Origin of the sequence: Pseudomonas sp. B21-036, from assembly GCF_024748925.1 — a bacterium.
In the GTDB taxonomy this organism is placed as follows: domain Bacteria; phylum Pseudomonadota; class Gammaproteobacteria; order Pseudomonadales; family Pseudomonadaceae; genus Aquipseudomonas; species Aquipseudomonas palmensis.
Genome location: NZ_CP087178.1, coordinates 2218887 through 2330022 on the forward strand (window position 1 = coordinate 2218887; position 111136 = coordinate 2330022).

General features: G+C 63.7%; 106 protein-coding genes, 2 tRNA genes and 6 pseudogenes (2 of these 114 only partly in view). 54 read left to right on the plus strand and 60 right to left on the minus strand.

Annotated elements, in window-relative coordinates; genetic code table 11:
* Positions 1–893: the 3' portion of a tripartite tricarboxylate transporter substrate binding protein gene (locus tag LOY33_RS09855; protein ID WP_258662516.1), read on the plus strand. Its footprint begins 82 nt before the window's first position; the window shows 893 of its 975 coding nt (coding positions 83–975); the start codon falls outside the window, past its left edge; the stop codon is at positions 891–893.
* A 135-nt stretch (positions 894–1028) separates the two neighbouring features.
* Positions 1029–1262: a hypothetical protein gene (locus tag LOY33_RS09860; RefSeq protein WP_078481050.1), complete on the plus strand. Its 234-nt coding sequence runs from the start codon at positions 1029–1031 to the stop codon at positions 1260–1262.
* Between the two features lie 348 nt (positions 1263–1610).
* Here LOY33_RS09860 and LOY33_RS09865 read toward each other — a convergent pair whose 3' ends face one another.
* Positions 1611–1916, minus strand: coding sequence for a DUF3077 domain-containing protein (locus tag LOY33_RS09865; protein ID WP_258662517.1), 306 nt, complete (start codon positions 1914–1916; stop codon positions 1611–1613).
* Between the two features lie 619 nt (positions 1917–2535).
* Between LOY33_RS09865 and LOY33_RS09870 the strand changes: the two genes are divergently transcribed.
* A complete protein-coding gene (locus LOY33_RS09870; protein ID WP_258662518.1) occupies positions 2536–3432 on the plus strand; it encodes an EcsC family protein in 897 nt (298 codons plus the stop codon).
* Positions 3433–4471: 1039 nt separating this feature from the next.
* Here the strand turns inward: LOY33_RS09870 and LOY33_RS09875 are convergent.
* Positions 4472–5365 carry a LysR family transcriptional regulator gene (locus LOY33_RS09875; protein WP_088514798.1) on the minus strand — a complete coding sequence of 298 codons (894 nt, stop codon included), beginning with the start codon at positions 5363–5365 and terminating at the stop codon, positions 4472–4474.
* A gap of 94 nt (positions 5366–5459) precedes the next feature.
* Here LOY33_RS09875 and LOY33_RS09880 point away from each other — a divergent pair, with 94 nt between their 5' ends.
* The 3 genes from LOY33_RS09880 (at position 5460) to LOY33_RS09890 (ending at position 8563) form a co-directional block, all read left to right on the plus strand.
* The gene (locus LOY33_RS09880) at positions 5460–6626 is read left to right on the plus strand and encodes an MFS transporter (protein ID WP_258662520.1); all 1167 of its coding nucleotides are present in this window, start codon (positions 5460–5462) and stop codon (positions 6624–6626) included.
* Positions 6627–6750: 124 nt separating this feature from the next.
* Positions 6751–7191 (plus strand): MerR family transcriptional regulator, encoded by a 441-nt coding sequence (locus LOY33_RS09885; RefSeq protein WP_116053566.1) that lies wholly within the window; start codon positions 6751–6753, stop codon positions 7189–7191.
* A 94-nt stretch (positions 7192–7285) separates the two neighbouring features.
* Positions 7286–8563: an NADH:flavin oxidoreductase/NADH oxidase family protein gene (locus LOY33_RS09890; protein ID WP_258662521.1), complete on the plus strand. Its 1278-nt coding sequence runs from the start codon at positions 7286–7288 to the stop codon at positions 8561–8563.
* A 59-nt stretch (positions 8564–8622) separates the two neighbouring features.
* Here the strand turns inward: LOY33_RS09890 and LOY33_RS09895 are convergent, their stop codons facing one another.
* Together LOY33_RS09895 and LOY33_RS09900 are read right to left on the minus strand one after the other, a co-directional pair.
* A complete protein-coding gene (locus LOY33_RS09895) occupies positions 8623–10035 on the minus strand; it encodes an amidase (RefSeq protein WP_258662522.1) in 1413 nt (470 codons plus the stop codon).
* Positions 10036–10123: 88 nt separating this feature from the next.
* The gene (locus LOY33_RS09900) at positions 10124–11416 is read right to left on the minus strand and encodes an MFS transporter (RefSeq protein WP_258662523.1); all 1293 of its coding nucleotides are present in this window, start codon (positions 11414–11416) and stop codon (positions 10124–10126) included.
* 97 nt (positions 11417–11513) lie between these two features.
* Between LOY33_RS09900 and LOY33_RS09905 the strand changes: the two genes are divergently transcribed.
* On the plus strand, positions 11514–12497 hold the full coding sequence (locus tag LOY33_RS09905; RefSeq protein WP_078481041.1) for an Lrp/AsnC family transcriptional regulator: 984 nt from the start codon (positions 11514–11516) through the stop codon (positions 12495–12497).
* 36 nt (positions 12498–12533) lie between these two features.
* Here LOY33_RS09905 and LOY33_RS09910 read toward each other — a convergent pair whose 3' ends face one another.
* The 3 genes from LOY33_RS09910 to LOY33_RS09920 all read right to left on the minus strand — a co-directional run bounded on the left by LOY33_RS09910 (position 12534) and on the right by LOY33_RS09920 (position 14206).
* Positions 12534–12866: a hypothetical protein gene (locus tag LOY33_RS09910; protein WP_058540389.1), complete on the minus strand. Its 333-nt coding sequence runs from the start codon at positions 12864–12866 to the stop codon at positions 12534–12536.
* A 76-nt stretch (positions 12867–12942) separates the two neighbouring features.
* Positions 12943–13452, minus strand: coding sequence for an autoinducer binding domain-containing protein (locus LOY33_RS09915; protein WP_258662524.1), 510 nt, complete (start codon positions 13450–13452; stop codon positions 12943–12945).
* Between the two features lie 121 nt (positions 13453–13573).
* Positions 13574–14206, minus strand: a complete 633-nt coding sequence (locus LOY33_RS09920) for a hypothetical protein (protein ID WP_258662525.1) — start codon at positions 14204–14206, stop codon at positions 13574–13576.
* A 346-nt stretch (positions 14207–14552) separates the two neighbouring features.
* Here LOY33_RS09920 and katG point away from each other — a divergent pair, with 346 nt between their 5' ends.
* Positions 14553–16823, plus strand: coding sequence for a catalase/peroxidase HPI (katG, locus tag LOY33_RS09925; RefSeq protein WP_258662526.1), 2271 nt, complete (start codon positions 14553–14555; stop codon positions 16821–16823).
* A 90-nt stretch (positions 16824–16913) separates the two neighbouring features.
* Here the strand turns inward: katG and LOY33_RS09930 are convergent, their stop codons facing one another.
* The 4 genes from LOY33_RS09930 to LOY33_RS09945 all read right to left on the minus strand — a co-directional run bounded on the left by LOY33_RS09930 (position 16914) and on the right by LOY33_RS09945 (position 21711).
* Positions 16914–18782: an ATP-binding protein gene (locus tag LOY33_RS09930; RefSeq protein WP_213607317.1), complete on the minus strand. Its 1869-nt coding sequence runs from the start codon at positions 18780–18782 to the stop codon at positions 16914–16916.
* An 8-nt stretch (positions 18783–18790) separates the two neighbouring features.
* Positions 18791–19474: a response regulator transcription factor gene (locus LOY33_RS09935; RefSeq protein ID WP_043861687.1), complete on the minus strand. Its 684-nt coding sequence runs from the start codon at positions 19472–19474 to the stop codon at positions 18791–18793.
* A gap of 107 nt (positions 19475–19581) precedes the next feature.
* Positions 19582–20217, minus strand: a complete 636-nt coding sequence (locus LOY33_RS09940; protein WP_043861688.1) for a LysE family translocator — start codon at positions 20215–20217, stop codon at positions 19582–19584.
* Between the two features lie 81 nt (positions 20218–20298).
* Positions 20299–21711 (minus strand): PLP-dependent aminotransferase family protein, encoded by a 1413-nt coding sequence (locus LOY33_RS09945; protein ID WP_043861689.1) that lies wholly within the window; start codon positions 21709–21711, stop codon positions 20299–20301.
* Positions 21712–22071: 360 nt separating this feature from the next.
* Here LOY33_RS09945 and LOY33_RS09950 point away from each other — a divergent pair, with 360 nt between their 5' ends.
* The 3 genes and pseudogenes from LOY33_RS09950 (at position 22072) to LOY33_RS26020 (ending at position 25593) form a co-directional block, all read left to right on the plus strand.
* The gene (locus tag LOY33_RS09950) at positions 22072–23487 is read left to right on the plus strand and encodes an amino acid permease (RefSeq protein WP_043861690.1); all 1416 of its coding nucleotides are present in this window, start codon (positions 22072–22074) and stop codon (positions 23485–23487) included.
* A 222-nt stretch (positions 23488–23709) separates the two neighbouring features.
* Positions 23710–24735: pseudogene (locus LOY33_RS26015) on the plus strand (cache domain-containing protein); the annotation flags it as partial.
* Positions 24736–24765: 30 nt separating this feature from the next.
* The gene (locus LOY33_RS26020; protein WP_370409199.1) at positions 24766–25593 is read left to right on the plus strand and encodes a methyl-accepting chemotaxis protein; all 828 of its coding nucleotides are present in this window, start codon (positions 24766–24768) and stop codon (positions 25591–25593) included.
* Positions 25594–25602: 9 nt separating this feature from the next.
* Here the strand turns inward: LOY33_RS26020 and LOY33_RS09960 are convergent, their stop codons facing one another.
* Together LOY33_RS09960 and LOY33_RS09965 are read right to left on the minus strand one after the other, a co-directional pair.
* On the minus strand, positions 25603–26655 hold the full coding sequence (locus LOY33_RS09960) for an NAD(P)-dependent alcohol dehydrogenase (RefSeq protein WP_258662531.1): 1053 nt from the start codon (positions 26653–26655) through the stop codon (positions 25603–25605).
* Between the two features lie 183 nt (positions 26656–26838).
* Complete coding sequence (locus LOY33_RS09965; RefSeq protein ID WP_258662533.1) at positions 26839–28239, minus strand: PLP-dependent aminotransferase family protein; 1401 nt, start codon at positions 28237–28239, stop codon at positions 26839–26841.
* Positions 28240–28410: 171 nt separating this feature from the next.
* On the opposite strand from LOY33_RS09965, the gene LOY33_RS09970 reads away from it, so the two are divergent.
* Positions 28411–29184, plus strand: a complete 774-nt coding sequence (locus LOY33_RS09970; RefSeq protein ID WP_078481037.1) for a class II aldolase/adducin family protein — start codon at positions 28411–28413, stop codon at positions 29182–29184.
* Between the two features lie 70 nt (positions 29185–29254).
* Positions 29255–30289, plus strand: a complete 1035-nt coding sequence (locus LOY33_RS09975) for an ABC transporter substrate-binding protein (RefSeq protein ID WP_058540381.1) — start codon at positions 29255–29257, stop codon at positions 30287–30289.
* A gap of 96 nt (positions 30290–30385) precedes the next feature.
* On the opposite strand, the gene LOY33_RS09980 is transcribed toward LOY33_RS09975, so the two are convergent.
* Positions 30386–31705, minus strand: a complete 1320-nt coding sequence (locus LOY33_RS09980) for an aspartate aminotransferase family protein (RefSeq protein WP_043861696.1) — start codon at positions 31703–31705, stop codon at positions 30386–30388.
* Positions 31706–32770, minus strand: coding sequence for a phosphotransferase (locus tag LOY33_RS09985; RefSeq protein WP_116053598.1), 1065 nt, complete (start codon positions 32768–32770; stop codon positions 31706–31708).
* A gap of 161 nt (positions 32771–32931) precedes the next feature.
* On the opposite strand from LOY33_RS09985, the gene LOY33_RS09990 reads away from it, so the two are divergent.
* Entirely contained in the window at positions 32932–34416 is a 1485-nt protein-coding gene (locus tag LOY33_RS09990) for a PLP-dependent aminotransferase family protein (protein ID WP_258662537.1), read from the plus strand.
* Positions 34417–34457: 41 nt separating this feature from the next.
* Here LOY33_RS09990 and LOY33_RS09995 read toward each other — a convergent pair whose 3' ends face one another.
* The 4 genes and pseudogenes from LOY33_RS09995 to LOY33_RS26030 form a co-directional block, all read right to left on the minus strand.
* Complete coding sequence (locus tag LOY33_RS09995) at positions 34458–36923, minus strand: EAL domain-containing protein (protein ID WP_231390776.1); 2466 nt, start codon at positions 36921–36923, stop codon at positions 34458–34460.
* Positions 36924–37164: 241 nt separating this feature from the next.
* Positions 37165–39255, minus strand: a pseudogene (locus LOY33_RS10000) (TonB-dependent receptor); the annotation flags it as partial.
* Positions 39256–39463: 208 nt separating this feature from the next.
* A complete protein-coding gene (locus LOY33_RS26025; protein WP_370409200.1) occupies positions 39464–40291 on the minus strand; it encodes a methyl-accepting chemotaxis protein in 828 nt (275 codons plus the stop codon).
* 30 nt (positions 40292–40321) lie between these two features.
* Positions 40322–41410 (minus strand): annotated as a pseudogene (locus LOY33_RS26030) (sensor histidine kinase); the annotation flags it as partial.
* Between the two features lie 1817 nt (positions 41411–43227).
* On the opposite strand from LOY33_RS26030, the gene LOY33_RS26035 reads away from it, so the two are divergent.
* Both LOY33_RS26035 and LOY33_RS10015 read left to right on the plus strand, forming a co-directional pair.
* On the plus strand, positions 43228–43878 hold the full coding sequence (locus LOY33_RS26035) for a methyl-accepting chemotaxis protein (RefSeq protein WP_370409201.1): 651 nt from the start codon (positions 43228–43230) through the stop codon (positions 43876–43878).
* A 182-nt stretch (positions 43879–44060) separates the two neighbouring features.
* Positions 44061–44134, plus strand: a tRNA-Cys gene (locus LOY33_RS10015).
* A gap of 498 nt (positions 44135–44632) precedes the next feature.
* Here LOY33_RS10015 and LOY33_RS10020 read toward each other — a convergent pair.
* A pseudogene (locus tag LOY33_RS10020) lies at positions 44633–44959 on the minus strand (nucleoid-associated protein); the annotation flags it as partial.
* Between the two features lie 175 nt (positions 44960–45134).
* On the opposite strand from LOY33_RS10020, the gene LOY33_RS10025 reads away from it, so the two are divergent.
* The gene (locus LOY33_RS10025) at positions 45135–45335 is read left to right on the plus strand and encodes a hypothetical protein (protein ID WP_043861703.1); all 201 of its coding nucleotides are present in this window, start codon (positions 45135–45137) and stop codon (positions 45333–45335) included.
* A 103-nt stretch (positions 45336–45438) separates the two neighbouring features.
* Positions 45439–45906: an anti-virulence regulator CigR family protein gene (locus LOY33_RS10030; protein ID WP_081315104.1), complete on the plus strand. Its 468-nt coding sequence runs from the start codon at positions 45439–45441 to the stop codon at positions 45904–45906.
* A gap of 72 nt (positions 45907–45978) precedes the next feature.
* On the opposite strand, the gene LOY33_RS10035 is transcribed toward LOY33_RS10030, so the two are convergent.
* Positions 45979–46464, minus strand: a complete 486-nt coding sequence (locus LOY33_RS10035; RefSeq protein ID WP_309475766.1) for a GNAT family N-acetyltransferase — start codon at positions 46462–46464, stop codon at positions 45979–45981.
* 314 nt (positions 46465–46778) lie between these two features.
* Between LOY33_RS10035 and LOY33_RS10040 the strand changes: the two genes are divergently transcribed.
* Together LOY33_RS10040 and LOY33_RS10045 are read left to right on the plus strand one after the other, a co-directional pair.
* On the plus strand, positions 46779–47198 hold the full coding sequence (locus tag LOY33_RS10040; protein WP_143516626.1) for a hypothetical protein: 420 nt from the start codon (positions 46779–46781) through the stop codon (positions 47196–47198).
* Between the two features lie 235 nt (positions 47199–47433).
* On the plus strand, positions 47434–47730 hold the full coding sequence (locus tag LOY33_RS10045; RefSeq protein ID WP_043861706.1) for a hypothetical protein: 297 nt from the start codon (positions 47434–47436) through the stop codon (positions 47728–47730).
* A 33-nt stretch (positions 47731–47763) separates the two neighbouring features.
* Here LOY33_RS10045 and LOY33_RS10050 read toward each other — a convergent pair whose 3' ends face one another.
* Entirely contained in the window at positions 47764–48912 is a 1149-nt protein-coding gene (locus LOY33_RS10050; RefSeq protein ID WP_229590221.1) for a serine hydrolase domain-containing protein, read from the minus strand.
* Between the two features lie 170 nt (positions 48913–49082).
* Here LOY33_RS10050 and LOY33_RS25920 point away from each other — a divergent pair.
* Positions 49083–49274: pseudogene (locus LOY33_RS25920) on the plus strand (hypothetical protein); the annotation flags it as partial.
* 129 nt (positions 49275–49403) lie between these two features.
* Here LOY33_RS25920 and LOY33_RS10060 read toward each other — a convergent pair.
* The 4 genes from LOY33_RS10060 to LOY33_RS10075 form a co-directional block, all read right to left on the minus strand.
* Positions 49404–49730 carry a DUF2388 domain-containing protein gene (locus LOY33_RS10060; RefSeq protein WP_043861709.1) on the minus strand — a complete coding sequence of 109 codons (327 nt, stop codon included), beginning with the start codon at positions 49728–49730 and terminating at the stop codon, positions 49404–49406.
* A gap of 25 nt (positions 49731–49755) precedes the next feature.
* Positions 49756–50088, minus strand: a complete 333-nt coding sequence (locus tag LOY33_RS10065) for a hypothetical protein (protein WP_043861710.1) — start codon at positions 50086–50088, stop codon at positions 49756–49758.
* A gap of 155 nt (positions 50089–50243) precedes the next feature.
* Positions 50244–50498: a helix-hairpin-helix domain-containing protein gene (locus LOY33_RS10070; protein WP_236176147.1), complete on the minus strand. Its 255-nt coding sequence runs from the start codon at positions 50496–50498 to the stop codon at positions 50244–50246.
* A 46-nt stretch (positions 50499–50544) separates the two neighbouring features.
* A complete protein-coding gene (locus LOY33_RS10075) occupies positions 50545–50979 on the minus strand; it encodes a GNAT family N-acetyltransferase (protein WP_258662540.1) in 435 nt (144 codons plus the stop codon).
* A gap of 130 nt (positions 50980–51109) precedes the next feature.
* Here LOY33_RS10075 and LOY33_RS10080 point away from each other — a divergent pair, with 130 nt between their 5' ends.
* Positions 51110–51532, plus strand: coding sequence for a hypothetical protein (locus tag LOY33_RS10080; protein WP_116053622.1), 423 nt, complete (start codon positions 51110–51112; stop codon positions 51530–51532).
* Between the two features lie 32 nt (positions 51533–51564).
* Here the strand turns inward: LOY33_RS10080 and LOY33_RS10085 are convergent, their stop codons facing one another.
* Positions 51565–51972: a hypothetical protein gene (locus LOY33_RS10085; RefSeq protein WP_078481846.1), complete on the minus strand. Its 408-nt coding sequence runs from the start codon at positions 51970–51972 to the stop codon at positions 51565–51567.
* A 639-nt stretch (positions 51973–52611) separates the two neighbouring features.
* Between LOY33_RS10085 and LOY33_RS26040 the strand changes: the two are divergent.
* The 3 genes and pseudogenes from LOY33_RS26040 to LOY33_RS10100 all read left to right on the plus strand — a co-directional run.
* A pseudogene (locus LOY33_RS26040) lies at positions 52612–52887 on the plus strand (methyl-accepting chemotaxis protein); the annotation flags it as partial.
* A gap of 45 nt (positions 52888–52932) precedes the next feature.
* On the plus strand, positions 52933–53283 hold the full coding sequence (locus tag LOY33_RS26045; RefSeq protein WP_256213296.1) for a CZB domain-containing protein: 351 nt from the start codon (positions 52933–52935) through the stop codon (positions 53281–53283).
* Positions 53284–53361: 78 nt separating this feature from the next.
* Positions 53362–53664: a hypothetical protein gene (locus LOY33_RS10100; protein ID WP_258662541.1), complete on the plus strand. Its 303-nt coding sequence runs from the start codon at positions 53362–53364 to the stop codon at positions 53662–53664.
* A 36-nt stretch (positions 53665–53700) separates the two neighbouring features.
* On the opposite strand, the gene LOY33_RS10105 is transcribed toward LOY33_RS10100, so the two are convergent.
* Together LOY33_RS10105 and LOY33_RS10110 are read right to left on the minus strand one after the other, a co-directional pair.
* A complete protein-coding gene (locus LOY33_RS10105; RefSeq protein ID WP_258662542.1) occupies positions 53701–54264 on the minus strand; it encodes a hypothetical protein in 564 nt (187 codons plus the stop codon).
* A 214-nt stretch (positions 54265–54478) separates the two neighbouring features.
* A complete protein-coding gene (locus LOY33_RS10110) occupies positions 54479–54880 on the minus strand; it encodes a glycine zipper domain-containing protein (protein ID WP_043861716.1) in 402 nt (133 codons plus the stop codon).
* A 168-nt stretch (positions 54881–55048) separates the two neighbouring features.
* On the opposite strand from LOY33_RS10110, the gene LOY33_RS10115 reads away from it, so the two are divergent.
* The 3 genes from LOY33_RS10115 (at position 55049) to LOY33_RS10125 (ending at position 56407) form a co-directional block, all read left to right on the plus strand.
* A complete protein-coding gene (locus LOY33_RS10115) occupies positions 55049–55240 on the plus strand; it encodes a hypothetical protein (RefSeq protein WP_043861717.1) in 192 nt (63 codons plus the stop codon).
* 112 nt (positions 55241–55352) lie between these two features.
* The gene (locus LOY33_RS10120) at positions 55353–55886 is read left to right on the plus strand and encodes a chalcone isomerase family protein (RefSeq protein ID WP_078481844.1); all 534 of its coding nucleotides are present in this window, start codon (positions 55353–55355) and stop codon (positions 55884–55886) included.
* Positions 55883–56407 carry a DUF3833 domain-containing protein gene (locus tag LOY33_RS10125; protein WP_258662543.1) on the plus strand — a complete coding sequence of 175 codons (525 nt, stop codon included), beginning with the start codon at positions 55883–55885 and terminating at the stop codon, positions 56405–56407. The genes LOY33_RS10120 and LOY33_RS10125 overlap by 4 nt, the downstream gene beginning before the upstream one ends.
* On the opposite strand, the gene LOY33_RS10130 is transcribed toward LOY33_RS10125, so the two are convergent.
* From LOY33_RS10130 to LOY33_RS10170, 9 genes are all read right to left on the minus strand, one after another.
* Positions 56376–56861: a DUF2878 domain-containing protein gene (locus LOY33_RS10130; protein ID WP_258662544.1), complete on the minus strand. Its 486-nt coding sequence runs from the start codon at positions 56859–56861 to the stop codon at positions 56376–56378. The two genes, LOY33_RS10125 and LOY33_RS10130, sit on opposite strands and share 32 nt — an antisense overlap.
* 41 nt (positions 56862–56902) lie before the next feature.
* A complete protein-coding gene (locus LOY33_RS10135; protein WP_258662545.1) occupies positions 56903–58174 on the minus strand; it encodes a cyclopropane-fatty-acyl-phospholipid synthase family protein in 1272 nt (423 codons plus the stop codon).
* Entirely contained in the window at positions 58161–58976 is an 816-nt protein-coding gene (locus LOY33_RS10140; protein WP_258662546.1) for a DUF1365 domain-containing protein, read from the minus strand. The genes LOY33_RS10135 and LOY33_RS10140 overlap by 14 nt, the downstream gene beginning before the upstream one ends.
* Positions 58973–60220, minus strand: a complete 1248-nt coding sequence (locus tag LOY33_RS10145; protein WP_258662547.1) for an NAD(P)/FAD-dependent oxidoreductase — start codon at positions 60218–60220, stop codon at positions 58973–58975. The genes LOY33_RS10140 and LOY33_RS10145 overlap by 4 nt, the downstream gene beginning before the upstream one ends.
* Positions 60217–60981 (minus strand): SDR family oxidoreductase, encoded by a 765-nt coding sequence (locus LOY33_RS10150; protein WP_100632526.1) that lies wholly within the window; start codon positions 60979–60981, stop codon positions 60217–60219. The genes LOY33_RS10145 and LOY33_RS10150 overlap by 4 nt, the downstream gene beginning before the upstream one ends.
* On the minus strand, positions 60978–61400 hold the full coding sequence (locus LOY33_RS10155; RefSeq protein ID WP_043861725.1) for a nuclear transport factor 2 family protein: 423 nt from the start codon (positions 61398–61400) through the stop codon (positions 60978–60980). Before LOY33_RS10155 ends, LOY33_RS10150 begins: the two co-directional genes overlap by 4 nt.
* 214 nt (positions 61401–61614) lie before the next feature.
* Positions 61615–61699: transfer RNA gene (locus LOY33_RS10160), tRNA-Leu, on the minus strand.
* Positions 61700–61808: 109 nt separating this feature from the next.
* Positions 61809–62513, minus strand: a complete 705-nt coding sequence (locus tag LOY33_RS10165; RefSeq protein WP_043861726.1) for a YoaK family protein — start codon at positions 62511–62513, stop codon at positions 61809–61811.
* 14 nt (positions 62514–62527) lie between these two features.
* On the minus strand, positions 62528–62722 hold the full coding sequence (locus LOY33_RS10170) for a hypothetical protein (RefSeq protein ID WP_043861727.1): 195 nt from the start codon (positions 62720–62722) through the stop codon (positions 62528–62530).
* 269 nt (positions 62723–62991) lie between these two features.
* Between LOY33_RS10170 and LOY33_RS10175 the strand changes: the two genes are divergently transcribed.
* Genes LOY33_RS10175 through LOY33_RS10185 form a run of 3 tightly spaced genes read left to right on the plus strand, consistent with a single transcriptional unit; the run spans position 62992 to position 66017 of the window.
* The gene (locus tag LOY33_RS10175; RefSeq protein WP_054914300.1) at positions 62992–64155 is read left to right on the plus strand and encodes a nitrogen regulation protein NR(II); all 1164 of its coding nucleotides are present in this window, start codon (positions 62992–62994) and stop codon (positions 64153–64155) included.
* 4 nt (positions 64156–64159) lie between these two features.
* Positions 64160–65605, plus strand: coding sequence for an ATPase domain-containing protein (locus LOY33_RS10180; protein ID WP_043861729.1), 1446 nt, complete (start codon positions 64160–64162; stop codon positions 65603–65605).
* A 19-nt stretch (positions 65606–65624) separates the two neighbouring features.
* Positions 65625–66017, plus strand: coding sequence for a response regulator (locus LOY33_RS10185; RefSeq protein WP_054914301.1), 393 nt, complete (start codon positions 65625–65627; stop codon positions 66015–66017).
* Between the two features lie 48 nt (positions 66018–66065).
* Here LOY33_RS10185 and csrA read toward each other — a convergent pair whose 3' ends face one another.
* From csrA to LOY33_RS10225, 8 genes are all read right to left on the minus strand, one after another.
* On the minus strand, positions 66066–66263 hold the full coding sequence (gene csrA / locus LOY33_RS10190) for a carbon storage regulator CsrA (RefSeq protein ID WP_043861731.1): 198 nt from the start codon (positions 66261–66263) through the stop codon (positions 66066–66068).
* Between the two features lie 315 nt (positions 66264–66578).
* Positions 66579–67616: a DNA topoisomerase IB gene (locus tag LOY33_RS10195; RefSeq protein WP_058540361.1), complete on the minus strand. Its 1038-nt coding sequence runs from the start codon at positions 67614–67616 to the stop codon at positions 66579–66581.
* A 52-nt stretch (positions 67617–67668) separates the two neighbouring features.
* Positions 67669–68757, minus strand: coding sequence for a molybdenum ABC transporter ATP-binding protein (modC, locus tag LOY33_RS10200; RefSeq protein WP_078481840.1), 1089 nt, complete (start codon positions 68755–68757; stop codon positions 67669–67671).
* 3 nt (positions 68758–68760) lie between these two features.
* Positions 68761–69441, minus strand: a complete 681-nt coding sequence (gene modB, locus LOY33_RS10205) for a molybdate ABC transporter permease subunit (RefSeq protein WP_258662549.1) — start codon at positions 69439–69441, stop codon at positions 68761–68763.
* Positions 69441–70199 (minus strand): molybdate ABC transporter substrate-binding protein, encoded by a 759-nt coding sequence (gene modA / locus LOY33_RS10210; RefSeq protein WP_123753142.1) that lies wholly within the window; start codon positions 70197–70199, stop codon positions 69441–69443. The genes modB and modA overlap by 1 nt, the downstream gene beginning before the upstream one ends.
* Positions 70200–70277: 78 nt before the next feature.
* Entirely contained in the window at positions 70278–71351 is a 1074-nt protein-coding gene (locus LOY33_RS10215; RefSeq protein ID WP_258662550.1) for a nitronate monooxygenase family protein, read from the minus strand.
* Between the two features lie 26 nt (positions 71352–71377).
* Entirely contained in the window at positions 71378–71548 is a 171-nt protein-coding gene (locus LOY33_RS10220; protein WP_088514404.1) for a hypothetical protein, read from the minus strand.
* Positions 71549–71552: 4 nt separating this feature from the next.
* Positions 71553–71855, minus strand: coding sequence for a DUF1883 domain-containing protein (locus tag LOY33_RS10225; RefSeq protein ID WP_043861737.1), 303 nt, complete (start codon positions 71853–71855; stop codon positions 71553–71555).
* Between the two features lie 155 nt (positions 71856–72010).
* Between LOY33_RS10225 and LOY33_RS10230 the strand changes: the two genes are divergently transcribed.
* The 7 genes from LOY33_RS10230 to ahpF all read left to right on the plus strand — a co-directional run bounded on the left by LOY33_RS10230 (position 72011) and on the right by ahpF (position 79023).
* Positions 72011–72364 (plus strand): hypothetical protein, encoded by a 354-nt coding sequence (locus LOY33_RS10230; protein WP_043861738.1) that lies wholly within the window; start codon positions 72011–72013, stop codon positions 72362–72364.
* 146 nt (positions 72365–72510) lie between these two features.
* Positions 72511–73161 carry a cytochrome c gene (locus LOY33_RS10235; RefSeq protein ID WP_100632575.1) on the plus strand — a complete coding sequence of 217 codons (651 nt, stop codon included), beginning with the start codon at positions 72511–72513 and terminating at the stop codon, positions 73159–73161.
* Positions 73162–73223: 62 nt separating this feature from the next.
* The gene (locus tag LOY33_RS10240; RefSeq protein WP_370409331.1) at positions 73224–74072 is read left to right on the plus strand and encodes a c-type cytochrome; all 849 of its coding nucleotides are present in this window, start codon (positions 73224–73226) and stop codon (positions 74070–74072) included.
* Between the two features lie 195 nt (positions 74073–74267).
* Entirely contained in the window at positions 74268–75107 is an 840-nt protein-coding gene (gene galU, locus LOY33_RS10245; RefSeq protein WP_043861741.1) for a UTP--glucose-1-phosphate uridylyltransferase GalU, read from the plus strand.
* 98 nt (positions 75108–75205) lie between these two features.
* Complete coding sequence (gene gorA, locus LOY33_RS10250) at positions 75206–76561, plus strand: glutathione-disulfide reductase (RefSeq protein WP_088514405.1); 1356 nt, start codon at positions 75206–75208, stop codon at positions 76559–76561.
* A 218-nt stretch (positions 76562–76779) separates the two neighbouring features.
* Entirely contained in the window at positions 76780–77343 is a 564-nt protein-coding gene (gene ahpC, locus LOY33_RS10255) for an alkyl hydroperoxide reductase subunit C (RefSeq protein WP_043861743.1), read from the plus strand.
* A gap of 117 nt (positions 77344–77460) precedes the next feature.
* Complete coding sequence (gene ahpF, locus LOY33_RS10260) at positions 77461–79023, plus strand: alkyl hydroperoxide reductase subunit F (RefSeq protein ID WP_236176158.1); 1563 nt, start codon at positions 77461–77463, stop codon at positions 79021–79023.
* 84 nt (positions 79024–79107) lie between these two features.
* Here ahpF and LOY33_RS10265 read toward each other — a convergent pair whose 3' ends face one another.
* The 3 genes from LOY33_RS10265 to LOY33_RS10275 form a co-directional block, all read right to left on the minus strand.
* Positions 79108–79356 carry a hypothetical protein gene (locus tag LOY33_RS10265; RefSeq protein ID WP_054914310.1) on the minus strand — a complete coding sequence of 83 codons (249 nt, stop codon included), beginning with the start codon at positions 79354–79356 and terminating at the stop codon, positions 79108–79110.
* A gap of 103 nt (positions 79357–79459) precedes the next feature.
* Positions 79460–79981, minus strand: a complete 522-nt coding sequence (gene gloA, locus LOY33_RS10270; protein ID WP_043861746.1) for a lactoylglutathione lyase — start codon at positions 79979–79981, stop codon at positions 79460–79462.
* Between the two features lie 219 nt (positions 79982–80200).
* Positions 80201–80560, minus strand: coding sequence for a histone-like nucleoid-structuring protein, MvaT/MvaU family (locus LOY33_RS10275; protein WP_043861747.1), 360 nt, complete (start codon positions 80558–80560; stop codon positions 80201–80203).
* Between the two features lie 358 nt (positions 80561–80918).
* Here LOY33_RS10275 and LOY33_RS10280 point away from each other — a divergent pair, with 358 nt between their 5' ends.
* Together LOY33_RS10280 and cobF are read left to right on the plus strand one after the other, a co-directional pair.
* Positions 80919–82208, plus strand: coding sequence for an OprD family porin (locus LOY33_RS10280; protein WP_258662552.1), 1290 nt, complete (start codon positions 80919–80921; stop codon positions 82206–82208).
* Between the two features lie 65 nt (positions 82209–82273).
* The gene (cobF, locus tag LOY33_RS10285; protein ID WP_043861749.1) at positions 82274–83011 is read left to right on the plus strand and encodes a precorrin-6A synthase (deacetylating); all 738 of its coding nucleotides are present in this window, start codon (positions 82274–82276) and stop codon (positions 83009–83011) included.
* On the opposite strand, the gene LOY33_RS10290 is transcribed toward cobF, so the two are convergent.
* Together LOY33_RS10290 and LOY33_RS10295 are read right to left on the minus strand one after the other, a co-directional pair.
* Positions 82980–84293, minus strand: a complete 1314-nt coding sequence (locus LOY33_RS10290) for a glycosyltransferase (RefSeq protein ID WP_058540353.1) — start codon at positions 84291–84293, stop codon at positions 82980–82982. The two genes, cobF and LOY33_RS10290, sit on opposite strands and share 32 nt — an antisense overlap.
* Positions 84294–84411: 118 nt before the next feature.
* Positions 84412–84771 carry a response regulator gene (locus LOY33_RS10295; RefSeq protein ID WP_123753139.1) on the minus strand — a complete coding sequence of 120 codons (360 nt, stop codon included), beginning with the start codon at positions 84769–84771 and terminating at the stop codon, positions 84412–84414.
* Between the two features lie 269 nt (positions 84772–85040).
* Here LOY33_RS10295 and LOY33_RS10300 point away from each other — a divergent pair, with 269 nt between their 5' ends.
* From LOY33_RS10300 to LOY33_RS10320, 5 genes are read left to right on the plus strand one after another with little or no spacing between them, the layout of a single operon-like run.
* The gene (locus tag LOY33_RS10300; RefSeq protein WP_258662555.1) at positions 85041–88532 is read left to right on the plus strand and encodes a response regulator; all 3492 of its coding nucleotides are present in this window, start codon (positions 85041–85043) and stop codon (positions 88530–88532) included.
* The gene (locus tag LOY33_RS10305; protein WP_043861753.1) at positions 88529–89350 is read left to right on the plus strand and encodes a protein-glutamate O-methyltransferase CheR; all 822 of its coding nucleotides are present in this window, start codon (positions 88529–88531) and stop codon (positions 89348–89350) included. Before LOY33_RS10300 ends, LOY33_RS10305 begins: the two co-directional genes overlap by 4 nt.
* Positions 89347–89922 (plus strand): chemotaxis protein CheB, encoded by a 576-nt coding sequence (locus LOY33_RS10310; protein ID WP_043861754.1) that lies wholly within the window; start codon positions 89347–89349, stop codon positions 89920–89922. The genes LOY33_RS10305 and LOY33_RS10310 overlap by 4 nt, the downstream gene beginning before the upstream one ends.
* Positions 89916–91142, plus strand: a complete 1227-nt coding sequence (locus LOY33_RS10315; RefSeq protein WP_043861755.1) for a hybrid sensor histidine kinase/response regulator — start codon at positions 89916–89918, stop codon at positions 91140–91142. The genes LOY33_RS10310 and LOY33_RS10315 overlap by 7 nt, the downstream gene beginning before the upstream one ends.
* Positions 91143–91197: 55 nt before the next feature.
* Positions 91198–91575: a response regulator gene (locus LOY33_RS10320; RefSeq protein ID WP_043861756.1), complete on the plus strand. Its 378-nt coding sequence runs from the start codon at positions 91198–91200 to the stop codon at positions 91573–91575.
* A 19-nt stretch (positions 91576–91594) separates the two neighbouring features.
* Here the strand turns inward: LOY33_RS10320 and LOY33_RS10325 are convergent, their stop codons facing one another.
* From LOY33_RS10325 to LOY33_RS10335, 3 genes are read right to left on the minus strand one after another with little or no spacing between them, the layout of a single operon-like run.
* Positions 91595–92200, minus strand: a complete 606-nt coding sequence (locus LOY33_RS10325; protein ID WP_043861757.1) for a TetR/AcrR family transcriptional regulator — start codon at positions 92198–92200, stop codon at positions 91595–91597.
* A gap of 9 nt (positions 92201–92209) precedes the next feature.
* Positions 92210–93058, minus strand: coding sequence for a 3-hydroxybutyryl-CoA dehydrogenase (locus tag LOY33_RS10330; RefSeq protein WP_043861758.1), 849 nt, complete (start codon positions 93056–93058; stop codon positions 92210–92212).
* Positions 93059–93071: 13 nt separating this feature from the next.
* Positions 93072–94256: an acetyl-CoA C-acyltransferase family protein gene (locus LOY33_RS10335; RefSeq protein ID WP_043861759.1), complete on the minus strand. Its 1185-nt coding sequence runs from the start codon at positions 94254–94256 to the stop codon at positions 93072–93074.
* 180 nt (positions 94257–94436) lie between these two features.
* On the opposite strand from LOY33_RS10335, the gene LOY33_RS10340 reads away from it, so the two are divergent.
* Entirely contained in the window at positions 94437–95447 is a 1011-nt protein-coding gene (locus LOY33_RS10340; RefSeq protein ID WP_058540352.1) for an AraC family transcriptional regulator, read from the plus strand.
* Here the strand turns inward: LOY33_RS10340 and LOY33_RS10345 are convergent.
* Entirely contained in the window at positions 95389–96312 is a 924-nt protein-coding gene (locus LOY33_RS10345; protein ID WP_258662556.1) for a LysR substrate-binding domain-containing protein, read from the minus strand. The two genes, LOY33_RS10340 and LOY33_RS10345, sit on opposite strands and share 59 nt — an antisense overlap.
* A 92-nt stretch (positions 96313–96404) precedes the next feature.
* On the opposite strand from LOY33_RS10345, the gene LOY33_RS10350 reads away from it, so the two are divergent.
* The 4 genes from LOY33_RS10350 to LOY33_RS10365 are packed head-to-tail and all read left to right on the plus strand — an operon-like array spanning position 96405 to position 99057.
* The gene (locus LOY33_RS10350; protein ID WP_080922938.1) at positions 96405–97070 is read left to right on the plus strand and encodes an ankyrin repeat domain-containing protein; all 666 of its coding nucleotides are present in this window, start codon (positions 96405–96407) and stop codon (positions 97068–97070) included.
* A gap of 19 nt (positions 97071–97089) precedes the next feature.
* Positions 97090–97545, plus strand: a complete 456-nt coding sequence (locus tag LOY33_RS10355) for a nucleoside deaminase (protein WP_054914318.1) — start codon at positions 97090–97092, stop codon at positions 97543–97545.
* Complete coding sequence (locus LOY33_RS10360) at positions 97545–98762, plus strand: cyanate transporter (protein WP_210014112.1); 1218 nt, start codon at positions 97545–97547, stop codon at positions 98760–98762. Before LOY33_RS10355 ends, LOY33_RS10360 begins: the two co-directional genes overlap by 1 nt.
* Positions 98763–98817: 55 nt before the next feature.
* Positions 98818–99057, plus strand: a complete 240-nt coding sequence (locus tag LOY33_RS10365) for a DUF2790 domain-containing protein (protein WP_043864083.1) — start codon at positions 98818–98820, stop codon at positions 99055–99057.
* Here the strand turns inward: LOY33_RS10365 and dkgB are convergent, their stop codons facing one another.
* The gene (gene dkgB, locus LOY33_RS10370; RefSeq protein ID WP_078481166.1) at positions 99058–99861 is read right to left on the minus strand and encodes a 2,5-didehydrogluconate reductase DkgB; all 804 of its coding nucleotides are present in this window, start codon (positions 99859–99861) and stop codon (positions 99058–99060) included.
* Between the two features lie 159 nt (positions 99862–100020).
* On the opposite strand from dkgB, the gene LOY33_RS10375 reads away from it, so the two are divergent.
* Positions 100021–100641, plus strand: coding sequence for a TetR/AcrR family transcriptional regulator (locus tag LOY33_RS10375; RefSeq protein WP_236176165.1), 621 nt, complete (start codon positions 100021–100023; stop codon positions 100639–100641).
* 98 nt (positions 100642–100739) lie between these two features.
* On the opposite strand, the gene LOY33_RS10380 is transcribed toward LOY33_RS10375, so the two are convergent.
* Together LOY33_RS10380 and metH are read right to left on the minus strand one after the other, a co-directional pair.
* On the minus strand, positions 100740–100958 hold the full coding sequence (locus LOY33_RS10380; protein WP_043864080.1) for a DUF2970 domain-containing protein: 219 nt from the start codon (positions 100956–100958) through the stop codon (positions 100740–100742).
* A 54-nt stretch (positions 100959–101012) separates the two neighbouring features.
* Positions 101013–104720 carry a methionine synthase gene (gene metH, locus LOY33_RS10385; RefSeq protein WP_058540347.1) on the minus strand — a complete coding sequence of 1236 codons (3708 nt, stop codon included), beginning with the start codon at positions 104718–104720 and terminating at the stop codon, positions 101013–101015.
* A gap of 156 nt (positions 104721–104876) precedes the next feature.
* On the opposite strand from metH, the gene LOY33_RS10390 reads away from it, so the two are divergent.
* The 3 genes from LOY33_RS10390 (at position 104877) to nfuA (ending at position 108962) form a co-directional block, all read left to right on the plus strand.
* The gene (locus LOY33_RS10390) at positions 104877–107174 is read left to right on the plus strand and encodes a fatty acid cis/trans isomerase (protein WP_054914322.1); all 2298 of its coding nucleotides are present in this window, start codon (positions 104877–104879) and stop codon (positions 107172–107174) included.
* Between the two features lie 111 nt (positions 107175–107285).
* Entirely contained in the window at positions 107286–108320 is a 1035-nt protein-coding gene (locus LOY33_RS10395) for an acyltransferase (RefSeq protein WP_058540346.1), read from the plus strand.
* A 57-nt stretch (positions 108321–108377) separates the two neighbouring features.
* Entirely contained in the window at positions 108378–108962 is a 585-nt protein-coding gene (nfuA, locus tag LOY33_RS10400; protein ID WP_043864076.1) for a Fe-S biogenesis protein NfuA, read from the plus strand.
* Between the two features lie 220 nt (positions 108963–109182).
* Here the strand turns inward: nfuA and LOY33_RS10405 are convergent, their stop codons facing one another.
* Both LOY33_RS10405 and LOY33_RS10410 read right to left on the minus strand, forming a co-directional pair.
* Positions 109183–110607, minus strand: a complete 1425-nt coding sequence (locus LOY33_RS10405; protein WP_258662561.1) for an efflux transporter outer membrane subunit — start codon at positions 110605–110607, stop codon at positions 109183–109185.
* A protein-coding gene (locus LOY33_RS10410) for an efflux RND transporter permease subunit (protein WP_054914324.1) crosses the window boundary here: on the minus strand, positions 110604–111136 show its end. It continues 2647 nt past the right edge of the window; the window shows 533 of its 3180 coding nt (coding positions 2648–3180); its start codon lies off the right edge, out of view; its stop codon occupies positions 110604–110606. The genes LOY33_RS10405 and LOY33_RS10410 overlap by 4 nt, the downstream gene beginning before the upstream one ends.

Sequence of the window (111136 nt, forward strand, 5' to 3'; positions counted from 1 at the left end):
CCGAGTGCATCGTGCCCGGTTCATCGGGTGGCGGTGGGGACCTGATGTGCCAGTTGATAAAGACAGCCCTGGCCCAGAACAAGGTGTTCGACCAGCCCATGCAGATCACCTACATGCCCGGTGGGGTCGGGGCGGTGACCTACAACACCATCATCGCGCAACGGCCGGCAGAGCCGGGCACCCTGATCGCATGGTCCAGCGGGTCGCTGCTCAACCTTGCCCAGGGCAAGTTCGGGCGCTTCGACGAGGGTGCGGTACGCTGGGTCGCCGCCCTGGGCAAAAGCTATGGCGCCATCGCGGTAAGAAGCGACTCCCCGTACAAGAAACTCGACGACCTGGTCAAGGCGCTGAAGCAGCAGCCGCGCAAGGTGCTGTTCGGCTCCGGCGGCACTGCCGGCGGGCAGGACTGGGTGCAGGCCGCATTGCTCGCCAAGGCCGCGGGTATCGATATTGGCGAATTGCGCTACATCGCCCTGGAAAGCGGCGGCGAAAGCGCCACGGCGTTGCTGGGCGGTTACATCGAAGTCAGCAGTACCGATGCGTTTGAGGTCATCACGCACCTGCAGCGCGGAGAAATGCGCCTGCTGGCCGTACTCTCGGAAGAACGCCTGGGCGGTGAGCTCAAGGACGTACCCACCGCCAGGGAACAGGGCTACGACATCGTCTGCCCGGTGGTCAGGGGTTTCTATCTGGGGCCCGGGGTCAGCGACGAGGACTATGCCTGGTGGAAGCACACCTTCGACCAGCTACTGGCCTCGGAACAGTTCGCCCAGCTTCGCAGCGGCTTCAGGCTGCTGCCGTTCGCCCTGACCGGTGATCAATTGCGCACCTACGTCAAGCAGCAGGTGGCCGGGTACAAGACCCTGATCGACGACCTTCGCAGGGGCCAGTGAGGCAGGTGCCCGAAACAGCTGCCATCTGTCGAGATACGTGCCTTGGCACGGAATTTTCATGCCTTTTTCGAACGCTGTTTTTTGTGGTGTAACCAGCACGTTCCTTCCCGCCCAGAAAAACAATCAGGGGGTTGCATGAGCTGTCTGATCTGCGCCGGCCACGCCGAGGCCATCGACTGCCCAGCCGGGTGGGAAGGGCGGCGTTGCCTGAAATGTGGGTGTTACCACATGTCTCAAAAGCTCATCCTGACGATGATGGACGAGGGCCAGATTTTCGACGCCTGCAAGATGCGCCAGTGGCTCGACACGCGCCGTTGTGTGGTGCCGATTCCGACAATTGATGTGCATGAGGCGATTCTGGTGGTGTAGTTGTAGTGGCTGACAACTCGAATCTCACAGGCGTTGGCACGTGGCAGCCCATGTAGGAGCCGGCTTTGCCGGCGAAGCGCCGCGCTCGCGGCGCTCGATCTTGTGACCGGCACAACAGCATTGACTGGCATCTGATAACCTCACCGCGATCCTTTGGTGGCCTTTCTGAAGACATCCTCAGTCACCTGTCTTGTAATTGCATCTGGGTTTGGGGGGCATGCCTTGAATCTGATGGCGCTCTCTAGGCCGCGCGCTGCCCGCGCGTCGCTTCGCCGGCGAGGCCGCCTCCTACATGGCGCATAGGCACCCCTATCAGTGGGCCGCGTCTGCGGCCCGGGTGTCTCGTCGTTACGCGTCTACCGCTTGCGCCTCCATGCCGTCCAGCACCGTGTCGATCAACACGGTGCTCATCTCCAGCGACTGCTGCGCTGCCACCAGCAGGTGCTTGAACTGCGCGTCGGCGCGTTCGCAAGCTTGTGCGGTGGTGTCCTTGGCGCATTGGATCTGTAGCGACAGATGGACCAACGCATCTTCGAGCTCGATGCCTTCGCAGACGGAAAACAGGGGAGGGTGGTTTCCGTTGCTACAGCCGAAGGCGGTGTAGGTGGTTTTGCGGGAATTAACAAGCGGGGGATCGGGGACGATTTTTGTCATTGTGCAGCTCCCTTTTGCAGTGGAACCGCCAGCCATCACTTGCAGTTGATAGGGTGGCGGCTACGTGCGGGTCTGCAAGACCGGGGCAAAAGGAACCCGGCAGACCCGAAGGTCTCCCACACCTAGCCACCATAAATCGAAACCACGGGCACAAAAAAGCGCCAGTGACTTTCAGGCGGCGCTGTGCGCTTTTTACTTGGCGGGCTAGAAGACCCGGCCGCTGAAATGACAGCGGCGAGGCGAAGGTTAGCGGGGATTGGGGAATGTTCAAGGCGGGTTGATTGAGGCTGTCTATGGGGCTATCGATCGATACCTGGTTTTTGGTGAAGGCTGCTTTCGGCCAGAAGCGGATATCTATGGACGACCGCTTCCGACCCATTGCACCCCTTGGTAGAAGGCGGCAAACGGCCAAAACCGGACACTTCCTGGTGAGTCGCAGGCGAATACACCTTCAGTGCTCCAGCATCAGGAGCGAGGCTTCCATTTACTCTTAGGCGGACGTGATCGCCCTTATCGCGTAGTCACAACATCTGGAAAATTGGCAACAGAAATTGAATCATCCACGGCATAATAGCCTTTCGATATCATTGATGATTCATTCACCAACCAAGGATCCAGCATGCCGAAGCTGAGCAAATATGAGCAACACGCACTGAAAGAGATTCACAACTGGAAGGAGCCTGACATTGGCTGGTTCGGTCAAGCACTGAAGGTGATAAACCAGCCGCTGGACAAAGCAGGTGACCTCTTGTTCAAGGCACCGGGTGTAGGCCCCGCAATCCAGGGCGCAATTGAGGGCTTGACCAGCGTTTGCCACGACGCTGCTCAGTGGAGCGTAAGACCAGAAGCAATTTTTGAAGAGTTTCGTGGCGACGGACACAGCACGATTAAAGCTCATAAAGACATTCACGACCTGGATTTAGAGCAAATCGATAAGGTCGTTGGATTCCTCGGCGCGAAATACAAGGGCATCGCTCTAGTAGAAGGCGCTGGGGCGGGTGCCGTGGGCTTACCGGGTCTGGCGGTCGATATTCCGGCGCTGATCACACTTAATCTTCGTGCGATCGGCGAGTACGCTGCCTACTACGGTTTTGACACCTCACGTCAGGAGGAACGACTGTTCGCCTTCAACGTGCTTGGCCTTGCCTCTTCTCCTACCGACAGTTCGAAGGCGCTCGCCATGGCTCAACTGATCAAGATTTCTCAGGATGTAGCGAAGAAAGCGACCTGGCAGGAGCTGGAAAAAAGCGTTTTTGTGAAGATCATCCAAGAAATAGCCAAAGCCCTGGGCATACGTCTTACAAAAGCAAAGCTCGCACAAACGATTCCCGCTGTAGGTGCAGCTGTGGGCGGAGGTTTCAACGCCTACTTCACCATGAAAGTCTGTGACGCAGCCTTCTACCTTTATCGGGAGCGCTTCCTAGCGCACAAATACGGTCCAGAGGTGATTGAGGTGACCGTAAAACCCGCAAATGACTATGACCCACACTACACTGAAGCCTCGCAAACGGTGTGATAACTCCGAAAAAAGAGCAAAAAAAGGGCGGATTTATTACATTAAAATAAATTCGCCAACTTTTTAATAAAAATAGCGGCAGATTTTGAAGCATGACTGTATTTATTCTAGGCGTCGCATTCGCGTTTGAAATAGAACGAATGAGAGCCCTGAATATCTTCGGATCACACTCTATTAGCACCTAGCTGTCCACGAGGATATCTGGGGAAAAACAGAAAAAACTTTGAGAGCAAACTTAAAGGAAACATAATCCAAGAGCACTGTTCCCAATGCGCTCGGCCAACTCGCCACATGATCATGACTTCATGCGATTACTCAGCCAGCGAAGAATACGATGACGACTTTTCTGTTGGCTGAGCAAGCAAGTGGTTTAATATCAAGGGTGCATGATATCCTCATTCAAGCAGGTTAGTTGGTTCTCTGAAGGCGTACAGCAAATAAGTGACGATGAATGATGATGGCGAAAGAGTAACCCTTTGCCCAAACGTTCTGGGAACACGCGGCCAGTAAAAGAATTTTGGGAAGTCCCACATAGCCTCCGACGAGTTTATCTCGAGTCCATTGACGGCTATAACAATGACTCTTACACATTGATCGCAGCATGTTTGAGAGCACTAATAGAAGGCCTATGCGCTCAACTGGTGTTTATCGATGAACCTAAAGCCATAGCAAAAGCAGACGGCACGCTAGAAGTAGAACGCTTGAAAAATCTCGAAGGAAAAATCTCAGGCCTACATGAGAAAAGTTTCTTAACTGAAAAAGCGCCACCTTACAAAACGAAGGGTGGCGCTGTACGCAGGTTGGTAGACCGGGAATCAAGGAACCCGGCGCGCACGAATGCGCCCCACGCACAGCTGCCATGACACGAAACAGCAGACACAAAAAGCGATAGGCGAAGGTTAACGGGGTGGGGGTGGGTATTCAAGGTTCTGGCTTGTGGGGAAGCTGGAGGGGTTACCGTTTCAGCATTGATGCTGGTGAGGTAACGACATTTTGGAGACTTCAACACCACAAGCACCCGGAATTTCAGATCAAGCGCTTACATCCGGTGATGTTCCAGCAAGAAGTCCACGAACAATCGCACCCGCGCCGGCATTGCCGCCCCGCCGACGAACACAGCATGGATCGGTTCCTGGTCCCCAGGGTTCCAGGCTTCCAGCAGCGGAATCAGGGCGCCGCGCTGCAGATCCTCGCGCACGCTGAACTCACCGATACGTGCAATGCCGGCACCTACTCGCGCAAGTTGTGCCAGCGCTTCACCACTGCTGCATTCGATGTTGCCGCTGACCTTCAGGGAAAACTCTTTTCCATCGCGGATGAACGGCCAGTTGGGTTCGGCACGCCGGAAGTTGAAGCGCAGGCAATTGTGCTGAAACAAGTCTTCCGGCTCCTTGGGGATGCCCTCGCGCTGCAGATAATCGGGCGATGCCACCACTACCTGGCCGGTGTCGCCGATCCTGCGCGCGGTCAGCGGGCTGTCGGGCAGATGGCCAAAGCGGATCGCGACATCGGCCTGCCCGCCGAGAATGTCGACCACTTCGTCGCCGAGGGTAAGGTCGACGACGATGTTCGGGTAACGGGCGCTGAATGCTGCCACCAGCGGGACGATGGCCAGCCGCCCGTGGCCAAGGGCGGCACTGACCCGCAATCGCCCCCTGGGCACGCCCTGGTCAGCGATCGCTGCTTCGACCTCGTCCATATCGGCCAGGATACGCCGGGCGCCACGCAGGAACGCTTCGCCCTCGGCAGTGAAGGCGAGCGCTCGGGTGGTGCGCAACAGCAGGCGGGTGCCAAGGCGTTGCTCGGTACGCGCGATGACCCGACTGACTGCCGAGGGTGTCACGCCCAGTGCACGCGCCGCGGCCGACAGGCTGCCTTCGTGCGCCACGGTGGTGAACACGCTCATTTCACCTGACCTGCCGTTGAAGTCCACTTGTGCCTCCTGCGCAAAGGTGATTGCCAAAAATGCTATCTACCGCGTTAAAAAACTGCATCGTAGCATTGGCGGCATAGATAAGGAGCCTTCCATGCGTATCAATCCACCACTTGTCGCACTTGCCATCGGTGCCTTTGGCATCGGCGTAACAGAATTCGCCCCCATGGGCATGTTGCCGGGTATAGCTCAGGATCTGGGCGTTTCGATTCCCGCTGCCGGTTTGCTGGTCAGTGCCTACGCGCTGGGCGTATTGCTCGGTGCACCGCTGATGACACTGACCACCGGCAGGATTCCCCGACGCTATCTGCTGATCGGGCTCATGGGGATTTTCACCTTGGGTAATCTGATGTCAGCCCTGGCCACCGATTACTACAGCCTCATGGTCGCCAGGGTGGTGACCTCACTGAACCATGGTGCATTTTTTGGCGTTGGCTCCATCGTCGCCGCCAGCGTGGTCGCCCCGGAAAAACGTGCCGGGGCGGTGGCGGCGATGTTCATGGGCCTGACCTTGGCGACCATCGGCGGTGTGCCGCTGGCCACCTGGTTTGGTGAACTGTTCGGTTGGCGCACCGCTTTCTGGGGAATTACCGGCCTCGGTGTGGCGACCATGGCCGCATTATGGTTCGCCCTGCCTAACCTGAAGACGTCGCAAAGCGTCGGTGTAATGGCCGAAATTCGAGTACTGGGGCGCGGTCCAGTGCTGGGCGCGTTGGCCCTGACCGTAGTCGGGTCGAGCGCGATGTTTACTGTCTTCACCTACATCGCGCCGATCCTCAGCAGCGAGACCAATGGTTCCACCGCCTATATCACTGGCATGCTGGTTCTTTTCGGGGTGGGGTTGACGCTGGGCAACCTGTGGGGCGGCAAGGCCGCCGACCGCTCGATAGATCGCACCTTGATCGTCTCGCTAAGCGTTCTGATTCTCGTCTTGCTGGCGTTCACTCTGCTGATGCGTTGGGCGGTGCCGGCCGCTCTGGCCATCCTGATATGGGGTATCGCCAGTTTCGCCCTGGTGCCGCCACTGCAGATGCGTGTGATGGAAGCAGCGAAGGACGCGCCCAATCTTGCCTCTGCGGTGAACATTGGCGCCTTCAATTTTGGCAACGCGATTGGCGCAGCGCTGGGCGGAGCGGTGATCAACGCCGGGTTGGGTTATCCGGCCATTTCCCTGGCCGGAGCGTCGATGGGTGCTCTGGGGCTGCTGATGGTGTTGGCGTATGGCTGGCGCTCCAGAACTGTTGCATCAACAGTGGCGTGACGAAGCGCTGATGCCAGTGGCGTAGACAGTGGTCGAGCCTGAATTCAATGCGTGATGGTTGGCCGCCCCGATGACTTTAGGTTTAAAGTCAACTTCAAGGTCAACAGAGTGTTCAGGGTGGGTTATGCGAATAGGCGAACTGGCGAAAATCAGTGGTTTGGCGCCCTCACGCATCCGGTTCTACGAGTCGAGCGGCTTGATCAAATCTGTCGAGCGCAAAGCAAATGGTTACAGGGACTACGCGCCTGATACCAAGTGGGTGTTGGAGGTCATCACCGCAGCGCAGGCGGCGGGTTTTTCATTGGAAGAAATTCGGCAGTTGATGCCGATGAATGCCAGCGGTTGGCAGCACGATGAATTGCTCAGCGGGCTTAAGCAAAAGGTTGAGGAAATTGCTGTTCTACAGCAACGGCTAGCCCACAACAAAGCGCAGCTTCTGCTCGTCATCCAGGGCATCGAGGGTAAGCCCGAAAGCATGGCGTGCGCGGAAAATGCGCAAATGCTGATCAATCGCCTGCGTGAAGAAGGCATTGGCAAAGCGCCGGGCAAGCGTGCGGTGCGTTAAGGTCAAACTCCACTGCTGCACTGCGCAAAAGGGTATTGACCTTAAAGTTGACTTTAATCTTAAGGTGGCCTCCTCTTCAGTTGAGGGCTGCTCCATGAATGTGTTCGACACCCTGATGCTTCCCAACGGTTCAACCATCAAGAACCGAATCGCCAAAGCTGCCATGGAGGAGAACATGGCGGACGCCGATCAGGCGCCTTCCAAGGACTTGCTGCGTCTCTATCAAGCATGGGCCGACGGTGGTGCCGGCCTGATCATTACCGGCAACGTTATGGTCGACGGCCGCGCCATGACCGGACCGGGTGGCGTGGTGTTGCAAGACGATCAGCAATTGCACAAGTTCAAGCACTGGGCGCGTACAGGTCGGTCTGGCGGTGCGCAGTTCTGGTTGCAGATCAATCATCCCGGTCGCCAGATGCAGTCCAACCTTGGGCAAAAGACCTGGGCCCCGTCAGCCGTGCCGCTGGATCTCGGCAAAATGTCCAGGCGATTTGCCACACCTCATGCGATGACCCCAGGCGTGATCGAAGAGGTTGTTCAGCGCTTCGCGAATACCGCACGCCTCGGCGAACAGGCCGGATTCACTGGTGTGGAAATTCATGCTGCCCATGGCTATTTGTTGAGCCAGTTCCTTTCGCCGTTGACCAACCAGCGGACGGACGAGTGGGGTGGCCCTCTGGAAAACCGGGCGCGCCTGTTGCTAGAAATCGTCAAGGCGGTCAGGGCTGTGGTTTCTGCGGATTTTGCAGTGGCGGTCAAGCTGAACTCCGCCGATTTCCAGCGCGGAGGATTCACCGCCGATGACGCGAAAAAGGTGGTTGAGTTGCTCAACGACCTGGGCGTGGACATGGTGGAGTTATCGGGAGGCAGCTACGAAGTACCCGCCATGCAGGGTGACGCGCGCGATGGTCGCACCCTGGCTCGCGAAGCCTATTTCGTCGAGTTCGCCGGTGATATCCAAACCGTCGCCAACATGCCGGTGATGGTCACTGGCGGTATACGCCGCCGCCCGGTGGCCGACAGCGTCCTGCAAAGCGGTGTGGACATGGTGGGCATCGGAACCGCCCTTGCTATCGACCCGCACCTGCCTCGCCAGTGGCTGGCGGGCAACGACAATGCCCCGCAATTGCCGCCGATCACCTGGAAAAACAAAGCCATGGCGGCCTTGGCGAACATGGCTGTAGTGAAGTTTCAACTGCGTAAACTCAGTCGCAATAAAAATCCCGACCCGAGTGTTTCACCGTTGTTCGCGCTGATCCTGCAACAGGCCGCCATGGCCTTTCGCACTCGCCAGTACCGGAGATGGGTAGAAAAGTCTTCGCATTGCAACGGCCTGACGATCGCAGCGCACGGCGATGGTCTGCCTGGATGACACCTGCGCAACATCACTGAAGACGTTGCGCCAGGTGCTACGCGAGTGTTGTTCCGGGCTTAAAGCCCCCACCGCCCCAGCTCGGGCTTGCGCTCGTCAAGCAGCAGTGCAGGCGCCATGGCGCTCGCCATGTTCAGCAAGTGCATGTCGGTAGATACCGGTGACAGCAGCTGCACGCCAATCGGCATCTGTGCTTCATCGAATCCGGCGGGTAGGGCGATTGCCGGGGTGCCGAGGTAGTTACTGGCGCGGCTGAACGTGCCGATGCTCACGTGAGCAGCGTCCTGGTCATCAAGAGGCAGGGCCCCGTGACCGCTGACCGGCATCAGCAGAACACCGGATGAGCCGATCGCTCGTCTGAAGGCCTCGGCGGCGTGGGCACGCTGTGCAACGGCTTGTTCGTAGTCGTCACGGCTGATGGCCGCGCCGGCCAGGATGCGATTGCGCACCACCTCCCAGAGCGGCTGCGCAGGGTCATGTGCAAGGTGGCCGAACTCGCGATACCCCTCATAGGCAATGATCATCGAGTTGCACTCGGACAGCCGGCCGATGTTCAACTCATCCTCTGGAACCCAGCTCTGGAGCGTCCAGCCGGCCTTTTCCAGGGTGACCAGGGCCTGATCCCATACCCGGCGAGCGCCCACGGACAGCGCACTTGGGAACGCGCTCTGGTCCAGTACGAACACCGTGCCCGGCTTGGCTGGTACCAGCTCACCTGCAAGGTCGGCCTGAACGCTCGACCCACTGCCGGTAGACGGGCTGGCAAGGATGGCCGTGAGTGCATGGGCGTCGCCGACATCACGGGCGATCGGGCCCAGCACGTCGAGGCTGGGCGCAAGCGGAACCACACCGTGCACGCTGATGACCCCGCTGGACGGCTTGAAGCCGACCAGATGATTGAGCGATGCGGGGGCTCGGATCGATCCGCCGGTATCGCCCCCCACTGCAACAGGTACAAGCCCTGCGGCAACAGCAACCGCCGCACCTGAAGAGGAACCGCCCGGGGCGCGATGCAGCGTTGTGTCCCACGGGTTCCAGGGCGTGCCTCGGGTCGGGTTCTGCCCGGACAGGCCGAACGCAAATTCGGTCATCTGGGTCTTGCCCAGGATAACCATTCCGGCCGCCTGCAATCGTTGCGCGACGGTGCTGGTCACGGCACTGACAATGCTCAGGCGGCTCAACGAACCTGCCGATGCCGGGGTATGGGCTATTTCGATGTTGTCCTTGATGGCGACCGGTACGCCATGCAAAGCGCTCGATGGGTGGCCTGCCTCGAGCGCACTGTCGGCGGCATCGGCTGCCGCCAGGGCTTGCTCTGCGAACACTGCGGTAAAGGCATTGAGCTCGCTGCCGCGAGCAATGCGGTCCAGAAAGTAGTGCGTGACGGCACGCGAGGTGATCTGCCGGGTAGCGATCAGATGGGCAATCTGCAGGGCAGACTGGAAACATAGGGCTTCGGATCGTTCGAGCATGGGTTCTAGGTTCTAAGCGGTATGGGTCGGTAATCCCCGTATCCGATACTCGTTGACGGGGATTGCATGGCGTTGTTCGAGCCAGTGATTATTTCAGTGGCTTTCCGGCTGTTTCCGGCATTTTGATGAAGGTCACAAGCGTGAGCGCGGCGCCTGCGAGCACGTAGTAGAAGAACCAGCTCTCCTGACCGTTGCTCTGCAGCCAGGTCAGCAGATACGGCGTGGTACCGCCCAGCAGCGCCACCATCAGGTTGTAGGGAGCACCAATGCCGACGGCGCGAACGCGGCTGGGGAACTGTTCGGACATGATTGCCGGGGCGATGGAGGTATAGAGCGCGTAGAGCATAAGGCCGAACAGCTCCACCATCAGGATCGACGAGAACGTCGGCTGCATGCTGGTGATGATCGGGTAGAAGAACACCAGGTAGCCCAGGGCGAACACGATCAGTTGCGGCTTGCGCCCGAACTTGTCAGAGAGCATGCCGAAGAGTGGGTGCACGAGCATGAACGCGACCATTGCAACCGTGTTTGCAGCGAACGCTGTCGAGGACTCCACGTGCAGCGCACGGATGGCATAGGTCGGGATGTAGATGACGAACAGGTAGAAGGCAAAGGTGCTCAGGATCGAAAAGCCCACGATCCGCAGGGTCTCGCGCGGATAATCGCGCAGCAGGGTGCGCAGCGGTTGCTTCTCTACCTTGTCTGCGGTTGGCGGCGTGGAGGCTTCTGCTTCAGGTACCGACATACGCAGCCAGATGCCTGCGATACCGCCCAGGGCGCCGAGCAGGAACGGAATGCGCCAGCCGAACTCTCTCATCTGTTCCTCGGTGAGGAGGGTGGTCAGCGCCCAGCCGATCGCCGAGGCGGTCAGAATGCCCGCGGCGGAGCTGAAGAACACAAAGCTCGAAAAGAACCCGCGACGGTGGTCCGGCGCCAACTCGGCAAGGTAGGTAGAGGCTGAAGCGTATTCACCGCCCAGCGACAGGCCTTGCATCAGGCGCGCTATCACCAGTAAGACCGGCGCGAGCAGGCCGATCTTATCGTAGGTGGGGGTGATGCCGATCATCAGGGACCCGCCTGCCATCAGCAGGATGGTGACCCCCAGTGCCGATTTGCGGCCATAGCGATCAGAGTAGATCCCCAGGGCCCAGCCACCGATCGGACGCATGAAGAACCCCACGGCGAAAATCGCGAAGGTCGCCAGCAGGGACGCCGTTTCGTCATTTTTTGGAAAGAATTGTGTGGAAAAGAACACCGCGAACGACGCATAGATCGTCCAATCGAACCACTCCACCGCATTGCCAATGCTGCCAGCAGCAATTTTGCGCGCGGTTGATACCTGCGGCTTTGCCGCTTCGGACGTTTGAGTCGCATAATTCATTGGCTTGTGCCTTTGGGTTTGAGTTGTAATTGTTTTTAGACATATGCGGCGTTTTTTTGTATTAATTTGGCCACTTGAGCGAAGGTATTGTAAGGATATGGTCTCGTCAACCGTTGATTCGGATGAAAAAAGACATTTTGCGTTGGATGACGCGGATCTGGCCTGCCTGATTGCACTGCAGGCGAACCCTCGCGGCACCTGGCGGGATCTGAGTGCCGGCTGCGATGTGGCGGAGCGTACGCTTTCGCGTCGCCTGCAACGCTTGATGGACAATGGGTATATCCGGGTGATCGGCGAGCTCGACCCGGTTGTGGTGGGGAGTGGCCCGGTGCTGCATGCCTGGATTCGGGTAGCAGACGGTCGTCAGAGCGAAGTGGCGCAGCACCTGGCGCAGTGGGTACAGACGCAGGTTGTGATGGCGACAACGGGCGAGTTCGACATCTTCACCGAGATCAACCTGCCCAGCGTGGAAGCGCTTTCTGACATGGTGGTGCGGGAGTTGCCGCTGGTGCCGGGGGTTAGGCAGGTTCAGACGCAGGTGGTGCTCAGGTCGTTCCGACGAGCCAGCCGCTGGCGCATTGATGGTTCGGTGCCTAGCGAGCCGGTGCTGGCCGGGCCTGTGAGCCTGAGTGCTGACGAAATGCGGTTACTCGGCGCCCTGACCCTGGATGGAAGGGCCAGCCTGGGCGTGCTTGCCGAGACATGTGGAGTCAGTGAGCCGAAGGTTCAGCGGATGCTGAGTGGGCTCGTCGACAGCAATGCCCTGACATTTCGTGTGGAGCTCGAGCCGTTGCTGGTGGGCTATGGGGTAGAGGCGATTGTGTCGTTGCAGACTCGACCGGGTGCGGCGGAGGGCATTGCCCAGGAACTGGCGAAGGATGAACACACGCGTTGCCTGTTTGGCACCAGTGGCGGCTCGCAGCTGTTCTGGCATGTGCTGTGCCGTGATATCCATGATCTATGGACCGTCTCGACCGCCCGCATGGGATCCCTGGAGGGGATCATCTCGTGTGAGACCAACACGGTGGTCAGGGCCTACAAAAGGGCGGGGCGGGTGCGTCGAGGGTTGATGGTCGAGTAGGGTTCATGCCTGCCTTTGTGCAAGCAACGTAGCTGGCTACGTTGCCTGTTTGGGCTTCCAGTAGTCCATCTCGGCCACCGCTCTTTCAATGTCATCCATGTCGTCGCAGCCCAGCGCGAGGTCGAACTTTTCAGTGATTGTTCTTCGCATGGCGGCCAGTCGACGGGTGATCTGGTTTTCATCGATGAACCGTGTCGTCTCTTCGCAATACAGCGCTCTGTCGCCTGGGCTGATGTCGCCATCAACATCCCTGTAGTAATGGCGGGCAATGTCTCTCAGGGAAATGAGCATGTATTCGATATCGGCGACAAGGTGGATGGCTTCTTCTCCAGACAGGAGGATTTCTCTGTTTTCCTTGAGCAGTTTCAATGGGTCTTCCACTCGATCTTTGAACGGGTCAGGTAGCGAGGATATCCCATGTGGCGCTGGCGAACCCCATTGCGGGTCACTCGAATGATGACGGCCCCTGCGGGTCATTCACCAGAGCGGCCGCCGTCGCATGCAGCACCTGCACCAGCCACAGCACCGCGGCCCCCTTGCGGTAAAGCTCATTGACGGTCACGGGCGGGTGTTGGCGTACCACGCTCAAGCTGCTGAACCTGCCGTGCTCATCGTGAAAGGGTTGGGTCCAGCCGAGGCAAACGCCGTGATCCTGCGCGCCTGCCCACAACTCGGGGGGGCTGGTGAAAGCCTCTGGTGTCCACAGCAACGGGAAGGATGAGTGCCGGCTGTGCGCAAGCAGGGGCTCAACGACCGCAGGCTCATGGCGACGGTAGCGCTCGCCCCATGGGTTGGGGCAGTTGCTTTGTGTGATCGAAAACGTCGGGGTGGTGAAACTGAAGGCGTAGCAGTCGAAACCCAGGCACCGAAGCAGCTTTTCCAATTGCGCCAACTGGCTGTCCAGGTCCTTCGAGCACACCAGCTGACGCAGTTGCTCCGTTGTCCAGTGATCCATCGTTGCTCATCCCTGCATGATGTGAACATCCGTGGATACAGATCAGTTTCTCCTGATAAATACGTATCAGATGCGCCTTTTACGACTGTAGCTCAGCTTTTTTGCGCTATTGCAAAAAGCGCTAACGCTTTTGCCGGGTTGCCTGCCTCTGGTCGGGCCCGCCCTCAGGGTCAAGCTCGCGCAGGCTTGCGGGCCCTTGTGCCGGTGATTCACCAGTCACCTGGCACAGCAACGCGCTGACTCGCTCGCCGTCCACCACGCCCCGTGCCTGCAAGAGGTCGGCCACTGCTACCAGCCCCGCCCAGTACCGGCGTACCAGGCAGCCGGACCGGGCAATGGCCAGGGCCTCGGCATCGAGCAGCTTGTGCGCGGGCAACAGGCTGATCAGTTCATGCCCGCGGCAGCGGTCGCCACGGCCGCTGCCGCGCAAGACCCGGTCATAGCGTGCGTGCCGGTGGATGGCTTCGGCCACGGGCCCGGCAAAGCAGTGCAGCAGGTCGCGCTCGATGGGTTCGACGAGGGAGGGCAGGTACTCGGCAATGCCACGGGCGGCGAAGGCCGGGTGCACGATCAGATAGTCCGCCTCCACCAGCCCCTCGGCAAAGTGCGCACGCCCGTTCAGGTCGATCAGCGGGCCGCTGGCGGCCTGGGCGTGGGTCAGCACGGTCACCCGTGCAATGGGCTGGCCGTTCCACCACACGGCCAGGGCGTGACCGGCCTCGTGGATGGCGGTTGAACGCGGGCGCATGTCCATGGGGCGAGCCTCCCGTGGGGTGGTCGCTCGCCCTGACTACGCCTGCGTTATCGGTGCACGGCTCAGCGAGCGTTTGTCCTACCTTCTGCTCCCTGGCGGGTTCCGTATAAGAGATTATGGCTATCACCCACCAATACTGCGGCTATTTGCCGACTCGGGGGCGGCGAACTAGCCTTAGTTCGGTGCCGGCGCCAGCTGGCCGACCCATCCTGATGAAGAGACAAGATCGCGGCGCTCAGCCGTTCGAGTCGTTGACGATGCAACCTGTGTAACTGATTTCGCACGTTGCCACGGCGCCCTGGCAGGGCTGCCTGGCGACATGAACTCGACCAAGGGTAGCTCTCACATGGCAACTGAATCGAAATGCCCGTTCAATCATGCCGCCGGCGGTGGCACCACCAACCGTGACTGGTGGCCCAACCAGCTCAACCTGAAGATCCTGCATCAGCACGCGCCCCAGGCCGACCCGCTGGGCGAGGGCTTCGACTATGCCCAGGCGTTCAAGAGCCTGGACTTCCAGGCCCTCAAGCAGGACCTCACCGCGCTGATGACCGACTCGCAGGACTGGTGGCCGGCCGACTTCGGCCATTACGGGCCACTGTTCGTGCGCATGGCCTGGCACAGTGCCGGCACCTACCGTACCGGCGACGGGCGCGGCGGTGCCGGCTCCGGCCAGCAGCGCTTCGCGCCGCTCAACAGCTGGCCCGACAACGTCAGCCTCGACAAGGCGCGGCGGCTGTTGTGGCCGATCAAGCAGAAGTACGGGCGGGCGATTTCCTGGGCCGACCTGATCGTGCTCACCGGCAACGTGGCGCTGGAGTCGATGGGCTTCAAGACCTTCGGGTTTTCCGGCGGTCGCCCGGACGTGTGGGCGCCGGACGAGGACGTGTACTGGGGCTCGGAGAACAAGTGGCTGGGCGGCGACACGCGCTACGGCAAAGACCCTGAAGCCATGCAGCCGCCGGGCGAGGGCACCCTGGTGGCCGAACCCGAGCAGCACGGCAACGAAGAAAGCCGTACCGAGCAGGGCCGCAACCTGGAGAACCCCCTGGCCGCAGTGCAGATGGGGCTGATCTACGTGAACCCGGAAGGCCCGGAAGGCAACCCCGACCCGGTCGCCGCCGCCAAGGACATTCGCGAGACCTTCGGGCGCATGGCCATGAACGACGAGGAAACCGTGGCCCTGATCGCCGGCGGCCACGCCTTCGGCAAGACCCACGGCGCCGGCCCGGCCGACAACGTGGGCCCCGAGCCTGAAGCGGCAGGCCTGGAGGAACAGGGCCTGGGCTGGAAGAACAGCTTCGGCACCGGCAAGGGCCCGGACACCATCACCAGCGGCCTGGAAGTGACCTGGACCACCACCCCGACCCGCTGGAGCAACAACTTCCTGGAGAACCTGTTCGGCTTCGAGTGGGAGCTGACCAAGAGCCCGGCCGGGGCCCACCAGTGGACGCCCAAGGGCGGCGCCGGCGCCGGTATCATCCCCGACGCCCACGACCCGTCCAAGCGGCGCAACCCCACCATGCTGACCACCGACCTGTCGCTGCGCTTCGACCCGATCTACGAGAAGATCTCGCGCCGCTACTTGGAAAACCCCGACCAGCTGAGCGATGCCTTTGCTCGCGCCTGGTACAAGCTGATCCACCGTGACATGGGCCCGCTGTCGCGATACCTGGGCCCGGAACTGCCCGCTGAGGAGCTGCTGTGGCAAGACCCGATTCCCAAGGTCGACCACCCGCTGGTCGATGACGGCGACATCGCCGCGCTCAAGGCCAAGGTACTGGCCTCGGGCCTGTCGGTGGCGCAGCTGGTGTCCACCGCATGGGCGGCGGCTTCCACCTTCAGGGGGTCGGACAAGCGCGGCGGTGCCAATGGCGGGCGGCTGCGCCTGGCCCCGCAGAAGTTCTGGCAGGCCAACCAGCCCGAACAGCTGGCTGCTGTGCTCGCGACCCTGGAAAGCATCCAGAACGAATTCAATGGGGCGCAGGCCGGTGGCAAGAAGATCTCCCTGGCCGATCTGATCGTGCTGGCGGGCAACGCCGGCGTCGAGCAGGCTGCGAAAAACGCCGGGCATACGGTCACGGTGCCGTTCACGCCGGGGCGCACCGATGCCAGCCAGGAGCAGACGGACGTGGAGTCGTTCGGCTTTCTCGAACCCATTGCCGATGGTTTTCGAAACTACCTCAAGGGGCACTACCGCGTGCCGGCCGAAGCGCTGCTGATCGACAAGGCGCAACTGCTGACGCTCAGTGCACCGGAGATGACGGTGCTGGTGGGCGGCCTGCGGGTGCTGGGGGCCAATGTGGGCCAGAGCAGCCATGGCGTGTTCACCCAGCGGCCGCAGGCGCTGACCAATGACTTCTTCACCCACCTGCTGGACATGGACGTGGAGTGGAAGCCGGTGTCCGACGCCGCTCAGGCGTTCGAAGGGCGTGATCGCAAAAGCGGGCAGGTGAAGTGGACCGCGACCCGGGTCGACCTGGTGTTCGGCTCGAACGCGCAATTGCGGGCCGTGGCCGAGGTGTATGCCAGTGCGGATGCGCAGCAGCAGTTCGTCAGCGACTTCGTGGCGGCCTGGGCCAAAGTGATGAACCTGGACCGTTTCGATGTGAAGTAGCGCGTTCGTCGGCAAGACCGGCCTCTGCAGAGCAGCACAACCCCCGCAGGGGCCGGCCTTGCCGGCCAAGCGAATGCCTGCAGTACCGGCTCACACGCTGGCCGGCACCTCCCGTTGCAGCGCAAGGCGCGCAACAAGCCGCGTACAACCCGGCAGCGAAACCACCTCCAACTGACCGCCCACCCGGGCGATGCGCGCATGCATGCTGCGCATGCCCACGCTCACCCCGGCGCGCTGTACCGCCAGCACGTCGAAGCCGATACCGTCATCCTCGATGTTCAGCTCCAGGCTGTCGGGCTGCGGCTGCTGCAGCTCAACCTGCACATGCCGGGCACGGCTGTGCTTGACCACATTGGTCAGCGACTCTTCCACCAGGCGGGTCAACGCCATGCACTGCAAGGCGCTGGGCGGTGTGCGCCACTGCGCGGCAAAGTGCCAGGTGCAGGCCACATCCAGTTCGTCGAACAGCTGGGTGAAGCGATGGCGCAGCGGGGCGATCCATTCCTGCGGCGTGGCCGGCACCTTGATGCCGGCGCTGGAGCCATTGTCGATGGTCTGGCGCAGGTCATCACGCAGCAATTTGAGCATCGACAGAAACTGCGGGCCCTGCAGCGGCGTGCTGGCCTGCTCGACCATGGCCATCATGCGCACCAGCGAACCGCCCAGCCCATCATGCAGGTCGTGGGCGATCTGCAGGCGGTCCTGCAGGCGGGAGTTGGTCAGCGCCAGGGCGTGTTCGCGTTCGAGGGTGGTGGCCAGTTCCCCGCGAGCACGCTCGATGCCTTCGGCCAGCTCCAGGTTGAAGCGCTCGATGCGGCGCACGCTGCGCGCATGGCGCAAGCCCAGCACCACCGACATGCACAGGGTCGTCACCACGCTGGTGAGCGGTGTCCACGCGGGCGTTTCGCCGATCAGCTTCAGCATAATCAGCAGGTCATGGGCACCGGCCAGCATGAATATCAGCAGGCTGGCGGCCAGCCACACATGCTCGGGCCGCCGGGTGCGCAAGGCATGCAGCTGAAACTGCAGGCAGTTGAGGAAAAACACCGTCGCCGTGCTCAGCACCGCCACCAGTTGCGCGTTGCCGACGCGGGCATCCGGGGCCAGTGCCATCAAGGCCACCAGTGCGGCAGTCAGCAGCCAGAGTGCCTTCTCCAGGCGCGGCAGCGATTGCCCGCCAAAGCGCCAGACAAACACGCAGAAACAGGTGACGTACATCACCAGCGCGATGCCGTTGAAGCGCGCAGCCATCAGGGTGGTGGAGAAGGGCCAGGGGCTGGTCATCAGTATATTGGCGATGAACAGCACCCAGCACAGGGCCATGGCCGCATACCAGCCAAAGATCCGTTGCTCGCGGCGGATCACCCAGATACAGAAGAACAGCCCGCCCAGCACCGCCGAGACGGTCAGGTTGAGCACGAACAACGAGCGGTTGGTCCACAGCAACTCTTCATACAGCTGGCGTGCCGAGGCCTCATCCCCCAGGTACACCGGCCCCAGCCCGGGTGACTGTACCGCCAGGCCCACCACACGTACCCACAGCGTGTTGACGCCTTCGTGCAGCAGGCCTTCGGGCAGGTGCCAGTAGCGGGGCATGTTCCAGCTGCGTGACAGCGGCTCGCTCAGCTGGCTGTCACGCCACAGGCGCTGGTCGTTGACGAACACTTCGCCGGCCATGATCACCGAGCGCAGCGTCAGTGCCACCGGCATGCGTTGACCGGCCGCGCAGTCGCGCTGCCACTGGAGGCGGTACCACACCGTGCCGTCGTGCTGCGGCCAGCGTCGGCTCCAGTCGTCGGGCAGGGTCACGGCCTGCCAGGGGCCGGCCTCGGGGCGGTTGCCCTGGTCATCACCCTGGGCGGCGGCTACCGACAGCACCTGCACGGTGCAGCTTGCACCGCCCGGCGTTGCAGCCTGCGCTGCACCCGACAGGCACAGGACGAGCAGCCAGCACGCCATCAGGCCTCTCAATCGAGCAGGCCACGCGTGCGTGCCGCATGGATGGCGCGGGTACGCGAAGACACCGCCAGCTTGCGATAGATGCGTTTGACGTGGCATTCGACGGTGTAGCGCGACAGGTTCAGCTGTTCGGCGATTTCGCGGTTGCCCAGGCCCTCGGCCACAAGGCGCAGGATCTGGTCTTCACGCGGGGTCAGGCGTTCGCCATCGGCGGTGTCGACCGGCTGGGCGGCCCCCGGGCGCAGTTCCTCGATGATGCGCCGGGCCACGAACGGGTCGATGGGGGCACCACCGCGCAGCACGCTGCGAAGCGACAACAGGATCTCCAGGTCGTCGCGTTCCTTGAGCACATAGCCGGTGGCGCCTGCCCGCAGCGCCGCGAGCAGGGTGTCTTCGGTGCTCCATGCCGAGATCACCAGGATCGCCTGGCCGGGGTCGGTGGCGTGCATCTCTTCGATCAGCTCGATGCCGTTGCCGTCGGGCAGGCCCAGGTCTACCAGCGCCAGCGCCACCGGCTGCGCGGCCAGGCAGGCGCGGGCCTCGGCCAGCGAGCTGGCGAACAGCAGGGCCTCGGGCCGGTAGCCCAGTTGCAGCAGCAGGGCTTCCAGGCGGCGGTGGATCAGCGGCTCGTCCTCCACCAGCAGTACCGGCGCGAGCAGCGTGGGTTCGGGAACAGTCGTCTGGATAGGCATGGGCAGTCTCGGGCGCGCGGTGGGGGCGAATGTGCCCCATGCAGCGGCCAATAGGTATCCCTGAAAACAGGTAAATGAAGCCTCATAGCCTACCCCACGCCCCGGTGCTAGCCCAGCGCCATTACCGCGATCACGCCCAGCGCCAGCAGCACCAGCATCGCCCCCGTGGCCCGCTCCAGCCACGGCAGGGCACGGGCGAAGCGGCGGCGCACGTGGCGGTTGCCAATCACCACCGCCACCAGCAGGTCCCACGCCAGCACCACGCCGAACATCCACAGGCCGTAGGCCAGCTTCCAGCCAGGGCTTGCCTGCGGCCCGCTCAGCATGGCCGCCAGGCTGGCGTAGAACAGCGCGTTCTTGGGGTTGAGGATGCCGGACACCACCCCCATGCCGGCGGCGCCCAGCCAGGTGGTGGCCGCGGGCGACGGTGCCGGCGACCCCTGCGGGGCAACCTCCAGCGTGCTGGCACCGGCATGGCGGATGAACAGCCAGCCCAGGTACAGCAGGTAGGCGCAACCGGCCAGTTGCAGCACGATGAACAGCGTGCTGTGCGGCTGCAGCACCGACACGCCGGTAAAGGCGGCGACAATGAACACCCCGTTGGCCAGTGCGATGCCCAGGCAGGCTCCGCTGGCCACGCGCCAGCTGGTGGCCAGGGAGGTGCGTGCCACCAGGAAGAAATCCGGCCCGGGTGACAGCAGCGCCAGAAAGTGCGCTGCTGCAATGATCAGGAACTGCTCCATGTAACCTTCACTTCTATGGATGTGGGTCCAGGAAGTGTGTGGCGGGGCCGGGGGCGGCGTATTGAACAAAATTGCGCAGGTTCAGGCGGCGTGACGGGCGAACAGCTTTTCCAGTTGCTGCCACAAGGCCGGGTCGGTGCTGAACGCCACGTTGAAGCGCATCCAGCCGGTGGCCTGGGCGTCGACCATGAACAACTGGCCGGGGCCGATCATGATGCCGCGCTCCAGGGCGTCGTCCACCAGCGCTGCGCTGTTGGCGATCTGCGGGTGGCGGGTCCACAGGTACATGCCCTCGTCGGACTCGACGAAAATCTCGAAGCCCAGGCGGTTCAGGCGACGGCTGACCTCCTGCTGCGCCTCGGCCAGGCGCTGGCGCAGGCGCTTGAGGTGCTTGCGCCAGCGCCCGTCGGTGATGGCCGCATACACCACGCGCTCCATCACCTGTGAGGTGGTCAGGCCCGAGCGCATCTTCAGTTGCAGCAGCTTCTGGATCAGTTCGGGGTTGGCCAGCATGTAGCCCACCCGCACGTTCGGCGAGATGCTCTTGGAATAGCTGCCCACGTACACCACCTGCTGCAGGTGGTCCAGGCTGCTCAGGCACGGTTGCGGTTCGGCCACCATGTCGGCGTACAGGTTGTTCTCCACCAGGCGAAAGCCGTGTTGCGCCGACAGTTGCAGCAGGCGGTGCAGTTGCGCCAGCGGGGTGCGCGAGCAGGTGGGGCTGTGCAGGTGCGGCTGGGTGAAGAACACCGTGGGCCGGTGGTGGGCCAGCAGCCGCTCGAGATGCTCCAGGTCGTACCCGGCCGGGGTGCGCGGCACGCCGATCAGGGTGGCGCCCTGAAAGCGCAGGATGCTCATCAGGTTGGGGTAGCCCGGGTCGTCCACCAGCACCACATCGCCTGGGCGCACCAGGGTGCGCACCGCCAGGTCCAGCGCCTGGCTGGCGCCGTGGGTGAGCATCAGCTGGTTGGGGTTGGCCACGATGCGCTGGTCCTGTTCCAGGTTCTGCGCGGTGAGGGTGCGCAGCTCGAGCAGGCCCATGGGGTCGCCGTAACCGCTCAGTTCCATCACGCTGCCGGCCACCTGGCGCAGGCCGCGGCGCAGGCCGTCCTCGAACATCCACTCGTTGGGCAGCCAGCCACAGCCGGGCTTGAAGGCCAGTTGGCGGCTTTCGAAGATGTTCTGCAGGTACCACTCGGAGTTGAACTCCGGCTTGCCCGGCTCGGCGTCGCTGGCCTGGCTTTCGATGCGCTCGTTGACCGAGCGGTTGACGAAGAAGCCGGCATTGCCGCGGCTGACCAGCAGGCCCTGGGCCACCAGCCGATCGTAGGCTTCGACCACGGTGAAGGTGCTGACCGAGTAGGTGGCGGCGAAGGCGCGGATGGACGGTACCTTGGCACCGGGTTTGAGGGTCTGGTTCTCGATCAACTCACGCAACCCGTTGATGATCTGGTTGACGAGCGGGGGGGCGGAGTCGGGTCGTAATTCAAGCATGTTGGGGCTGTGCCTTCAGGGTGCGTAACGCCTGGCGCCTGCAGGGAACGGGGGTGTACTGCATTGGCGGCCTGTACAGTGCAGTGCATATTTCACGGCGCTGTGCATGGCTCTCTGTGTCGTACATTTTTACATTAGGGGTCTGTATTCGCCAGCTAAAGCATGTTGAGAGGCCCGATCACTACCGCCAGGGGCAAGCCCCCGGGCGTGCACAGCACGATTGCCGACCTTCAAGGCCATGGATGCCCGCCGGGTTTGCGATCCATCCCGTACACAATCAGACACTGACGAGCAATGAAGCCCGGCATTCGCCGGTCTTGCGTGTTCGCTGGAAAAAGAAAAACAAGGGGTAGACAACTGATGGACGCTACATCGACTTCCACATCCTCCAAGGTGGAGCCCGAGAGCAAGCTTAGCGCTTCGCTCAAATCGCGCCACCTGACCATGATGTCCATCGCCGGGGTGATCGGCGGTGCGCTGTTCGTGGGCTCGGGGAGTGTGATCCACAGCGCCGGGCCGGCCGCCATCCTGGCGTACCTGGCCGGCGGCATCCTGGTGGTGCTGATCATGCGCATGCTGGGTGAAATGGCCACCTCCTCGCCAGACACCGGCTCGTTCTCCACATACGCCGAGCGCGCCATCGGGCGCTGGGCAGGCTTCACCATCGGCTGGTTGTACTGGTGGTTCTGGGTCATCCTGATGGCCTGGGAAGCCTACGTGGCGGGCAAGATCCTGCACGGCTGGTTCCCCTCCATCAGCGTCAACGTGTTCGTGCTGGCCACTACCCTGGTGCTGATCAGCGTCAACTTCTTCAACGTCAAGCACTACGGGGAGTTCGAATTCTGGTTCGCGCTGATAAAGGTGGTGGCGATCATATGCTTCCTTGTGGTGTGCGGGCTGGCCGTGGCCAACCTGTGGCCCACCGGTGAGGTCCACGGCATCAGCAACCTTACGGCCCAGGGCTTCATGCCCAATGGGGTGGAGGCAGTGGTGGTGGCCATGCTGGGGGTGATGTTCGCCTTCCTGGGCGCCGAAATCGTGACCATCGCGGCCGCCGAGTCGAAGAACCCGTCCGAGCAGATCGTCAAGGCCACCAACTCGGTGGTGTGGCGTGTGTGCCTGTTCTATGTGGGTTCGATCTTCCTGATCGTGGCCCTGGTGCCGTGGAACGACCCGCTGATGGGCCAGTCGGGCTACGGTTCGTACCGTCGTACCCTGGAGCTGCTGGGCATTCCGGGCGCTGAGTTCGTGATGAACTTCGTGGTGCTGACCTCGGTGAGCAGCTGCCTGATCTCGGCGCACTACACCGCCTCGCGCATGCTGTTCTCGCTGTCGACCCGCGGTGATGCACCGTCGTTCTTCAAGATCACCCGCGCCGGTACCGGTGTGCCGGTGTTCGCCATCATCGGTTCGTGCTCGGTGGCGGTGTTCGTCGCCCTGATCAACTTCAGCGACACCCTGCGCCCGAAAGACGTGCTGGACGTGCTGATGAACACCACCGGCATGATCGCCTTGCTGGTGTACCTGGTGATCGCGTTCTCGCAACTGAAGATGCGCCGCAAGCTGGAAGCCGAGGGCAAGGAAATCCGCCTGAAGATGTGGCTGTTCCCGTGGCTGACCTACTTGGTGATCGTGTTCATCATCGGGTGCCTGGTGACCATGGCCTTTGTGCCGGACTACCAGGTACTGGTGTTCTCCACCGGTGCGGCGGCGGCCATCGTGGCACTGATGGGCGTGTTCATGCACGTGCGTGCGGCCAGGCAGCTCAAGGGCTGACAGGCACCATGACGAAAAAGACCAGGGCCGCAAACGGCCCTGGTTTTTTTTTGCCTGCCCGCGGCGCGGATGCCGCCCGCCGGGTTCGTCCTACAGGCAGTGGCCGTGATGCCGGTAAACAATCCCCATTACGGCACCGGGCAATCATCGCAACGTTGATTGCAGTGTGCCAGTACGCCTGCCTAGCATGCCCGTTTGCTCGATTCGGCACGGAGTGCAGGCATGAAGATCGTTCACAAGGCTGGCCTGGCGGCCGCCACATTGCTGTTCATTACCACCGGATTGCTGTCGGTCACGCAGGTCAGCCAGGTGCGCGACGCCCTGCACAAGCAAGTGTCTGCCGGCATCGCCGAGTCCAGCGGTGCCCTGGCCCGGCAGATCGAGAACTGGCTGAACGCCAAGCTCAAGCTCATGGGCCTGGTGGCGCAGGTCATCGACAGCCGCTACAGCCCTGAAAACACCCAGCGCATCATCGACAGCCCGATGCTCAAGGACGAGTTCATCCTGATATTCGGCGCCTTGCAACGCGACGGCAAACCCCTCACCAACACGCCCAGCTGGCGCCCCGATGCGAGCTGGGACGGGCGCACACGGCCCTGGTATGCCGTTGCCAAGGGCGCCGACAAGGCGGTGCTCACCGAGCCCTACATCGACTCGGCCACTGGCGAAACGCTGATTTCGGCGGTCACGCGCCTCTACGATGGCGCTACCTTCGCCGGCGTGCTGGGCGGCGATATCCGCCTCAAGAGCGTGGCCGATGCCATCAATACCCTGGACTTCAACGGCGCCGGCCATGCCTTTCTGCTCAGCCGCAACGGCACGATCATTTCCCACCCCGACAGCCAGTACAACGGCAAGCCCTACAGCAGCCTGTTCGATGGCCAGCACCCGGCGCTGGACAGCCAGCTGCAGACGGTTCGAACCGGCGATCACGATTCACTGGTGTCCTTCACCCCGCTGACCTACCTGGAGGGCATGGACTGGTTGATCGGCGTGGTGCTCGACCAGCGCATCGTGATGGCCGAGGCCGACAGCCTGACCTGGCGTGCAGTGCTGGCCACGCTGCTCGGCGTGCTGGTGAGCCTCGTGGTGCTGGGCCTGCTGCTCGGGCGCCTGCTCAAGCCGCTGGAGCTGCTGCACCGCTCGTTCCATGAGGTCAACCAGGGCGACGGCGACTTGACGCGGCGCCTGCCCGACGGCGGCAATGACGAGGTGGCGCTCGTGTCGCGCGAGTTCAACGGCTTTCTGGGCAACCTGCAGAACCTGATCCATCAGGTGATGAGCACCTCCAACCAGGTGCGCGAGAGCACCCACCTGACGTCGGCCGAAGCCACCCGGACCGATGAACGCCTGCAGCGCCAGTTGCAGGAGCTGGACCAGCTGGCCACGGCCATGCAGGAGATGGCCTCCACCGCCGAAGACGTTGCGCGCAACGCCCAGGCAGCGGCGCAGGCCGCAGTGATTGCCGACGAGGAAGCACACGGCGGCGAGGACGTGGTGCGACGCTCGACCGCGGCGATCCGGCAACTGGCCAGCGAAATGGACGACACCGGCCATGCAATCAATGACCTGTCGCGCCTCAGCGACAACATCGAGTCGATCCTGGCGGTGATTACCAGCATTGCCGAGCAGACCAACCTGCTGGCGCTCAATGCCGCCATCGAGGCTGCACGTGCCGGCGAGACGGGGCGAGGTTTCGCGGTGGTGGCTGACGAGGTGCGCACGCTGGCCTCGCGCACCCAGCAGTCGACCCAGGAGATCCGCCAGATGATCGACCAGCTGCAGGCCGGGGTGCGCCACGCCGAGTCGCGCATGCAGCACAACCGCGACAGCGCCGGCAAGACCGCCGAGGAGGCGGGCGCGGCCAACGACAGGCTCGTGCGCATTCGCCAGGCGATCACCCGCATCAACGACATGAACACCCAGATCGCCACCGCGGCCGAGCAGCAGAGCGCCACCAGCGAAGAGATCAACCGCAACACCACGACCATTCGCGACATCAGTCATGAAGTGGCCGCAGGCACCCAGGTGCAGGTGCGCCAGTGTGCGGTGATGGTGGAGCAGGTGGGGCAACAGCACCACCTGCTGGGGCGTTTCAACCTGTGAGGCGGGGGCTCAGGCCTTGAGCGAGGCCATGTCGATCACGAAGCGGTACTTCACGTCGCCGGCGATCATGCGGCTGTAGGCCTCGTTGATGTGCTGGATGTCGAGCATCTCGATGTCGCAGCAAATGCCGTGCTCGGCGCAGAAGTCCAGCACCTCCTGGGTTTCGGCGATGCCGCCGATCAGCGAGCCGGCCAGTACGCGGCGCTTGAGCACCAGGTTGGCGGCGTGCAGGGGCGGCTCCACCGGTTCGATCAGGCCCACCAGAATGTGCACGCCGTCGAACTTCAGGGTTTCCAGGTAGGGGTTGAGGTCGTGCTGCACCGGGATGGTGTCGAGCAGAAAGTCGAAGTGCCCGGCCACGGCGGCCATCTGCGCGGCATCGGTGGACACCACCACATGGTCGGCGCCCTGGCGGCGGGCTTCCTCGGCCTTGCTGGCCGAACGGGTGAACAGGGTGACTTCGGCGCCCATGGCCTTGGCCAGCTTGATGCCCATGTGACCCAGGCCGCCCATGCCGAGGATGCCGACCTTGTGCCCGGCCTTGACCCCGTGGTGCTTGAGCGGCGAATAGGTGGTGATGCCGGCGCAGAGGATCGGCGCGGCGCTGGCCAGGTCCATGCCGGCCGGAATGCGCACCACGAAATGCTGGTCGACCACGATACTGCTGGAATAGCCGCCCATGGTGTTGCTGCCGTCGACCCGGTCGGGGGTGGCGTAGGTCATGGTCGGGCCTTCGAGGCAGTACTGCTCCAGGTTGGCGGCGCAGGCCTGGCAGTGGCGGCAGGAGTCGACCATGCAGCCCACACCCACCAGGTCACCCACCTGATAGCGGTTGACGCTGGCGCCCACGGCAGTGACCTTGCCCACGATTTCGTGGCCGGGCATCAGCGGGTACACGGCGATGCCCCATTCGTTGCGGGCCTGGTGGATATCGGAGTGGCACACGCCGCAGTAGAGAATCTCGATGGCCACGTCGTCGGGGCGTGGGCTGCGGCGCTGGAAGGTCATGGGGGCGAGGGGCGTGGTGGCCGACTGGGCGGCGTAGCCGATGGCGGTGTCCATGGGGGAACCTCGCAAAAGCAATGACGGTAGAGGCGGCGCATTGTCCGCGCGGGCAACGGGCGTGCCCACCGGCATTCCTCTGCGTGTCATGCCTGATTCTCCGGACCTGCGGGGGTGTCGCCCGGGCGGGCCGCTTCGCCGGCAAGGCCGGCGCCTACTGGCGAAGAGGCGAGTCGAATCCGGTCAGTGCGCGGCCTGCTCCAACAGCTGGTAGATCCGCTCATCCTGCGCGTGCGCCACATTGAAGCGCAGCCACGGCACCACCCGCGCATCGGGCATGAACAGTTGCCCGGGCGCGAGCAGAATCTTGTGTTCGCGTGCGTCCATGGCCAGTGCCGTGGCGTCTTCGACCTGGGGGTGACGGGCCCACAGGAACAACCCCGCATGGGGCTTGACGAAGATCTCCATGCCCACCGCCTCGAGCTTGCGCGCCACCTGTTCATGGGCCAGGGCCAGGTTGGCCTGCAACTGCTTGACGTGCTTGCGGTGGCGCCCCTGCAGCAGCACCTCCAGTGCCAGTTCCTCGGCAATTGCCGAGGTGGTCAGGCCGCTGGCCATCTTCAGTGGCACCAGTTCGTCGATCAGGTCGCGGTGCGCGGCAACGAACCCCACCCGCAGCGACGGCGCGATGCTCTTGGAGAAGCTGGCCACGTAGATCACCCGCGCCAGCTGGTCCATGCCTGCCAGCGCCTGCTGGTCGGACGGGTCGAGGTCGGCGTAGATGTCGTTCTCCACGATCAGGAAGTCGTACTTTTCCGCCAGTTGCAGCAGACGGTGGGCCACCGCCAGTGTCAGGCTGGTGCCGGTGGGGCATTGCAGGCGCGTGTTGGTGAAGAACACCTTGGGCCGGTGTTCGCGGATCTGCGCCTCGAGCACGTCCAGGTCGATGCCGTCGCGGGTGCGTGGCACCCCCAGCAGGCGGGCCCCCTGCAGGCGCAGGTTGAGGAACAGGTTGTGGTAGCCCGGTTCGTCCACCAGCACGCTGTCGCCGCGGTGCACCAGGTAGCGCACCAGCAGGTCCAGCGCATGGCTGGCGCCGCTGGTCAGCAGAATCTGCTCGGGGTGGGCGTTGACCCGGGTATCGAGCAGTTTCTCCACCAGCCGGGCGCGCAGGTTGGCGCACCCCTTGGCATGGCCGTAGCCGGTGAACTCGCTCGGGTCGCGGCGGCTCAGTGCGCGCAGGCTGCGTTGCACCCCGTCATCGTCGCTCCAGGGCTCGGGCAGCAGGCCGATGCCCGGGCGCAGGTCCATGCCCAGTGGCTGGAACACCTTCTGCAGCAGCAGGTAGGCGTCGAAGTCGAAGGCATCGTCGCTGGCACTGGGCATCGGCGGCGGGGCGGGGGTGTCGGGGGCGCTGCGTACATAGAAGCCGGCATTGCGCACCGCCGTCAGGTAACCCAGAGCCACCAGCCGGTCATAGGCCTCGACGGCGGTGAAATGGCTGACCTTGTGGGTTTGCGCGAACTTGCGGATGGAGGGCAGCTTGGTGCCCGGGCGCAAGCGCTGTTCGTTGATCGCGAGGGTGATGCCCGCAACGATCTGGTTGACCAGCGACTGCGACGAGCTGGCATCCAACAACATCATAGAAAACATCCGTCAGGCGAGGGTGTGGCGGTGGGTGTACTGGTGAAAACACCATAACAGGGCCGGCACAACCAGCGCGTTCTGTGCATGGTGGGCCGCCGGGGGCTGCTGCAACATCCCTGCATGCCGGCGGGCCAAGTGCCCGAAACATACCATGAACAAGGAGGCGCGATGCACCCCAACACCCCGCGGATCGACGCGCAGCAGGTTTCGCCCGAAGAGTGGCAGACCCGTTGCGACCTGGCAGCGCTGTACCGGCTGCTGGCCCACTTTCGCATGACCGATCTGATCGACACGCACATCTCGGCCCGTGTCCCCGGCGAGCCGGGGCATTTCCTGATCAACCGCTACGGCGTGCTGTTTCACGAAATGCGCGCCTCGGACCTGATCAAGATCGACCACCACGGCAACACCATCGACCCTGGCTATGACGCCGGCAGCGTCAACCGTGCCGGCTTCAACATCCATTCGGCGATCCACGCCGCACGTCCGGACCTGGCCTGTGTGGTGCACACCCATACCGCTGCCGGCATGGCCGTGTCGGCCCAGGAGCAGGGGCTGTTGCCGATCACCCAGCATGCGCTGAAGTTCTATCGCCGCCTGGGTTACCACGACTACGAGGGCATTGCGCTGAACCCGGCCGAAGGCGAGCGCCTGGTCAGGGACCTGGGCCCGCACATGGCGATGATCCTGCGCAACCATGGCCTGCTGGCCGCCGGGCGCTGCATTGCCGAAGCCTTCAACCAGATCTACTTCCTGGAGCGCGCCTGCCAGGCGCAGGTACAGGCACTGGCGGGCAACTCGCCGCTGCGCCTGCCGGACGAAGCGGTCTGCGAACTGACCGCGCAGCAGTCCGACGCCGAATTCGATCAGCAACTCCACCTGTTGGCCTGGACCGCCGCCTTGCGCCTGATCAGTGGTGATCAGGTGGATTACCGAAGCTGAAGTGCGACCACCCGAAAGGACGCCCAGCGTGTATCAACTCTGCCAAAACCAATAAATTACAGAGGTAGACATGAAAAAAACCACCATTGCCGCCGTGTTGCTCAGTGCTTTTGCCGCCAACGCCCTTGCTGCCGAAATCACCGTGATTTCGTTTGGCGGTGCCAGCAAGGATGTACAGACCGAGGCCTTCTACGCCCCCTTTGCCGCCGCCAGCCACAGCAAGGTGGTAGCGGGTGAATACAACGGCGAAATGGGACGGATCAAGGTCATGGTCGACACCAACAGCGTCAACTGGGACGTGGTGCAGGTCGAGAGCGCCGAACTGATCCGTGGCTGCGAGGAGGGCCTGTTCGAACATCTGGACCTCAACCGTATCGGCAAGGAAGCGGATTTTGTGCCCGGCACCCTGTCGGACTGCGGCGGCGGCCTGCTGGTATGGTCGATGGCGCTGGCCTACAACGGCGACAAGCTCAAGCAGGCGCCTACCGGCTGGAGCGATTTCTGGGACACCAAGAAGTTTCCGGGCAAGCGCAGCCTGCGCAAGGGCGCCAAGTACACCCTGGAAGCGGCACTGATGGCCGATGGCGTGCCGTATGCCGACGTGTACAAGGTGTTGTCGACGCCGGAAGGGGTGGAGCGTGCATTCCGCAAGCTGGACCAGATCAAGCCAGACATCCAGTGGTGGGAGGCCGGTGCGCAGCCGATGCAGTTCCTGGCCAGCGGCGACGTGGTGATGAGCACCGCGTTCAACGGCCGGGTATTCGCCGCACAGGCGGCCGGCGCCAATGTGCACACGGTATGGAATGGCAGCATCTACGCCATCGACTCGTGGGCGATCCCCAAGGGCAGCAAGAACAAGGCCCTGGCCGAGGACTTCATCGCGTTTTCGCTGCGCCCGGAAAACCAGAAGATCCACACCACCAAGCTGGGCTATGGGTCGACCAACCTGCATACCGCCGGGCTGCTTGACCCTGCACTGGCGGCACAGTTGAACACCGCGCCGGACAACCTGGCGCAGGCCATCCCGATGGACAGCGAGTTCTGGGTCAACAACGGCGAAGACCTCGAGCAGCGCTTCAATGCCTGGGTTGCCAAGACCAAGTGAGTGAACCCCTTCGCCAGCAAGGCTGGCTCCTGCACCAATCGTTGTAGGAGCCAGCCTTGCTGGCGAAAGGGGCACAACCGTCAATGCCTCTCGTTGTCAGTTCAGCGACTTCAGCACCGCCTCCAGCGTCTGCACGAACAGATCGGCATGCTCGCGCTGGAAGATCAACTGCGGCCTGATCTTGAGGATGTTGGCCGCCGGCCCCGCCGAACTGATCAGCACGCCACGTTCACGCATGCCGTTCACCACCCGTGCCGTTGCCTCGGTGGCCGGCGCCTTGCTGGCACGATCGGTTACCAGCTCGACCCCCACGAACAGCCCGGCCCCGCGTACGTCGCCAATCAGCGGGTAGCGCTCGGCAAGCCCTTGAAGACCCGCCTTGAAATATTCGCCCACCGCCGCGCAGTTGGCCATCAGGCCTTCGCCCTGGATCACGTCGAGCACCGCGTTGGCTGCTGCACATGACACCGGGTTGCCGCCGAAGGTGTTGAAGTAGCGGGCGGTGCGACCGAACGCATCGAGCACCTCGCCGCGGAACACCGCCCCGGCAATCGGCTGGCCGTTGCCCATGGGTTTGCCCATGGTGACGATGTCGGGCTGCACGCCATGGCGTTGGTAGCCCCACATGTGCGAGCCGGTACGGCCAAAGCCCGATTGCACCTCGTCGGCGATGTACAGCAGGCCCTCTTCGCGGGCCACGGCCACCGCCTGTTGCAGGAAGCCGGCCGGGTCGGACAGCACGCCATCGCTGGCGAAGATGCCGTCGAGCAGCAGTGCTGCCGGCTTGATGCCGCAGCGGCGCAGGTCGGCGATGGCGGCGCGCACGTCGTCGGCGAAGATCTGTGCCACGTTCTCGGCGCCCAGGCGGTAGGCGTCGGGAGCCCGCACGGTACGCACGAAGTCACCCACCGGCACGCCCGCACCCAGCGAAGGCGAGGCGGCGGCGATCTGGTCGGTCACGCCGTGGTAGGCCAGCTGGGTCACGATCAGGCCGGTACCGCCGGTGTACTGACGGGCGATGCGCAGGGCCAGGTCGTTGGCCTCGCTGCCGGTGCAGGTGAACATCACCTGGTCCAGCTCGGGCGGGAAGGTGGCCAGCAGTTTCTCGGCATAGTCGAGGATGCCTTCATGCAGGTAGCGGGTGTGGGTGTTTAGCACCTTGGCCTGCTCGTACAGCGCCTCGACCACCTTGGGGTGGCAGTGGCCGATGGAGGCCACGTTGTTGTAGGCATCCAGGTAACGCTTGCCGTCGGCGTCGTACAGCCACACGCCTTCACCCTTGACCAGGTGCAGCGGGTGTTCGTAGAACAGGCGGTAGGCCGGGCCCAGCACGCGCGCACGGCGCTCGATCAGGGCACGTTCGGTTTCGCTAAGGCGTGCGGCATCTTCGGCGGTGAAGCCATTGATCATGGTCATTTACAGCGTCTCCTCGGAGCAGATACGACGAATCTGTTGCTGCGCGACCTCGCGCGGCACGTCAGCCAGGGCCTTCAGGCCACGCCAGGCAGACGGCGCGTTGCGCAGGATGTAGGTGCGGTTTTCCGGGTACAGCGCAGCGCGCCAGTTGGTGATGGTCACGGTCAGCACCAGGCGGGTGGCGATCAGGTCCACCAGCAGTTCCTGTTCCAGCGGCTCCAGCGGCGCGATGCGGTGGTAGGCGCGGATGAACGGTGCAGCGTGTTCCAGCGGGTCGCCCTGGCTGCCCAGTTGATAGGCGGCGCCCACGGCCAGGTCGTTGACCAGCGGGGCATGCACCATGTCGCCGAAATCGAGGATGTTGCGCACCGGGTGCGGCTGGCTGGCATCGACGATCACGTTGTGCGGGTTCAGGTCGTTGTGGATCACCTGGGCGCGCAGGCCCTTGAGGTGCGGTTGTGCGTGGCGCTCGAAGTTGTCCAGAAAGTGCTGGGCCAGTTGGCGCTCTTCACGGTCCTGGATCAGGCCGATCTTGTCGCTCAGCCGCGAGGCGTGCTTGAGGTCCCACAGCAGCTCGTGCCCGGCGCCGGGGTGGAAGAAGCCGCGCAGGGCCAGCCCCAGGCGGGCCAGGTGCTCGCCCAGGCTGCTGCGCAGCGCCACGTCGGGGTGTTCGACGCGGTGCAGGCAGATCCCGTCGACGAACGAGAACAGCCGCACCAGCAGCGGCTGGCCATCGAACATCAGCGGGATCTGGTAGCTGCCGCTGGTGTTGGGGTAGATGCGCTGCACCGCCAGGGTCGGGTCGCAGTGCTGGATGTGCAACAGCGCCTGGTTCTGGAAGTCGGCCACCTGCGGGTCTTCGGCCGCGTTGGAGACCTTGAGCAGGTACTGGGCGCCGTCGGCGCAGGTGATCTGGAAGTTGAGGTCACGCTCGCCGGTGAGCAGGCGGCACGCGCCGTGCAGGCCGAAGTACTGCGCTGCCACGGCCTGCGCCTGTTCGGCCGAAACCTTGGGCGGAGCTGCGACCAGCAATGCGTCGAAGGCAGGGGGTGTGTGAAGGGTCACTGAACATCACTCTGTCGATTGCCGGGAAAGCTGGGGTGTCAGGCCAGCACTGGTTCGAACATAGGCCTGTTTGGCTATATCGGTTATATCCAGAGTTGATCAGTTGTTAAGGCCACTTGTATGCTCGCGGTTCCGATTCCGCCCCTGCAGTGAGGCACCCGATGGCATCGCTTCTCCACGACCTGCTGGTCGGCACGCTGGACCGCGACGGCGGCGTGACCCTGCAGCGCCAGTTGTACCAGGCGATCCAGGCGGCGATCCTGCAGCGGCGCCTGCCGGTCAACCACAAGTTGCCCTCCACCCGGGCGCTGGCCGAGCAGTTGCTGGTCTCGCGCCTGACCGTGTCGCTGGCCTACGACCGTCTGCTCGATGAGGGCTACCTGTACGCCCGGCCCGGCAGCGGCACCTTCGTGGCCGACACCTTGCCCCAGGTGAAAACCGGCGTGCCGGCCCCCGATACGCCCGATCAGGCGCCGCTGTCGGCCCGGGGCAAGGCGATCAACGCGCGTTTCGGCGCGGTGGCGCGGGCCGAGGGCGCCTTCGTGGGCGGCGTGTCGGACGCCGACCTGTTTCCGTTTCATATCTGGAAGCGCCTGCACAACCGCTACCTGAGCAAGCGCCAGGCGCACCTGGCTGGCTACGTGGATCAGGGCGGCTATCGCCCGCTGTGCGAGGCGCTCAGTGCCTACCTATATGCGGCCCGCGCAGTCCGTTGCAGCCCGGCGCAGGTGATCGTGACCCAGGGCACCCACCAGTCGCTGGACCTGGTGGCCAAGCTGCTGGGCGACCCGGGGGACACCGTGTGGGTCGAGAGCCCCTGCCACTGGGGGGCGCCGGTGGTGTTTTCGGCGGCGGGGCTGCACTGCGCGCCGCTGGCGATCGATGCGCAGGGCGCCTGCCTGCCCTCGGCAGTGCCGGCTGCTGCGCCGCGGCTGGCGTTCGTCACGCCGTCGCACCAGTACCCCACCGGCAACATCATGTCGCTGCAGCGCCGGCGTGACTGGCTGGCGTATGCCCAGGCCAACAACCTGTGGGTGGTGGAGGATGACTACGACAGCGAGTTCCGGTACGACATCGAGCCGATGCCGTCGCTGCAGGGGCTCGGTGGCGAAGAGCGGGTGATCTATCTGGGCACCTTCAGCAAGGTGATGTTCCCGGGGCTGCGCCTGAGTTACCTGGTGGTGCCCGAGGGGCTGGCCGAGGCCTTCGGCAAGGGCCTGATCCAGCTGTACCGGCCAGGGTACCTGTCGATTCAGGCGGCGATGGCCGACTTCATCCAGGAAGGGCATTTTTCCCGGCACATCCGCAAGATGCGCGCCGAGTACGCCCAGCGCCGCAGTTGCCTGCAGCAGTGCCTGGACGAGGCCTTCGGGGCGCTGATCGGGTACTCGGCGGGGCAGGCGGGGTTGCACCTGGCGGTACGCATCGGTGCACCGGGCACGGCGCGCAAGATGCTGGCGCAGGCCCCGGCACATGGGCTGGTGCTGCGCGGCGGCTACAGCGTGGAGCCCGACGCCGATGACGACAACCTGCTGGTGCTGGGGTACGGCGGGGTCAAGGTGGGCGAGATCGAGGCGGCGGTGCAGCGGCTGCGGCGGCTGTACGACCAGGTGGCGGCAGGGCCGGCTCCCGCACCTGTCGTGTAGGAGCCGGCCTTGCCGGCGAAACGGCCTGCGCGCTCGCTGCTCTACCGGCCTCCCTTCTGGCGCTTGTCAGCCGGCTGCGGATGCCCGAACAGATACCCCTGAAAATGCGAGCAGCCTTCGGCCTGCAACTGCTTGAACTGCGCCTCGGTCTCCACCCCCTCGGCGGTGGTGTTGATCAGCAGGCTGCTGCTCATGCCGGTAATGGCGCGGATGATCGACATCGCCTCGCGGCTTTCGCCCATGTCGTGCACGAACGACTTGTCGATCTTGATCCGGTCGAACGGGAACGAACGCAGGTAGCCCAGCGAGGAGTAACCGGTACCGAAGTCGTCCAGGGCAATACGCACACCCATGTCCTTGAGCGCCTGCAGGGTACGCAGGTTGCCGTCGCTGTTCTCCAGCAGCACCGATTCGGTGATCTCCAGTTCCAGGCGCGACGGGTCGAGCCTGGCGTCGGTCAGCGCAAGCTGCACCACTTCCACCAGGTCGCTGTTCTTGAACTGCACCGGCGACAGGTTGACCGCCACCGATTGCTCGGTGGCCCAGCTGGCGGCCTCCTGGCAGGCCAGGTTCAGCGCCCGCGTACCCACCTCGTGGATCAGCCCGGTCTCTTCGGCAATCGGGATGAAGTCCATCGGCATGACCTGCCCCTTGACCGGGTGCTGCCAGCGCATCAGCGCCTCGTAGCCGGTGATCTGCCCGTCGTTGCCGATGATCGGCTGGTAGTGCATGTGCAGCTGGCCCAGGTGCAGCGCGGTGCGCAGGTCGGTTTCCATGATGCGGCGGCGCCGCGCGGCTTCGTCGAGCTCGGGGTGGAACAGCTCGTAGCGGTTGCGCCCGTTGCGCTTGGCCTCGTACAGGGCCATGTCGGCGTAGCGCAGCAACTGGTCGGCCTTGTGGTGGTCGACCGGCGCGATGGCGATACCCACGCTCAGGCCCACCGAGAAACTGTGGCCGTCGATCAGGAACGCCGGCGCCACTGCCTCGATCAGGCGCGTGGCGGTGCGCTGGGCATCCTCGAGGCGCGCCAGGTGCGGCAGCACCACGGCGAACTCGTCACCGCCCAGGCGCGCCAGGGTGTCCTGGTCGCGCAGCACGCTGCGCAGGCGCTGGCCCAGGGCGCGCAGCAGGCGGTCGCCGAAGGCATGCCCCAGGGCATCGTTGATGTTCTTGAAATTGTCCAGGTCCAGACACAGCGCCGCAGTCATGTGCTGGCGCGCCTGCCCGTCGGCCAGGGCCTCTTCCAGGCAGTTGTGGAACAGCGTGCGGTTGGGCAGGCCGGTGAGTTCGTCGTGGTGCGCCATGTGGTGAATCTGCGCGTGCGCGGCGATCTCGTCGGTGACGTCATCGGCGATCTGCAGCACATAGTGGCCCGCACCCACCTGCGGGTTGCGGCTGAGCAGGGTGCGTGAGCGCAGGGTGCGTCGGCCCAGCGGGGTGTCGAGGTGGTCTTCGGTCAGGTGCAGGCCGTTGTGGTTCAGGCAATGCTCGGTGAGGTGTTCGAGGTAGCCGGCCATCACCGGCACCAGGCTCTGCTGCGGGGTACTGCCGACCAGGGCGCACTGCTGGCTGGAGAACAGCTTCTCGGCCTGCGGGTTGGCCAGCAGGATCTGGCGTGACGCCACATCCAGCACCATCACGCTGGACGGGATGTTGCTGATCACCGAGTCGAGAAACTGCGACAGCGCGGCCATTTTCTCGCTCTGCGCCTCGGCCAGCTCCTTGGCTGCCAGCAGGTCGAGTTCATACTGGCGGCGCTCGGTGATGTCGCGGGTGATCTTGGCAAACCCCAGCAGCTGGCCATCGTCGTCGTGGATGGCTTCGATCACCACGTTGGTCCAGAAGTGCGAGCCGTCCTTGCGCTGGCGCAGGCCCTGGGCCTCGAAGCGGCCGGTCTGGCGTGCGGCGTCCAGGCACTGGGCGGGCAGGCCGGCGGCGCGGTCCGACGGGGTGTAGAACACCGAGAAATGCTGGCCGACGATCTCGTCGTGGGTGTAGCCCTTGGCCCGCTCGGCGCCGGCGTTCCAGTTGATCACATGGCCCAGCGGGTCGAGCATGTAGATGGCGTAGTCGTTCACGCCTTGTACCAGCAGGCGGAAGTGGCGCTCCTGTTCACGTTGTTCGAGCAGGGCGCGGCGCTGTTCGGTGCAGTCGCGGGTAACCTTGGCAAAGCCGACCAGGTGGCCGTCGTCGTCATGCACCGCGTCGATCACCACGTGCGCCCAGAACGCACTGCCGTCCTTGCGCAGGCGCCAGCCCTCGGCCTCGAAGCGGCCCTGGTCGCGGGCGGTCTGCAGGTTTTTCTGCGGCAACTGCGTGGCGCGCTCCTCGGCGCTGTAGAACACCGAGAAGTGCTCGCCGATGATCTCTTCGCCGGTATACCCCTTGGCCCGCTGCGCCCCGGCGTTCCAGTTGCTGACCACACCCTCCGGGGTCAGCATGTAGATCGCGTAATCGATCACGCTCTGTACCAGCAGGCGATACATTACATCGGAGTTTTCAATCATGTCGGCATCTCGGATCGCGTGGGGATGAAGCCAGCGGGGTGGGCAAGAGGAAACGAAAGGCGCGGGTGCGCAAAGCGGCACACTCAATATCAGGGCCGGATGCGAACGGCAATGATTCTTTGGTACTGATTTTGGCGGCGCTCAGGGATTTGCGCGGCGCGAGGTGGGCATTTGGCCAGCAACGCCGGCTCCTGCAGGCTGCGTGCGCCCGTGCAGGAGCCGGCAATGCCGGCGAAGGGGCTCAGAACTCCAGCTGTGCCGAGAACGTCAGGGTACGCGGCGCGCCCAGGAAGTGGTCGCTCAGCCAGTACGCCTTGTTGGTCAGGTTGCTGACGTTGGCGCGCAGGGTCAGGGCGTTGTCCGCCAGCGGCAGGCGATAACGCGCACCGGCATCGAAGGTAGTGAACGACGGCAGGCTGTAGTGGTTGGCCTCATCCACGTACTGCTTGCCGGTGTAATAGGCGCCGCCGGTCACGGCGAATCCGGGCACGCCGTTCAGGTCGTATTCGGCGTACACCTTGGCCAGCTGGCTGGCCACGCCCACCGGCTTGTTGCCCTCGATGCTGGCATTGGCCGCCTTCTTCACCTGGGGGTCGAGCAGGGTCAGGCCGCTGACCAGGGTCAGCTGCGGGGTGACCTTGCCGGTGATGCCGAACTCCAGGCCGTTGTTCTCCTGGCGTCCGTCCTGCACGTAGATCTGCTGCTGGTTGGTGTAGCCATTGGGCTTGTCGATGTTGAACAGTGCCAGGGTCAGCAGGGCTTCGCCCACTTCGGCCTTGACCCCCACCTCGTACTGTTCGCTGATGGCCGGGGCCATGGCCTGGCCGGCGTTGAGTGCGGTGTTGGGCGCGATGCCGCCGGCCTGCAGGCCTTCGATGTAGGTGGCGTAGGTGGTCAGCCAGGGCAGCGGCTTGTAGATCAGCGAGACGTTGGGCGAGGTCTTGCTCTGGTTGTAGTTGTCGATCTGGCTCGGGGTGCCGAACGATTCGGCCCACACGAAGTTGTCGCTGAAGGTCTTGATGCGGGTGCGGGTGACCCCGAGGATGGTCGACCATTGTTCGTTGAAGGTGATCACATCGCCCAGCAGCAGGTTGTCGGCCTGGGTGCGCGACGACAGGCGCTGGTCGCCGTGGCCGATGGAGTAGTCGGGCTTGGCGTACTGCGGGGTTTCATCCAGCGGGATCGAGCCGTTGCCGCCCACCGGCTGGTACTGCGGGCCCGGGAAGGGAATGTAGTCGGTGTAGTCGCGTACCCGCGCCACGTTGCCCTGGTAGCCGAAGGTGACCTTGTGGCCGATGCTGGCGGTGTCGAAGGCCGCGTCGGCGAACAGGTAGGCCGAGGTTTCCTCGCGCTCGACCGGGGCGAAGGCGTACAGCGGTTGGCTGTAGACCCCGGGCGAGGTCACGGTGGGGCCGGTGTAGGCGTACTGGGTGCGGTTGCGGTCGTGGGCCACCGCGCCGCGCAGGCTGAACACCTCGTTCAGGCGCCAGTTGAAGCGGCTGCCGACGCGCTCGTGCTCGCTGTCGGAGAACGCCCAGCGCTGGCTGTAGAGCTTGTCGTTGTCCAACTGATCGGCGTCGGGGCGCAGGCGCTGGTCGGCGAAGTACCAGTAGCTGGTCAGGCCGTGGGTCTGGTTTTTCTTGTACGAGGCGTCGAACTGCACCAGCAGGTCGTCGCTGACGTTCCAGTCCAGCGCCAGGCTGACCATCTTGCGACGGCGGTTCTGCAGGTCGATGGCGGTCTCGCCGTCCTGGGCCAGCACGTTGACGCGGTAGGCCAGCACGCCCTGATCGTCGATCGGGCCGCCGAAGTCGCCGTGCACATAGGCGTTCTCGCCGCCGGCGTTGCCCAGGGTCACGCTGTTGTAGCGCTCGTAGGTGGGGCGCTTGAGCACGTAGTTGACCAGCCCGCCCGGGCTGCCGGGGCCATACAGGAAGCCGCTGAGGCCGGTGACGATCTCCAGGCGCTCCATCTCCTCGACGAAGTTGCCGCTGTCGGAGCCATTGCTGAAACGCAGGCCGTCGTTGGCGATGTTGAGATTGCCCAGGTCGTTGAAACCGCGGATCGCCACCGAACTGGCATAGCCGGCGCCCGAGGGCGAGGTGAACTGGGTGAAGGGGCTGAGCTTGAAGATGTCGTCGGTGGAGGTGGCCTGGGTGTTGCGGATCAGCTCGCTGGACACCACGCTGATCGAATAGGGCGTGTCCTTGAGGGCCATGCCGCCCAGGGCGCCGACGTTCTTCAGCGAGTCGGTGAGGTAGCCGGCTTCGGCGCTGCCGTCGGCGATGCGGGTGGCGTTGACGTCGGTTTGCGGCAGGTTCAGCCGGGCTTGGGGCGCAGCCTGTTCATCGGCGGCCAGCAGCGGTGTGGCGATACCGGCGCAGGCAATCGCAAGCGCCAGCAGGTGAGGGCGGGGCGTAGGGGCGGCAACGGACATGGGGTCAGGTTCCTGATGTGAATGGTTCTCAGTAACCCTGTTGCCGCACGAGAAACAAAAAGTGACAGAGGCGCTGCAAAATAAATCGTGCAGCGCCTTTTTTTCAGGTTTTGAAGCGCCGTACCAGCGTGTTCATTTCGTTGGACAGCTGGGTCAGGTTGAACGCATCGCTCTTGGCTTCACTGGCCAGTTGCGCCACCCGCTGCGCATCGCCGTGGATCTGGCTGATGTGCTGGTTGATGCTTTCGGCCACCTGGTGCTGCTCTTCGGCGGCGGTGGCGATCTGGGTGTTCATGTCGCGGATCATGTCCACCGACTCGCGGATCTGGCCAAAGCGGGTGCGTGCCTCGCCGATGCGGCTGACCGAGTCCTGCGACAGGCTCAGGCTGGTGTTCATCTGCGCGGCGACCTGGCTGGTGCCGCGGGCCAGGTTGGCGAGCATGCCGTCGATCTCGGCGGTGGAGTCGGCCGTGCGCTTGGCCAGCGCACGCACTTCGTCGGCCACCACGGCAAAGCCGCGACCCTGCTCGCCGGCCCGCGCCGCCTCGATGGCCGCGTTCAAGGCCAGCAGGTTGGTCTGCTCGGCAATCGAGCGGATGGTGCTGAGGATCGACTGGATGGCGTTGCTGTCGCGCTCCAGCTGCTGCATGGATTGCGCCGACTGGGCGATTTCCTGGCTGAGCTGGTCGACGCTGCCCACGGCGGCGTCGATCTGCTGCTGGCCCTCGGAAGCCTGGCGCTGGCCGTTGTCGGCCGACTCGGCGGCCTGGCTGCACGAACGCGCGACCTCGTTGGCGGTGGCGACCATTTCATGGAAGGCGGTCGACACCATGTCCACGGCCTCGCGCTGGCGACTGGCGGCGTCGGCCATTTCGTTGGACACGCTGGTGGCGCTGTGGGAGTTGGTCAGGATGCCATCGGCGGCGTGCATGATGTGCTGGATCAGGCTGCGGATCGCGCCCAGGAACTGGTTGAACCAGCCCGAGAGCTGGGCCGTTTCGTCGTTGCCGCGCACGTGCAGGTTGCGGGTCAGGTCGCCTTCGCCCTGGGCGATGCCTTCCAGGCCGTGGGACACGTCGTTGATCGGGCGCACGATGACCTTGGCAAAGCTGGCACCGACGAAGGCGAACAGCAGCCCAAGCGCGGCGGCAATGCCGACGATCAGCCAGGTGAGGCGGGTGGCCGAGGCCATCACTTCACTCTGCTTGACCAGGCCGATGAAGCGCCAGCCCAGTTGCTCGGAAGGCCACACGTTGGCCATGTAGCGCTCACCGTCAAGCTCGATCTCCACCAGCCCCTGGGTAGTCTTGGCCAGTTGCGCATAGCCCTGGCCGAGGCTGTCGAGCTGTTTGAAGTTGTGCGCCGGCTGCTTGGGGTCGACCAGGATGTTGCCGCTCTGCTCCAGCAGCATCACGTAGCCGGTTTCACCCAGCTTGAGCTGCTTGATGATCTCGGTCAGTTGCTTGAGCGACACATCCACGCTCACCACGCCGCCGTTGGCGCCCAGCGCGTTGGGCAGGCTGCGCACGGTGCTGACCAGCACCGCGTCGTCGTTGGCCCAGTAGTAGGCGGCGGTACGCAGGGTCTTGCCCGGGTTGGCCTGGGCCATCTTGAACCAGGGGCGCTGGCGCGGATCGTAGTTGGCCAGGCTGGGGTCTTCGGGCCATGAGATGTAGCCGCCCTCGGTGGTGCCGATGGAGATGTAGCCATAGGCCGGGTGGCTGGCGCCGAGGCGGGCAAAGTAGTCGAACACCGGTTTGTCCTGCGGCCCCATCGGCAGCGTGGGGGCGTCGGGCGAAATGTACTTCTTCAGGCTGGCGTCGGTGTTCTGCAGCATGGGCAGCTTGCTGAGAAATTCGATGTTCTGGCTGATGCCGTCGAAGAACAACTGCATGGCATTGGCCACCTGTCGAATCTCGCGGTCGCTGCCGTCGACGAAGTTCTCCCGCGCTTCCAGGCGGATGTTGAGTATCACCAGCGTAGCGACGACCAGTATCGGTACGCAGGCGATGGTCGCGAAGCCCCACGTGAGTTTCTGTTTGATGTTCATATCCGCTCCGCTGACGCCGTTTAATTGTTGTTTCGTCTGGTCGGGTTATCGGCGTGGCGAGCGGCCGCTTGAGCAGCAAAGGCAAGGATTGTAGGACATTTCATCTGCGCACTGCTGCGGTGCACACAAGCGCGTTCATGCGCCGTTTCGGGGCGCAGAAAAGGTGGGTTCGCAGGGGGCGTGGAAGGGGCTGGCAGAGTGCTATGTGGCTGGCTTGCGCGTCGGTTTTCAAGGTGGTTTTTTGCGTTGGCCTGGTAGTTGCCTGCCGAATGGACAAAGGAATGTCGTATCGGGAGATGTAAATGTCGCTATCGAACAATTGCATGCAACTGTCCGCCGCAGAAAAGCGCTGGCTGCCATGGTTTGGCAAGACCGGCAAACTGGCCATGGGCTGGGCCTGCCGCCTCAACCGATCGGCGTACCCGGTGATCGGGCAGACCTTCGAAGCCATTGCGCATACCCGCGTCAAGTTGCTGCAGGGCTGGGCCCAGGAGCAGTGGGAGCACCTGGCGGAGCTGGCCGCCAGTGCCGGCAACGACATCCGCAGCCTCGATGGGCAGGTATTGCAGCAGAAGCTGGCGCAGGCCGAAGACTTTTCCGAATTGTTCGTGGTGGATGCGGCGGGCGAGGTGCTTGCCTCGACCTGGCGCGGCCAGGGCACGCGCCCGCGCATCGACCCACGGCCGCTGGCCGAGGGGCTGAAGGCGCCGTTTCTGCATGGGCCCTACAGCGACCCGCTGACCCTGGCGATCGGCCCGTCGACCTCCAGCTTTCATGATGAAGTGACGCTGATGTTCTACCAGCCGATCAAGGTCGATCGCCAGGTGGTGGGCTGCCTGTGCGCACGGGTGCCCAACGACGTACTGGGCGACCTGATCCAGCGCGAGGCCGGGCATATCTTTGCCGAGTCCGGGGACAACTACCTGTTCATGGTGCAGTCGCGTTTCGACCCCGGCCTGCAGCCGGGGGTGGCCTTGTCGCGCTCGCGCTTCGAGGACGGCACCTTCAGCCACAGCGAGAACCTCAAGAGCGGCGTGCACACCCCGTGGAAAACCGTGCAGGTGCAGCGCCACACCGAGCTTGAGCTGCGCTTCACCGACCCGGCCACCGGGCAATTGCACCCCGGCGTGCGCGAAACCATCCGCACCGGCGCCAACCTGTTCGTGAGCTACCCCGGCTATTCGGACTACCGCCACATTCCCGTGGTGGGCAAGGGCGTGACCTTTCAGTTGCCCGGCTCGCCGGACCGCTGGGGCATGATGTGCGAAGCCGACCTGGAGGAGGTGTACCGGCGGCGCTCGCTGAGCTACGGCCTGATGAAGCCGTACCTGGCGACGATGCTCGGCCTGTTCGTCAGCAACTACCTGGTACAGCACTACAGCGGCCTCGACCAGGGCCTGATCGATGCGTGCGAGGGCGTGAGCCTGCTGCTGGCCGCGCTGGTGTTCAGCGTGCTGGGGCCGCGGCGCCTCGCCGCGCGCCTGAGCGAGATGACCGGCGTGATCAGGGCCATCGCCGAAGGCGAGGGCAACCTGCGCCAGCGCCTGGACACCACGCGCATGGCCAATGACGAGACCGGCGACATGGGGCGCTGGATCAACAGCTTCATCGACCATCTGGACGCGGTGGTGGGGCAGGTGATCAAGGCCAGCCACAGCGTGGGCACCACCAACCAGATGATGCTGGGGCGCAGCCAGGCCGCCAGCCTCACCTCCGAGGAGGTGGCCGATGCCGTGCACCGCATGATGGTGATCGTGGAGGAGCAACTGGGCGAGATCCAGCAGGCCTCGGCCGGCGCCGAGCAGATGAAGCAGGCCATGGACGAGGTGGTCAGCCGGGCGCGGGAGCAGTTCCTGACCGTGCAGGCGGGCACCCAGTCGATTCGCGATGTGGTGCAGCGCTCATCGTCCAGTGTCAGGTTGCTGGACAGCCGCATGGCCGAGATCGGCAACATCACCGGGCTGATCAGCGACATCACCAGCCAGACCAACCTGCTGGCGCTCAATGCCGCCATCGAGGCGGCGCGTGCCGGCGAGCATGGTCGCGGCTTTGCGGTGGTGGCCGACGAGGTGCGCAGCCTGGCGGCGCGCACGGCACGGGCGGCCGACGATATCCGTACGATGGTCGACGGTTTGCACAGCGAGACGCAGCAGGCCGTGGGCTTCATGCAGAGCGGCGTGCAGGACGTGGATGACAGCCTGCGCCTGGCCGAGCAGGCCTCGTCCGAGAACGTGCAATTGCACCGGGCCGTGGAGAACATGTTCGGCATCATCCAGCAGCTCAACCAGCGCAGCCTTGAATACGGGCGCACCATCAAGGAGGTCGATCAGGCGTCACTGGAAATGCGCCAGACCGTGACAGTGCTGCACACCAGTGCCGAGACGGTGCGCTTGAATGCGAACAAGCTGCAGAAGCTGGTGGGCGTGTTCGAAGTCAGCCGCGGGGCAGGAGAGCCTGCCGCCGCATGATCCCGTTGGCGAAAACCCACCCCAAATCTTTTTTAAATCAGGGGGTTGCAGGCCCTCCCGAATGCGGACATAATGGCGTCCATCGAAAGCGACGAGAAATAAAAATCTCAACGTTTTCAATGAGATGCAAATCTCTACAGTTTGTACGTGATTGAGCTGCTTCAGAGGGTTCAGTCATTTGAGGCCGAGTAGCAAAGTGGTTATGCTCCGGATTGCAAATCCGTCTACGCCGGTTCGATTCCGACCTCGGCCTCCATTATTGAAAGCCCCGCAGATTAACGTCTGCGGGGTTTTTATTTGGGCGATAGAAAACCTGATCGTTTCCGCATCTTGAGGCATCGTTTCCGCATCAGCCCTCTACTTGGTCGGGCTGACCACTTCGCCGACTCGGCGATAAACACGCTTGGTGATTTCCTCTTTCCCTGGTCGAGAAGTGCATGACTGGTGGCTCGTACAAAAAGTCAGAGCCAAAGACCTAGTAACGTCCGTTACAGTCAGCGCCGCCTCATCAGGCGGCGTTTTCGTATGGGGGGAAGGCGCTGGCGGGCAGCGCTGCTGGTGTTATGCTTCGCCGCTTACCAAACAGGGAGAGTGGTAGTGAAACTGCGGGAAAAGCATAAGGTATTTCAGGAATGGTTCACGCCGCGGCGGCGTCGGCGAGCGGGCGGTACGTTGCTCGTCATCTGGACTGTCGGCATCTGCGTTTACCCTGGCAAGCACTGGATCTACGTGATGATTCCCGGAATGATGTGGTTCATGAGCGCTTGGCCTCCCGAGCTCCATGACAAGCGCTGAGGCACTGGCGGGCGGCGCCGAAGGGGCAGGCCGCGCGGCGCTTCAGTTGATCAGTAAGTTGCGTTGGCAGGTTGCGGATAGTCAGGCTGCTGCTGTCCTGGTCGAACTCAATCTTGGAGCCGAGCAAGTGAGGCTCGAAGCTGATCGACAAACCCTCTGCTCGACCGGTGTAGCGCCTGAACTGGTTCAGGGTGCGCTTGTGCGCAGTGAAGCTTTCCATCAGGCCGTAGTCCCCGGCCTTGATAAATTCGGCGAAGGTCGCGGGTCGATCTTCATCGAGCACCTGCACCGTGTAGTGAGGCCCAAATATCAACATCAACCGGTCGGAACAGGGTCAATGCGGGAGCGCATTCAGGTGGGGCAAGACGTAATGCTTCGCGGCGGCATGCGCCGCCCTTTGTGACCTGAGCGCCTACGCAAGTTATCGTGCGGTTATGGATGGATTACTGAAGGAGGCGTGAATGCTGTGGTTCGGAACCGACAAAGCCAGGTTCAAGGTTCAGCGGCGCATCGCGGGCGTCGTCTTGTTCATCGCGGTCTTCTTTCTGGCCGCACAGCTCGAAGCATGGCGCTCAGATAACGCCGCATTTGGCGATGTACTGGACGGCATCATCTTGACTGTGTTTGCAGGAGGCATGTTCTACCTGGCAGGCAGATGGTGACTCTGGTGGCCCTCCGTGGCCGGATGCGGCATGGTGGTGAATGAACCTTTTCATACAGCGTCGTCTACATTGGAGAGGCTATCCCCTTTCTGAGAGTACGGCCATGCTCAAATCGAAAACGTTGATCTCAGTGCTATCAAGCCTTGTTTTAGTTACAGGCTCGGTCGGCGCATGCGCTGACCCCGGTAATGGAAAAGGGCAAGGCAACGGAAAGGGTAACGCCCACAATGCTCAAGGCCACGGCAACCAGGGGAGCGGGGCGAAGGGAACGCGTTCAGGTCAAAATGACTGGGACCACGGCCCGAACATTGATCGTGGCAGCGTCCTGAATGTACTGAACAGTTACCGCAATTATTGGGCCCCAAGTCCAGCACTACCGCCTGGCATCCAGAAGAACTTGGCACGAGGAAAACCGCTCCCTCCTGGCATCGCGAAAAAGCTCGACGCAAGACTTATCGGCCATCTACCGCGCTACGATGGCTATGAGTGGCAACAAGCTGGCACAGACTTGATTCTCGTTGCTATTGCCACTGGCATCATCTACGAAGTGATAAATGGAGTGCTGGATTAAGCTCGATCTATTAGAAGCTCGCATCAGGCTTTTCAGGCGGCGCGCTTGCTCCTCTGCATGCGAGTTGGAGGGTTACGGGGGCTGTGCGCTTGGACCGACAAGGAGCCGATAGCGCCTGAAGTACGTACCGTCGATATCAACTTCTCCGTCAGGGCGAAACCCTAGGCGCAGTACACCTTTGATTCGAACTCTGGTTGGTGGAAGCAGTAGGGTAATCGACTCCAGCCTCAACTCCTGAACAGCGCGCCGTACGATTTCATTGAAAATTACCTTTCCCAATCCCCAGTAGTGTGGATGGAGCACCAAGGCAAGATCGGCGTCGTCGCCCTCTTTCTGTAGCCCACCCCAACCGGCAAATTCATTCTCGACGAAGAAGGCCCAGGGCCCATATCCGTTAAGGACCCATTGGGCCTCTTTTTGGGCGACCCATGCCTTGCATTTTTTTTCGTCAAAGTCGGGGCGGCCCAAGGGCATCTGGCGTAAGACATCTGGATTGTTGTTAAGCGCCATGATGTCATCGGTTGAAACATCGCTGAGATGTCGGAACGTTAGCTGCATGATTTGCCTTGCGGATGACTTGATGTTCACCAATACCGGCAACCCACCATTATTTCAATGTCCAGGGGCGTGATGAGCAGACCGATGCCGCCACCATCGCCGACCGGATCAACCAGCAAAAGCTGAACCTGGCCAACCAGTACGGTGACAGCGCCTGCGGCATGAGCCTCGACGAGTACAACCAGAAGCTGGCGGCCCTTAAATTATGCTCATGCAGAAAAATGGCTCAAAAAAAGCCCGCGCTAGACGGGCTCAAGTACGCGTCGGGACAGTGACCTCACACGTTATGAGGGCTCAAATCGGGTGCCGCAAGCATGACACAGCCAACTACGGCGCCAGACTTCCAACTTGTCGTATTGCGCGACGTTGAACCGCCAATGACGAACAAAACCGATCACGCCGATTGCAATGAACGCAACGCCAATGAAGAACCTGGTCCAATCGACTCCCCACCAGGTGTTCATGAGTTTAAGGCCGTCATACAGGATGATGGAGCCCACGATCGTAAGTATGACGGGCCCCAGCAAGCGTTTGCCTGGTGGGGGAGAGACGCTGGCGGCCAGGTCAGTCTGATGTTTACCCGTCGTCTCGACCGTAACACTTGGCCCTACTCCGGATTGCACTTGATGAGTGGTTTTGATGCGGGAGGTGCCTGCGGCATGGATAACGGACAGCAGTTGAACATTTTGCCCGTGACAGTGTGGGCACGCGACGGCATTGTGACTTACCACTAGTTCATTCCTTTGAAATGACAAAGTGCGCATTTTAAAACAGCTCCGAACATTCTTGCACTTGGTGGCATTTTGCTTGCAGCCACTTTGCTGGTTGACCGAGAGGGGCTCTTTTCATCTTGAATCCATCGCTGTGGTAGCGCATTCGATTCATCCGCCCCTGCACCAGGGTGGCGTGCACCGTTGAAGTGAGCTATTGCTGATGTTTCGGCACCTGGCCGACTCAGGAGACAATTCGATGAAACAGCTACTGTTGGGCGCCTTGCTGGTGAGCGCTGCCGGCATTGCCCATGCGGACATCCCGCTGCTTAACGCCACCTGCCCAGGCAACATCGAGGTTCACGCCGATGAAGGCGGGCCGATCTATATCAATGGCAAAGAGGCCACGTTGAAGAAATTCAACGACAACTATTTCGAAGCCAAGGGCAGCGGGATAACCGTGTCGCTCACCATCAGGCCCGACGGCTCGCCGGATGTGTCGTACACCGGCAAGAATCGTGCGAATGGCGTCTGCGAACTGGCCGATCAGGACTGAACGCCAGCGCCCGGTAAGCGCTGGCACGATGCGTCACTCAACCGCTGCGAAGGCAAGTGCCGCAAGCGTTCTGGCGCGAGGGTCCATCAGCACATGGCTGCCCATGGTGGTGGTCACGAAACCAAAGCTCATCTCCCGGTCTGGGTCTGCGAACGCCACCGGCCCGCCTAGCCCAACATGACCGAATGCCTGCGGCCCCATGCAATAGGACGCGTCAGGGTCGGCGGCATGTTCCATCATGCAACCCAGGCCATAGCGCATGGGGCGCCGCAGGGTCTGGTCGAACCCTGCACTTTGCTCTGTGCCGAACGCCTTCAACAGTTGTGGCCCCAACAACTTGCCTTGCAGCAGGGCACTGTAGAAGCCCGCCAGGCCATGGGCGTTGCCATGGCTGCAGACGCCCGGCTGGTGGTAGCCCCACCAGCGCGGATTACCCGTACGGGTGGGTGAAAGGCTGGGGTTGGTGAATGCCAGGGTCGCCACATGCGCAGGCTCATTGAGGATGAGGCTGCGCAGGTCCTGTGCGAACCGGTCACCCACTCGGCCGGGCGCATGCTCGAAGTGAGCGATACGCTTGAACTGATCGGCAGGCACGCCCAGGAACACATCCAGCGCATGGGGTTCGAGGATCTCCTGGTGTATGAAAACCCCGGCGTCGCGACCGTCCACGCGGCGGATCAGCTCACCGATGATCCAGCCATAGGTGGTCGCGCCGTACCCCACCTGTGTGCCTGGCGACCACCACGGCTGTTCGTCTGCTGTCACCTGGGCCATGTGGTTCCAGTCGTACATGTGGGGCGTGCGATCCGGCAGGCGCAGCGCAGGCAAGCCGCTGGTATGGCTCAACACCTGGCGAAGGGTGATTCGTTCTTTGCCGTGTCGAGCGAATTCAGGCCAGTGTTTGGCCACGGGATCATCCAGACCCAGTCGGCCCCGTTCCACCAGCATGAGTACCGCCACAGCGGTGATCGGCTTGATGGTGCAATAGGCGTTGACCAGGGTATCGCGCTGCCAGGGGGCATGGCCGTGCGCATCCTTCACGCCGCCCCAGATGTCTACGACGGTCTTGCCGCCGACCTGTATGCAGACACCGCCACCGCGCTCGTGGGGCTCTTCCAGGATGGCGGCGAAGGCCTGGCGGACCGGTTCAAAAGCAGCGTCACATCGTCCTTGTACCTGCATCTCATTGACTCCATTCGATCGAGCGCTGAACTCTAGCCCGTACTGCGCGGTGGGGGTGCCGGTGCCCTGCGCTTGTGCGCACCGTTCGTCCAATGCCCGGCACTCCCACACCCTGCGAGGCTTCTCACGCTTATGCGCGGGCATCCCGTGCAGCAGCCTGGAGAAGCACCATGGACATCGACGAGAACGCACCTGGCAACAGGTCACAGCAGGGCGTTACGCGCACCACCGACAACGAAACCGGTCACGATCCAAGGCGCGAGGCGCCAGAGGTGCCACTGCCGCCTGACGACGAAGCGGCGGTCGAAGAAGACATGACCGATGTGGAGGCCGGCAACTCGGTACTGAGCGAGCATCCCGAGGCAGGAAACCACAGTCGCGACGACCACCCGCATGCGGGCTCGCCATTGCGCGAGCAGGGCGATGAGAGAAAGGAGACGCGCGACGTGCCTGCGAGCGATCCTGAGTCCGGTGCCTGAACCCTCGCCTGGTCAGTAGGTGGCGGTGATCGCCTGAGCCAGCTGCCGATCTGTCATCAAAGGTGGCCGGGCGGTCGCACGATAATGCCGAGACGCCTGCTCGAACTGTGCGCCGCGTATCTGGCCATCCGAGCCAACAAAGGCCAGCGCATCGCTTCTGGCCGACTTGAACAGATCGGGCGCATTGAAGGTCAGCGCGGTGGTGCCCGCCACCAGGATGCTCGGCACGAACGTGGTGTACATCAGCGCCTTGTCGAACGGATTGGCGTTTTCGGCAGCCGCAGCGTGGCTGCTGGCCAGGACAAGCAGGGCGGCGCCCAGGGCGTTCCATACGGTCATTTGCGGTTCCATTGCACCGGGTGGCTTAGCGTGATCTCAGGCTTCGATGCAGGCTCAGCACGCCCTTGTCGTCGAACAGAAAGATGATCTGGTTGCCCACGTTGTCCTGGCAGATGACGCCTTCATTCTGGCTGTCGACGATGCCCTGGCATGCCATGTTCGACACGTAGGGGCGCAGTTGGCACTTGAGCGTCTTGCCATCTTCGATCACCAGTTGGTGGTTGGGCGAGATGCTCTGCGGGTCTGGGGCCGGGCAAGTGCCCTGGCCCCAGTCGATGCCTTGATGATTGGGCTGATGATTGGGCTGGGTGGTGCAGCCGGCCAGCAGCACCAGGGGCAACAGGTACTTGCACTTCATGGTCACGGGTCCTGGTAGTTGCATCATTGTTGTGTTAGCGCTGCAGACTACAGGGTGAGGGTTTTCATTACCCTGCACTGAGTCTCGTTTTGAAGAACTCGCCCGGGCGATGTCAGTGCTGCGCCGGGGCGGTGCCGCCATCGATAGGGAGTGAACTAGCGCGCGGGCTCACCATCGGCCAGCCCTCTGGCCAGGTCCACGGCTGCGGTAATGGCGGCCCTGGCCTGGGGGCTGTTCTTCCAGCAGGTCGAGCCCAATGCGGCAGATGCCTGGGCAAGGATGTCAGTGACATCCGATTTGCCCAGCTCGGCCAGGGAATCGATACCCATCTGCTCGAGCCGGGTGATAACGGTGGGGCCTACGCCCTTGAGCGCCAGCAGGGCAGTACGTTCTGTCGGGGAAAATGCCATCGATGAAATCCTTTTCTGTTCTGTCGAAGCCTGGCGACAAGCCCGCTCAACGCATGAACTTCACGAACACCAGTTCCGGGTCGCCCGGGTCGAGGTTTTCGATTGTCCCGCTGTGTTGATAGCCCAGCTGTGCCAGGAGTTGGCGCATCGGCAGGTTGGAGGTGTTGGTGGATGTGAAAACCTTCTGCGCCGAGGCGACTCGCTCCAGGTGTGTCATCAGCTGGCGGCCGACACCGGTGCGCCTGGATGCATCTGAAACGACCACCAGGGGAATGAAGTACTCACCGAAAAAGCTTCGGTCCAGGCAACCATAACCCAAGGGGGTGGCGGCGTCGTTCGCTTTGCAGGCAATCCAGCACTCACGTGCGCGGATGGCCTGCGCAAGCTGCTCGCGGCGGCGTTCATCGTTGCGTGCAACAGCGTCAATGCCTGTCAGGTGGTGGATGTCCTCTGTCAGGGCCTGCCTGATGGATAGGCTCATGGTCTCGCCTTGTCGGTTTGATGCCGCGAAGTGTACTTCAGGGACACTGAATCCATAAAAGTCGCGATATACGCAACTTGGCGCTACAGTGCCGAATAGTCCCGTCATGGTCTGAACAAGGAAGTTTGCGATGATAGCGAAGTTGATGGTCACCGTTGGTATCGTGTTTTACGCCGTCGTGGTACCGATCCTCGAAATCAATGATACCCACGTCTTCAATCAGGCCTGGGAGCCACACGCGCGCCTGCATGAAACCTGGCAGCTCTTCACCAATACCGCCATTGGTGCGTACAGCGTCTGGCTGGTGTGGGGGCGCGATAACCTGAGGCTGGCGAGCCTGCTGACCCTGTTCGTCACAGGCGGGTTCCTGATGGCGTACTGGCTGCGCGATGGCTACGGCGGCTCGATGGTACTCACCGACGGTTCGGAGAAGATGATCCTGGGCGTCAACCTTGGTCTTTTTGCCTACGCGCTGGCCATTTTGCTGGCGGGGCTTGCGGTCGCCCTCGAGCGGCGCGGGCCCGATAGGTCGCTGGGGGCTGACCAGCGCTAAGCCGTTGACCAAGGGGGGGATGAAGGGGCGCGTCACCCCGCCTGCCGTTCCCGCCGCAGTGTATGCCACAACAGGGCGGCCGACAGCAGGCCGGGCATCATGAAGATATACACGAGCTGCGGGAACTTGTGAGTGAAGCCGGCCAGCACGCCGCCCCATATCAGTGTGACTGCCACCCCGCAGATCAGCAGGCGACGGTTGGGTACCACGGGTATTTCAGCCATCGCCAGCAGGTAGATCTTCCAGCACGACCAGAGGCCGAACAACGAAATCGACATCAGGCCCATGGCTATGGGTATCGCGAACAGCGGTTGCTCACTGATGACCAACATCGGGAAGAAAAAACCGATGCACCCGGCAATGAACAGCAGCGTCAGGGGCATCAGGCCCAGTACGGCAGCCAGGGTGAGGCCCATTCGAAAGGTGGTGAGTTTGTCCATACAGCTACCTGCGACAACGAAGAGAAAACACTGCAGCCCACGCACTGTGCCATGGCCATGGGCATTTTCAAGGGCGCGAAAAACGCGATGTAGACGCTCTGCGGCAGTGCGCAAGGGGCCAATTCATGCATGATGGCTGATTGATGTCAATGTTGCCTCCCTGCTGCGCCTTTAAAATCGAGGCACATATCGATAGGCGTTGCGTGCCGGGGAGTTGTGGCAATGTTTGGTAGAAAGTGGCGAGAACAGGTCAACGCACAGGCGCGTGAGTTGCAGGAGCTGAAGCAGCAGAATCTGGCGCTCCAGCAGGAAAACCAGCAACTGACCGATTTGCTGGCGCAAACCCAGGGTGAGCAGGCCGAGCTCAATGCCTACAGCCGTTACCAATGTGATCTGCACAGCAAGATGGGTATGTTCGACGAGTCGATGAAGCAGACCCGTGATGGGGTGGTCAGCCAGGCCGAAACCCTGCGCGGGGAGGTCGACCACCTCAAGGCCAACAGCGGCGTGTTCAGCGAGACGTCCGAACTGCTTTCGTCGTTCTCCACCTCGCTCACGCACATGGCCGGTCAAGGCGTGAGCAGTGTCGAGAGCGTGACCCACCTGCAGGCGCGGGTCAGCGAAATCAGCAGCATCGTGGGCTTGATCAAGGCCATTTCAGACCAGACCAACCTGCTGGCACTCAACGCCGCCATCGAGGCGGCGCGGGCCGGTGAGCAGGGGCGCGGGTTTGCGGTGGTGGCCGACGAGGTACGGGCCCTGGCCCAGCGCACCCACCAGGCCACCCAGGACATCAGCGTGCTGGTGGACGCCATCAATGTCGATACCACGGCGGCGAGCAACTCGATCGGCAACCTCTCCAATGAAGCCACGCGCCTGGCTGGCGACGTGTCGACCTCGGCGCAGACCCTGGACGAAATGGTGGTGATGGGGGACCACATGACCACCCTGATCGAGAACATGGCCCTCAGTTCGTTCTGCGAGGCGGTCAAGCTCGACCACCTGTTGTTCAAGCTGATGGTGTACCTGCGCCTGTTCAATCAGGACCCGAACCTTGAGCTGTCGGACCACAAGCATTGCCGCCTGGGCAAGTGGTACCTGATGCCGGAAACCCAGCAGATCTACCAGCACGACCGGGCATTCGCCCAGCTCGACGACCCCCACCGTATCTGCCACGAATCGGCCAGCCATGCGCTGCACCAGGCGCAGCACAAGGACTGGAGCGCGGTGGTGGCCTCGCTGGACAGCATGGAGACCGCCAGCCTCAAGGTGAACCAGGTGCTGCAGGCGCTCGCCCATCGCGGCGACTGATCGACAGTTGCAGGCACAGGCGCGAGGGAGCAAGAGTGGTAGGATCCGTGCGATCGGATCGGGTAAAGGGAGTGCTGCATGGTGGGGGAGCTGGATGAGCGCGACGTCGCACGTCGTTTCTGCGTTGTCTGTGCAGTCATCATTGCGGCGGTTGGTCTCTGTGCTTCCCTGTACTGCCTGTTGAGCCCGGCCAGCATGTTCCCCTCGCTGGGCCCGGTGCTGGCGATTTTCGCGCTGGCACTGACCAACCTGCTGTGCCTGCCACTGGTGTTTGCCTATTGGCTGTTGGCGTTCCGGCCTGATGGTGCTCGGGTGTTGCTTGTGGTGCAAGGCATTGCAATGGCGCTGTTTGCGCTGTGGTACGGCCTTTTGCTGCTTTGACGTTGGTTGGCTGCGTCGGCACGTGCTGGCAAGGTTTTATCGCGGGTTTTCCACCAGCTCCGGGTGGCTGTCGAGGTTGCTGAACCTCGCCGAGTAGCGTCGGTAGTCTTCAGCATCGCGCTGCAGCGTAATGGCTACGTGCTTGCCGTCCCAGATAAGAATGTCGTTGTTGAACAGAAGCCCTGAGCGCATCTCCAGGTTCTGGTTCTCGCGCCGATTCGGTTGGCCATATTTGGACACGAGCAACTGTTGCACCTCGTTGAAGCCTTCCGCGCTGCCCGATATAGACAGGTACTCCAACTGCCCTGCGTTGAGCTTCATGCCCAGCTGGTAGTCCGCGCCAAGTCCGATGTAGGGAGCGCCCCTGACCTGGTAGTAATCACTCATCGACGTCTGCTCCAGGCACATCACCTCGGGAGGGATATGCGTAGCGTCGGCGGAACAGGGTGCGAATTCGGCAAGGTTGTTGCCATTGAGCTTGATGCCAGCAAAGTTGTCGGGTTCGAACTTCCAGATTTTGGCGTTTCCCGGCCAGTAGTCGGCCCAAGTGGCAGGTGCCAGGAGCAGCCCCAAGGTGATGGTCAGCAGATGAGCGTTCAAGTCGAAATCTTTTGATCAGACGGTGCCGCGTGATGCACGCGAAAAAACCACGCCTATTTGGCGGCGTATTGCACTCAGTCAAACAGAAAGCCGATTCGCTTTATGTAGGATTTTTCTCAAAAGTGTTTCTGATTCAAAAGAAAATCGTGATTTGCACAAGGCTTGAACGCAAACGTCCGGCACATGGCCGGACGTTTGCGTAGTGGCAGGCGACTTAACGGTGGCGGTGCTTGCGCTTGTGCTTGCTGGCGCTGTGCCTGTTGTCATCTGCCAGATGATTGCCCACCGCGCCCCCGGCCGCGCCGCCCAGGCCGGCGCCGACGGTCGAACCGGTGGAGCCGCCCAGCGCATTGCCGATCAGTGAGCCGCCAGCCGACCCCAGGCCACCGCCCACGGCGGCCTGGGTGCGGTTGCCCTTGCGCGCACCGGCCGCGCTACCTGCAGCGCCACCCAGCCCGGCACCGATGGCGGCGCCGGTGCTGCCGCCGATCTGCTGGCCAACCACATTGCCCAGTGCGCCGCCCAGCCCGCCACCGATGGCGGTGGTGCCGTCGCCGGCAACGGCAGTCAGGGGCAGCAGGATACCCAGGGCGAGGGTAGGCAGGGTGAAACGCATGATGTGAACCTCAGGTACTTGATCTGCAAGATGATTTTTTGGTGCTGTTCAGACCGCGCGCTGAAGGTTTGGTTTCCCGTCGCGCCATTTAAAAACGTGGTGCGCCCTTGCGAGGCTTCGCGGGCCTCGGCGAAGATGGCCGATTGGCTTTTGCACAGTGAGGTTGATATGGCGCAGTACAAGACCGTTGGCGAGCTGGTGGCAGCCTTGTCGCGGCTTCCGCAGGATGCACGGGTGGTGGTTCAGGGTGGCCTGGGCCTGAAGGACATCAGCCTGTTCGGGGCAGGGCAGGTCCAGATCGAGTTCAAGGAGCAGATCATCGACTCCTCGCCGTCGTGGGTAGTGTTCGTCAAGCAGTGACTTCTGCAGGCTGTGCTAGCGTGTACAGATACGGCAATTAACTTGTACAGAAAATTTTCCATGTGCAAGTATCGCCGCAACCCCCGCCCAAGGGGCTGCCAGGGAGTACCGCATGCGACCACCACCCATCGCGCTGTGCAGGCTGCTGTTGCTGATCGGTGTGCTGGCCTGCGGTTACGCCCAGGCGGGGTGGCGGGCCGACCTGCCGGATGCGCTTCTGGTAGGCAGTGCTGAATTCAGGACCTGGGGCCTGGATATCTATACGGCGCGATTGTGGGCCCCCGGTGCACGCTTGAATGAGGGCGATGGCTTCGCCCTCGAGATCACCTACCGGCGCGCGGTCAGTCGCGAGCGGTTGGTCAAGGTCAGCCTCGAGGAGATCCAGCGTCTGTCTGCCACCCCGCTGACGGCAGCGCAACGGGACCAGTGGCAGGCGCAGATGCAGCAGGCGTTCGTGGATGTAGAGGCGGGTATGCGCATCACGGGCGTGTACGTTCCCGGGCTTGGCTGTCGCTTCTATGTGGGGGAGCGCCTGCAGCACGAAGTGCGTGACCAGGCATTCGCCCGTGCGTTCTTCGCCATCTGGCTGGACCCTCGCAGCCGCTACCCCGACTTGCGTCGGCAACTCCTTGGAGCCTCCCCATGAAAGCCTGGTACCTGTTGGTGTTCCTGCTATTGGCCGGCTGCGGCAATGTCGATGTCGAGGCCTACCGCAACCAGTCACCGGCGTTCGACCTGCGCCAGTACTTCAACGGCCGCGTCGACGGCTGGGGCATCGTGCAGAAGCGTTCCGGCGAGGTCATCAAGCGTTTTCACGTGCTGATCGAAGGGCGCAGCGAAGGCGATAACGTGGTGCTGAACGAGCATTTCACCTACAGCGACGGCACCCGGCAGCAACGCACCTGGACCATTCGCCCGGACGGCCCGGGACGTTGGCGCGGCACGGCCGGGGATGTGGTGGAAGAGGCGCGCGGGCAGAACGCCGGTTTCGCCTTGCGCTGGCAGTACTTGCTCGACGTACCGGTGGACGGCAAGACCTGGGCCATCCGCTTCGACGACTGGATGTACCTGCTGGACGATAACACCCTGGCCAACCGCTCCTACATGACCAAGTTCGGCATCGAAGTCGGGCAGGTCACCTTGTTCTTTCGCAAGCAGGTGCAGTAGGCCGGCCGAGACGGTGCAGTACCGGCAGCAGCAAGGCCCACACGGCGGCAAGCACCAGCAGGCTCGGCCAGGTGCCCAATGGCAGCCTGGCACCGGCAAGCTGCACACCGCCCCAGTAGGACAACGGGCCGCCCACCGCGCCCAGCAGGCTGGCCCGCCACCAGGGGTTGGCGGTCCAGTGCAGGCTGTGGCGCAAGGTGCAGGCGAACACCGGCCACAGCAACAGCAGCCAGAACGGCGGCAGCCAGCGATGACCGCCAAACTCGAACACCCCGAGCGCCAGCAGCAGGCTGTCGGTCAGCCAGCCGCACAGGCTGACGGCGACGATCGGGCGCACCTCGCCGGGCTTGGCCAGGCAGCTCAGGTGCGTCACCAGGCAGGCCACTGCCACTGCCAGCAAGGCGGGGTGGCGAGCACCCAGCACGCAGGCGAACCAGCCAAGCTGAAACAGCAACGCATTGCCCAGCACCGCTGCCCAATGCGCTGTCCGCCGGTTCAGCCTGGTTGCCCCAGCAGCGGTGCGGGCCGTGCGCCGGCCTTGGCCAGCAACAGCTGGGCGGTGCCGATGGCACGCTCCAGAAAGCCCCCCTCGCAGTAGCACAGGTAGAACTCCCACAAGCGGTAGAACGTGTCGTCATAACCCAACGCCTGCAACGGCTGGCGCGCCTGCTGCAGGTTCTGGTGCCAGCAGCGCAGGGTGCGCGCATAGTGCAGGCCGAATTCTTCCATGTGGTGCAGGTTCAGATCGGTGTCGCGGCCCATCACCTGCAGCATCACCCCCACCGAAGGCAGGGCGCCGCCCGGAAAGATGTAGCGCTGGATGAAGTCGACCGAGCGGCACGCCTGTTCGTAGCGCTGTTCGCGGATGGTGATGCTCTGCAGCAGCATCAGGCCATCGGGCTTGAGCAGCCGCGCGCATTGCCTGAAGTAGCTGCTGAGGTAGCGATGGCCGACAGCTTCGATCATCTCGATGGAAACCAGCTTGTCGTACTGGCCCTGCAGGTCGCGGTAATCCTCCAGCAGCAGGGTGATGCGGTCCTGCAGGCCGGCTTCGTCGATGCGCCGACGGGCATAGGCGAACTGTTCGGCCGACACCGTGGTGGTGGTTACCCGGCAGCCGTGGTGGCGTGCCGCGTAAATGGCCAGGCCGCCCCAGCCGGTGCCGATCTCCAGCAGGTGATCGTCGCGGGTGAGGGCGAGTTTCTGGCAGATGCGCTGCAACTTGTAGTGCTGGGCCTGTTCCAGGGTATCGTCGGCCCCCTGAAACATGGCCGCCGAGTACATCATGCTCGGGTCCAGCAGGCGCTCGAACAGTTCGTTGCCCAGGTCGTAATGGGCGGCGATGTTGCGTCTGGCGCCGCGCCGGGTATTGCGGTTGAGCCAGTGCAGGCCATGCAGCAGCGGGCGCCCCAGGCGTGCCAGCCCGCCTTCCAGGCCGTCGAGTACCTCCAGGTTCGCCACCAGCACGCGGACCACGGCGGTGAGGTCCGGGCTGGTCCAGTAGCCGTGGACGTAGGCTTCGCCTGCGCCAATCGAGCCGTTGCTGGCCACCAGGCCCCATAGCGCGTCGTCCACTACCTGGACATGCCCTTGCAGGTTCGCGCCGGCGTCGCCGAAGTGGTGCACCACATTGGCTTCGATGACCACCAGTGCGCCGTGGCGCAGGCGTTCGAGCTGGCGCAGCACAGCGCGCCGCAGCAGCATCACGCCGATGCCGTTGCCGGCGGACGCGAAGCGTTTTGCCGGGATTGCCTCAGGGCTTTTCATGGGGGGTGTCCTTTGCGCTGTCGGGTGCATTGATCGGTTTGGCTCGCCGCCAGGTGCCCCGGGCGGCGAAGTGGTCGAACAGGCGATGACGCTTGAGCAGCAGGCGCAAGGCCTGCCAATGGATGGCCAGCAGGGTCTTGGCGGTCATCCACGGGAAGCTCAGCAGGTGCCGGTGCAGGCTGCGTCGGTTCAGGTCGATGCGCGCCAGGTTCAGCACGGCGCTGAACACCCGGGTGTGTGCCTGCCAGTCCTCCATGCGCACACGGATACGCGCTGCAGGTGTGCAGAAGTGCATGCGGTATTCCAGGTCGGCGGGCAGGAACGGCGACACATGAAACGCCTTGGCCACGCTGAAGTTCCACGGCCCCGGGCCGTCGGCGGGCAACACGTAGTGAAAGCGTTCGCGCCAGGGCGTGTTGGTGACCTCGCAGAGAATCGCAGCCAGACGCCCGTCACCTTCAAAGCAGTAGAAAAAGCTCACCGGGTTGAAGGCCAGGCCCCAGCTGCGGGGTTGGGTCAGTACGCACACCGGCCCTTGGGGGCGGTGGTGCAGCACCTGTTCGAGCAGGTCCAGCACGGCGCTCTTGAGGGGCGTGCCCTGGTGAGTGGCGGCTGGCAGATAGTCCCGCTCGTCGAAGGCAAAGGCGCTCCACCGGCCCCCGCCGGCCAGCCTCGACAGCGCTGGCAGCTGCGCCTGCTCGTCCAGGTCCAGGTACAGCAGGCCGATGCGGTAGGCAAAGCCGAAATCCCCCCTGGCGGGGCGGCGGTGGCTGACCCAGCCCTGGTAGAGCGCGCTGTTCACAACTGCTCACCAAATTCGGCGGCCACGCGCAGCGCGCTGACCACGCCGTCTTCATGAAAGCCGTTGCCCCAGTACGCGCCGCAGTAGTAGCTGTGTCGGGCACCGCACAGTTCGGCGTGACGCGCCTGGGCCCGTACCCCGGCCAGGCTGAACTGCGGGTGGGCATAGGTGTAGCGGCCAAGGACCTTGCCGGGGTCGATGGCGCCGGTCTGGTTGAGGCTCACGCAGAAGGTCTGCGGGGCATCGATGCCCTGCAGAATGTTCATGTTGTAGGTGACGGCGGCCGGCTGGGACTGCGAGCCGCCGAGGCGGTAGTTCCAGCTGGCCCAGGCCAGGGGGCGACGCGGCAGCAGGCGGGTGTCGGTGTGCAGGACCACGTCGTTGTCGGCATAGCGCAGCGCGCCAAGAATCTCGCGCTCGGCCTGGCTGGGATCATGCAGCATCAGCAGCGCCTGGTCGCTGTGGCAGGCGAACACCACCTTGTCGTAACGCTCCATGCCTGCTCGGCTGAACAGGCTGACACCGTCGGCATCGCGGGTCACGCCCAGTACAGGGCAGTTGAGGCGAATGCGTTCGGCAAACGGTGCGCACAGCGGGGCCAGGTAACTGCGCGAGCCACCTTCCACTACCCGCCATTGCGGGCGGTCGTTGACCGACAGCAGCCCGTGGTGCTTGAAGAAGCGCACGAAAAACTGCAGCGGGAAGCCCAGCATCTGCGCCAGCGGCATCGACCAGATGGCGGCTCCCATCGGCACGATGTAGTGGTCGATGAAGCGCTCGCCATAGCCGTTCATGTACAGGTAGTCGCCCAGCGAAAGGGTGTTGTTGACTCGCTGCTGCTCCAGGTCGTTCAGGGCCTGGCGATTGAAGCGCAGGATGTCGTAGAGCATGCCCCAGAAGCGCGGCGACAACAGGTTGCGGCGCTGCGCAAAGAGGCTGTTTAGGGTGTTGCCGTTGTACTCGTGGGCGGTCTGCGGGTCGTGGACCGAAAAGCTCATTTCGGTAGGGCGCGAGGCGATGCCCAGCTGATCGAGCAGGCGAATGAAGTTGGGGTAGGTCCAGTCGTTGAACACGATGAACCCGGTATCCACCGCGTAGTGTCGCTCGCCAAGCTGCACGTCGACGGTATGGGTGTGCCCGCCAATCCGGTCACTGGACTCGTACAGCGTGATGGCGTGCTGGCGCTGCAGCAGGTGGGCGCAGGTAAGCCCGGCGATACCGCTGCCGATGATGGCTATCTTCATGGGTGGGGTTCCTGGCGCAGTGGCCGTGACAGGTGCTTGCCCAGTGCCAGTTGCAGGCTCACCGGCAGCAGCGCGACCAGGCGCAGGCCGGCGATGAACAGGAGCGGAAAGGCAATGGTGTACGGGCGCTTGTGCAGGCGCCGGGCAATATGGCGTGCGGCCTTTTCGGCGGGCCAGCACAGCGGCATGGGGAAGTCGTTGCGCCGGGTCAGCGGGGTGTCGACGAAGCCCGGGCTGACCAGCGTCACGGCAATGCCTTCGCGGGCCAGGTCGATGCGCAGCGATTCGAACAGGTAGCGCACCGCGGCCTTGGAGGCGCCATAGGCACCGGCGCGGGGCAGCGCCAGAAAGGTCACGGCGCTGGCCACGGCCACCAGGTGCGGCTGTCGGCCCTGGCGCAGCAGGGGCAGGGCAGCCTCCACGCAGTGGCTGGCACTGAACAGGTTGGAAGCCACCACGCGCTCGACCATGGCGGCTTCGAAGGCTTCGCTGTCCAGGTACTCGCAGGTGCCGGCGTTGAGTATCACCTGGTCCAGGCCACCCCAGGCCTGGGCGATCTGCTGGGCGATCGCGCGCACCTGGTCACCCTCGCGAAGGTCGCCCGGTACCACCAGTACCTGGTCGGGGTAGCGCTGCGCCAATGCCTGCAAGGGCTGGGCATTGCGCGCGCTGACCGCCAGGCGATGCCCCTGGGCCAGCAGCAGGGGGGCCAGTGCCGCACCAATGCCGCTGCTGGCGCCGGTCAGCCAGATGCGTCTCATGCCAGCCTCCGCTTGAGCCAGCCGATCACGCTGCCCATCACCGGCAGGTGCTCGTACAGCAGCGCCCCGGCGTCGAAGTAGTCATGGTGCAGGTAGACCTTGTCGCGCCACATCAGGTGCGAGCAACCCTGTACCTGAACCGGGCGCCCACCGTTCAGGCGCGCATGCCGGTAGTGCAGGGTCCAGCGCAGGTAGCCCTTCCCGTCGTCGACCTGGTCATAACCGTGGAACTCGAAGCGCACCTGATCGACGTTGGCGTACAGCTGAGCGAAATAATCCTGCAGCGCGGCCATGCCGTGGATCTGATGCAGCGGGTCACGGAACTGGACATCGTCGCTGTACAACTCGCGCAGCACACCCAGGTTGTGCGCGTCGATGGCGCAGAATCGCTCTGCAAAGCGTTTGAGATACTCGGACATTGCCTGCACCCATGACCATTGTGGTCATTTAGTTGTACACGTGTTGTTATTTGTACAAGATATTTGCAGGTTAGAGGGAAATTTGTACAAGTCAATTCATCCCTGCAGATTTTGCTGCAGGGAGATGGACGCAGGGGCAGGGGCAGGGGCAAGGCGAGGGAGAACGCAGGACGCAGAAAGCAGAAAAGCGCCCCAAGGGGCGCTTTTCAGAAGATGGTGCGAGTGGCGGGACTCGAACCCGCAAGGCTCACGCCGGCAGATTTTAAGTCTGCTGTGTATACCAATTCCACCACACTCGCACGGATCATCCGGCTGCAAGGTCAGGCACAGGGTGTGTGCGACACTTTACCTTCCGGATCAAGGCGGCTTTATAACTCATCGTTATATTCGAGTCAACTCGCGCACCCGCTACTTTGCCATGTAACGCCGCAGCCAGCGACGCGGAATCAGCAGTGACACGATGGCCAGTGCCAGGGCGAAGCCACCGCAGGCCATCAGCGCCGCCAGGCCGTAGCGGTGCTCCAGCAGCCCGCCCAGCACTGCGCCGCCGAACATGCCGGACCACGGCACCAGTTGCACGCGCCAGCCCGGACGCCGCTCCCCCATCAGCCAGCGGCCCAGGCCGCGGCCAAAACGCGACAGGGCGCCGGTTACATAGGTCAGCCCGATGGGCAGCCCGTTCACCTCTTCGACCGCCGCATTGAGCATGCCCATGGCGATGATCGCGCCCAGCAGCGCCGGCAACTGCGCCTGCGCGCCCCACAGGCCTGCCCCCAGCAGCAGTGCCGCCGACAGGGCGAGCAGCGGCCATGCGCGCTTGGCGCTCAGGCGGGCGATGATCACCCCCAGCGCGTTGCCGGCAATGAAGGCGCCGATCAGCAGGGCCAGGCGGGCCACCAGTGCCCAGTGCGCATCGCCCAGGGCGACGGCCATGCGCGTGGTGTTGCCGCTCATGAATGAAACGAAATCGCCGGTGGCGAGAAAGCCGATGGCGTCGGTCATGCCCGCCAGCACCGACAGGGCGGCGACGAAAAACAACCCGACGCGGCCCCGGCGCTTGTAGACGAGGGTAGTCAGCGGCCCGCGTTGGCCCTGTGGGCGCTCTGGCAGCATGGGCGTCTCCGGGGCTAGGGTTCGATGCGGTCGGCCACGCTGCGCAACTGGTCGATCGATGCCTGCAGCCCATTGATGCTGCGCTGCACTTCCAGGGCATCCTGGGGGTGGGCCGAGTGCTGCAGGTAGCGCGCATGCCCGGCCATTTCGCGCGCGATCTGCTCCAGATCGGCGGCGGTGTGCTCCAGGTCATCGTGAATGCCTTTCATCCTTGCATCTGTGGTCAACGTCCTTCCCCCGGTTGCGCTTGCACCTGTGGACTATAACAAGTTGCCCCCCGGCCCGGAACGATTTCCCCGGGCACTGCCCGGATAGGTGAGCACCCGTTGACACCGGGCAATCACTGCGCCACTGTTCCGCCAGTGATTTATCGTTCACGTCCTGCAGGTCGATACGACTGTTTCGAAATTACGGAATTGCAGAGGCACCCGGTTGTCTACCTTCTCATTGTCCTCACTGCGGTGCCTGCGGGTTTGCCATGGATTCTTCCCAGCGCTCTGACCTTCAAACCATGCACGCCAGCCGCTATGAGCAGTTGGTGCAGACCGTTGCGGACTACGCCATCTATATGCTCGACCTCGAGGGCCATGTGGTGTCGTGGAACCTGGGGGCCCAGCGCATCAAGGGCTACAACGCCGACGAGGTCATCGGTCGGCACTTCTCGATGTTCTTCACACCGCAGGATTGCGCCGAAGGCCGGCCTGGCTGGTTGCTCAATCGTGCGCTGAGCACCGGCGGGGCACAGGACGAAGGCTGGCGCATGCGCAAGGACGGCACGCAGTTCTGGGCCCTGGCGGCACTGGATGTGATTCGGGACGAGCAGGGCGAGGTGGTCGGGCTGGCGAAAATCACCCGCGACATCACCGATCGTCGGGAAGCCGCATTACAGTTGGACGCCATGCGTGCGCAGCTGTTCCAGTCGCAGAAGCTGGAAGCCCTCGGCCAGCTTACCGGGGGCATGGCCCACGATTTCAACAATCTGCTCACGATCATCATCGGCTCGGCCAAGCTGGCCATGACCTCTCGCGACCCGCAGCGTACCGAGCGCCTGTTGCAGCATATCGTCGATGCCGGCGAACGCGGCAGCCAGGTGACCCAGCAGTTGCTCGGGTTCGCCCGGCGCAAGGTGCAAAGCACAAGCCGGGTCGATGTGGCGCAGTTGGTCCGGGCGAGCCAGGCGTTGCTGTCCCAGGCGCTGCCCAAGGGCATCGAATTGCTGGTGGATATCCAGGGCGAGGTATCGGATATCGAGGTGGACAGCGGCCAGTTGCAGATGGTGCTGCTCAACCTGATCTTCAACGCCCGTGACGCCATGGATGCCGAGGGGCGCATCGAACTGGTTGCACGCAACCAGGTGCTGCAGGGGGAGTGGGACGGGCTGGTTGGCGATCATGTGCTCATCAGCGTGCGCGACCCCGGACGTGGTATCGATGCTGCGGTGTTGCCGCGCATCTTCGAACCGTTTTTCACCACCAAGAGTTTTGGCAAGGGAACCGGCCTGGGGTTGAGCCAGGCCTACGGTTTTGCCAAGCAGAGCAACGGTTGCATCAGGGTCGAGAGCGAAAGCGGTCGCGGCACCTGCATGACCCTGTGCCTGCCGGCATGGCAGCCACCCCAGCCCGACAACCTTCAAAGCGAGTGAACCTATCGTGGAGCAGCTCAAGCGTCTTGCTACAGGCATCGAAGGTCTGGACGACCTGCTCAAGGGCGGCCTTGTGGCCGGCTCGTCCTATATCGTCCAGGGTCGCCCGGGCTCGGGCAAGACCATCCTGGCCAACCAGTTGGCGTTCAACCATGTGGCCACGGGCGGGCGGGTGCTGGTGGCGACGCTGCTGAGCGAGTCCCATGAGCGTCTGTTCCAGTACCTGTCCACCCTGAGCTTTTTCGACCCTGCGCTGGTGGGCAACCAGCTGCAGTTCGTCAGTGCCTTCGATACCCTCGAAAGCGAGGGGCTGGAGGCGGTGGTCAAGCTGCTGCGCGGTGAAATCGGCCGCCAGGGCGCCTCCCTGCTGATTGTCGACGGCCTGCTCAATGCACGTTCACGCGCCGAAAACGTGCTCGACACCAAGAAGTTCATTTCAGAGCTGCAAGGCCATGCCGCGTTTGCCGGCTGCACCTTGCTGCTGCTTACCAGTTCGCGCCTGGATGACGGCAGCCCGGAACACACCATGGTCGATGGCGTCATCGAGCTGGGCGAGGACCTGTACGGCGCACGTTCGGTGCGACGCATCCAGTTGCGCAAGACCCGCGGCAGCGGGGCGCTGTCCGGGGTGCACGAATGCGAGATCACCGAGCAGGGGCTGAAGGTGTATCCGCGCCTCGAAGCACTCTACAGCCACCCCTCCAGCCCGGGCAGCGAGGTGTTGACCCGCGTCGGCACGGGCCTGGCCAGTCTCGATGGCTTGCTGGGCGGGGGCTTTCCCAGCGCTTCGGTCTCGCTGGCGATGGGGCCGTCGGGCATTGGCAAGACCTCCCTGGGCCTGAGTTTTCTGGCCGGTGCCACAGTGGCCGAGCCGGGCCTGCATTTCGGCTTCTACGAGACCCCGCAGCGCTTGCGCATCAAGGCCAGGGCCATCGGTATCGATCTGCCGGCACTGGAGAAAAGCGGGGCGGTGCACCTGGCCTGGCAGCCCACTACCGAAGGGTTGCTCGATGGCGTGGGTGCCCGTTTGCTCAGCCATGTACGCAAGCACCGCATCAAACGGGTGCTGATCGACAGCCTGGGTGCGTTTGCCCGGCTCGCCACCAACCAGGGGAGGCTCAACGAGTTCTTCCGTGCGCTGATGGGCGAGCTGCGTGCCGAGGATGTGACGGTGTTGGCGACCTGGGAGATGCGCGACCTGTTCGGCTCTGAAATCAACGCACCCGCGTCGGAGCTGTCGTCGATCGTCGACAACCTGTTCCTGATGCGTTTCGTCGAGCTGGACGCCGAGCTCAAACGCTTGCTGTCGATCCTCAAGGTGCGCGACAGTGAATACGATCCGGCCCTGCTGGAGCTGGTCATCCGTTCGACAGGCATCGAGCTCGACAAGGCGTTCGTTCAGGCGAGCGCGGTGATGTCGGGCACCGCTTCATCGGCGCAAGGGGCATGAAAGCCCTGGGCTGGCAGCCATGAGCACGATTCTGGTCGTGGACGACGAGTATGTGATCGCCGATATCCTGGGGTATGCCCTGGAGGACGCCGGCTACAAGGTCGAGAAGGCGCCCAATGGCAAGACGGCCCTGGACGTGCTGGAGAAGGTGCGAATCGACCTGGTCATCACCGACTACATGATGCCGATAATGAATGGCGAGGAGTTGGCCAAAGCGATTCGCAGCAATGCGCAGTTTGCGGACCTACCGGTCATTCTCATGAGCGGGGCCCAGGCAAGTATCGGCAAAGCCATACCTGACCTGTTTTCTGCAGTGTTCGACAAGCCGTTCGATACTGCCAGCATGGTGGCCAGGGTCAGGGCATTCATCGGTGTGGCGGAGGCCGGGCGGGATACGCCAGAGCTTCAGTGAACCGTGTTGCCGGGACCAAGCGCATCCGTGCGACTCGATTAGCCCTGGTTACTGGTGATCATCCCCCTTCTCCGGCGCCGGGCTGCCGGCTTGAATGCGCTTGTAAATCTCTTCACGGTGCACCTGGACATCTTTGGGTGCATCGATGCCGATCCTCACTTGCATCCCCTTGACCCCTAGAATGGTGACCTTGATGTCATCATTGATGACGATGCTTTCGCCAACTTTGCGGGTGAGTATCAGCATGTACTTCTCCTTGGTAACTTTGAATGCCTTGCAGGCGGTAGCTGCACAGGCCGGGTGTGCGCGGTGGCACAGCCGTCTTTCCCTTCATTAAAGACGCATTCGATGGAAATTAATTCCCCGAGCACAAGATTCTGTTGAGGTCTTTAGTCACAGGTTCCGATTGGGCAGATGGGCAATTACGCACAACCGGTATCGCCCATGGACGCAAGCATAGGGGGCTTCAACGCATATGGGAAATTTCTCTGCCTGATGGGGGATATGTCTTTTTTCTATGGAACGGTGGCGTTTAAAAAGTAGGGTTATTTAATGTGCTAGTTAATGATTTTCATTCTTATCGCATGCATTCAATGTCATGAGAAAACGTGCCAGGGCCACCTCGGCCAGCTCCATGCGTTGGCGCGCCCGTGGCCGTGGCAGCGCGTGGAGCTCGCCCAGCACGAAGCGCTCCAGCAGCGCCGGGTGCACATAGCTGCGCCGGCATACGGCGGGGGTATTGCCCAGTCGCGACGCCACCTGCTTGAGCATGGCCACGATCTGTCGGCGCGCTTCGGTTTCCGGTTGCCATTGCAGCTCGCGCAGCAACTCCAGCGCCAGCGCGCTGCCGGCCCAGGTGCGATAGTCCTTGGCGGTGAAGTCGGCACCGGTCAATTGCTGCAGGTAGGCGTTCACGTCCGCCGAACCGACGGTGTGACATTGCCCCAGCGCGTCCTGCCACTGGAACAGGTCCTGGCCCGGCAGTTCCAGGCAGCGCTTGACGATGCGCGCCAGGCGACGGTCCTTGAGAGTCACCTGGTGCTCGATGCCGCTCTTGCCGCGAAAGCGAAACCGTATCGCGCTGCCTTCGACCTGCACATGGCGAGTGCGCAGCGTGGTCAGCCCGTAGGAGCGGTTGTCGCGGGCATACTGACGGTTGCCCACGCGGATCAGCGTGTTGTCGAGCAGGCTGACCACCAGTGCCATGACCTTTTCGCGGTCCAGGCCGGGCCGCGCCAGGTGCTCGTCGAGTTGCTTGCGCAGCCGCGGCAGGCGTTTGGCGAAGGCCAGCATGCGGTCGTACTTGTGGCTGTCGCGCAGTTCGCGCCAGTCGGGGTGATAGCGGTACTGCTTGCGACCACGTGCGTCGCGTCCGGTGGCTTGCAGGTGGCCGCGCGGGTCGGCGCAGATCCATACATCGGTATAGGCCGGCGGTATGGCCAGCGCCTTGATGCGGGCCAGGGTATCCGGTGCGGTGATGCGCTGGCCGTGCGCGTCGAAATAGGCGAAGTGCTTGCGCAGCAGGCGCCGATGGAAACCGGGGCGGCTGTCATCCACGTAATGCAGGCCACTGGGCAAAGGGGGCAGGTCGACACTCATGCTGGGCGCTCGCGTAGGGGCTCTGACGATGGACAGCAGCCGTTCGCGCAAGTTAGCCCAGCAATGCCACCGATTTTATCTGCGCCCACAACTGCTGGCCTTCGTGCAGCCCCAGCTGGTCGCTCGAGTAGCGCGTCACCCGCGCCAGCAGGGCTGTGCCATCGGCGTCCAGGCTCACCAGCATCTGCGCCGGGTTGTCACCGGCGCGCAACGCGCACACGCGCACCGGCAGGCGGTTGAGAATGCTCGAACGGCTGTCGTCGGCCAGGCTCAGGCTCACGTCGCGTGCCTGGACCTTGACCCGCAGGCGCGCCCCCGGGGCCAGCGCCTCGTGGGTGAGGCGCAACCTGAGGTCGCTGCCCGGCAGTTTCAGGTCCAGCAACTGGTAGGCCGCGTCGTGGGCGTCCACCTCGCCCTCGATGACCACCCCGGCGTCCTCCTGCAGGGCCAGCGGCAGGTCCAGGCGGGCCAGTGTCTGGCTGATCGGCCCGCTGGCCTGCACCTTGCCCTGTTCGAGCAGTACCAGGTGATCGGCCAGGCGCGCCACTTCGTCCTGCGCATGGCTGACGTAGATCAGCGGGATCTGCAACTGGTCGTGCAGGCGCTCCAGGTACGGCAGGATCTCGCGTTTGCGCGGGCCGTCCAGGGCTGCCAGGGGTTCGTCCATCAGCAGCACCTTGGGGCTGGTGAGCAGCGCACGGGCGATCCCCACGCGCTGTCGTTCACCGCCCGACAGGGTGTCCGGCTTGCGCGCGAGCAGGTGGCTGATGCCCAGCAGCTCGCAGGCGTGCTCCAGGCCGACCTGGCGCTGGTGCTGGGCGATGCGTCGCCAGCCGAAGATCAGGTTGTTCTTCACGCTCAGGTGGGGGAACAGGCTGGCTTCCTGGAACACATAGCCGATGGGGCGCTGGTGGGGCGGCATGAAGTACTGGCGTGCGGAATCCTGCCAGACTTCGCCATTGACCTCGATGTAGGCCTGGTCGGCCCGCTCCAGGCCTGCCAGGCAGCGCAGGCAGGTGGTCTTGCCCGAGCCCGAATGGCCGAACAGGGCGCTGACACCGCGCCCGGGCAGTTGCAGGTCGACATCCAGCCGGAAATCGTCGAAGGCCACCTGCAACCGGGCCTGGATCAATGCACTCATCGGTCAGCTCCAGGCCGGCTTGCCGCGGCGGCTGGCGTACAGCGCCAGCAGCACCAGGAACGAGAACACCAGCATGGCGCCGGCCAGCCAGTGGGCCTGCATGTACTCCATAGCCTCGACATGGTCGAAGATCTGCACGGAAACCACGCGGGTCTTGTCGGGAATATTGCCGCCGATCATCAGCACCACGCCGAACTCGCCGACGGTGTGGGCAAAGCCCAGGATGCTCGCGGTAATGAAGCCAGGGCGGGCCAGGGGCAGCACCACGCTGAAAAAACAGTCCCACGGGCTGGCGCGCAAGGTGGCAGCCACCTCCAGCGGGCGTTCGCCAATGGCGCTGAACGCGTTTTGCAGCGGTTGCACCACGAACGGCATCGAGTACACCACCGACCCGATCACCAGGCCTGTGAAACTGAACACCACGGTGCCCAGGCCCAGCGCCTGGGTGGCCTGGCCAAGCCAGCCGTGGGGGCCCAGGGCGATCAGCAGATAGAAGCCGATCACCGTGGGCGGCAACACCAGGGGCAGGGCCACGATCGCCCCGATCGGCCCGCGCAGCCAGGAGCGCGTGCGCGCCAGCCACCAGGCGATCGGGGTGCCGATCAGCAGCAGGATCAGGGTAGTCAGCGACGCCAGCTTGAACGTCAGCCAGATGGCGCCCAGGTCGCTGGCCTCCAGTGGCATCAGAGTTCGTAGCCGTACGACTTGATCACTTCAGCGGCCTTGGGGCCCTTGAGGTAATCGACCAGCGCCTTGGCGGCGGCGTTGTCCTTGCCCTTGTTGAGAATCACAGCGTCCTGTTTGATCGGGTCGTGCAGGTTGGCCGGCACGATCCAGGCCGAGCCGTTGCTGACCTTGCCGTCCTTGTAGATCTGCGACAGCGCCACGAAGCCCAGCTCGGCGTTGCCGGTGGAAACGAACTGGAACGCCTGGGTGATGTTCTGGCCTTCGACCAACTTGCCCTTGGTGGCCTCGGTCAGGTTCAGCTTGGCCAGTACCTGCGTGGCGGCCAGGCCGTAGGGCGCGGCCTTGGGGTTGGCGATGGACAGGTGCTTGTAGTCGTTTTTCTTCAGGACTTCGCCCTTGTCATCCACATAGCCCGCTTTGGGCGACCACAGCGCGAGGGTGCCGATGGCGTAGGTAAAGCGCGAGCCCTTGACGGTTTCGCCTTCGTTCTCGAGTTTTTCGGGGGTGGTGTCGTCGGCCGACAGGAACACCTCGAAGGGCGCGCCATTCTTGATCTGCGCGTAGAACTGCCCGGTAGCGCCGAAGGAGGCGACCAGCTTGTGACCGGTGTCCTTTTCGAAATCCTTGGCAATAGCCTGGATGGGCGCGGTGAAGTTGGCCGCGACGGCCACCTGGACTTCATCGGCCCAGGCGCTGTTGAGGGTCAGCAGGCCGAATACGGCGGTCAGGGCAAAACGAGGGGCGCGCATTCTCATCAAACAGCTCCATGTGCATGAGGTAATCGTTATGCATTGGAATATATAGCGATTGCCCGACAAACGGAAAGATCTGTTTTACCGTGACATCAATGCCAGCGCCTTTTCTGCCAGTTGGCGCGTCAGTTCGGCCGCCGGCAGGGCTTGGCCAAGGCGCAGCGCCTGGCCGGCCCACAGGTTGCTGAAATCGCTGTTGCCCTGCGGCTCGCTGATGGCGCGAAGGGGCATCAAGGCGCCGCCGGCCAGGGGGAAGGCAGGGGCCAGGGGGCTCATCGGGCCCAACTCACGCATGATGCGGGTATTGATGCCGCGTGCCGGGCGCCCGGTAAACAGGTTGGTGAGCGCGGTATCGCTGGCCTGTGCGCTGTGCAGTGCCTGGCGATGCGCGGCCGACACCTTGGCCTCGGGGCAGAACAGGTAGGCGGTGCCCACCTGAACGGCCGAGGCGCCCAGTGCGAAGGCCGCCACAACACCGCGGGCATCGCCGATGCCGCCAGCCGCGATCACCGGCACCTTGACCGCATCGGCCACCTGGGGCACCAGCGCCAGGGTGCCGATCTGGGTGGTGAGGTCATCGCTCAGGAACATGCCGCGGTGCCCACCTGCTTCATAGCCCATGGCGATGATCGCGTCGCAGCCATGGGCTTCGAGCCAGCGTGCTTCCTCGACCGTGGTGGCACTGGACAGTACCTTGGCCCCGCTGGCCTTGACCCGCGCCAGCAGCTCGGGCGCAGGCAGGCCGAAGTGAAAGCTCACCACTGCAGGCTTGCAGTCTTCCACCAAGGCACAGCCCGCTTCGTCGAAGGGCGCGCGATTGGAGACCGGGGTGGTGGCGCCGAAGTCGGCACCCACTTCTTCGTAGTACGGCTTGAGTGCCTGCTTCCAGCGGATTGCACGTTCGCCATCGGTGGCGGGTGGCCGATGGCAGAAGAAATTGAGGTTGAGCGGGCCGCGACTGGCCTGGCTGAAGGTCGCGATCTCCTGGCTTATCTGCTCGGGGGTGAGCATCGCGCATGGCAGCGAGCCCAGCCCCCCGGCGTTACTGACCGCGATGGCCATGGCCGACCCCGTGGCGCCCGCCATCGGTGCCTGGATGATGGGCAACTCGATACCGAGCAGGTCGAGGATACGTGGGTCCGGCCATTGGCTCATCGCGGGGCTCCTTGTGTGGGCGTGGGTTACAGCGCCTTGCTTACCTTGATATCGGTGATCTTGCTGAAGTCTTCGCCGTGCAGTTTGCGCAAGGCTTCCTCGACCTGCTGTGGCGCCGTGCTGCTGAGCACGGCGAAGTCGAAACGACGCTCGCCGTCGAGGTTGTACTTGATGACGTACTTGATGTTTTCGCTCATGGGGTTATCTCAGCTTCGACGACGAACGGCGGATGATCTTGATCGTGTGGGTGAAGGTCGGCTTGCTTACCGCCGACAGGGCACGGGGGCCAACGGTGTCGATGGTGATGTTCCAGAAGCCGTCGCTGGGCACGGTGATCTTCGCCGGGAAGTCGACGAAGGCGCCGCCGTGATAGGTATGCCGGCCGCCATTCTTGAAGCTGCGGAAGTTGGCATCGTTCATCAGGCGGATATTGCAGCGCTGGGAGCAGTGGATGACGACGATGTCGTCTTCATTGAGGTGCTCGCGCTGGTGTACGAATTTCATGTCGCTCTCCGCAAGGGATCTTTTGGCAAATCAAAACGATAGCACGATGTCGGGTTACACTGTGGGGCTGAGTGCCAAGGCCAGAGATAAAACTGCCAATCCAGGGAGCAAATCGGCCTGGCCATGGTCCAACGGTTTTTTATGGAGGGGTACCGATGAAATGGGTTGTACCAGCGCTGGCAGTTGCGCTGACCGGTTGTGCCAATGTAGCCGAAATCGAACAGAGCCCCGAGACCATGAGCGTGATCTCGGGCAAGTCGCCACGCGAGTTTGCCACCTGCGTTCAGCAAAAACTGGCTGATAGCCGTGGCCCGCTGACCATCGAGGAGCGGGGTAGCGGCCTGCGCGTGGTGGTTCCGCAGAAGCTCTCGGACAAGTCCCCGGCTGCAGTGCTGGAGATCAGCGAGCGCTCGAGTGGCAGCGCGGTCAAGTTGCATGAGCGGTTGAGCAATTTTCCCCTGCGCCCGGGGGATGTCAAAGCGGCTGTGAGCGTGTGCATCTCCAAGTGATTGCGTGAGCCGCGTTTAAACGATTCAGTGGTTGTCCCTGCATTTTTCTGTGCCTGCCCGCGTTGTAGCGCTGGCCGGATAGGCCTAGTATCGGTAGGCTTATATTTTATAAGTCTAAGCTTATAACAAGAAAAATGGAGTCCGTGATGATCCCACTGGATCGAATCCTGATAGGCAGCCTGCTGTTGCTTTCAATGCAAGCCGCCACTGCCGCCGATGGCCAGAAAATATTCACCCAGGGAGGGGAGAACCCCTCTGCCATGGCCTGCATGAGCTGCCATGGCCCCGATGGCCTGGGCATGGCCGCCGCCGGCTTCCCACGCCTGGCTGGCCTGCCGGCCGCCTATGTGAGCAAACAGCTCAAGGACTTTCGTGACGGCAGCCGCAAGCAGCCGATCATGGAGCCGCTGGCCAAGGCCCTGAGCGACGCCGAGATCAGCGCCATCAGCGCCACGCTGGCGGCAATGCCGGTACCGCCCACCCCTGATACCCGTCGCCAGCAGATGGCAACCGACCCGGTCGAGTCGCTGGCGCTTTACGGCGACTGGAGCCGAGGCATCCCCGGGTGCGTGCAATGTCACGGGCCGGGTGGTGTGGGGGTAGGCGAGCACTTTCCGCCATTGGCCCACCAGCCTGCCAGCTACCTGGCCGGGCAACTTGACGCATGGCGCGACGGCCGGCGCAGCAACGACCCTAACCAGTTGATGGTCGGTGTCGCCAAAGCCCTGACCGATACCGAGGTCAAGGCGCTGGCTGAATACTTTGCCACCCGCGCCAGCCAGGAGGCCGCCCAATGAATCGCTTGCTACTCACTACCCTGACCCTGTTCATGGGCGGCGTTCAGGCGGCCCCGATCGCCATGGAAGACCAGTCGCAACTGAAAGTGGCGCCGGCCAGCACGCCGGCCAGCTTCAAGCCCCCCGCCGAAAGCGAGTTGCCCGACAACGCCTTCGGCAAGATGGTGCGCGACGGCTATGCGCTGTTCGTCGACACCAAGCGCCTGGCCCCCGAGTATGTGGGCAACGGCCTGAACTGCAGCAACTGCCACCTGGATCAGGGACGGCTGGCGCATTCGGCGCCGCTGTGGGGGGCTTACCCGATGTACCCTGCCTATCGCAAGAAAAACGACAAGGTCAACACCTTTGCCGAGCGTATCCAGGGCTGCTTCCAGTTCAGCATGAACGGCAAGCCGCCGGCGGCCGACAGCCCCGAGATGACGGCGTTGTCGGTGTATGCCTACTGGCTGGCGAGCAAGGCACCGATCGGCGTCGAGACACCGGGGCGTGGCTACCCGGAGGTCGACAAGCCTGCGCAGGGCTATGACATCAAGCGCGGTGCCCAGGTGTATCAGCAGCAGTGCGCCATCTGCCACGGCGACAGCGGCCAGGGCCAGAAGGTGGCCAAGGACTACGTGATGCCACCGCTGTGGGGCAAGGACTCCTACAACTGGGGTGCCGGCATGCACCGCATCAACACGGCGGCCTCGTTCATCAAGCACAACATGCCGCTGGGCAAGCCAGGCACGCTGACCGACCAGCAGGCCTGGGACGTGGCGGCCTTCATCAACGCGCATGAGCGCCCTCAGGACCCGCGCCTGGTCGAAGGCTCGGTGGAAAAAACCCGGCTCAAGTTCCACGCCAATGACGGCGTCAACCTCTATGGCCAGAAGGTCGACGGGGTGCTGATCGGGCAGGGCACAGGCGGCTAGAACGCTCGCCCATCCGCGTATACAGGCCTGCCTGCGGGCCTGGATACGCGGATTATTTGCAACCTGCGGGAACTATCTACACTGAGTTTTTCTCTATCATTCATTCGGCCGGGCCACGGGGGCATTGTAAGCGCATCGCCGCCTGATTAGACTGCGCCGAATTTCGTACCGCACAGCCCCTTGTTAAGGACGTTTATGATCAAGAAATGCTTGTTCCCGGCAGCCGGTTACGGCACCCGCTTCCTGCCAGCAACCAAAGCCATGCCAAAGGAAATGCTGCCAGTGGTGAACAAGCCACTGATCCAGTACGGCGTTGAAGAAGCGCTGGACGCTGGGTTGAACGAAATCTCCATTGTCACCGGCCGCGGCAAGCGCGCTCTGGAAGACCATTTCGACATCAGCTACGAGCTGGAAAACCAGATCAAGGGCACCGACAAGGAAAAGTACCTGGTCGGTATTCGTCGCCTGCTCGACGAGTGCTCGTTCTCCTACACCCGCCAGACCGAAATGAAAGGCCTGGGCCACGCTATCCTGACCGGTCGCCCGCTGATCGGTGACGAGCCGTTTGCCGTGGTGCTGGCCGACGACCTGTGCGTCAACCTCGACGGTGACGGCGTGCTCAAGCAGATGGTCAAGCTGTACAAGCAGTACCGCTGCACCATCGTTGCGATCATGGAAGTCGACCCGCAGGAAACCAGCAAGTACGGTGTGATCGCCGGCGACCTGATCGGCGACGACCTGTACCGTGTACGCAACATGGTCGAGAAGCCAAAGCCGGAAGACGCCCCGTCGAACCTGGCGATCATCGGCCGCTACATCATGACCCCGGACATCTTCAAGCTGATCGAAGAGACCGAGCCGGGCAAGGGCGGTGAAATCCAGATCACCGACGCCCTGATGAAGCAGGCCCAGGACGGCTGCGTGATTGCCTACAAGTTCAAGGGCAAGCGTTTCGACTGCGGTGGCGCCGAGGGTTACATCGACGCGACCAACTTCTGCTTCGAAAATTTCTACAAGACCGGCAAGGCCTACTGAGTTCACTCGGTCGGTTGCGTCACAAAGCCACCTTCGGGTGGCTTTTTTGTTTATGGGCCTGGCTGGCGGTATGCTGGCGGCCTGCCAAGGAGACTGATATGGCCTACGATTTTGATCTGTTCGTGATTGGCGCCGGTTCCGGCGGTGTGCGTGCAGCACGTTTTGCTGCCGGTTTCGGCGCAAAAGTGGCGGTGGTCGAAAGCCGCTACCTGGGCGGCACGTGTGTCAACGTCGGCTGCGTGCCGAAAAAACTGCTGGTGTACGGCGCGCACTTTGCCGATGACTTCGAGCAGGCGGCAGGCTACGGCTGGTCGCTGGAAGATGCACAGTTCGACTGGGCACAGCTGATCGCCAACAAGAACCGTGAAATCGAGCGGCTCAACGGCATCTACCGCAACCTGCTGGTCAACAGTGGCGTGACCCTGCTCGAAGGCCATGGCCGCCTCACCGGGCCCCATGAGGTCGAGGTGGATGGCACGCGCTACAGCGCGAAGAACATCCTGATCGCCACCGGCGGCTGGCCACAGATTCCGGACATCCCCGGGCGCGAGCTGGCCATCAGTTCCAACGAGGCGTTCTACCTCAAGACCTTGCCCAAGCGTGTGCTGGTGGTGGGGGGTGGTTACATCGCGGTGGAGTTCGCCGGAATCTTCCAGGGGCTGGGCGCCAAGACCAGCTTGCTCTACCGGGGCGACCTGTTCCTGCGCGGCTTCGATGGCGCAGTGCGCACGCACCTGAAGGAAGAGCTGGAAAAACGCGGTCTCGACCTGCAGTTCAACAGCGACATCCAGCGTATCGACCAGCAGCCCGATGGCAGCCTCAAGGCGACCCTCAAGGATGGTCGCGAGCTGATTGCCGACTGCGTGTTCTACGCCACCGGCCGGCGCCCCATGCTCGATAACCTGGGGCTTGAGAACACCGAAGTGCAACTGGACAAGCGCGGCTACGTGCAGGTCGATGACCAGTACCAGACCGACGAGCCGTCGATCCTGGCCATTGGCGATGTGATCGGCCGCGTGCAGCTCACTCCGGTGGCCCTGGCCGAAGGCATGGCCGTGGCGCGGCGCCTGTTCAAGCCGGAGCAGTATCGCCCGGTGGATTACCAGAACATCCCGACGGCGGTGTTCAGTCAGCCGCCGATCGGCACCGTGGGCCTGACCGAGGAGCAGGCGCTGGAGGCGGGGCACAAGGTGCAGATCTTCGAAAGCCGCTTCCGGCCAATGAAACTGACCCTCACCGACGTGCAGGAGAAGACCCTGATGAAACTGGTGGTCGATGCCGACACCGACCGCGTGCTGGGCTGTCACATGGTCGGGCCGGATGCCGGCGAGATCATCCAGGGCCTGGGCATCGCGCTCAAGGCCGGGGCGACCAAGCAACAGTTCGACGAAACCATCGGTGTGCACCCGACAGCCGCGGAGGAGTTCGTGACGCTGCGTACGCCTACGCGCTAAGCGGTGCCTCCAGCGCGGGTCCAGCCCCCTCCCACAGCGATTGCAACGGTCTTTGTGGGAGCGGGCTTGGCCCGCGATCGCATCAACATAAATCGTCTATCTGAACTGAGCTTTATAGCCAAAACCAATCACCAGCATCAGCTTTGCCAATGAGCGCTATCGGCGATGAATGGTTAGGATTCTCCCATCAAGTTTTTCAACCCTGAGGAGAGTCACCGATGCCTATCATCAACAGCCAGGTCAAACCGTTCAACGCTACTGCCTACCACAACGGCGAATTCGTCCCTGTTTCCGAAGCCGACCTGAAGGGCAAGTGGTCCGTGGTGTTCTTCTACCCGGCCGACTTCACCTTCGTCTGCCCGACCGAACTGGGCGACCTGGCCGACAACTACGCTGAATTCAAGAAGCTGGGCGTGGAAATCTACGGTGTGTCGACCGACACCCACTTCACCCACAAAGCCTGGCACGACACCTCGGAAACCATCGGCAAGATCCAGTACCCGCTGATCGGTGACCCGACCCACGTCATCTCGCGCAACTTCGACGTGCTGATCGAAGAAGCCGGCCTGGCCGACCGCGGTACCTTCGTGATCAACCCTGAAGGCCAGATCAAGATCGTCGAACTCAACGACGGCGGTGTAGGCCGTGATGCCAGCGAGCTGCTGCGCAAGGTCAAGGCTGCCCAGTACGTCGCTGCCCACCCAGGCGAAGTCTGCCCGGCCAAGTGGAAAGAAGGCGAAGCTACCCTGGCGCCATCGCTGGACCTGGTCGGCAAGATCTAAGACCGTGAACCAGCCGAGGGCGGGCCACCGCACCTGAAGTCTGTCCCGCCCCGCAAAACGCCCGGGCGACTCTGCCCGGGCGTTGTTTTTTCTACCGTTTGAAAAGGAATCGCCCGTATGTTGGACGCCACGCTTAAAACTCAGTTGAAAGCCTACCTGGAGCGGGTCACCCAGCCGATCGAGATCGTTGCCTCCCTCGACGACGGCGCGAAGTCCCGTGAAATGCACGACCTGCTGCGGGAAATCGCCAGCCTGTCGGATCTGATTACCTTGCGCGAGGACGGTGCCGACGCCCGTCGCCCGTCGTTCTCGCTCAATCGCCCGGGGGGCGATATCAGCCTGCGCTTTGCCGGCATCCCCATGGGCCACGAATTCACCTCGCTGGTGCTGGCGCTGCTGCAAGTCGGTGGCCACCCCTCCAAGGCGAGCGCCGAGCTGATCGAACAGGTCGCCGGGCTCAAGGGTGAGTTCAACTTCGAAACCTACTTCTCGCTGTCGTGCCAGAACTGCCCGGACGTGGTGCAGGCGCTGAACCTGATGGCGGTACTCAACCCCAACGTGCGCCATGTGGCCATCGACGGCGCGCTGTTCCAGGCCGAAGTCGAGGCACGCCAGGTGATGGCAGTGCCCAGCGTCTACCTCAATGGCGAGGTGTTCGGCCAGGGCCGCATGGGCCTGGAGGAGATCGTCGCCAAGCTCGACACCGGCACCAGCGAGCGCCAGGCCGAGAAACTCAATGCCAAGGACGCCTTCGACGTGCTGGTGGTCGGTGGTGGGCCGGCAGGCGCGGCAGCAGCGATCTACGCGGCCCGCAAAGGCATTCGCACCGGCGTGGCTGCCGAGCGCTTCGGCGGGCAGGTGCTGGACACCATGGCCATCGAGAACTTCATCTCCGTGCAGGAGACCGAAGGGCCGAAGCTGGCCACGGCGCTGGAAGAGCATGTCAAGCAGTACGACGTCGACATCATGAACCTGCAGCGCGCCGATGCGCTGGTGCCGGGCCAGGACGGCGCGCTGCACCAGGTGCGCATGGCCAACGGTGCCACGCTCAAGGCCAAGACCGTGATCCTGGCCACCGGCGCACGCTGGCGCGAGATGAACGTGCCGGGCGAAAAGGAGTACCGCAGCCGTGGCGTGGCCTACTGCCCGCACTGCGACGGCCCGCTGTTCAAGGGCAAGCGTGTGGCGGTGATCGGTGGTGGCAACTCCGGTGTGGAGGCGGCCATCGACCTGGCCGGCATCGTCGCCCATGTCACGCTGATCGAGTTCGACAGCCAGTTGCGTGCCGACGCGGTGCTGCAGCGCAAGCTGCACAGCCTGGCCAACGTGACCGTGATCACCAGCGCCTTGACCACCGAAGTGCTGGGCGACGGCCAGAAGGTCAACGGGCTGCGCTACAAGGACCGCAACAGCGACGTGCAGCATGACATCGCGCTGGAAGGGATCTTCGTCCAGATCGGCCTGCTGCCCAACACCGATTGGCTCAAGGGCACCCTCGAGCTGTCGCCCCGTGGCGAGATCATTGTCGATGCGCGGGGCCAGACCAGCGTGCCGGGCGTGTTTGCCGCCGGTGACGTGACCACGGTGCCCTACAAACAGATCGTGATCGCGGTGGGTGAGGGGGCCAAGGCGTCGCTGGCAGCGTTCGACCACCTGATCCGTACCAGCGCTCCGGCCTGAGGCGCATCGCCGGCCTTGCCGGCCTGTGACGGTGCAACAACGCAAAAGCCCTGACAGGTCAGCCTGTCAGGGCTTTTGCGTGGCCTATTCGAACAGCGACCGGCCCTTGTCCAGTTGCTGGTCGACCAGCGACTTGCCCAGTGCAATCGACGCGCGCTGGGCGTTTTCCAGGTCGGCCAGAAACAGCGGCGCGTGGGCACACAATCGCCGGGTGCTGTGCTTGTCTGGGGAGGTGATGCGGCATCCGACTTCGAACGGCAGGGGAATGCCGGCATGCGGGACCACGTTTGCCGTGACCGTGTAGTTGCGGTGGACACATTCAAGGGTGTGCATGAGCGCTACCTCGCTGTGGTGGCTTCAACCGGTATCAGCTCCGGTATACCACAGCCAGGTGCGCGGGGGCGGCGCGCCGACGAGCGCGCCCCCGGGGCCGCTGTCAGAACTCGGTCGGCTGGATGATCTCTACCCAGTAATCGTCCGGGTCCTTGATGAAGGCCAGGTGCTTCATGCGCCCGTCGCTCAGGCGCTTCTGGAAGTTCACGCCCAGCTGTTCGAAGCGCTCGCAGGCCGCGCGGATGTCCGGTACGGCAATGCAGATATGGCCGAAACCGCGCGGGTCGGTGTTGCCGTTGTGGTAGGCGAACGCGGGATCGTTTTCGGTGCCGTGGTTGTGGGTCAGTTCGAGGATGCCCGGGATCGACTTCATCCACTCGGTACGCTTGGCCGGGTCGGCCGGAATCTGCGCCTTGTCCACCAGCGCCAGGAAGTACAGGCTGAATTCGGCTTCCGGGAAGTCGCGTTTTTCCACGAGGCTGAAGCCCAGAACGCGGGTGTAGAAGTCCAGGGACTTGGCGACGTCCTTGACCCGCAGCATGGTGTGGTTGAACACGAAGTTGTGGGTCGCGGCATCCGGTTGCGCGGTGACGCCGGGGAGGGTGTCGAGGTTTTGCAGGCTCATGGGCACTCCGCAGATAGGGCCGGCGCTTGGCGCGCCAGCAAAACAGTCAGGGAGCAATGATACGGAACTGAAGCGATTGCGCAAACGGTTTGCGCCCCGTCGGCAAGGCCTGACGGGGCGCAAGAATTAGAAGCCCGCCGAAGCGGGCGTATGGGGCGCTAATCCTTTAGCAGTCTTCATCCTGAGCCAGTACATGTGAAAAAAGTGTGAAGTACTGTTTCACTTGCGCAACCAGCTGTCGACTGTCTGTGCGCCGTACTCCTGCTTCCATGCCTTGAGGCCGTGATGATTGCCGCCCTTGGTTTCGATCAGCTCGCCGGTATGCGGGTTTTCATAGACTTTCACCACGCGCGCACGGCGTTGTTTCGGCGCGCTGGCAGGCCGGCGCGTAGTGGCCGCCGGGTCGAGAATATTGATGATGTCGCGCAAGCCCTTGTCATAGGTTTTCATCAGGCTGACAAGTTTCTGCTCGAATTCGATTTCCCGTTTGAGGCCGGCGTCTTTTTTCAGTGCCTCCAGTTGAGCAAGCTGTTCCTGAAGGGCTTTTTCGGCAGCACGAAACTCTGCAAGTCTGGACACTGTCATCTCTCCTGTTGGTCGGTAAGGGCCGTGCGCGGCGCAACCGCTTGAGGCCGCTATTGATGCCGCGTCACCGGGTAGAAAACAAACAACACAGTAAAAAGAGTGTAGTCAATCGCCCTGCGATAAACATCAAACTTTTACGACAACACACTACGGAACTTTCTTATTGCACAGTGCTCGCCACACTAAAGAATTAATTACCGCATCGGCATCTGTTCTAGACCATGGTCCAATGGCCCGTGCCAGAGCGCTTTGGAGACAATAAGCGGTCGCTGCCTAGTTGTGTGCAGCGGCCCTTGCCCAGCCCCGTCGGGGCTGATGGATACCTTGCCCTTCGTTCTGGATACTGCTTTTCATGCGTGCCCCAACTCCCTTCATTGCCCAACGCCCGGTGGTCGGCGCGTTGTTGTCTCTCGTTACTGTTTCGGCCCAGGCCAGTGGTTTCCTGCAAGACAGCAGTGTCAACATCGAGGCGCGCAATGTGTATTTCAATCGCGACTTTCGTGACGGTCACACCGCCTCCTCCCAGGGCGCGTCGAAACGTGAAGAGTGGGCGCAGGGTTTCATACTCAACGCGCAGTCCGGGTATACCCAGGGCACCGTGGGCTTTGGTATCGATGCGCTGGGCATGCTGGGTTTCAAACTCGATTCCAGCCCGGCCGACAGCAACAGCGGGCTGCTGCCTTCCAGCGGCCACAACCCGCGCCATTCGGCCGATCAGTACGCAAAACTGGGTGTGGCCGGCAAGGTGCGTTACTCGCAGACCGTATTGAAATACGGTGCCATGCTGCCGGACATGCCGCTGCTCAAGTACAACGACGGGCGCCTGTTGCCCACCATGTTCCATGGCGCGATGCTGACGTCCAGAGAGGTCGACAACCTCACCTTCAGCGCCGCGCGGCTCGACAAGTACACCGCCCGCGATTCGACCGACCAGCAAGATATCCGCGTGCACTGCAAGAACAAGCGCTATGCCTGCGACACCCGCGCCGACCACTTCGACACGGCCGGGCTGGAGTACCGCTTCAACGAGCGCCTGAGCGCGCAGTACCAGGTGGCCAAGCTCGAAAACATCTATCGCCAGCATTTCCTCGGGCTGGTGGCCAGCCAGCCCTTGAGCGTGGGCCGCCTCTCGGCCGACCTGCGCCTGATCAAGAGCGACGACATCGGTCGTGCCCGTGCCGGCGACATCGACCACCGTGCATTCAGCGCCATGCTTGGCTACAGCCTGGGCGGGCACAAGCTCAGCGCCGGCTGGCAGCGCATGTACGGCGAGAACGCCATGCCGTACCTCGATGGCAGCAACCCCTACCTGGTCAACTACGCCCAGGTCAACGACTTCGCTGCGGCCCAGGAGCGGTCCTGGCAGGTGCGCTACGACTACGACTTCAAGGCAGTAGGGCTCGAAGGCCTGAGCTTCCTGACCCGCTACATCAGCGGCGATCACGTCAAGGTGCCGGGCAGCCCGGCACAGGGCAAGGAATGGGAGCGCGACAGCGAACTCAAGTACCAGGTGCAGAGCGGCACCTTCAAGGACGTCAGCGTGCGCCTGCGCAACTCCACCTACCGCAGCAACTACGAGAAATTCGCCCGCGACATGGATGAGACCCGGGTGATCGTCAGCTACAACTTCTCGGTACTGTAGGCGCAGGCTTTGCCAAGTGGCGCGGGCCGGCCGACAATGGCCGCGCGCCCCAGGGAGAGCTTGCGATGAAACACCTGCTGCTGATTGGAATAGGCCCGGGCAACCCCCGGCAGATCACCCTCGAAGCCATCGACAGCCTGAACCGCGCCGACGTGTTCTTCGTGCTGGACAAGGGCGCGGCCAAGGACGACCTGCTGCGCCTGCGCAAGGAGCTGCTGGAGCGCCACGTCACCCGGCCCTATCGCCTGGTGCAGGTCGAAGACCCGCAACGCGACGCGGCGGCTGCAGACTACGTCGGTGCCGTGGAGGACTGGCACCGCCAGCGCGCTGCGCTGTATGGGCGCCTGCTGCACGACGAGCTTGCCGAGGGGCAATGCGGCGCGTTCCTGCTGTGGGGCGAGCCGACGCTTTACGACAGCACCCTGCGCATTCTGGAGCGGGTGGCGCAGCCGGCGTTCAGCCTTGAAGTCATCCCCGGCATCAGCAGCGTCCAGGCCCTGGCGGCCGCTCACCGCATTGCACTGAACCGTATCGGCGAGCCGCTGCATATCCTGCCGGGCCGACGCCTGGCTGATGAGTCAGGCATCGACAACGTGGTGGTGATGCTGGACGGGCAATGCGCCTTTGCCGAACTGGACGATCCGCACCTGCACATCTATTGGGGCGCCTACCTGGGCACTGCCGACGAGCTGCTGATCGAGGGGCCGCTGATGCAGGTCAAGGCGCAGATCCTGGCGCAGCGCGAGCAGGCCCGCGCGCGCAAGGGCTGGATCATGGACACGTATCTGCTGCGCCGCCGCTAGGCCGGTTCTTGGCCTCGATCCACTGGGCCATGTACTGGGTGCTCTTGTGGTGATGGTGGCGCAGCATGGCCCCGGTGAAGTTGTACAGGCGCTGTTCATCCAGGTGCGCCAGCGTGTGTTCGATGCGCTGCACCAGGGCCTGGCCGTGCCAGCGCCTGTCGTAGCGGGCGCTCAGCAGCTGGCGCCCGTCGCGCTGGGCCTGCTCCCAGCGCGGTTGCTCGCTGTAGAGCCGCGCCGCGGCATCGGCCAACCCTTCGGCGGTGTCGGCCACCAGTCCTGGCCAGGGCAGGTCGCCGTGCATGGCCTCGGCGCCAATCGGGGTGGTCACGCTGGGCGTGCCGCACAGCATCGCATCGGTCAGTTTGCCCTTGATGCCGGCGCCAAAGCGCAGCGGGGCCAGGCACACCCGTGCGCCGCTCATCACCTGCAGGGCGTCCTCAGCCCAGTTCATCACGTGAAACCCTTCGGCAGCATTGTGCAGCGCGGTGGCCTTGGGCGGCGTGTAGGCACCATAGATGTGCAACTGCGCCTTGGGCAGGCGACGGCGGACCATCGGCCACAGGCTGTGCTTCATCCACAGCACCGCATCCCAGTTCGGCGCGTGGCGGAAGTTGCCGATGCTGAGAAAGTGCTCGCGTTCCGCGAACGGCCTGAAGGCTTCGGTGGGCGGCGCCAGCATCAGCGGGCACCAGTGCAGCAACGCCTCGGGCACGCCGAAGCCATTGACCAGCAGGTCTATCTCGACATCCGAGATCATCAGGCTCAGGTCGCTGCGGTAGATCGCCGCCAGTTCGCGCTGGGCCAGGTCGGCACCGGCCATCTGGCGATACAGGTCGGGGCCCGAGGTGTTGAACAGCGCGCGAAAGTCGTTGCTGTCCAGGCCCTCGGCCAGGCGCCGGCGCAGCAACTGATGACGGGCATCGCGCAGGCTCTGCAGGTCGGAGGTCTCGAGCACGCGCAGGGCCGCCGGGCAATGCTTCTCGACGCGCCAGCCGAACTGCTCCTCCATCATGAAGCGATCGAACAGCACCACGTCGGGGGCAAGGTCGGCGATGAAACGGTCGAAACTGGCGTTGTTCAGCTCGATGGCCTGCTCGGCGATGCCCAGGCTCGCGAGGTCGGCCTTGTGTTCGCCGATGGCTGCGGGGCTGCTGAAGGTGATGTGCCAGCCGCGCTCCAGAAAACACTCCAGCAGCTGCATCATGTGCCCGCCGGCGGCCGAAGAGCGGGGTTCGGGCCAGACATAGCCGATGACCAGTACGTGGAGGGCGGTTGGGTGCATGGGGAGGGCGGGCCTTTGGGCAAAAAAGGCGTATTAAACCAGAATCCAGGCCACCCGTTTCGGCCTCTTCGGCGGCAGGCCGGCTCCCGCAGGTACAGCGGTGCGGGAGCTGGCGCGCCTAGAGGGCCAGAATCGAGGTCACCTTGTCGCGCAGCTGGTCGATGCTGAACGGCTTGCCGATCATGTGCATGCCCTCGGGCACATCGAAGCTGTCGGCATAGCCACTGGCGAACAGGATGGGCAACAGCGGCCGCAGTTCGCGGGCCTTGCCCGCCAGTTGCTTGCCGTCCATGTCAGGCAAGCCGACATCGGTCATCATCAGGGCAAGGGGTTTGTCCGGGTCGCACAGCACTTGCAGCGCTTGTTCGGCATCTTTGGCCTCCACCACCTGGTAACCCAGTTCATCGAGCACATCCACCATCAGCATGCGCACGATGGTGTCGTCTTCGACGACCAGAAGAGGGTGATTATCGGGCATGGCAGGATCCTGTGAAAATGGGTGACACACTATCTGTAAACAGCACGCGGTGCTTAGTTCCCTGGATCGTCAAACGTACCAGCCAGTGAGCATAGCGGGCTCTGGCCAAACAGGGAACGTTTGGCGCAGCACTGGCTCAAATACGGGCTCGATGCCCGGCCAACACGGGCACGGCGCCACGCTGCGGGCATTGAACTGGCGGAAAACTGGAACAATTGCTCGAAAATCCGTCACACTCTTTCGTTCGTCTACTTGCTCGGGCCTTTCCAATGAGTCAACCAGCCTCGACCGATCAGCAGAGCTTTCGCAAGCTGCTGAGCCGCAACATCGGCCTGCCCCTGGGGGTCGGTCTGATCAGTGCGGTGGTTTTCGTCGCCGTGATTGCCTACCTGCTGTCGGTCATCCAGTGGGTCGCCCACACCGACCGGGTGATCAACAACGCCAACGAGGCGGTCAAGCTGTCCATCGACATGGAAACCGGCATGCGCGGGTTCCTGCTCACCGGCGACGAGCAGTTCCTCGACCCCTATGAAGTGGCCAAGCCACGCATACAGGCCGAACTCGAGACGCTCAAGGAACTGGTGGCCGACAACCCGCAGCAGGTCGACCGCCTGAGCCGCCTGCAAGCCCTGCAGGCCGCCTGGAACAACTTCGGCAAGGACATGATCGCCCTGCGCCGCGCCAATGACGACTACCGCACGCCCATCAAGCTCGGTCAGGGCAAGCGCCTGACCGACGAGATCCGCAAGGAGTTCGACGATTTCGTCGCGATGGAGCAACAGTTGCGTCTTGCCCGCAACGATCAGGTCAGCAACACCACGAAGTGGTCCATTTCCCTTTATCTGGCCTTCGTGGTGCTGCTCAGCGCATTGCTGGCCTACATCGGCCGCCGCGACCTGCTCAACCTGTCCAGCAACTACGCGGCCAACCTGGAGGCCCAGCAGCGCGCTGCCGAGCGCCTCGAACAGCAGGCCTGGCAGCGCGCCGGGCAATCGCGTCTGGCCGAGCAGGTGCTGGGGCAACTGACCCTGCCGATGCTGGGCAACAACATCCTGCAGTTCTTCGCCCATTACCTGGGCAGCGTGGTGGCGGCCGTGTACGTGCGTGACGAGCATGGCAGCCTGCGCCGCGTGGCCAGCTACGGCTTCTCCCGCGAGCAGCAGGGGCAGGAGCAGGTCGTCGGCGCCCAGGAGGGCATCCTTGCCCAGGCCGTGGCGCAACGTCGCCTGATGCGCCTGGACGAGGTGCCGCAGGACTACTTCAAGGTCAGCTCCGGGCTGGGCGAGGGGTGCCCGCGCAACGTGCTGGTGATTCCGGCGATCAACGACGGCCAGGTCAATGGTGTGGTCGAGCTGGGCTTTCTGCGTGCAGTGGAGGACCGCGACATCGAGTTTCTCGAGCGGTTGGCCGACAACCTGGGCACCTCCATCGAGAGTGCGCGCTATCGCCAGCGCCTGCAGGAAGTGCTGGCCGAAACCCAGCAGCTCAACGAAGAGCTGCAGGTGCAGCAGGAAGAGCTCAAGACCGCCAACGAAGAGCTCGAGGAACAGTCCCGGGTGCTCAAGGAGTCCCAGGCCCATCTGGAGACGCAGCAGGCCGAGCTGGAGCAGACCAACGAGCAACTGGCCGAGCGTACCGACGCGCTGGCCGAGCAGCGCGATGCGCTGGACCGCAAGAACGGCGAGCTGAACCGGGTGCAGGTCGAGTTGCAGGAGCGTGCAGAGGAACTGCAGCGCTCGAGCAAGTACAAGTCCGAATTCCTCGCCAACATGTCCCACGAGCTGCGCACCCCGCTCAACAGCTCGCTGATCCTGGCCAAGCTGCTGGCCGAGAACCCGCAGGACAACCTCAGCGCGGAGCAGGTCAAGTTCGCCGAGTCGATCTATTCGGCCGGCAACGACCTGCTCAACCTGATCAACGACATTCTCGACATCGCCAAGGTCGAGGCCGGCAAGCTCGATGTACGCGCCGAAACCACCCACATCAGCCGCATGGCCGAAGGCCTGCGCAGCCTGTTCGAGCCGCTGGCGCAGCAGAAGCAGCTGGCCTTCAGCGTCACCGTAGAGCCGCAGGTGCCGGCCACCCTGTTCACCGATCGCCAGCGCCTGGAGCAGATCCTCAAGAACCTGCTGTCCAACGCGCTGAAGTTCACCGAGCGCGGCCAGGTGGCGCTGACCATCGGCTACCAGGCCGGCACCGGCATCGTGTTCTCGGTGCGCGACAGTGGCATCGGCATTGCCGACAACCAGCAGCAGAGCATCTTCGAAGCCTTCCACCAGGCCGACGGCACCACCAACCGGCGCTACGGAGGCACGGGCCTGGGGCTGTCGATTTCCCGTGACCTGGCGCAGTTGCTGGGCGGCCAGATCCGTGTCGAAAGCCAACTGGGCCAGGGCAGCGTGTTCAGCCTGATACTGCCCGAGTCGTACGAGCCGAGCGTCGAGGCGCAGCCGCTGGCACTGGTGGCCCGCGCCGCCGCGCCGTTGCCCGTGGCGGCCCCCGTCGTGCTGCCGGCCGCCGAAGCCCCGCGGCCGGCGGCCAGCTTCGCCGACGACCGTCACCTGGCACCGTTCAGCAACCGCTGCATCCTGGTGATCGAGGACGAGCCCAACTTTGCCCGCATCCTCTTCGACCTGGCCCACGAGCTGGGCTACAGCTGCCTGGTGGCCCAGGCCGCCGACGAAGGCTTCGAACTGGCGGCCAGCTACATCCCCGACGCCATCCTGCTGGACATGCGCCTGCCCGACCATTCCGGCCTAACCGTGCTGCAGCGGCTCAAGGAGCAGGCGTCCACCCGGCACATACCGGTACACATCATCTCGGTCGAGGACCGTGTCGAGGCGGCCATGCACATGGGCGCGATCGGCTATGCGGTCAAGCCCACCAGCCGCGAGGAGCTCAAGGCCGTGTTCGGCCGCCTGGAAGCCAAGCTGACCCAGAAGCTCAAGCACATCCTGCTGGTGGAAGACGATGACCTGCAGCGCGAAAGCATCGCCCGCCTGATCGGCGACGAAGACATCAAGATCACCGCGGTGGGCATGGCTCAGGAAGCCCTGGAGCTGCTGCGCGAGAACATCTACGACTGCATGATCATCGACCTCAAGCTGCCCGACATGCTCGGCAACGAGCTGCTCAAGCGCATGACCGCCGACGATATCCGCTCGTTCCCGCCGGTGATCGTCTACACCGGGCGCAACCTGACCCGCGACGAAGAGGCCGACCTGCTCAAGTACTCGCGCTCGATCATCATCAAGGGCGCGCGCTCACCCGAGCGGTTGCTGGATGAAGTCACGCTGTTTCTGCACAAAGTCGAGTCCACGCTGTCCCATGAACGTCAGCGCATGCTCAAGACCGCGCGCAGCCGCGACAAGGTGTTCGAGGGGCGCAAGATCCTGCTGGTGGACGACGACGTGCGCAACATCTTCGCCCTCACCAGTGCGCTGGAGCACAAGGGCGCGATCGTGGAGATCGGTCGCAATGGCCGCGAGGCCATCGAAAAACTCGAGCAGGTCAGCGATATCGACCTGGTGCTGATGGACGTGATGATGCCGGAGATGGACGGCTACGAAGCCACCCGGCGCATTCGCAAGGACCCGCGCTGGCGCAAGCTGCCGATCATCGCCGTCACCGCCAAGGCCATGAAGGATGACCAGGAGCGCTGCCTGCAGGCCGGCGCCAACGACTACCTGGCCAAGCCGATAGAGCTGGACCGGCTGTTCTCCCTGATTCGGGTATGGCTGCCGCAACTGGAGCGAATTTGAGTATCGAACGTAACACCGACATTGAAATCCGGCTGCTGATCGAGGCGATCTACCTCAAGTACAGCTACGACTTTCGCGACTATTCCGGCGCTTCGATCAAGCGCCGGGTGCTGCATGCCGTGCGCCAGTTCGAATGTGCCACGGTGTCGGCCCTGCAGGAACGGGTGCTGCACGACCCGAGTGTGTTCATGCAGTTGCTGCAGTACCTCACCATCCCGGTGAGCGAGATGTTTCGCGACCCCGGTCACTTCCTCGCGCTGCGCGAGGAGGTGGTGCCGCACCTCAAGACCTGGCCCTCGATCAAGATCTGGATTGCCGGCTGCAGCACGGGCGAGGAGGTCTACTCCATGGCCATCCTGCTGCGCGAAGAAGGGTTGCTCGAACGCACCATCATCTACGCCACCGACATCAACCCCAGCTCGCTGGAAAAGGCCAAGCAGGGCATCTACTCGATGCAGAACATGCGCGAGTACACCGAGAACTACCAGAAGGCCGGCGGGCGCCGGGCCTTCAGCGACTACTACACTGCCGCCTATGGCAACGCGATCATCGACAGCAGCCTGCGCGAAAACGTGACCTTCGCCGACCACAGCCTGGCCACCGACAGCGTGTTCTCCGAAACCCAGCTGATCTCGTGCCGCAACGTGCTCATCTACTTCAACAAGACCCTGCAGGACCGGGCCTTCGGCCTGTTTCACGACTCGCTGTGCCACCGTGGCTTTCTGGTGCTGGGCAGCAAGGAAACCCTGGATTTTTCCGCTTACGCCAACCGCTTCGACGCGCTGGTCAAGCCAGAACGGATCTACCGAAAGTCATGAAAGGCACCGATGCGATCGTGGTGGGGGCTTCAGCCGGGGGCGTGTCGGCGCTGCTCACGGTGTTTGCCGCCTTGCCCGCCGACTACGCCATTGCGCTGCTGTGCGTGCTGCACCTGCCCGACGACCGCCACAGCCAGCTGGCCGAAGTCTTCAGCCGCCGCTTGCAGCGCCCCGTGCAGGAGGCCCGCGACAAGGAAAGCGTGGTGCCGGGGATGATCTACGTGGCCGGCCCCGGCTATCACCTGTCGGTGGAGCGTGACCGCAGCCTGTCCCTGAGCCAGGAGGACCGCGTGCACTTTTCCCGGCCCTCGATCGACATCCTCTTCGAGTCGGCCGCCGATGCCTATGGCGACGGCCTGGTCGGCGTGTTGCTGACCGGCGCCAACGAAGACGGTGCGCGCGGGCTGGCGCGCATCAAGGAGCACGGCGGTACTACCCTGATTCAGGACCCGCATGAGGCGCAAGTCGCGGTCATGCCCGAGGCGGCGCTGGCGCTGCACCGGCCCGACCACATACTCCCATTGAATGGCATCGGGCAATTGCTCGCCAAGCTGGAACCACGTGCATGCTAAGCCATATCCAAGCAAACCTGCTGATCGTCGACGACCTGCCGGAAAACCTGCTGGCGCTCGAGGCGCTGATCAAGGGGCCGGACCGCAACGTGTACCAGGCGCAATCGGCCGACCATGCGTTGTCGCTGTTGCTCGAGCACGAGTTCGCGCTGGCCATCCTCGACGTCCAGATGCCCGGAATGAACGGTTTCGAACTGGCCGAGATGATGCGCGGTACGGAAAAGACCAAGAACATTCCCATCGTGTTCGTGAGCGCTGCGGCGCGCGAGATGAACTACGCCTTCAAGGGCTACGAGAGCGGCGCGGTGGACTTCCTGCACAAGCCGCTGGACACCCAGGCGGTGAAGAGCAAGGTGGCGGTGTTCATCGACCTGTACCGCCAGCGCAAGGCCCTCGGCCAGCAGCTGGAGGCCCTGGAGCGCAGCCGCCAGGAGCAGGAGCTGCTGCTGGCGCAGCTGCAGGTCACGCGCAGCGAGCTGGAACACGCGGTACGCATGCGCGACGACTTCATGTCGATCGTCTCCCACGAGGTGCGCACACCGCTCAACGGTCTGATACTGGAGACCCAGCTGCGCAAGCTGCACCTGGCGCGCAACAACGCCGATGCCTTCACCCTGGACAAGATGCACGCCATGGTCGAGCGTGACGAGCGCCAGATCAACAGCCTGATCCGGCTGATCGAAGACATGCTCGACGTGTCGCGCATCCGTACCGGCAAGCTGTCGATCCGGCCCGCATCGTTCGACCTGTGCCAGCTGGTCAGCGGCCTGGTCGAGAACTTCGCCGCCCAGGCGGCTGCGGTCGACTCGAGCATCAGCCTGCAGGCCGGCGCCGAACTGGTCGGCTACTGGGACGAGTTTCGTATCGAGCAGGTGATCGCCAACCTGCTCACCAACGCCCTGCGCTATGGCGCCAAGTCGCCGGTGCAGGTGCGCGTGTTCGAGGAACAGGGCATGGCCTGCGTGCAGGTGCGCGACCATGGCATCGGCATCAGTGCCGAGAACCAGCAGCGCATCTTCCAGCAGTTCGAGCGGGTATGCTCCAACCAGAGCAGTGCCGGCCTGGGGCTGGGCCTGTATATTTCCGAACAGATCGTGCTGGCCCATGGCGGCAGCATCACGGTCAGCAGTACCGAGGGCCAGGGCGCGACATTCAGCGTGCGCCTGCCACTGGTACGCAGCCCGCAAGAAAGTGGCGCGCAGCAGGCAACCTCTGCGTGAGGCCGGGGTCGTATAGCGATCCCCCATGAATCAAATACGAGTTGAAGGCATTGGCATGAGTGAAGATGCGCAAGATGTAGTACTGGTCGTCGAAGACGAACCGGTCATTCGCATGATCCTGAAGGACTATCTTCAAGGCGAGGGCTATCACGTGCTGGTGGCCGAAGATGGCGAGCAGGCATTCAAGATCCTGGCCAGCAAGCCGCACCTGGACCTTATCGTGACCGACTTCCGCCTGCCGGGCGGTATTTCAGGGGTACAGATCGCCGAACCTGCGGTCAAGCTGCGCCCGGACCTGAAGGTGATCTTCATCAGTGGCTACCCGGCGGAGATCCGTGAGTCGGGCAGCCCGATCGCGTTCAAGGCACCGATCCTGGCCAAGCCGTTCGACCTGGACAGCCTGCGCGACCAGATTCAGGAACTCCTGAAATAGGCCTGACGTTGGCGTGAGTTCAAGCGGCAGCGTCCAGCGCACCGGTCTGCAGGGTGCGCTCTATCGCCCCCAGCAGCATGTTTTCCATCAGCGCCAGGCGTTGTGGCTGCCCCAGCGGTGAGGCCTGCAACCAGCCGGGCAGGCTGTTGAGCAGCGTGGCGATGACATGGCCGGTCGCCTCCCGGGCCGGCGGCGGCAGGGCCGCGTGAGGGGCGATCAGCTGCAACAGGCGGGTTTCGTATTCACGGCGCAGCTGGGCGATGCGTGCCTGTTGTTCCTCGCTCAGGCAGCACAGGTCACGTTCGGCCAGGCGAAACTGCAACGGGCGCTCGGCATGCAGCGCCCAGTGTGCCTTTATCACCCGGCTCAACGCCGTGGCCTCGGGCTTGCCGCGTCCACGGGGCTGCAGGGTGGCCAGCAACTCCTCGAACAGCTCTTCGATCAGGTCGAACAGCAGGTGCTGCTTGCTCGGGAAGTGGTGATACAGCGAGCCTGCCGTCAGCCCCAGGTGGCTGGCCAGTTCACGCATGCTGACCTGGCCGAACCCCTTGACCGCAAAGAGTTCGAGTGCCTTGTCCCGACGTTCTTCAAAGTTGGCGCAACGTTCGGCGCAGGTCTGCGGCATGCCCGTACCTCAGTAGGTGAAGAAGCCGCGGCCGCTCTTGCGCCCCAGGTAGCCGGCGGCGACCATTTCCTTGAGCAGGGCAGCGGGGCGGTACTTGCTGTCGTTGAAGCCGTCGTGGAACGACTCGATGATCGCCAGCAGCGTGTCCAGGCCGATCAGGTCGGCCAGGGCCAGCGGGCCGATGGGCTGGTTGCAGCCCAGGCGCATGCCGGTGTCGATGTCCTCGGCGCTGGCCAGGCCTTCCTGCAGCACCATGATCGCCTCGTTGATCATCGGCACCAGGATGCGGTTGACCACGAAGCCCGGGCGGTTGCCGGCACTGATGGCGGTCTTGCCCACGCGCTCGGTCAGGGCCATGGCGCTGGCGTAGGTGGCGTCGCTGGTCTGCAGGCCGCGAATGATCTCGACCAGCGCCATCATCGGCACCGGGTTGAAGAAGTGCACGCCGATGAAACGTTCGGGCTGGCTCACCGATGCGCCCAGCTGGGTGATCGACAGCGACGAGGTGTTGGTGGCGATGACGCAGTCGTCGGCCACGCTGGCGGCCACCTGCTGCAGAATCTTCACCTTCAGGGCGAGGTTCTCGGTGGCTGCCTCGATCACCAGCTGCGCGCCCTTGAGCTGCGCGTAATCGGTGCTGGTGGCGATGCGCGTCAGGGCTGCCTCGGCCTGTTCGGCCTGCAGGGTCTGCTTGCTGACCTGGCGCTCCAGGTTCTTGCGCAGGGTGGCCAGGCCACGCTCCAGCGCGGCCTCGGACACGTCGATCAGGGTGACCTGGTAGCCGGCCACTGCACACACCTGGGCAATCCCGTTGCCCATGGTGCCGGCGCCGATCACGGCGATGTTTTCAATACTCACGGTTAACTCCGACTCAAACACGTTCGAACACGACGGCGATACCCTGACCGCCGCCGATGCACATGGTGGCCAGCGCGTAGCGGCCCTGGATACGTTGCAGCTCATGGATCGCCTTGGTGGCGATGATGGCCCCGGTGGCTCCCACCGGGTGGCCCAGGGAAATGCCCGAGCCGTTGGGGTTGACCTTTTCGGGGTCCAGGCCCAGTTCCCGCGACACGGCGCAGGCCTGGGCAGCGAAGGCTTCGTTGGACTCGATCACGTCCAGGTCGGCGACGCTCAGGCCGGCCTTTTCCAGCACCTTGCGCGTGGCCGGCACCGGGCCCAGGCCCATCAGCTCGGGCTCGACGCCTGCATGTGCATAGGCCACCAGGCGCGCCAGCGGGCGCAGGCCCAGGCGCTCGACCATTTCGCCGGTGGCCAGCACCAGGGCGCCGGCGCCGTCGTTGAGGCCGCTGGCGTTGCCGGCGGTGACGGTGCCGTCCTTCTTGAAGGCAGGCTTCATGCCGGCCAGTTGCTCGGCACTCACATCGCCACGCACATGCTCGTCCACCTCGAAACGTACCGGACCTTTGCGGCTCGGGATCTCGATGGGCACGATCTGGCTGGTGAAGCGGCCTTCGGCGATGGCGCGGGCGGCGCGCTGCTGGCTGGTCAGGGCCACCTCGTCCTGCATCTGGCGGGTGATGCCGTTTTTCGCCGCCACGTTCTCGGCGGTGATGCCCATGTGAAAGCCTTCGAACGGGTCCTGCAGAATGCCCAGCATGTAGTCGACACCCTTCAGGTCACCCATGCGCGCGCCCCAGCGCGCCTGCGGCAGCAGGTACGGGCCGCGGCTCATGGATTCGGCGCCGGCGGCAATCACCGCCTCGGCCTCGCCCAGCAGCAGGCTCTGCGCGGCCGAGACGATGGCCTGCAGGCCCGAGCCGCACAGGCGGTTGACGTTGAATGCCGGGGTTTCCTTGGGCACGCCGGCGTTCATCGCGGCCACGCGGCCCAGGTACGCGTCACGCGGCTCGGTGGGGATCACGTTGCCCATGACCATGTGGCCGATCTGTTCGGGGGCAATGCCGGAGCGTTCGATGGCGGCGCGGGTCACCTGGGTGGCCAGGTCGGCCAGGGGCAGGTCCTTGAGCGAGCCGCCGAAGGTGCCGATGGCCGAGCGAACGGCGCTCACTACATAGATTTGCGGGGTGTTCATACGCGACTCCAGTGTGCGAAAGCGTGGCGGGGCGCTGCCTGGCTCTGCCAGAATGGCGCCCGGGGCCACGCTCGGGATGGGTTCGAGTCTAGGCAAAGGCCACGCCTGGGCCTATGCCATAACTGCCCAGCGAGGCTGGCACTTTTTGCCATATTCTTACGCTGCATAGCGGAAACAGTCATGCGGGAAAACGATTCGGTCGCGGTGTACTTCGTGCACATCATGCTGCACACACTGCGCCAACAGCCGGCGCGCGCCAGTGCGTTGCTGGTGCAGGCGGGCATCGACCCGGCAGTGGTGGACGCACCCGATGCACGGGTGCCGGCCAGGGCGTTCGCACGGCTGTGGCTGCTGCTCATTGAAGACCTGGGCGACGAATTCTTCAACCTCGACAGCCACGGCATGCCGCTGGGCAGTTTCGCCCTGATCTGTCGTGGGCTGATCCAGGAGCCGACGCTGGAAAAGGCCTTGCGCCAGTGCCTGAGCAACTTCGGCCTGTTCCTGCGTGACGTGCGCGGGCGCCTGGTGGTGCGCGGGCAGCGTGCGGTGATAAGCCTGGAGTCGCATTTCGACGATGCGCAGACGCGGGTATATGCCGAGGAGACCTTCCTGGTGCTGGTGGTCAGCCTGCTGTGCTGGCTGGGGGGGCGGCGCATCGCCATCGACCGTACCGAACTGCGCGACGGGCGTGCGGTGCTGGAGGACGACGCGTTGCTGTGGGGGCCGAACCTGCAGTTGGGCAGTGGCCGCACCCAGGTCGAGTTCTCGGCGCACTACCTGCGCTTGCCGGTGGTACAGGACCTGGGTGCGCTCAAGACCTTCCTGCGCAGTGCGCCGCAGTGGCTGGTGGTGCGCTACCGCAACCAGAACGGATTGGCGGCGCGGGTATACCGGCATCTGCGCGGGCGTCAGTACGGCCAGTGGCCAACCTTGCTGGGCATGGCGGCAGCCGAGGGCCTGAGCCCGAGCAGTTTTCGCCGGCAATTGGAGCGTGAGGGGTGTTCGTACCAGCAGATCAAGGACGAGGTGCGCCGTGCACTGGCGTTCGAATGCTTGCGCGATGGTGTGCTGAGCGTGGCGCAGATTGCCGAGCAGACCGGCTTCCAGGAGCCCAGCGCGTTTCATCGCGCGTTCAAGAAATGGACGGGGGAGAGCCCGGGGAGCTATCGGGCGCGGGTGGCGGGGGAGTAGGGGGCTGGCCCCCTCGACACCCTGCGCGCTGCTCGCACAGGGCCTGCAGCAGCTCGCGCAGCGCCAGGCCATCGGCATCCAGCCCCTTGCGCCCGTACAACGCCAGCTCCAGACCCTGGACCGGGGTAAACCCCTGCGCCTCACCCAGCACCCGATGGGTCGGCAACACGCTGCGGGTCGGTATCAGGCTCACGCCCAACCCCGCACTCACCGCCGCCCCCAGGCTGGCCAGACTGGTGCTCGAATAGCTGATACGCCAGCTGCGCCCACGGGCTTCCAGCGCATTGATCATTTCCTGCCGGTACAGCGCCCCCACCGGAAACACCACCAGCGGCACCGGGTCGGCCAGCTGCGTCTGCCCGGCACTGCACACCCACGACAACGGCTCGTGCCAGCCGGCATGGCGGTCGCGGTCCGCACCCCATTGCTTGACCAGCAGCAGGTCCAGCTCACCATCACGGTACAGGCGCAGCAGCGGGCTGCTCAGCCCGCTCTCGACCTCCAGGCGCACATGCGGGCGCTCGCCGATGAACCGGCTCAATGGCTCGGTCAGCACTTCCCCGGCCAGGTCTTCCGGCACCCCCAGGCGTAGCGCCCGTTGCGCCTGCACCGGGCTGAACGCCTGGCGCGCCTCTTCGTCCAGGCGCAGCAGGCGCCGGGCATACCCCAGCAGGCGTTCGCCGTCTTCGGTCGGCCACACCTGGCGCTGGCTGCGATCCAGCAGGCGCACCCCCAGGTGCTGCTCCAGCCGGATGATCTGCTGGCTGATGGTCGACTGGGTCAGGTGCAGGCGCTCGGCGGCGCGGGTGAAGTTGCCGGTTTCCACCACGGTCACGAAGCTGCGCAGCAGTACGGGGTCAAGCATTCGATTACCCACTGGTATGCATGAAATCAATTAATTTCATGCTACACCCCAAGCCTCGGATAATCCCGCTTCATTGCACCAAAGGAGGCGCCATGTCATTGCTCAGACACTGGATGTACGGGGTTGCCGGGCTGTGCGCCAGCCTCGGCATCGCCGGGGCCGCCGGGGCGGCCGACACCTTGCTCGAAGCGGCCGCCAGCGGCAACCCCACCCGCGTCGGCGCCTTGCTGGCCCAGGGCGCCGACGTCGATCAGCGCGACTCGCGCAACAATACGCCGTTGCTGCTGGCCACCGCCGGCGGGCATGTGGCGGCGGCGCGCCGGTTGATCGACGCCGGCGCCGACGTCAACGCCAGCAACTGGATGCACGACAGCCCGTATCTGCTGGCCGGCGCCGAAGGCCAGTTGCAGATTCTGGAGATGACCCTGGCCCATGGCGCGGACCTCAAGAGCACCAACCGCTATGGCGGCACGGCGCTGATCCCCGCATGCGAGCGCGGCCATGTCGAGGTGGTCGCCCGCCTGCTGGCCGCCGGCGTTGCACCCGACCACGTGAACTCGCTGGGCTGGACCGGGCTGCTCGAAGCCATCCTGCTCAGCGATGGCGGCCCGCGCCACCAGGCCATCGTGCAACTGCTGATCGACGCCGGTGCCGACGTCAACCTTGCCGACCGCCAGGGCGTGACGCCCCTGCAGCACGCCCGGGAACGCGGCCAGCAGCGGATCGTCGAGTTGCTGCTGGCCCACGATGCCCATTGAACCTGACAGGAGCCTGACCATGGCCAACGAACATTTCATGCAGCAAGCGCTGGGGCTGGCCCGGGCTAACATCCAGGCCGGCGGCCGCCCGTTCGCGGCGGTGCTGGTGCACCAGGGCCGGGTGATCGCCGAGGCGGTCAACCAGATCCACCTGACCCAGGACCCGACCGCCCACGCCGAACTGCAGGCCATCCGCCTGGCCAGTCAGGTGCTCGGCAGCCCGCGCCTGGAAGGCTGCGAAATCTACGCCACCGGCCACCCCTGCCCGATGTGCCTGGCCGCCATGCACCTGTGCGGTATCGAGCGCGCCTGGTTCGCCTACAGCAACGAAGACGGCGAGCCCTATGGCCTGTCGACGGCAGCGGTGTACGCGCAGATGGCACGCCCGCCGCAGCAGCAGTCGCTGCCCCTGGCACCCCTGAAGCCAGCCGGCGAGCAGGGCCTGTACGCCGCCTGGCGGCAGGTGCAGGGGTGATGCGCGAGCAGGCTCGCAGTACCTTGCTGCTGTTGCTGGTGGTGGTGATGGCGCTGAACCTGCGCCCCATCCTCACCAGCATCGGCCCATTGCTGGAGGCCATCCGCCAGAGCACCGGCATCGGCTACCAGCAGGCCGCGCTGCTGACCGCCTTGCCCGTGCTGTGCATGGGGCTGGTGCCCTTGCTGCAACCCTGGTTGCGCCGCTGGGTCAGCGAGCAGGGCGCGATGCTCGCCGGGCTGGCCGCCATCGCGCTGGCCTGCGCCTGGCGCCTGACCCTCGACTCCGCCGCTGCGCTGATCGCCAGCGCAGCATTGGCCGGGCTTGGGGTGGCCTGCATTCAGGCGCTGATGCCGGGGCTGGTCAACCGCTGGTTTCCTCACCGCCTGGCCATGGCCATGGGTGTGTATTCGGCAGCCCTGATGAGCGGCGGCGGGGCCGCCGCCGTGCTCGGGCCGCGGGTGGCCGAGCAGTTCTCGCACTGGCAGGCAGGCCTGGGCATCTGGCTGTTGCCGGCCTTGCTGGCGTTCGCGGTATGGGCCTGGGTGCGCCCGCAGCTCGAAGCGGCGGTCGGCGGCGCAGGTGCCAGCGGGCACCTGTTCGGCAGCCGTCGGGCATGGCTGCTGGCGGTCTATTTCGGGCTGATCAATGGCGGCTACACCAGCATGGTGGCGTGGCTGCCGGCCTACTACCAGCAGGTCGGCGGCAGTGCCCAGGGCGGGGGCGAGCTGGTGGGGCTGATGACCGTGTTCCAGGTGGCCGGCGCCCTCGGGCTGCCCTTGCTGCTGCGTCGCCTGGTGGATCGGCGCCCCGGCCTGTGGCTGGCGTTGACCGTGCAACTGACAGGCTTTGTCGGCCTGCTGCTGGCCCCGGCAATCGCCGGGCTATGGGTGGCCCTGATCGGCTTCGGCCTGGGCGCGTGCTTCAGCCTCAGCCTCACGCTGACCCTCGAGCACCTCAAGGCCCCCGCCAGTGCGGGGGCGCTGGCGGCGTTCGTGCAGGGCGTGGGCTTCATCATCACCGGCATCGTGCCTTACGTCACCGGCTGGTTGCGCGACGTCAGCGGCGACTTCCAGGCCTCCTGGCTGCTGCTGAGCGTGACGGTGCTGCTGATGCTGCTGGTGACCTGGCGCTTCGCCCCCAGCGGCTATGCGCAGGCGATGGGCATGCCGTTGATCCGCGAAAGCGACGCCAGGGCAGGCATGGCACCACACTGAAAGGGTCGGCGCGCGCCGGTGCCGGGCGTGCCTTCCATTTCACGGGAGAACTGTCATGACGCTGCGAATGCTGCTGCCCCTGGCGCTGTTGCTGGCCGGTGCCGCCCAGGCCCAGACGACCACGGTCTATCAGTACGGCATGCCACTGGACGTGGCGCGCGTGGTGCAACTGGACGAGCCGGCCACCGAGGTCTGCGACGTGGTGAAGGCGTACATGACCTACGTGGACTCTGCCGGCCGGCAGCACACCGTGCAGTACCTGAAACTGGCCAAGGTGTGCACCGACCGCGGTTGATCAGTCCCAGGCGGGTGCAAGCGACTCGGGGTCGACCAGGCGCTCGCCCTTGTCCAGGCCGGCAATCTGCGCCATGTCCTGTTCGCTCAGGCGCAGCTGCGCTGCCTTCAGGTTGCTGGCCAGGTTTTCACGCCGGGTCGAGGAGGGGATCACCGCATAGCCCAGCTGCATCGCCCAGGCCAGGGCCACCTGCGCCGGGGTGGCGCCATGGTGTTCGGCGATCTGCTGGATCAGCGGATCGTGCAGCACCTTGCCATAGCCCAGGGTCATGTAGGAGGTCACCGCGATGCCCTGTTCGTGCATGAAATCCACCAGCGTGCGGTTCTGCAGGTAGGGGTGCAGCTCGATCTGGTTGGTGGCGATCTGTTCGGCGCCAACCACCTCGATGGCCTGACGCAGCAAGGCGATGGTGAAGTTGGACACGCCGATCTGGCGGGTCAGGCCCTGGCGCTTCGCTTCGAGCAGGGCGCCCATGAACTCGGCCACCGGCACGGCGCCCTTGGGCGACGGCCAATGGATCAGGGTCAGGTCCAGATAATCGGTGCCCAGCTTGTGCAGGCTCTCTTTCAGGCTGGGGATCAGCTTGTCGGCGCCCAGGTTCTCGGTCCAGATCTTGCTGGTCAGGAACAGCTCGTTGCGTGCAACGCCGCTGGCGGCGATGGCGTGCCCGACGTCGGCCTCGTTGCCGTAGATCTGCGCGGTGTCGATGGCCCGATAGCCCAGTTCGAGGGCCTGGCTGACCGAGTCGATGACCACCTGGTCCTTGAGCCGGAAGGTGCCCAGGCCGAGCAGGGGAATAGTCATGGAGTGCGTCCTCTTGTGTGGGATGTAATGCGGTGAGGCGCAGTATCGGACAGCGCACAGCGCTGAAAAACACCGCCCGCGGCACAACTTTTTTGAGCGTGCGGCACGAATCGCCCTGGCGGTGGTAGCCTTGCAGGGTCATCCGCAACGGACCCGCCCATGGCCGCGCACAAGCACAGCATTCGCCAACGCAATGTCGACAGCATCCTGCTGGCAGCAGAAAAGGTCTTTGCCGAGAAGGGCTTTGCCGGCACGGCCATGGCCGACATCGCCGAGGCCGCCGCGCTGCCGCGCAGTAACGTGCACTATTACTTCAGCACCAAGGCCGAGCTGTACCAGGCGGTGCTGTTCGGCTTGCTGGAAGTGTGGAAGCAGGACGCCCTGTGCTTCGAGCTCTACGATGACCCGCGCATCGTGCTCAGCACCTATATCCGCGCCAAGATGAACCATTCCTGGACCCGCCCGCACGGCTCCAAGGTGTGGGCGAACGAGATCATCCACGGTGCGCCGCACCTGGGGGCGGCGCTGGATGACAGCCTGTACGGATGGGCCAAGCTCAAGGAGGGCAAGATTCGCCAGTGGGTCGAGGACGGGCGGATTCTGCCGGTGGAGCCCTCGGGGCTGCTGTACATGATCTGGGCCTCGACCCAGCACTACGCCGACTTCAGCCACCAGGTGAGCCTGCTCAACGCGCACCAGCCGCTGAGCGAACCGCAGTTCGAGCGGGCGTTGCAGACGGTGACCAGCGTGATACTGCGCGGGATCGGGCTGGAGCCCTGAGGCTGTACCGGCCTTTTCGCCGGCAAGGCCGGCTCCCACAGGGCCACACATGACCTGTAGGAGCCGGCGTTGCCGGCGAAGGCGCCAACACGGTCGCCTCAGCGTGCGGTGAGGTGCATCGCCAGCTGAACCAGCCCTATCAGCACCAGGATGAACACCAGCGTGAAGGCCGTGCCCAGCGCAATGAAGTGCGCGGGCTTGCCGTGGGTGAAGTCGCGGGCGCGGTTCTTGCCGGTCTGCACGCCAAAGGCTGCAGCCAGCACGCTGTGCAGCATTTGCCAGAAGGTCGGCGGTTTGTGTTCGGCCGGGTCTTCCATGATCTGCTCCTGTAAAAGGCTTCAGCTCAGTGTAGACCCTTGCCTCACCAGCGCTTAGTTGTCGTACCCCAGGTTGGGCGCCAGCCAGCGCTCGGTTACCGCCAGGTCCTGCCCCTTGCGCGCGGTGTAGCTCTGGACCTGGTCCTTGTCGACCTTGCCCACGGCAAAGTACTGCGCCTGCGGGTGGGCAAAGTACCAGCCGCTGACCGCCGCCGCCGGGAACATCGCGAAGTGCTCGGTGAGGAACACGCCGCTCGGGCCGGTCTCGCCGATCGCCGTGCCGTCGAGCAGGCGGAACAGGGTTTCCTTCTCGGTGTGGTCCGGGCACGCCGGGTAGCCCGGGGCAGGGCGGATACCCGCGTACTGCTCCTTGATCAGCGCCTCGTTGTCCAGGTGCTCGTCCTTGGCATAGCCCCAGTACTCCTTGCGCACCTGCTCGTGCAGCCACTCGGCGCAGGCCTCGGCCAGGCGGTCGGCCAGGGCCTTGACCATGATCGAGCTGTAGTCGTCGCCCTTGTCCTGGTAGGCCTTGGCCACTTCCTCGGCGCCGATGCCGGCGGTGGTGATGAAGCCGCCCACGTAGTCGGTGATGCCGCTGTCCTTGGGCGCCACGAAGTCGGCCAGGCAGAAATTGGGCTTGCTGTCGGGCTTGATCGTCTGCTGGCGCAGGTGGTGCAGCAGGGCCAGGGGCTGGCCGTCATCGCCGTACACCTCGATGTCGTCGTGCGCCACCTGGTTGGCCGGCCAGAAGCCGAACACCGCGCGGGCACTGATCAGCTTCTCGTCGATCAGCTTGGCCAGCATTTCCTGTGCATCGGCGAACAGGGCGGTGGCCGCTTCGCCCACCACCTCGTCGTTGAGGATGCGCGGGTACTTGCCAGCCAGGTCCCAGGAGATGAAGAACGGCGTCCAGTCGATGTACTCGGCCAGCACCTTGAGGTCGATGTTCTCCAGCACGCGGGTACCGGTAAAGGTTGGTGCCACCGGCTGGTAGGCAGACCAGTCGTATTTCGGCTTGGCCTCGATCGACTGCGCATAGCTCAGGCGCTCGGTGCGCGCGCTGCGGTTGGCGGTGCGTTCGCGCACCTCCACGTAGTCCTCGCGGGTCTTGTGCACGAAGGCCGGCTTGAGCTCTTTGGACAGCAACTGCGTGGCCACGCCCACCGCACGCGAGGCGTCGGTCACGTAGACCACCGCGTCGTTGCTGTACTTGGGCTCGATCTTCACCGCGGTATGCGCCTTGGAGGTGGTTGCCCCCCCGATCATCAGCGGCAGGTGGAAGTCCTGGCGCTGCATCTCGCGGGCCACGTGCACCATTTCGTCCAGCGACGGTGTGATCAGCCCCGACAGGCCGATGATGTCGCACTTCTGCTCGCGCGCCACCTGCAGGATCTTCTCGGCCGGCACCATCACGCCCAGGTCGACGATGTCGTAGCCGTTGCAGCCGAGCACCACGCCGACGATGTTCTTGCCGATGTCGTGCACGTCGCCCTTGACCGTGGCCATCAGGATCTTGCCCTTGGCCTCGGGCTTGTCGCCTTTTTCCAGTTCGATGAACGGGATCAGGTGAGCCACCGCCTGCTTCATCACCCGCGCCGACTTGACCACCTGGGGCAGGAACATCTTGCCTGCGCCGAACAGGTCGCCCACCACGTTCATGCCGCTCATCAGCGGCCCCTCGATCACCTCGATGGGGCGCGCGCACTGCTGGCGGCACTCCTCGGTGTCCTCGACGATGAACGCGGTGATGCCTTTGACCAGGGCGTGCTCGAGGCGCTTGTCCACCGGCAGCGAACGCCACTCCTCGTTCTCGACCTCCTTGACCGCGCCGCCGCCCTTGTAGTCGTCGGCAATCGCCAGCAGCGCATCGGTGCCGTCGGGGGTGCGGTTGAGCACCACGTCCTCGACCTTCTCGCGCAGCAGCGCCGGGATCTCGTCGTAGATCTCCAGCTGGCCGGCGTTGACGATGCCCATGGTCAGGCCGTTCTGGATCGCGTGGTAGAGGAACACCGAGTGGATCGCCTCGCGCACCGGGTTGTTGCCACGGAACGAGAACGACACGTTGGATACCCCGCCGGAGGTCAGTGCATACGGCAGGTGGTCGCGGATGTAGGCACAGGCCTCGATGAAGTCCACCGCGTAGTTGTTGTGTTCCTCGATGCCGGTGGCCACGGCGAAGATGTTCGGGTCGAAGATGATGTCTTCGGGCGGGAAGCCCACCTCATCGACCAGGATGTCGTAGCTGCGCTTGCAGATCTCGCGCTTGCGGGCGGCGGTATCGGCCTGGCCGACCTCGTCGAAGGCCATCACCACCACGGCGGCGCCGTAGCGCTTGCACAGGCGGGCATGGTGCTTGAACGCCTCGACGCCTTCCTTCATCGAGATCGAGTTGACGATGCCCTTGCCCTGGATGCACTTGAGGCCGGCCTCGATCACTTCCCACTTGGAGGAGTCGATCATGATCGGCACCCGGGAGATGTCGGGTTCGCCGGCGATCAGGTTGAGGAACTTGACCATGGCCGCCTGGGAATCGAGCATCCCTTCGTCCATGTTGATGTCGATCACCTGGGCGCCGGCCTCGACCTGCTGCAGGGCCACTTCCAGCGCCTCGGTGTAGTTCTCTTCACGGATCAGCCGCGCGAAACGGGCGGAACCTGTGATGTTGGTGCGTTCGCCGACGTTGACGAACAGCGAGCTGCGGTCGATGGTGAACGGCTCCAGGCCCGACAGGCGGCAGGCCCTGGGAATCTCGGGGATCGCCCGTGGCGGGTACTTGGCCACTGCCTCGGCGATGGCCTGGATATGCCCCGGGGTGGTGCCGCAGCAACCGCCGATGATGTTCAGAAACCCACTGGCGGCGAACTCTTCGATCACCGCGGCGGTTTCGGCCGGGGTCTCGTCGTACTCGCCGAAGGCGTTCGGCAGGCCGGCGTTGGGGTGCGCCGAAACGTGGGTGCCGGCCTTGTTCGACAGCTCTTCGAGGTAGGGGCGCAGGTCCTTGGCGCCCAGTGCGCAGTTCAGGCCCACCGAGATCGGGTTGGCGTGGCGTACCGAGTTCCAGAACGCCTCGGTGGTCTGGCCCGAGAGGGTACGGCCCGAGGCGTCGGTGATGGTGCCCGAGATCATGATCGGCAGCTCGATGCCGTCGTCCTCGAACACCTGCTGCACGGCGAAGATCGCCGCCTTGGCATTGAGGGTGTCGAAGATGGTCTCGATCAGGATCAGGTCGGCGCCGCCCTCGATCAGGCCGCGGGTGGCCTCGATGTAGTTTTCCACCAGCAGGTCGAAGGTGACGTTGCGGTAGCCGGGGTCGTTGACATCCGGGGAGATCGAGCAGGTCCGGCTGGTGGGGCCCAGCACCCCGGCGACGAAGCGCGGCTTGTCGGGGGTCTCGAGGGTCTTGGCATCGGCCACCTGGCGGGCGATGCGCGCACCTTCCACGTTGAGTTCGTACACCAGCGATTCCATGCCGTAGTCGGCCTGGGATACCTGGGTGGCGTTGAAGGTGTTGGTTTCGAGGATGTCGGCGCCGGCATCCAGGTAGGCTTTCTCGATGGCTGCGATCACGTCGGGGCGCGAAAGCAGCAGCAGGTCGTTGTTACCCTTGACGTCGCTAGGCCAGTCGGCAAAGCGCGTGCCACGATAGTCGTGTTCCTCCAGGCGGTAGCTTTGGATCATAGTACCCATGCCGCCATCGAGGATCAGTATGCGCTCTTTGAGGGCTTGCTGAAGTGCTTGGTAACGGGCGCTGCGGTCAGACATAGGACTACCTGGTCGGGCAAATACAAAAGTTGCGGAATAATAACAAACCTGCGCGGTTTTTAGGCGTGTTGCCGGTTTGCATGAATTTGATTCATGTTGGCACGCTGCCGCCACCGGTAGAATCGTGAAGCTATCAATACCCAGGACATTCGGCACATGGTGCATCGTTTACTTGCCGGCGCCTTCGCACTGCTCATCAGCGGCGCGGCGCTCGGACAAGCCCCCGTCACAAGCCCGGCTATTTCCTATACCCGGGACATCCAACCGATCTTCACCGAGAAGTGCGTTGCCTGCCATGCCTGCAACGACGCGGCCTGCCAGCTGAACCTGGGCAGTGCCGAGGGCGCCGCGCGCGGTGCCTCCAAGGTGCCTGTGTATCAGGGCGACCGCAGTACGGCGGTCGCGCCGACCCGGCTGTTCTACGACGCGCACAGCGTCGAGGCCTGGCAGCGCAAGGGCTTCAGTTCGGTGCTCGACAGCCAGGGCAGCCAGGCCGCGCTGATGGCGCGCATGCTCGAGCTGGGCCACAACACGCCGCTCACCCCCAACGCCAAGCTGCCCGAGGAGATCGTGCTGGGGCTCAACCGCAACAACATGTGCCCGCTGCCCGGCGAGTTCGACGCCTACGCCGGCGCCCACCCCAGGGAGGGCATGCCGCTGGCCGTCACCGGCCTTACCGATGCCGAGTACCAGACCCTGCAGCGCTGGTTCGCCGCCGGTGCGCCGGTGGAGTACAACCCGATCCAGCCAAGTGCCAGCGAGGCCGCGCAGATCACCGAATGGGAGGCGCTGCTCAACCGCCCCGGGTCCACCGAGGCGCTGGTGGGGCGCTGGCTGTACGAGCACCTGTTCCTGGCGCACATCTACTTTGTCGGCGGCGAGCAGGGCCACTTCTTCCAGTGGGTGCGCTCGCGCACGCCCAGCGGCCAGCCGATCGACCTGATCGCCACACGCCGCCCCAACGATCCGCCCGGCACCGACTTCTACTACCGCCTGATGCCCGTGCAGGGCGTGATCGTGCACAAGACCCACATCACCTACCCGATGGGGCCGAACAAGCTCAAGCGCGTCAAGCAGCTGTTCTACAGCGGCGACTGGCATGCCACGGCCTTGCCCGGCTACGGCCCGCGCCACCGCGCCAACCCGTTCGAGACCTTCGAGGCGATCCCGGCGATAGCGCGCTACCAGTTCATGCTCGATAACGCCGAGTACTTCGTGCGCACCTTCATTCGCGGCCCGGTATGCCGTGGGCAGATCGCCACCGACGTGATCCGCGACAACTTCTGGACCCTGTTCCAGGAGCCGGCACACGACCGCTACATCACCGATGCCGAGTACCGCGGCAAGGCCACGCCCCTGTTGGCGATGCCCGGTCAGATCGACGACGTGGGCAGCATCCTGACCCTGTGGCACGCCTACCGCGACAAGCGCAACGAGTACGAAAAACTGCGCCGCGACGCCTATGCCGACCTGCCGCCACCGAGCTGGTCGAGCCTGTGGGCCGGCAACGACAATGCCTTGCTGACCATCTTCCGCCACTTCGACAGCGCCTCGGTGAGCAAGGGCCTGATCGGTGATGTGCCCAAGACCCTGTGGCTGTTCGACTACCCGCTGTTCGAGCGCACCTATTACCAGCTGGCGGTGAATTTCGACGTGTACGGCAACGTCTCGCACCAGGCGCAGACGCGCCTGTACTTCGACCTGATCCGCAACGGGGCCGAGGTCAACTTCCTGCGCCTGATGCCGGCCAAGCAGCGCAGCGACATCCTCGGCGACTGGTACCAGAACAGCGGCAAGGTCAAGATGTGGCTGGACTACGAGGCGATCGACAGCAAGACCCCGACCGCCCTCAAGCTCGACCCGCGCGACCCCAAGCGCGACTTCGGCCTCAAGCTGGTGGAGCGCACCGGCAGCCTGAACGCTGCGCCCGACCCGATCAACCGCTGCCAGGGCGCGTACTGCTCGCTGCCCGGCAGCGAGGAGTTCCGTGACGTGGAGCAGGCCCTGAGCCGGCTGGCCTCGCGCCCGGCGGCCGGGCTCAAGGTGATCGGCCAGCTGCCCGAGGCGACCATGCTGCGCATCGAAGGGCAGGGCGGCCAGCGCAAGGTCTACAGCCTGCTGCGCAACCGCGCCCACAGCAACGTGGCGTTCATGCTCGGCGAGGCCTACCGCTACCAGCCGGGGCTGGACACCCTGACCCTCTACCCGGGGGTGATGAGCAGCTACCCCAACTTCATGTTCAACATTCCGGCCAGCGACGTGCCCGAGTGGGTCGAGGACATGGAGGCGGCGCGGGACGATCCGGCCCGCTTCGAGCGCATCGTCATGCGCTGGGGCGTGCGCCGCAGCCACCCGCAGTTCTGGCAGTACTTTCATGACCTGAGCCGCTACATCCAGCAGACCGATCCGGTGGAGGCCGGCGTGCTCGACATGAACCGCTACGAGAACCTCTGAAGCAACCGCCGGGCAGATCGGGCTGATCTTTCCCGGCCTTTCGTAGTCCCACCCGCAAGCGGTCCCGATTTGTGCGGGGCCAGGGTGGGGTAACGAGAGACGGGAATCGACATGCTGTTTTCGCTTCAGGCATTGAGGGCGCTCGCCGCCTGGGTGGTGGTCTGTCACCACTTCATGCAGATCTTCTTCGACTTCAAGGCCAGCGGCCCGGTAGGGCAGTTTCTGGCCGATCGCGGTGCGGTCGGGGTGGACATCTTCTTCGTCATCAGCGGGCTGGTGATCTACCTCTCGACCCGCGACAAACCCATGGCGCCCAGGCGCTTTCTGCTCAACCGGGTGCTGCGCATCGTGCCGGCCTACTGGTTCTATACCGGCCTGATGGCGCTGCTGCTGGTGGTGGCCAGCCAGTGGATGCCGCATCAGACCCTGGAGCTGTCGCACCTGCTGCTGTCGCTGCTGTTCATTCCGGCGGAAAACCCCGGCGGCTACGGCCTGTACCCCACGCTCAACGTGGGCTGGACGCTGAACTACGAGATGTTCTTCTACCTGCTGTTCTCGCTGGTGTTCCTGGTGCGCCAGCGCCATCACCTGTGGCTGGTGGCGCTGGCGCTGTTCGCGGTCAGCGAGGTGCTCACCGGCCTGGGCGTGCTGGGGCGGTTCTACAGCAACAACATCATCTACGAGTTCCTGCTGGGCGTAGCCATCGGCGTGCTCTACCGGCGCGGCTGGATTGCCCAGGGGCTGTGGCTGCCGTTGCTGACCCTGGCGGCCGCATCGGTGGCGATCTACCGCCTGGATGCTTCGTCACGCCTGTTGCACTGGGGCCTGCCGAGTGCGCTGATCGTGCTGGCGTGCATCTCGCTGGAGCCGTATTTCAAGGGCAACCGGGTGCTCAAGGCACTGGGCGACTGCTCCTATTCGGTGTACCTGATCCATGTGCTGGTGCTGTACGGCGGCTGGTTTGCCAGCGAGCGTCTGGGGCTCAACCCCTACCTGGTGTTCGCGCTGTGCGTGCCGCTGATCGGCGGGGCGTCGTGGGCCAGTTACCGCTGGCTGGAAAAGGGCCTGTACCGGCGCATGAGTGGCTGGTTCGAGGCGCGTCTGGGCCCGGCGGTGCCGGTGGCACTTTCCCGACAGAATTACTAGGACTTTGTTCGCCGGCCGTGTTGGCGTAAACTGCGCACAAGTCTGTGAGGAACTTACATGAGCGCCATAACGATTACCGACGCCGCGCACGATTACCTGGCCGATCTGCTGGAAAAGCAGAATACCCCAGGCATTGGCATTCGCATTTTCATTACCCAGCCGGGTACGAGCTACGCCGAAACCTGCATTGCCTACTGCAAGCCAGGTGAAGAAAAGCCGGAAGACGAAGCGGTGGGGCTCAAGTCCTTCACCGCCTACCTGGATGCGGTCAGCATCCCGTTTCTGGAGGATGCGGTGGTGGACTACGCCACCGACCGCATGGGCGGCCAGCTGACCATCAAGGCGCCGAACGCCAAGGTGCCGATGGTCAATGCCGACAGCCCGATCAACGAGCGCATCAACTACTACCTGCAAACCGAGATCAACCCGGGGCTGGCCAGCCACGGCGGTCAGGTCAACCTGATCGAAGTAGTCGAGGACGGCATTGCGGTGCTGCAGTTCGGCGGTGGTTGCCAGGGTTGCGGCCAGGCCGACGTTACCTTGCGCGAAGGCATCGAGCGCACCTTGCTCGAACGCATTCCGGAGCTCAAGGGCGTGCGTGACGTGACCGACCATTCGCAGAAAGAAAACGCCTACTACTAAGCAGTTGTAGCGTTCTGGCGGGCCCCTTCGCCGGCAAGGCCGGCTCCTACAGGTTTACCGTGACCTGTGTAGGAGCCGGCCTTGCCGGCGAAGGGGCCCGCTGCATTTCAAGGGCCAAGAAGGCCGATGTGCCGGCGAAGAGGCCCGCAAGGCCTCAAAAAAAAGCCCCGCCAATGGCGGGGCAAAGTGGTCGGTGCTAACCAACCAAAGGAGCTCTGAATCAGTTCGCCGCAGCCACGCTGTCGGTCTGCCAGCCACCACCGAGTGCCTTGTAGATCGCCACGATCCCGCGATACAGGTCCACCTCGCCCAACGCCTGCGCGTCCTCGGCAGTGAGCCGTTCACGCTCGGCATCCAGCAGCACCAGGTAATCCACCGTACCCTCGCGGTAACGAATCGACGCCAGGTCCGCCGCCTTGCGGCTCGCCTCGCTCTGGCGCAGCAGCGCCATCAGCCGTTGCTGACGCTTGGCGTAATCGCTGAACGCATTCTCCGACTCTTCCAACGCCAGCAGCACCTGCTGCTCATAGGTCGCCAACGCACCCTCGGCCTCGGCATTCGCGCCGCGCAGACGCGCCCGCACACTGCCCAGGTCGAACGCCGCCCAGGTGATGCTCGGGCCCAGTGCCCACGCCTGCGCCGCACTCGACCCCAACTGCGAACCACGCCCTGCGGTAAAGCCCAGGAAGCCGCTCAGGCTCACCCGCGGGAACAGGTCGGCCGTGGCCACCCCCACATTCGCCGTGGCCGCCGCCAGCTGGCGCTCGGCACTGCGCACATCCGGGCGACGCTTGAGCAGTTCGCCCGGGTCGCCAATCGGCAGGGCCTTGGCAATCGCCGGCAACTGCGCCGGCGACAGGTCGACACTCAACGCATCCGGCCGCTGCCCCAGCAAGGTGGCGATGCGGTTGCGCGAACGCACCTGCTCGGCCTGCAGCTGCGGCACGCTGGCCTCTACCGCCGCCAGGCGCGCATCGGCGCGCACCACGTCCAATTCGTTGCCAACCCCTGCATCACGCAGGGTTTCGGTAATGCCGCGCGAATCCTGCTGGGTCTTGAGGTTGGCCAGGGCTATCTTCTCGCGCAACTGCGCACCGCGCAGTTGTCCATAAGCATCAACCAGCTCGGCAATCAGGCTCACCTGCAATTGTTGCAGGTCGGCCTGGGCCGCGGCCTCCTGCGCCTCGCTGGCTTCCAGCTGGCGCTGAATGCGGCCGAACAGGTCAAGCTCCCAGGCCATGTCCAGGCCCAGGTCGTAGCGCTCGCTGTTGACCCGGCGGTCGGTCTGGCCAGGTATCTGACCCTTGCCCAGGTCGCTGCTGGCGCGGCTGGTGACGGTGGGCAGCGCATCGTTGCTCACATCGTCACGAATCGCCCGCGCCGCTTTCAGGCGCGCAAACGCCACGCGCAGCTCGCGGTTGTCGGCCAGCGACTGGCTCACCAGCTGGTTGAGGACCGGGTCGTCGAACTGACGCCACCAGATCGCATCGAAGCGGGTGCGGTCGAAGGCCGCCTTGGCCTCCTGCGCATCGGCCGCCGCCAGGTGCGCGGCGTCGGTGTGCGGGGCCTGGTAGTCCGGGCCGACCGCACAGGCGGCCAGGGCCAGTACCAGCAGGCTCGGTGCCCACAGTTTCAAGTGGTTCATGCCTGGTTCTCCAGCTGCAGCTGGCGGGCCGCCTTGCGGGCCTCGCTGCGCTCTACATAACGACGGATCAACACAAAGAACACCGGGGTCAGCAACAGGCCGAAAATCGTCACCCCGATCATCCCGGAGAACACCGCCACACCCATGGCATGGCGCATTTCGGCGCCGGCCCCGGAGGAGAACACCAGCGGCACCACACCCATGATGAAGGCGAACGAGGTCATCAGGATCGGGCGCAGCCGCAGCCGGCAGGCTTCCAGCACCGCAGCCAGCGGGTCGAGCCCTTCGGCCTGCTTGTCCTTGGCGAACTCGACGATAAGAATCGCGTTCTTGCACGCCAGCCCCACCAGTACGATCAGGCCGATCTGGGTGAAGATGTTGTTGTCGCCACCGGACAGGATCACCCCGGTAATGGCCGACAGCAGGGTCATCGGCACGATCAGGATCACCGCCAGCGGCAGGCTCCAGCTCTCGTACTGGGCAGCCAGTACCAGGAACGCCAGCAGCACGCACAGCGGGAACACGAACA

Excerpts from the sequence above, each read along its gene's own strand:
- LOY33_RS10235 (WP_100632575.1), top strand. The coding sequence starts at position 72,511 with ATGATCCCACTGGATCGAATCCTGATAGGCAGCCTGCTGTTGCTTTCA.
- LOY33_RS10065 (WP_043861710.1), bottom strand. The coding sequence starts at position 50,088 with ATGAAGTGCAAGTACCTGTTGCCCCTGGTGCTGCTGGCCGGCTGCACC.
- LOY33_RS10325 (WP_043861757.1), bottom strand. The coding sequence starts at position 92,200 with ATGCCGCAGACCTGCGCCGAACGTTGCGCCAACTTTGAAGAACGTCGG.
- LOY33_RS10280 (WP_258662552.1), top strand. The coding sequence starts at position 80,919 with ATGCGTGCCCCAACTCCCTTCATTGCCCAACGCCCGGTGGTCGGCGCG.
- LOY33_RS26025 (WP_370409200.1), bottom strand. The coding sequence starts at position 40,291 with ATGCACGCCGCCGATGGCATCCTGACCAACTCCCACAGCGCCACCAGC.
- LOY33_RS10300 (WP_258662555.1), top strand. The coding sequence starts at position 85,041 with ATGAGTCAACCAGCCTCGACCGATCAGCAGAGCTTTCGCAAGCTGCTG.
- LOY33_RS10030 (WP_081315104.1), top strand. The coding sequence starts at position 45,439 with ATGCTCAAATCGAAAACGTTGATCTCAGTGCTATCAAGCCTTGTTTTA.
- LOY33_RS10215 (WP_258662550.1), bottom strand. The coding sequence starts at position 71,351 with ATGAGCCAATGGCCGGACCCACGTATCCTCGACCTGCTCGGTATCGAG.
- ahpF (WP_236176158.1), top strand. The coding sequence starts at position 77,461 with ATGTTGGACGCCACGCTTAAAACTCAGTTGAAAGCCTACCTGGAGCGG.
- modA (WP_123753142.1), bottom strand. The coding sequence starts at position 70,199 with ATGAGAATGCGCGCCCCTCGTTTTGCCCTGACCGCCGTATTCGGCCTG.
- LOY33_RS10025 (WP_043861703.1), top strand. The coding sequence starts at position 45,135 with ATGCTGTGGTTCGGAACCGACAAAGCCAGGTTCAAGGTTCAGCGGCGC.
- LOY33_RS10225 (WP_043861737.1), bottom strand. The coding sequence starts at position 71,855 with ATGAAATTCGTACACCAGCGCGAGCACCTCAATGAAGACGACATCGTC.
- LOY33_RS10315 (WP_043861755.1), top strand. The coding sequence starts at position 89,916 with ATGCTAAGCCATATCCAAGCAAACCTGCTGATCGTCGACGACCTGCCG.
- LOY33_RS10155 (WP_043861725.1), bottom strand. The coding sequence starts at position 61,400 with ATGTCCGAGTATCTCAAACGCTTTGCAGAGCGATTCTGCGCCATCGAC.
- LOY33_RS09900 (WP_258662523.1), bottom strand. The coding sequence starts at position 11,416 with ATGAATTATGCGACTCAAACGTCCGAAGCGGCAAAGCCGCAGGTATCA.
- LOY33_RS10075 (WP_258662540.1), bottom strand. The coding sequence starts at position 50,979 with ATGAGCCTATCCATCAGGCAGGCCCTGACAGAGGACATCCACCACCTG.
- LOY33_RS09865 (WP_258662517.1), bottom strand. The coding sequence starts at position 1,916 with ATGACAAAAATCGTCCCCGATCCCCCGCTTGTTAATTCCCGCAAAACC.
- LOY33_RS10050 (WP_229590221.1), bottom strand. The coding sequence starts at position 48,912 with ATGCAGGTACAAGGACGATGTGACGCTGCTTTTGAACCGGTCCGCCAG.
- LOY33_RS10265 (WP_054914310.1), bottom strand. The coding sequence starts at position 79,356 with ATGCACACCCTTGAATGTGTCCACCGCAACTACACGGTCACGGCAAAC.
- LOY33_RS10040 (WP_143516626.1), top strand. The coding sequence starts at position 46,779 with ATGACACAGCCAACTACGGCGCCAGACTTCCAACTTGTCGTATTGCGC.
- LOY33_RS10035 (WP_309475766.1), bottom strand. The coding sequence starts at position 46,464 with ATGCAGCTAACGTTCCGACATCTCAGCGATGTTTCAACCGATGACATC.
- LOY33_RS09990 (WP_258662537.1), top strand. The coding sequence starts at position 32,932 with ATGGCATCGCTTCTCCACGACCTGCTGGTCGGCACGCTGGACCGCGAC.
- galU (WP_043861741.1), top strand. The coding sequence starts at position 74,268 with ATGATCAAGAAATGCTTGTTCCCGGCAGCCGGTTACGGCACCCGCTTC.
- LOY33_RS09975 (WP_058540381.1), top strand. The coding sequence starts at position 29,255 with ATGAAAAAAACCACCATTGCCGCCGTGTTGCTCAGTGCTTTTGCCGCC.
- LOY33_RS10335 (WP_043861759.1), bottom strand. The coding sequence starts at position 94,256 with ATGAACACCCCGCAAATCTATGTAGTGAGCGCCGTTCGCTCGGCCATC.
- LOY33_RS10340 (WP_058540352.1), top strand. The coding sequence starts at position 94,437 with ATGCGGGAAAACGATTCGGTCGCGGTGTACTTCGTGCACATCATGCTG.
- LOY33_RS09860 (WP_078481050.1), top strand. The coding sequence starts at position 1,029 with ATGAGCTGTCTGATCTGCGCCGGCCACGCCGAGGCCATCGACTGCCCA.
- LOY33_RS10360 (WP_210014112.1), top strand. The coding sequence starts at position 97,545 with ATGCGCGAGCAGGCTCGCAGTACCTTGCTGCTGTTGCTGGTGGTGGTG.
- LOY33_RS10375 (WP_236176165.1), top strand. The coding sequence starts at position 100,021 with ATGGCCGCGCACAAGCACAGCATTCGCCAACGCAATGTCGACAGCATC.
- LOY33_RS10070 (WP_236176147.1), bottom strand. The coding sequence starts at position 50,498 with ATGGCATTTTCCCCGACAGAACGTACTGCCCTGCTGGCGCTCAAGGGC.
- LOY33_RS09965 (WP_258662533.1), bottom strand. The coding sequence starts at position 28,239 with ATGATGTTGTTGGATGCCAGCTCGTCGCAGTCGCTGGTCAACCAGATC.
- cobF (WP_043861749.1), top strand. The coding sequence starts at position 82,274 with ATGAAACACCTGCTGCTGATTGGAATAGGCCCGGGCAACCCCCGGCAG.
- LOY33_RS09895 (WP_258662522.1), bottom strand. The coding sequence starts at position 10,035 with ATGCTCGAACGATCCGAAGCCCTATGTTTCCAGTCTGCCCTGCAGATT.
- LOY33_RS09980 (WP_043861696.1), bottom strand. The coding sequence starts at position 31,705 with ATGACCATGATCAATGGCTTCACCGCCGAAGATGCCGCACGCCTTAGC.
- LOY33_RS09950 (WP_043861690.1), top strand. The coding sequence starts at position 22,072 with ATGGACGCTACATCGACTTCCACATCCTCCAAGGTGGAGCCCGAGAGC.
- LOY33_RS10060 (WP_043861709.1), bottom strand. The coding sequence starts at position 49,730 with ATGACCGTATGGAACGCCCTGGGCGCCGCCCTGCTTGTCCTGGCCAGC.
- LOY33_RS10290 (WP_058540353.1), bottom strand. The coding sequence starts at position 84,293 with ATGCACCCAACCGCCCTCCACGTACTGGTCATCGGCTATGTCTGGCCC.
- metH (WP_058540347.1), bottom strand. The coding sequence starts at position 104,720 with ATGTCTGACCGCAGCGCCCGTTACCAAGCACTTCAGCAAGCCCTCAAA.
- LOY33_RS09960 (WP_258662531.1), bottom strand. The coding sequence starts at position 26,655 with ATGGACACCGCCATCGGCTACGCCGCCCAGTCGGCCACCACGCCCCTC.
- LOY33_RS26020 (WP_370409199.1), top strand. The coding sequence starts at position 24,766 with ATGAGCACCTCCAACCAGGTGCGCGAGAGCACCCACCTGACGTCGGCC.
- dkgB (WP_078481166.1), bottom strand. The coding sequence starts at position 99,861 with ATGACTATTCCCCTGCTCGGCCTGGGCACCTTCCGGCTCAAGGACCAG.
- LOY33_RS09905 (WP_078481041.1), top strand. The coding sequence starts at position 11,514 with ATGGTCTCGTCAACCGTTGATTCGGATGAAAAAAGACATTTTGCGTTG.
- LOY33_RS10045 (WP_043861706.1), top strand. The coding sequence starts at position 47,434 with ATGAAACAGCTACTGTTGGGCGCCTTGCTGGTGAGCGCTGCCGGCATT.
- gorA (WP_088514405.1), top strand. The coding sequence starts at position 75,206 with ATGGCCTACGATTTTGATCTGTTCGTGATTGGCGCCGGTTCCGGCGGT.
- LOY33_RS10165 (WP_043861726.1), bottom strand. The coding sequence starts at position 62,513 with ATGCTGCCAGAGCGCCCACAGGGCCAACGCGGGCCGCTGACTACCCTC.
- LOY33_RS10240 (WP_370409331.1), top strand. The coding sequence starts at position 73,224 with ATGGAAGACCAGTCGCAACTGAAAGTGGCGCCGGCCAGCACGCCGGCC.
- katG (WP_258662526.1), top strand. The coding sequence starts at position 14,553 with ATGGCAACTGAATCGAAATGCCCGTTCAATCATGCCGCCGGCGGTGGC.
- LOY33_RS10405 (WP_258662561.1), bottom strand. The coding sequence starts at position 110,607 with ATGAACCACTTGAAACTGTGGGCACCGAGCCTGCTGGTACTGGCCCTG.
- LOY33_RS09970 (WP_078481037.1), top strand. The coding sequence starts at position 28,411 with ATGCACCCCAACACCCCGCGGATCGACGCGCAGCAGGTTTCGCCCGAA.
- LOY33_RS10230 (WP_043861738.1), top strand. The coding sequence starts at position 72,011 with ATGAAATGGGTTGTACCAGCGCTGGCAGTTGCGCTGACCGGTTGTGCC.
- nfuA (WP_043864076.1), top strand. The coding sequence starts at position 108,378 with ATGAGCGCCATAACGATTACCGACGCCGCGCACGATTACCTGGCCGAT.
- LOY33_RS10195 (WP_058540361.1), bottom strand. The coding sequence starts at position 67,616 with ATGAGTGTCGACCTGCCCCCTTTGCCCAGTGGCCTGCATTACGTGGAT.
- LOY33_RS09870 (WP_258662518.1), top strand. The coding sequence starts at position 2,536 with ATGCCGAAGCTGAGCAAATATGAGCAACACGCACTGAAAGAGATTCAC.
- LOY33_RS10110 (WP_043861716.1), bottom strand. The coding sequence starts at position 54,880 with ATGCGTTTCACCCTGCCTACCCTCGCCCTGGGTATCCTGCTGCCCCTG.
- modC (WP_078481840.1), bottom strand. The coding sequence starts at position 68,757 with ATGAGTGCATTGATCCAGGCCCGGTTGCAGGTGGCCTTCGACGATTTC.
- modB (WP_258662549.1), bottom strand. The coding sequence starts at position 69,441 with ATGCCACTGGAGGCCAGCGACCTGGGCGCCATCTGGCTGACGTTCAAG.
- LOY33_RS10380 (WP_043864080.1), bottom strand. The coding sequence starts at position 100,958 with ATGGAAGACCCGGCCGAACACAAACCGCCGACCTTCTGGCAAATGCTG.
- LOY33_RS10220 (WP_088514404.1), bottom strand. The coding sequence starts at position 71,548 with ATGAGCGAAAACATCAAGTACGTCATCAAGTACAACCTCGACGGCGAG.
- LOY33_RS10350 (WP_080922938.1), top strand. The coding sequence starts at position 96,405 with ATGTCATTGCTCAGACACTGGATGTACGGGGTTGCCGGGCTGTGCGCC.
- LOY33_RS10135 (WP_258662545.1), bottom strand. The coding sequence starts at position 58,174 with ATGAAAAGCCCTGAGGCAATCCCGGCAAAACGCTTCGCGTCCGCCGGC.
- LOY33_RS10365 (WP_043864083.1), top strand. The coding sequence starts at position 98,818 with ATGACGCTGCGAATGCTGCTGCCCCTGGCGCTGTTGCTGGCCGGTGCC.
- LOY33_RS10355 (WP_054914318.1), top strand. The coding sequence starts at position 97,090 with ATGGCCAACGAACATTTCATGCAGCAAGCGCTGGGGCTGGCCCGGGCT.
- LOY33_RS10395 (WP_058540346.1), top strand. The coding sequence starts at position 107,286 with ATGCTGTTTTCGCTTCAGGCATTGAGGGCGCTCGCCGCCTGGGTGGTG.
- LOY33_RS09920 (WP_258662525.1), bottom strand. The coding sequence starts at position 14,206 with ATGGACATGCGCCCGCGTTCAACCGCCATCCACGAGGCCGGTCACGCC.
- LOY33_RS09890 (WP_258662521.1), top strand. The coding sequence starts at position 7,286 with ATGAATGTGTTCGACACCCTGATGCTTCCCAACGGTTCAACCATCAAG.
- gloA (WP_043861746.1), bottom strand. The coding sequence starts at position 79,981 with ATGAGCCTGCAAAACCTCGACACCCTCCCCGGCGTCACCGCGCAACCG.
- LOY33_RS09940 (WP_043861688.1), bottom strand. The coding sequence starts at position 20,217 with ATGGAGCAGTTCCTGATCATTGCAGCAGCGCACTTTCTGGCGCTGCTG.
- LOY33_RS10080 (WP_116053622.1), top strand. The coding sequence starts at position 51,110 with ATGATAGCGAAGTTGATGGTCACCGTTGGTATCGTGTTTTACGCCGTC.
- LOY33_RS09935 (WP_043861687.1), bottom strand. The coding sequence starts at position 19,474 with ATGCCTATCCAGACGACTGTTCCCGAACCCACGCTGCTCGCGCCGGTA.
- LOY33_RS09915 (WP_258662524.1), bottom strand. The coding sequence starts at position 13,452 with ATGGATCACTGGACAACGGAGCAACTGCGTCAGCTGGTGTGCTCGAAG.
- LOY33_RS09885 (WP_116053566.1), top strand. The coding sequence starts at position 6,751 with ATGCGAATAGGCGAACTGGCGAAAATCAGTGGTTTGGCGCCCTCACGC.
- LOY33_RS09995 (WP_231390776.1), bottom strand. The coding sequence starts at position 36,923 with ATGATTGAAAACTCCGATGTAATGTATCGCCTGCTGGTACAGAGCGTG.
- LOY33_RS10100 (WP_258662541.1), top strand. The coding sequence starts at position 53,362 with ATGGTGGGGGAGCTGGATGAGCGCGACGTCGCACGTCGTTTCTGCGTT.
- LOY33_RS26045 (WP_256213296.1), top strand. The coding sequence starts at position 52,933 with ATGGCCCTCAGTTCGTTCTGCGAGGCGGTCAAGCTCGACCACCTGTTG.
- LOY33_RS10345 (WP_258662556.1), bottom strand. The coding sequence starts at position 96,312 with ATGCTTGACCCCGTACTGCTGCGCAGCTTCGTGACCGTGGTGGAAACC.
- LOY33_RS09880 (WP_258662520.1), top strand. The coding sequence starts at position 5,460 with ATGCGTATCAATCCACCACTTGTCGCACTTGCCATCGGTGCCTTTGGC.
- LOY33_RS10185 (WP_054914301.1), top strand. The coding sequence starts at position 65,625 with ATGAGCACGATTCTGGTCGTGGACGACGAGTATGTGATCGCCGATATC.
- LOY33_RS10150 (WP_100632526.1), bottom strand. The coding sequence starts at position 60,981 with ATGAGACGCATCTGGCTGACCGGCGCCAGCAGCGGCATTGGTGCGGCA.
- LOY33_RS10115 (WP_043861717.1), top strand. The coding sequence starts at position 55,049 with ATGGCGCAGTACAAGACCGTTGGCGAGCTGGTGGCAGCCTTGTCGCGG.
- LOY33_RS09945 (WP_043861689.1), bottom strand. The coding sequence starts at position 21,711 with ATGCTTGAATTACGACCCGACTCCGCCCCCCCGCTCGTCAACCAGATC.
- ahpC (WP_043861743.1), top strand. The coding sequence starts at position 76,780 with ATGCCTATCATCAACAGCCAGGTCAAACCGTTCAACGCTACTGCCTAC.
- LOY33_RS10310 (WP_043861754.1), top strand. The coding sequence starts at position 89,347 with ATGAAAGGCACCGATGCGATCGTGGTGGGGGCTTCAGCCGGGGGCGTG.
- LOY33_RS10145 (WP_258662547.1), bottom strand. The coding sequence starts at position 60,220 with ATGAAGATAGCCATCATCGGCAGCGGTATCGCCGGGCTTACCTGCGCC.
- LOY33_RS10120 (WP_078481844.1), top strand. The coding sequence starts at position 55,353 with ATGCGACCACCACCCATCGCGCTGTGCAGGCTGCTGTTGCTGATCGGT.
- LOY33_RS10125 (WP_258662543.1), top strand. The coding sequence starts at position 55,883 with ATGAAAGCCTGGTACCTGTTGGTGTTCCTGCTATTGGCCGGCTGCGGC.
- LOY33_RS26035 (WP_370409201.1), top strand. The coding sequence starts at position 43,228 with ATGGACGAGGTGGTCAGCCGGGCGCGGGAGCAGTTCCTGACCGTGCAG.
- LOY33_RS10085 (WP_078481846.1), bottom strand. The coding sequence starts at position 51,972 with ATGGACAAACTCACCACCTTTCGAATGGGCCTCACCCTGGCTGCCGTA.
- LOY33_RS09930 (WP_213607317.1), bottom strand. The coding sequence starts at position 18,782 with ATGGCGTGCTGGCTGCTCGTCCTGTGCCTGTCGGGTGCAGCGCAGGCT.
- csrA (WP_043861731.1), bottom strand. The coding sequence starts at position 66,263 with ATGCTGATACTCACCCGCAAAGTTGGCGAAAGCATCGTCATCAATGAT.
- LOY33_RS10295 (WP_123753139.1), bottom strand. The coding sequence starts at position 84,771 with ATGCCCGATAATCACCCTCTTCTGGTCGTCGAAGACGACACCATCGTG.
- LOY33_RS10170 (WP_043861727.1), bottom strand. The coding sequence starts at position 62,722 with ATGAAAGGCATTCACGATGACCTGGAGCACACCGCCGCCGATCTGGAG.
- LOY33_RS10175 (WP_054914300.1), top strand. The coding sequence starts at position 62,992 with ATGGATTCTTCCCAGCGCTCTGACCTTCAAACCATGCACGCCAGCCGC.
- LOY33_RS10390 (WP_054914322.1), top strand. The coding sequence starts at position 104,877 with ATGGTGCATCGTTTACTTGCCGGCGCCTTCGCACTGCTCATCAGCGGC.
- LOY33_RS10320 (WP_043861756.1), top strand. The coding sequence starts at position 91,198 with ATGAGTGAAGATGCGCAAGATGTAGTACTGGTCGTCGAAGACGAACCG.